This window comes from Mesorhizobium sp. WSM4816, assembly GCF_055811535.1.
Genome location: NZ_JBVVQR010000001.1, coordinates 1 through 114,153, shown reverse-complemented (window position 1 = coordinate 114,153; position 114,153 = coordinate 1). Strand labels below are relative to the sequence as shown.

The 114,153-nt window shown below is 59.6% G+C and carries 100 protein-coding genes and 4 pseudogenes (1 of these 104 only partly in view); 44 read left to right on the top strand and 60 right to left on the bottom strand.

Going from position 1 to position 114,153, the window contains the following annotated elements; all coding sequences use genetic code 11:
- Positions 1-1,350, bottom strand: the 5' portion of a protein-coding gene (locus AC0L3H_RS00520; protein WP_473584103.1) for a sugar ABC transporter ATP-binding protein. 165 nt of this gene lie to the left of the window's left edge; the window shows 1,350 of its 1,515 coding nt (coding positions 1-1,350); it begins with the start codon at positions 1,348-1,350; its stop codon lies off the left edge, out of view.
- Between the two features lie 89 nt (positions 1,351-1,439).
- A complete protein-coding gene (locus AC0L3H_RS00515; protein ID WP_473584102.1) occupies positions 1,440-2,429 on the bottom strand; it encodes a substrate-binding domain-containing protein in 990 nt (329 codons plus the stop codon).
- A gap of 211 nt (positions 2,430-2,640) precedes the next feature.
- Between AC0L3H_RS00515 and AC0L3H_RS00510 the strand changes: the two genes are divergently transcribed.
- Entirely contained in the window at positions 2,641-3,699 is a 1,059-nt protein-coding gene (locus AC0L3H_RS00510) for a LacI family DNA-binding transcriptional regulator (RefSeq protein ID WP_473584101.1), read from the top strand.
- 144 nt (positions 3,700-3,843) lie between these two features.
- Here the strand turns inward: AC0L3H_RS00510 and AC0L3H_RS00505 are convergent, their stop codons facing one another.
- Positions 3,844-4,596, bottom strand: coding sequence for a hypothetical protein (locus tag AC0L3H_RS00505; RefSeq protein ID WP_473584100.1), 753 nt, complete (start codon positions 4,594-4,596; stop codon positions 3,844-3,846).
- A 270-nt stretch (positions 4,597-4,866) separates the two neighbouring features.
- On the opposite strand from AC0L3H_RS00505, the gene AC0L3H_RS00500 reads away from it, so the two are divergent.
- The gene (locus tag AC0L3H_RS00500; RefSeq protein WP_473584099.1) at positions 4,867-6,342 is read left to right on the top strand and encodes an FAD-dependent oxidoreductase; all 1,476 of its coding nucleotides are present in this window, start codon (positions 4,867-4,869) and stop codon (positions 6,340-6,342) included.
- 26 nt (positions 6,343-6,368) lie between these two features.
- On the opposite strand, the gene AC0L3H_RS00495 is transcribed toward AC0L3H_RS00500, so the two are convergent.
- The 5 genes from AC0L3H_RS00495 to AC0L3H_RS00475 form a co-directional block, all read right to left on the bottom strand.
- A complete protein-coding gene (locus AC0L3H_RS00495) occupies positions 6,369-6,833 on the bottom strand; it encodes a YbhB/YbcL family Raf kinase inhibitor-like protein (protein ID WP_473584098.1) in 465 nt (154 codons plus the stop codon).
- A gap of 44 nt (positions 6,834-6,877) precedes the next feature.
- Complete coding sequence (locus AC0L3H_RS00490; RefSeq protein WP_473584097.1) at positions 6,878-7,315, bottom strand: DUF2267 domain-containing protein; 438 nt, start codon at positions 7,313-7,315, stop codon at positions 6,878-6,880.
- 174 nt (positions 7,316-7,489) lie between these two features.
- Entirely contained in the window at positions 7,490-8,842 is a 1,353-nt protein-coding gene (locus AC0L3H_RS00485; protein WP_473584313.1) for a Do family serine endopeptidase, read from the bottom strand.
- 117 nt (positions 8,843-8,959) lie between these two features.
- A complete protein-coding gene (locus AC0L3H_RS00480) occupies positions 8,960-9,166 on the bottom strand; it encodes a sugar phosphorylase (protein ID WP_473494745.1) in 207 nt (68 codons plus the stop codon).
- Between the two features lie 325 nt (positions 9,167-9,491).
- Positions 9,492-9,923 carry a hypothetical protein gene (locus tag AC0L3H_RS00475; RefSeq protein WP_023799551.1) on the bottom strand — a complete coding sequence of 144 codons (432 nt, stop codon included), beginning with the start codon at positions 9,921-9,923 and terminating at the stop codon, positions 9,492-9,494.
- Between the two features lie 170 nt (positions 9,924-10,093).
- Here AC0L3H_RS00475 and AC0L3H_RS00470 point away from each other — a divergent pair, with 170 nt between their 5' ends.
- The 4 genes from AC0L3H_RS00470 to AC0L3H_RS00455 all read left to right on the top strand — a co-directional run bounded on the left by AC0L3H_RS00470 (position 10,094) and on the right by AC0L3H_RS00455 (position 12,604).
- On the top strand, positions 10,094-10,276 hold the full coding sequence (locus AC0L3H_RS00470) for a hypothetical protein (RefSeq protein WP_091590065.1): 183 nt from the start codon (positions 10,094-10,096) through the stop codon (positions 10,274-10,276).
- An 8-nt stretch (positions 10,277-10,284) separates the two neighbouring features.
- Positions 10,285-10,506: a hypothetical protein gene (locus AC0L3H_RS00465; RefSeq protein WP_023799552.1), complete on the top strand. Its 222-nt coding sequence runs from the start codon at positions 10,285-10,287 to the stop codon at positions 10,504-10,506.
- A gap of 356 nt (positions 10,507-10,862) precedes the next feature.
- Complete coding sequence (locus AC0L3H_RS00460) at positions 10,863-11,027, top strand: DUF3309 family protein (protein ID WP_473584096.1); 165 nt, start codon at positions 10,863-10,865, stop codon at positions 11,025-11,027.
- Between the two features lie 170 nt (positions 11,028-11,197).
- On the top strand, positions 11,198-12,604 hold the full coding sequence (locus AC0L3H_RS00455) for a PAS domain S-box protein (RefSeq protein ID WP_473584095.1): 1,407 nt from the start codon (positions 11,198-11,200) through the stop codon (positions 12,602-12,604).
- A gap of 61 nt (positions 12,605-12,665) precedes the next feature.
- Here the strand turns inward: AC0L3H_RS00455 and AC0L3H_RS00450 are convergent, their stop codons facing one another.
- Positions 12,666-13,007 carry a hypothetical protein gene (locus tag AC0L3H_RS00450; RefSeq protein WP_473584094.1) on the bottom strand — a complete coding sequence of 114 codons (342 nt, stop codon included), beginning with the start codon at positions 13,005-13,007 and terminating at the stop codon, positions 12,666-12,668.
- A 251-nt stretch (positions 13,008-13,258) separates the two neighbouring features.
- On the opposite strand from AC0L3H_RS00450, the gene AC0L3H_RS00445 reads away from it, so the two are divergent.
- Together AC0L3H_RS00445 and AC0L3H_RS00440 are read left to right on the top strand one after the other, a co-directional pair.
- Positions 13,259-13,513 carry a hypothetical protein gene (locus AC0L3H_RS00445; RefSeq protein WP_473494742.1) on the top strand — a complete coding sequence of 85 codons (255 nt, stop codon included), beginning with the start codon at positions 13,259-13,261 and terminating at the stop codon, positions 13,511-13,513.
- A 150-nt stretch (positions 13,514-13,663) separates the two neighbouring features.
- Entirely contained in the window at positions 13,664-14,077 is a 414-nt protein-coding gene (locus AC0L3H_RS00440) for an HD domain-containing protein (protein ID WP_473494741.1), read from the top strand.
- Positions 14,078-14,136: 59 nt separating this feature from the next.
- Here the strand turns inward: AC0L3H_RS00440 and AC0L3H_RS00435 are convergent, their stop codons facing one another.
- The gene (locus AC0L3H_RS00435) at positions 14,137-14,547 is read right to left on the bottom strand and encodes a DUF427 domain-containing protein (RefSeq protein WP_473584093.1); all 411 of its coding nucleotides are present in this window, start codon (positions 14,545-14,547) and stop codon (positions 14,137-14,139) included.
- A 220-nt stretch (positions 14,548-14,767) separates the two neighbouring features.
- On the opposite strand from AC0L3H_RS00435, the gene AC0L3H_RS00430 reads away from it, so the two are divergent.
- Both AC0L3H_RS00430 and AC0L3H_RS00425 read left to right on the top strand, forming a co-directional pair.
- Positions 14,768-15,205, top strand: a complete 438-nt coding sequence (locus tag AC0L3H_RS00430) for a CBS domain-containing protein (protein ID WP_473584092.1) — start codon at positions 14,768-14,770, stop codon at positions 15,203-15,205.
- Positions 15,206-15,633: 428 nt separating this feature from the next.
- Positions 15,634-16,763: pseudogene (locus AC0L3H_RS00425) on the top strand (site-2 protease family protein).
- Positions 16,764-16,874: 111 nt separating this feature from the next.
- On the opposite strand, the gene AC0L3H_RS00420 reads toward AC0L3H_RS00425, so the two are convergent.
- Positions 16,875-17,531 carry a TerC family protein gene (locus tag AC0L3H_RS00420; protein ID WP_023799561.1) on the bottom strand — a complete coding sequence of 219 codons (657 nt, stop codon included), beginning with the start codon at positions 17,529-17,531 and terminating at the stop codon, positions 16,875-16,877.
- A gap of 396 nt (positions 17,532-17,927) precedes the next feature.
- On the opposite strand from AC0L3H_RS00420, the gene AC0L3H_RS00415 reads away from it, so the two are divergent.
- Positions 17,928-19,037 (top strand): calcium:cation antiporter, encoded by a 1,110-nt coding sequence (locus AC0L3H_RS00415; RefSeq protein ID WP_473584091.1) that lies wholly within the window; start codon positions 17,928-17,930, stop codon positions 19,035-19,037.
- Positions 19,038-19,105: 68 nt separating this feature from the next.
- Here AC0L3H_RS00415 and phnE read toward each other — a convergent pair whose 3' ends face one another.
- From phnE to AC0L3H_RS00400, 3 genes are all read right to left on the bottom strand, one after another.
- Positions 19,106-19,900 (bottom strand): phosphonate ABC transporter, permease protein PhnE, encoded by a 795-nt coding sequence (phnE, locus tag AC0L3H_RS00410; protein WP_473584090.1) that lies wholly within the window; start codon positions 19,898-19,900, stop codon positions 19,106-19,108.
- 12 nt (positions 19,901-19,912) lie between these two features.
- A complete protein-coding gene (locus AC0L3H_RS00405) occupies positions 19,913-20,641 on the bottom strand; it encodes a phosphonate ABC transporter ATP-binding protein (protein WP_473584089.1) in 729 nt (242 codons plus the stop codon).
- Positions 20,642-20,738: 97 nt separating this feature from the next.
- The gene (locus AC0L3H_RS00400; protein ID WP_473584088.1) at positions 20,739-21,596 is read right to left on the bottom strand and encodes a PhnD/SsuA/transferrin family substrate-binding protein; all 858 of its coding nucleotides are present in this window, start codon (positions 21,594-21,596) and stop codon (positions 20,739-20,741) included.
- 120 nt (positions 21,597-21,716) lie between these two features.
- On the opposite strand from AC0L3H_RS00400, the gene AC0L3H_RS00395 reads away from it, so the two are divergent.
- Together AC0L3H_RS00395 and phnF are read left to right on the top strand one after the other, a co-directional pair.
- Entirely contained in the window at positions 21,717-22,898 is a 1,182-nt protein-coding gene (locus AC0L3H_RS00395; RefSeq protein WP_473584087.1) for an alpha-D-ribose 1-methylphosphonate 5-triphosphate diphosphatase, read from the top strand.
- Positions 22,895-23,680, top strand: a complete 786-nt coding sequence (gene phnF / locus AC0L3H_RS00390) for a phosphonate metabolism transcriptional regulator PhnF (protein WP_473584086.1) — start codon at positions 22,895-22,897, stop codon at positions 23,678-23,680. The genes AC0L3H_RS00395 and phnF overlap by 4 nt, the downstream gene beginning before the upstream one ends.
- Before the next feature lie 46 nt (positions 23,681-23,726).
- On the opposite strand, the gene AC0L3H_RS00385 is transcribed toward phnF, so the two are convergent.
- The 4 genes from AC0L3H_RS00385 to AC0L3H_RS00370 all read right to left on the bottom strand — a co-directional run bounded on the left by AC0L3H_RS00385 (position 23,727) and on the right by AC0L3H_RS00370 (position 26,309).
- The gene (locus AC0L3H_RS00385; RefSeq protein WP_473584312.1) at positions 23,727-24,182 is read right to left on the bottom strand and encodes an NUDIX hydrolase; all 456 of its coding nucleotides are present in this window, start codon (positions 24,180-24,182) and stop codon (positions 23,727-23,729) included.
- 116 nt (positions 24,183-24,298) lie between these two features.
- A complete protein-coding gene (locus AC0L3H_RS00380) occupies positions 24,299-24,736 on the bottom strand; it encodes a PIN domain-containing protein (protein WP_473494731.1) in 438 nt (145 codons plus the stop codon).
- Positions 24,733-24,987 carry a FitA-like ribbon-helix-helix domain-containing protein gene (locus AC0L3H_RS00375; protein ID WP_091590043.1) on the bottom strand — a complete coding sequence of 85 codons (255 nt, stop codon included), beginning with the start codon at positions 24,985-24,987 and terminating at the stop codon, positions 24,733-24,735. The genes AC0L3H_RS00380 and AC0L3H_RS00375 overlap by 4 nt, the downstream gene beginning before the upstream one ends.
- Positions 24,988-25,151: 164 nt before the next feature.
- Positions 25,152-26,309 carry a glycosyltransferase family 4 protein gene (locus tag AC0L3H_RS00370; RefSeq protein ID WP_473584311.1) on the bottom strand — a complete coding sequence of 386 codons (1,158 nt, stop codon included), beginning with the start codon at positions 26,307-26,309 and terminating at the stop codon, positions 25,152-25,154.
- 271 nt (positions 26,310-26,580) lie between these two features.
- Here AC0L3H_RS00370 and AC0L3H_RS00365 point away from each other — a divergent pair, with 271 nt between their 5' ends.
- Positions 26,581-28,161 carry a DUF4214 domain-containing protein gene (locus tag AC0L3H_RS00365; RefSeq protein WP_473584085.1) on the top strand — a complete coding sequence of 527 codons (1,581 nt, stop codon included), beginning with the start codon at positions 26,581-26,583 and terminating at the stop codon, positions 28,159-28,161.
- Between the two features lie 172 nt (positions 28,162-28,333).
- Here the strand turns inward: AC0L3H_RS00365 and AC0L3H_RS00360 are convergent, their stop codons facing one another.
- Positions 28,334-29,239 carry a glycosyltransferase family 2 protein gene (locus AC0L3H_RS00360; protein WP_473584084.1) on the bottom strand — a complete coding sequence of 302 codons (906 nt, stop codon included), beginning with the start codon at positions 29,237-29,239 and terminating at the stop codon, positions 28,334-28,336.
- A gap of 455 nt (positions 29,240-29,694) precedes the next feature.
- Between AC0L3H_RS00360 and AC0L3H_RS00355 the strand changes: the two genes are divergently transcribed.
- The gene (locus AC0L3H_RS00355; RefSeq protein WP_473509559.1) at positions 29,695-30,906 is read left to right on the top strand and encodes a glycosyltransferase family 4 protein; all 1,212 of its coding nucleotides are present in this window, start codon (positions 29,695-29,697) and stop codon (positions 30,904-30,906) included.
- 544 nt (positions 30,907-31,450) lie between these two features.
- Here AC0L3H_RS00355 and AC0L3H_RS00350 read toward each other — a convergent pair.
- The 5 genes and pseudogenes from AC0L3H_RS00350 to AC0L3H_RS00330 form a co-directional block, all read right to left on the bottom strand.
- Complete coding sequence (locus AC0L3H_RS00350) at positions 31,451-33,535, bottom strand: oxidoreductase (RefSeq protein WP_473584083.1); 2,085 nt, start codon at positions 33,533-33,535, stop codon at positions 31,451-31,453.
- Positions 33,536-33,687: 152 nt separating this feature from the next.
- Positions 33,688-34,536 (bottom strand): FkbM family methyltransferase, encoded by an 849-nt coding sequence (locus tag AC0L3H_RS00345; RefSeq protein WP_473584082.1) that lies wholly within the window; start codon positions 34,534-34,536, stop codon positions 33,688-33,690.
- 57 nt (positions 34,537-34,593) lie between these two features.
- Positions 34,594-34,869: a hypothetical protein gene (locus tag AC0L3H_RS00340; protein WP_473584081.1), complete on the bottom strand. Its 276-nt coding sequence runs from the start codon at positions 34,867-34,869 to the stop codon at positions 34,594-34,596.
- 149 nt (positions 34,870-35,018) lie between these two features.
- Positions 35,019-35,282, bottom strand: a pseudogene (locus AC0L3H_RS00335) (VCBS repeat-containing protein); the annotation flags it as partial.
- Between the two features lie 460 nt (positions 35,283-35,742).
- Positions 35,743-36,567 (bottom strand): PIG-L deacetylase family protein, encoded by an 825-nt coding sequence (locus AC0L3H_RS00330; RefSeq protein WP_473584080.1) that lies wholly within the window; start codon positions 36,565-36,567, stop codon positions 35,743-35,745.
- A gap of 89 nt (positions 36,568-36,656) precedes the next feature.
- Between AC0L3H_RS00330 and rfbF the strand changes: the two genes are divergently transcribed.
- Together rfbF and AC0L3H_RS00320 are read left to right on the top strand one after the other, a co-directional pair.
- Complete coding sequence (rfbF, locus tag AC0L3H_RS00325) at positions 36,657-37,496, top strand: glucose-1-phosphate cytidylyltransferase (RefSeq protein ID WP_036262410.1); 840 nt, start codon at positions 36,657-36,659, stop codon at positions 37,494-37,496.
- The gene (locus AC0L3H_RS00320; RefSeq protein ID WP_473584079.1) at positions 37,432-38,475 is read left to right on the top strand and encodes an NAD-dependent epimerase/dehydratase family protein; all 1,044 of its coding nucleotides are present in this window, start codon (positions 37,432-37,434) and stop codon (positions 38,473-38,475) included. Before rfbF ends, AC0L3H_RS00320 begins: the two co-directional genes overlap by 65 nt.
- A 573-nt stretch (positions 38,476-39,048) precedes the next feature.
- Here the strand turns inward: AC0L3H_RS00320 and AC0L3H_RS00315 are convergent.
- Both AC0L3H_RS00315 and AC0L3H_RS00310 read right to left on the bottom strand, forming a co-directional pair.
- Positions 39,049-40,338, bottom strand: coding sequence for a glycosyltransferase family 4 protein (locus tag AC0L3H_RS00315; protein ID WP_473584078.1), 1,290 nt, complete (start codon positions 40,336-40,338; stop codon positions 39,049-39,051).
- Positions 40,339-40,361: 23 nt separating this feature from the next.
- Positions 40,362-41,324 carry an NAD-dependent epimerase/dehydratase family protein gene (locus AC0L3H_RS00310; protein WP_027153593.1) on the bottom strand — a complete coding sequence of 321 codons (963 nt, stop codon included), beginning with the start codon at positions 41,322-41,324 and terminating at the stop codon, positions 40,362-40,364.
- A 324-nt stretch (positions 41,325-41,648) separates the two neighbouring features.
- Between AC0L3H_RS00310 and AC0L3H_RS00305 the strand changes: the two genes are divergently transcribed.
- A complete protein-coding gene (locus tag AC0L3H_RS00305; RefSeq protein WP_473519804.1) occupies positions 41,649-42,989 on the top strand; it encodes a nucleotide sugar dehydrogenase in 1,341 nt (446 codons plus the stop codon).
- A gap of 207 nt (positions 42,990-43,196) precedes the next feature.
- Here the strand turns inward: AC0L3H_RS00305 and AC0L3H_RS00300 are convergent, their stop codons facing one another.
- Both AC0L3H_RS00300 and AC0L3H_RS00295 read right to left on the bottom strand, forming a co-directional pair.
- Positions 43,197-45,476: an FG-GAP repeat domain-containing protein gene (locus AC0L3H_RS00300; protein ID WP_473584077.1), complete on the bottom strand. Its 2,280-nt coding sequence runs from the start codon at positions 45,474-45,476 to the stop codon at positions 43,197-43,199.
- 1 nt (position 45,477) lies between these two features.
- Positions 45,478-45,684 (bottom strand): hypothetical protein, encoded by a 207-nt coding sequence (locus tag AC0L3H_RS00295; RefSeq protein WP_473584076.1) that lies wholly within the window; start codon positions 45,682-45,684, stop codon positions 45,478-45,480.
- Positions 45,685-46,277: 593 nt separating this feature from the next.
- Between AC0L3H_RS00295 and AC0L3H_RS00290 the strand changes: the two genes are divergently transcribed.
- The 4 genes from AC0L3H_RS00290 (at position 46,278) to AC0L3H_RS00275 (ending at position 51,263) form a co-directional block, all read left to right on the top strand.
- Positions 46,278-46,544 carry a hypothetical protein gene (locus AC0L3H_RS00290; RefSeq protein WP_473584075.1) on the top strand — a complete coding sequence of 89 codons (267 nt, stop codon included), beginning with the start codon at positions 46,278-46,280 and terminating at the stop codon, positions 46,542-46,544.
- 10 nt (positions 46,545-46,554) lie between these two features.
- Positions 46,555-47,808 carry a class I SAM-dependent methyltransferase gene (locus tag AC0L3H_RS00285; RefSeq protein WP_473584074.1) on the top strand — a complete coding sequence of 418 codons (1,254 nt, stop codon included), beginning with the start codon at positions 46,555-46,557 and terminating at the stop codon, positions 47,806-47,808.
- Entirely contained in the window at positions 47,805-49,028 is a 1,224-nt protein-coding gene (locus tag AC0L3H_RS00280; RefSeq protein WP_473584073.1) for a class I SAM-dependent methyltransferase, read from the top strand. The genes AC0L3H_RS00285 and AC0L3H_RS00280 overlap by 4 nt, the downstream gene beginning before the upstream one ends.
- 789 nt (positions 49,029-49,817) lie before the next feature.
- A complete protein-coding gene (locus AC0L3H_RS00275) occupies positions 49,818-51,263 on the top strand; it encodes a lipopolysaccharide biosynthesis protein (RefSeq protein WP_473584072.1) in 1,446 nt (481 codons plus the stop codon).
- A 26-nt stretch (positions 51,264-51,289) separates the two neighbouring features.
- Here the strand turns inward: AC0L3H_RS00275 and AC0L3H_RS00270 are convergent.
- The 5 genes and pseudogenes from AC0L3H_RS00270 to AC0L3H_RS00250 form a co-directional block, all read right to left on the bottom strand.
- A pseudogene (locus AC0L3H_RS00270) lies at positions 51,290-51,528 on the bottom strand (transposase); the annotation flags it as partial.
- 176 nt (positions 51,529-51,704) lie between these two features.
- The gene (locus AC0L3H_RS00265; protein ID WP_473584071.1) at positions 51,705-52,694 is read right to left on the bottom strand and encodes a hypothetical protein; all 990 of its coding nucleotides are present in this window, start codon (positions 52,692-52,694) and stop codon (positions 51,705-51,707) included.
- 28 nt (positions 52,695-52,722) lie between these two features.
- Positions 52,723-53,682, bottom strand: coding sequence for a glycosyltransferase family 2 protein (locus tag AC0L3H_RS00260; RefSeq protein ID WP_473584070.1), 960 nt, complete (start codon positions 53,680-53,682; stop codon positions 52,723-52,725).
- Positions 53,683-53,706: 24 nt separating this feature from the next.
- Positions 53,707-54,690, bottom strand: coding sequence for a class I SAM-dependent methyltransferase (locus AC0L3H_RS00255; RefSeq protein WP_473584069.1), 984 nt, complete (start codon positions 54,688-54,690; stop codon positions 53,707-53,709).
- A gap of 233 nt (positions 54,691-54,923) precedes the next feature.
- Complete coding sequence (locus AC0L3H_RS00250) at positions 54,924-56,207, bottom strand: glycosyltransferase (RefSeq protein ID WP_473584310.1); 1,284 nt, start codon at positions 56,205-56,207, stop codon at positions 54,924-54,926.
- Positions 56,208-56,673: 466 nt separating this feature from the next.
- On the opposite strand from AC0L3H_RS00250, the gene AC0L3H_RS00245 reads away from it, so the two are divergent.
- The 4 genes and pseudogenes from AC0L3H_RS00245 to AC0L3H_RS00230 all read left to right on the top strand — a co-directional run bounded on the left by AC0L3H_RS00245 (position 56,674) and on the right by AC0L3H_RS00230 (position 60,763).
- Positions 56,674-58,110: a polysaccharide biosynthesis/export family protein gene (locus tag AC0L3H_RS00245; RefSeq protein WP_473584068.1), complete on the top strand. Its 1,437-nt coding sequence runs from the start codon at positions 56,674-56,676 to the stop codon at positions 58,108-58,110.
- A 121-nt stretch (positions 58,111-58,231) separates the two neighbouring features.
- Positions 58,232-59,428: an acyltransferase family protein gene (locus AC0L3H_RS00240; RefSeq protein ID WP_473584067.1), complete on the top strand. Its 1,197-nt coding sequence runs from the start codon at positions 58,232-58,234 to the stop codon at positions 59,426-59,428.
- 214 nt (positions 59,429-59,642) lie between these two features.
- A pseudogene (locus AC0L3H_RS00235) lies at positions 59,643-59,960 on the top strand (ATP-binding protein); the annotation flags it as partial.
- Between the two features lie 212 nt (positions 59,961-60,172).
- Positions 60,173-60,763 carry a flavodoxin family protein gene (locus AC0L3H_RS00230; RefSeq protein ID WP_473584066.1) on the top strand — a complete coding sequence of 197 codons (591 nt, stop codon included), beginning with the start codon at positions 60,173-60,175 and terminating at the stop codon, positions 60,761-60,763.
- 205 nt (positions 60,764-60,968) lie between these two features.
- Here the strand turns inward: AC0L3H_RS00230 and AC0L3H_RS00225 are convergent, their stop codons facing one another.
- The 5 genes from AC0L3H_RS00225 to AC0L3H_RS00205 form a co-directional block, all read right to left on the bottom strand.
- Positions 60,969-62,381, bottom strand: coding sequence for a hypothetical protein (locus AC0L3H_RS00225; RefSeq protein WP_473584065.1), 1,413 nt, complete (start codon positions 62,379-62,381; stop codon positions 60,969-60,971).
- Positions 62,382-62,602: 221 nt separating this feature from the next.
- Positions 62,603-63,349, bottom strand: a complete 747-nt coding sequence (locus AC0L3H_RS00220; RefSeq protein WP_473584064.1) for an SDR family oxidoreductase — start codon at positions 63,347-63,349, stop codon at positions 62,603-62,605.
- Entirely contained in the window at positions 63,346-64,590 is a 1,245-nt protein-coding gene (locus AC0L3H_RS00215) for an FAD-binding oxidoreductase (protein WP_473516155.1), read from the bottom strand. Before AC0L3H_RS00215 ends, AC0L3H_RS00220 begins: the two co-directional genes overlap by 4 nt.
- 68 nt (positions 64,591-64,658) lie before the next feature.
- Positions 64,659-65,084, bottom strand: a complete 426-nt coding sequence (locus AC0L3H_RS00210; RefSeq protein WP_091590011.1) for a GtrA family protein — start codon at positions 65,082-65,084, stop codon at positions 64,659-64,661.
- A gap of 23 nt (positions 65,085-65,107) precedes the next feature.
- Positions 65,108-66,568 (bottom strand): UbiA family prenyltransferase, encoded by a 1,461-nt coding sequence (locus tag AC0L3H_RS00205; RefSeq protein ID WP_473516156.1) that lies wholly within the window; start codon positions 66,566-66,568, stop codon positions 65,108-65,110.
- A 396-nt stretch (positions 66,569-66,964) separates the two neighbouring features.
- On the opposite strand from AC0L3H_RS00205, the gene AC0L3H_RS00200 reads away from it, so the two are divergent.
- Positions 66,965-68,662 (top strand): glycosyltransferase family 39 protein, encoded by a 1,698-nt coding sequence (locus AC0L3H_RS00200; RefSeq protein ID WP_473584063.1) that lies wholly within the window; start codon positions 66,965-66,967, stop codon positions 68,660-68,662.
- 347 nt (positions 68,663-69,009) lie between these two features.
- Here the strand turns inward: AC0L3H_RS00200 and AC0L3H_RS00195 are convergent, their stop codons facing one another.
- Positions 69,010-70,659, bottom strand: a complete 1,650-nt coding sequence (locus tag AC0L3H_RS00195; protein ID WP_473584309.1) for an FG-GAP repeat domain-containing protein — start codon at positions 70,657-70,659, stop codon at positions 69,010-69,012.
- 365 nt (positions 70,660-71,024) lie between these two features.
- On the opposite strand from AC0L3H_RS00195, the gene AC0L3H_RS00190 reads away from it, so the two are divergent.
- Positions 71,025-71,243 carry a hypothetical protein gene (locus tag AC0L3H_RS00190; protein ID WP_091590003.1) on the top strand — a complete coding sequence of 73 codons (219 nt, stop codon included), beginning with the start codon at positions 71,025-71,027 and terminating at the stop codon, positions 71,241-71,243.
- A gap of 441 nt (positions 71,244-71,684) precedes the next feature.
- Positions 71,685-71,927: a hypothetical protein gene (locus AC0L3H_RS00185; RefSeq protein WP_473584062.1), complete on the top strand. Its 243-nt coding sequence runs from the start codon at positions 71,685-71,687 to the stop codon at positions 71,925-71,927.
- An 86-nt stretch (positions 71,928-72,013) separates the two neighbouring features.
- Here the strand turns inward: AC0L3H_RS00185 and AC0L3H_RS00180 are convergent, their stop codons facing one another.
- The 7 genes from AC0L3H_RS00180 to AC0L3H_RS00150 form a co-directional block, all read right to left on the bottom strand.
- Positions 72,014-72,880 carry a sugar transferase gene (locus AC0L3H_RS00180; protein WP_473584061.1) on the bottom strand — a complete coding sequence of 289 codons (867 nt, stop codon included), beginning with the start codon at positions 72,878-72,880 and terminating at the stop codon, positions 72,014-72,016.
- 433 nt (positions 72,881-73,313) lie between these two features.
- Positions 73,314-75,254 carry a GNVR domain-containing protein gene (locus AC0L3H_RS00175; protein ID WP_473584308.1) on the bottom strand — a complete coding sequence of 647 codons (1,941 nt, stop codon included), beginning with the start codon at positions 75,252-75,254 and terminating at the stop codon, positions 73,314-73,316.
- 59 nt (positions 75,255-75,313) lie between these two features.
- Positions 75,314-76,084, bottom strand: a complete 771-nt coding sequence (locus tag AC0L3H_RS00170) for a response regulator transcription factor (protein WP_473584060.1) — start codon at positions 76,082-76,084, stop codon at positions 75,314-75,316.
- A gap of 409 nt (positions 76,085-76,493) precedes the next feature.
- A complete protein-coding gene (locus AC0L3H_RS00165; RefSeq protein WP_051505893.1) occupies positions 76,494-77,213 on the bottom strand; it encodes a Crp/Fnr family transcriptional regulator in 720 nt (239 codons plus the stop codon).
- A gap of 1,435 nt (positions 77,214-78,648) precedes the next feature.
- On the bottom strand, positions 78,649-79,380 hold the full coding sequence (locus AC0L3H_RS00160; RefSeq protein ID WP_473584059.1) for a glycosyltransferase: 732 nt from the start codon (positions 79,378-79,380) through the stop codon (positions 78,649-78,651).
- A 78-nt stretch (positions 79,381-79,458) separates the two neighbouring features.
- Positions 79,459-80,274 (bottom strand): glycosyltransferase family 2 protein, encoded by an 816-nt coding sequence (locus AC0L3H_RS00155; RefSeq protein WP_473584058.1) that lies wholly within the window; start codon positions 80,272-80,274, stop codon positions 79,459-79,461.
- Between the two features lie 108 nt (positions 80,275-80,382).
- Complete coding sequence (locus tag AC0L3H_RS00150) at positions 80,383-81,552, bottom strand: glycosyltransferase family 4 protein (protein ID WP_473584057.1); 1,170 nt, start codon at positions 81,550-81,552, stop codon at positions 80,383-80,385.
- Positions 81,553-81,726: 174 nt separating this feature from the next.
- On the opposite strand from AC0L3H_RS00150, the gene AC0L3H_RS00145 reads away from it, so the two are divergent.
- Positions 81,727-82,644: a sulfotransferase family protein gene (locus AC0L3H_RS00145; RefSeq protein ID WP_473584056.1), complete on the top strand. Its 918-nt coding sequence runs from the start codon at positions 81,727-81,729 to the stop codon at positions 82,642-82,644.
- An 18-nt stretch (positions 82,645-82,662) separates the two neighbouring features.
- On the opposite strand, the gene AC0L3H_RS00140 is transcribed toward AC0L3H_RS00145, so the two are convergent.
- The 8 genes from AC0L3H_RS00140 to AC0L3H_RS00105 all read right to left on the bottom strand — a co-directional run bounded on the left by AC0L3H_RS00140 (position 82,663) and on the right by AC0L3H_RS00105 (position 92,429).
- Positions 82,663-83,349, bottom strand: a complete 687-nt coding sequence (locus AC0L3H_RS00140; RefSeq protein ID WP_287179669.1) for a sulfotransferase family protein — start codon at positions 83,347-83,349, stop codon at positions 82,663-82,665.
- A gap of 283 nt (positions 83,350-83,632) precedes the next feature.
- Positions 83,633-84,706, bottom strand: a complete 1,074-nt coding sequence (locus AC0L3H_RS00135; RefSeq protein ID WP_473584055.1) for a hypothetical protein — start codon at positions 84,704-84,706, stop codon at positions 83,633-83,635.
- Between the two features lie 153 nt (positions 84,707-84,859).
- Entirely contained in the window at positions 84,860-86,032 is a 1,173-nt protein-coding gene (locus tag AC0L3H_RS00130; RefSeq protein ID WP_419696403.1) for a glycosyltransferase family 9 protein, read from the bottom strand.
- Positions 86,022-87,206, bottom strand: coding sequence for a glycosyltransferase family 9 protein (locus AC0L3H_RS00125; RefSeq protein ID WP_473584054.1), 1,185 nt, complete (start codon positions 87,204-87,206; stop codon positions 86,022-86,024). The genes AC0L3H_RS00130 and AC0L3H_RS00125 overlap by 11 nt, the downstream gene beginning before the upstream one ends.
- 8 nt (positions 87,207-87,214) lie before the next feature.
- Positions 87,215-88,393, bottom strand: a complete 1,179-nt coding sequence (locus AC0L3H_RS00120; protein WP_473584053.1) for a glycosyltransferase family 9 protein — start codon at positions 88,391-88,393, stop codon at positions 87,215-87,217.
- 6 nt (positions 88,394-88,399) lie between these two features.
- Positions 88,400-90,205: an ABC transporter ATP-binding protein gene (locus tag AC0L3H_RS00115; protein WP_473584052.1), complete on the bottom strand. Its 1,806-nt coding sequence runs from the start codon at positions 90,203-90,205 to the stop codon at positions 88,400-88,402.
- Positions 90,206-90,513: 308 nt separating this feature from the next.
- The gene (locus AC0L3H_RS00110) at positions 90,514-91,494 is read right to left on the bottom strand and encodes a glycosyltransferase family 2 protein (RefSeq protein ID WP_473584051.1); all 981 of its coding nucleotides are present in this window, start codon (positions 91,492-91,494) and stop codon (positions 90,514-90,516) included.
- A gap of 161 nt (positions 91,495-91,655) precedes the next feature.
- A complete protein-coding gene (locus AC0L3H_RS00105; RefSeq protein ID WP_473584050.1) occupies positions 91,656-92,429 on the bottom strand; it encodes an FkbM family methyltransferase in 774 nt (257 codons plus the stop codon).
- Positions 92,430-92,734: 305 nt separating this feature from the next.
- Here AC0L3H_RS00105 and AC0L3H_RS00100 point away from each other — a divergent pair, with 305 nt between their 5' ends.
- Positions 92,735-93,667, top strand: a complete 933-nt coding sequence (locus AC0L3H_RS00100) for a GSCFA domain-containing protein (protein ID WP_473584049.1) — start codon at positions 92,735-92,737, stop codon at positions 93,665-93,667.
- 352 nt (positions 93,668-94,019) lie between these two features.
- A complete protein-coding gene (locus tag AC0L3H_RS00095) occupies positions 94,020-94,349 on the top strand; it encodes a hypothetical protein (RefSeq protein ID WP_473584048.1) in 330 nt (109 codons plus the stop codon).
- An 11-nt stretch (positions 94,350-94,360) separates the two neighbouring features.
- Here AC0L3H_RS00095 and AC0L3H_RS00090 read toward each other — a convergent pair whose 3' ends face one another.
- Positions 94,361-95,092, bottom strand: a complete 732-nt coding sequence (locus AC0L3H_RS00090) for a TylF/MycF/NovP-related O-methyltransferase (RefSeq protein WP_473584047.1) — start codon at positions 95,090-95,092, stop codon at positions 94,361-94,363.
- Between the two features lie 309 nt (positions 95,093-95,401).
- Positions 95,402-96,028, bottom strand: a complete 627-nt coding sequence (locus AC0L3H_RS00085) for a transglutaminase-like cysteine peptidase (protein ID WP_473584046.1) — start codon at positions 96,026-96,028, stop codon at positions 95,402-95,404.
- Positions 96,029-96,554: 526 nt separating this feature from the next.
- Here AC0L3H_RS00085 and AC0L3H_RS00080 point away from each other — a divergent pair.
- Positions 96,555-96,797 (top strand): hypothetical protein, encoded by a 243-nt coding sequence (locus tag AC0L3H_RS00080; protein ID WP_473584045.1) that lies wholly within the window; start codon positions 96,555-96,557, stop codon positions 96,795-96,797.
- 208 nt (positions 96,798-97,005) lie between these two features.
- Here the strand turns inward: AC0L3H_RS00080 and AC0L3H_RS00075 are convergent, their stop codons facing one another.
- Complete coding sequence (locus AC0L3H_RS00075) at positions 97,006-97,248, bottom strand: plasmid stabilization protein (protein WP_473584044.1); 243 nt, start codon at positions 97,246-97,248, stop codon at positions 97,006-97,008.
- A gap of 232 nt (positions 97,249-97,480) precedes the next feature.
- On the opposite strand from AC0L3H_RS00075, the gene AC0L3H_RS00070 reads away from it, so the two are divergent.
- From AC0L3H_RS00070 to hutC, 8 genes are all read left to right on the top strand, one after another.
- A complete protein-coding gene (locus tag AC0L3H_RS00070) occupies positions 97,481-98,254 on the top strand; it encodes an SDR family NAD(P)-dependent oxidoreductase (protein WP_473584043.1) in 774 nt (257 codons plus the stop codon).
- 102 nt (positions 98,255-98,356) lie between these two features.
- A complete protein-coding gene (locus AC0L3H_RS00065; protein ID WP_473584042.1) occupies positions 98,357-99,499 on the top strand; it encodes an ABC transporter ATP-binding protein in 1,143 nt (380 codons plus the stop codon).
- Positions 99,500-99,534: 35 nt separating this feature from the next.
- Positions 99,535-100,641, top strand: a complete 1,107-nt coding sequence (locus AC0L3H_RS00060; RefSeq protein ID WP_473584041.1) for an ABC transporter substrate-binding protein — start codon at positions 99,535-99,537, stop codon at positions 100,639-100,641.
- A gap of 128 nt (positions 100,642-100,769) precedes the next feature.
- Positions 100,770-101,714, top strand: coding sequence for an ABC transporter permease (locus AC0L3H_RS00055; protein WP_473584040.1), 945 nt, complete (start codon positions 100,770-100,772; stop codon positions 101,712-101,714).
- Positions 101,711-102,511, top strand: coding sequence for an ABC transporter permease (locus tag AC0L3H_RS00050; RefSeq protein ID WP_473584039.1), 801 nt, complete (start codon positions 101,711-101,713; stop codon positions 102,509-102,511). Before AC0L3H_RS00055 ends, AC0L3H_RS00050 begins: the two co-directional genes overlap by 4 nt.
- Before the next feature lie 34 nt (positions 102,512-102,545).
- Entirely contained in the window at positions 102,546-103,868 is a 1,323-nt protein-coding gene (hisD, locus tag AC0L3H_RS00045; protein WP_473584038.1) for a histidinol dehydrogenase, read from the top strand.
- 6 nt (positions 103,869-103,874) lie between these two features.
- A complete protein-coding gene (locus tag AC0L3H_RS00040) occupies positions 103,875-104,897 on the top strand; it encodes a zinc-dependent alcohol dehydrogenase (protein ID WP_473584037.1) in 1,023 nt (340 codons plus the stop codon).
- Positions 104,894-105,628, top strand: a complete 735-nt coding sequence (gene hutC / locus AC0L3H_RS00035) for a histidine utilization repressor (RefSeq protein WP_473584036.1) — start codon at positions 104,894-104,896, stop codon at positions 105,626-105,628. Before AC0L3H_RS00040 ends, hutC begins: the two co-directional genes overlap by 4 nt.
- Positions 105,629-105,801: 173 nt before the next feature.
- Here hutC and AC0L3H_RS00030 read toward each other — a convergent pair whose 3' ends face one another.
- From AC0L3H_RS00030 to AC0L3H_RS00020, 3 genes are all read right to left on the bottom strand, one after another.
- On the bottom strand, positions 105,802-107,151 hold the full coding sequence (locus AC0L3H_RS00030; protein WP_091589963.1) for an SLC13 family permease: 1,350 nt from the start codon (positions 107,149-107,151) through the stop codon (positions 105,802-105,804).
- Between the two features lie 225 nt (positions 107,152-107,376).
- A complete protein-coding gene (locus AC0L3H_RS00025; RefSeq protein WP_473584035.1) occupies positions 107,377-108,897 on the bottom strand; it encodes a malonate--CoA ligase in 1,521 nt (506 codons plus the stop codon).
- 22 nt (positions 108,898-108,919) lie between these two features.
- A complete protein-coding gene (locus tag AC0L3H_RS00020; protein ID WP_473584034.1) occupies positions 108,920-110,314 on the bottom strand; it encodes a malonyl-CoA decarboxylase in 1,395 nt (464 codons plus the stop codon).
- Positions 110,315-110,504: 190 nt separating this feature from the next.
- Between AC0L3H_RS00020 and AC0L3H_RS00015 the strand changes: the two genes are divergently transcribed.
- From AC0L3H_RS00015 to AC0L3H_RS00005, 3 genes are all read left to right on the top strand, one after another.
- Positions 110,505-111,155 carry a GntR family transcriptional regulator gene (locus tag AC0L3H_RS00015; RefSeq protein WP_027156426.1) on the top strand — a complete coding sequence of 217 codons (651 nt, stop codon included), beginning with the start codon at positions 110,505-110,507 and terminating at the stop codon, positions 111,153-111,155.
- A gap of 263 nt (positions 111,156-111,418) precedes the next feature.
- Positions 111,419-111,892, top strand: a complete 474-nt coding sequence (locus AC0L3H_RS00010) for a hypothetical protein (protein WP_473584033.1) — start codon at positions 111,419-111,421, stop codon at positions 111,890-111,892.
- A gap of 103 nt (positions 111,893-111,995) precedes the next feature.
- Entirely contained in the window at positions 111,996-114,077 is a 2,082-nt protein-coding gene (locus AC0L3H_RS00005) for a sigma-54-dependent Fis family transcriptional regulator (RefSeq protein WP_473584032.1), read from the top strand.
- The last annotated feature ends 76 nt before the right edge of the window (positions 114,078-114,153 follow it).

The following is a 114,153-nucleotide window of genomic DNA, read 5'->3' as shown; positions in this document are numbered from 1 at the left end:
GGAAACGATGTCGAAAATGCCGGCGCGCGCGCCGACATCGACGCCGACGGTCGGTGCGTCGAGGATAAGCAGCTTCGGGTCGGTCGCCAGCCATTTTGCAATGGCGACACGTTGCTGATTTCCCCCTGACAGGGTCGAGATCGCGTCGTCCGGCTTTCCGATCCTGACGCCGAGGTCTCTTATCCAGCGATTGACCAGAGATCGCTTGCGATCGCTCGAAATGAAACCGCCTGAAAGGATCTTGTCCAGCGAGGCGATGACCATGTTGTCGGCGATTGCCTGGGGCTGAATGAGACCGAGCGACAGCCGGTCTTCCGAAAGATAGGCGACGCCGGCGGCGATCGCGTCACGGTTGGAACCGAAGCGAACGGGTTTGCCATCCAGGGCGACAGAGCCCGATTTCGGCTTGCGCATGCCAAACAATGTCAGCGCCAATTCGGTGCGCCCTGCCCCGAGCAACCCGGTGATGCCGAGCGTCTCGCCGCGCCGGACTGTCAAGGACACGTCGTCGAATTCGCCGGGCCGCGACAGTCCCTTGACCTCAAGCATGATCGGGCTCCTGCTCAAATCCCGATGCAGGACGGAATAGTCGAAGGTCTTGCCCGTCATCAACTCGGTGATGCGCGACTGGGTCAGGCCTTTGGTTGGATAGACGCCAACCAGGGCGCCGTCGCGCAGCACGGTGACGCGGCTGGAGATTTCAAGAACCTCCGCCAGGCGATGACTGACGAACACAACGGCGACACCCGACGCCGACAGATTGCGCACAACGTCCAGCAGATAGTCGGTTTCGGATTGGGTGAGCGACGCCGTCGGCTCGTCCATGAAGACGAGCTTTGCCTCACCGACGAGGGCGCGGGCGATTGCTACGATCTGCCGCTGTGCGATGGGAAAGTGGTGGAGTGCCAGATCGACATCGAAGGTAACACCAAGACGTTGCAAGGCGTTGATCGCGACCCGACGCATCTCGGCATAGTTCACCAGCCGCGGCCAGCGGCCGATGACGGTCTGGAACGCGATATTCTCGGCGACAGTCATCTCGGGAAACAGGGCGAGATCCTGCCAGATGACCTGAATTCCGCTGGCCTGCGCCGTAACCGGCGACATATGGGAGTAGCTCTGGCCATCATAATCGATTTCGGCGCCCGCCTCGGGCTTGTACACGCCTGTAATGACCTTGATCAGCGTGCTCTTGCCGGAGCCGTTCTCGCCGGCAAGACAATGCACCTCGCCCGGCAACACCTCAAAGCTGACATTCTTCAGCGCCTTCACGCCGCCGAACGTCATGTTGACGTTGCGGAGCGACAGCAGCGGCCGTGGTGCGGCGCCATCGAGTGCCTGATCAGCCATCGAGTCGAAACCTGGATCCAATCGCGTTTGCAATCCTGCAGCCGGGCCGGTTCGAGGCCGGGCCCGACTGCCATTAGTCCTGGGAGGCTTTACAGGCCCATCGCCGCGAGATCGTCGACAGTATCCTTGTTGATGGGGACGAGTTGATCGACGATGATGTTACGGTTTTCGAAGTCCGGCTTGACTGTCCCAAGCCCTTCGATCGTATCGCCATCCTTGATCTCTTTGCCCTTCATGAGATGGTCGGCCAGCGTGACGAAAACCTCGCCCGCCTGCTTCGGATTCCACATGAAGCCGCCGGAGATCGCGTCGCTTTTGATGAGCTTCCGGCCCTGGCCTGGCGAGAATGGTCCGAGCACGAAAATTTCGCCCACCTTCCGGCGCTCTTCGATTGCGCGGCCAGCGCCGATCGGGCCTTGGCTGCCGAAGGCGAGGAAGCCCTTCAGGCCGGGATTTGCGGAAATCAGGTCAAGCGCAGTGCTGCGGCTCTTGTCTACATCCTCGGCGACGCCATAACGTTCGCCGACGAGTTTCATGTCGGGATTATTCTTCTTCAGATACTCGATTGCCGCATCGGCCCAGGCATTGTGCAGCGGCACCGTCAACGAGCCGACGAACACTGCATACTCACCCTTGCCGCCCATCTTCTCCGCCAGGAGCTTGGCGTGAGCCTCGCCGAAGCCGGTGGCGGACGCGAGTTCGAAATCCCAGTCGGCGCCCTTCTGGCCAGGCGATTCATGTGTGATGACGACGATGCCGGCGTCCTTGGCCTTCTGCAGGACCGGTTCAAGCACTTTCGCATCATTCGGCACGACGCCGATGACCTTGACGCCCTGCGCGATCAGATCCTCGATGGCGCGAACTTGCAGTGCTGGATCAGCGCTGGTCGGGCCGACCATGAATGCGTCGATCCCGAGCTTCTCGCCGCGCTCCTTGATACCCGCCTCCATTGCGTTGAACCACGGAATGCCGCCGATCTTGACGACGACGCCGACCTTGCCGGCCTGCTGTGCCATCGCTGCGAATGATCCGCCAATCATAAGGGTCACGGCAAGCGCCGCGATCAAGAGCTTTTTCATCTGTACTCCTCCCATAACGTTCCTAGTGGGAACACACTCGAGCCGTCGAACGACGGCGGCCGTTAGAAACCTCCCCGAAAGAGACGGGGCACTTCCCCATCGATCATCCACCGGTTTTCGCTTGCACAATCGATGGTGCAGAAACTATTGTGCATCGAGAAGCTCTCGTCAAGCGGGATATTGCTCTAAATAGACGCGCCGGAGGCGCCAGATGGATCAGCGGGTCAAGAAGAAGGCGACGATCTATGACCTGTCCGTGCTGTCGGGCAGTTCGCCGTCGACCGTGAGTGCCGTGCTGAACGGCACTTGGCGCAAGCGCCGCATCAAGGAAAGTACGGCGCAAACAATTCTCGGCCTCGCCGAACTCCACCAATACACCACCAATCTGCAAGCGCGAGGCTTGCGACGCTCGCGATCGGGCCTGGTCGGCCTGATGCTGCCCGTCCACGACAATCGCTACTTCTCCTCCATGGCGCAGACGTTTGAGGGGCATGTGCGCAGCCGCGGCCAATGCCCGGTCGTGGTTAGTGCCAGCCGCGACCCCGAAGAGGAACGGCGGACCGCGGAGACGCTGATCTCCTATTCAATCGACCAGCTCTTCATCGTCGGCGCCACCGATCCCGATGGCGTGCACGAGGTCTGCGAACTGGCGGGGCTGAGGCATATCAACATCGACCTGCCGGGAGCGAAGGCGCATTCGGTGATCAGCGACAATTATCAGGGCGCGCGGATGCTGACGGAAGCAATCATCCGCCACTTCGGCAAGGACGATCCTCTGCGACCGGACGAGCTGTTTCTGTTTGGCGGCCGCAACGACCACGCCAGCCGCGAACGCATCGCCGCTTTCCATGCGACCAAGAAGGCGCTGCTGGGCGCCGACCCTCACGATGGTGTGCAGTCCTCCGGGTATTCGCCTGATATAACTTTGCGTGCCTTCGAGGCGTTTTACCAATGCCGTGGCAAGCTGCCGCGCGCGCTGTTCATCAATTCGTCGATCAATATGGAAGGTCTGCTGCGTTTCATGGCCGGCCGGCCGGCGGAAATGTTCAGCGAACTCGTCGTCGGTTGCTACGACTATGACCCCTTCGGCTCCTTCCTGCCCTTCCCCGTAATCATGGTGCGGCAGAATGTTGAGGCGATGATCACGAAGGCGTTCGAGCTGATCGATGAACCGCCGACGGCACCGCAGACCTTCCTGATCGCGCCAGAGCTGATCCAGCCCAGGTCTGCATTGAAAGGGCCGTTGGATACGCTGAAGGATATAGCCTGAGGGTGACCCGGCGCTAGAGGGCGACACGGCCTTGAGATTTTCAGTGGTTCATCGTGCCGACCCTCACGGGAGTGTCGCCGTCCTCAGCGCGAGCCAACTGGGTGGGTGCGTAGGCGCCTGTAAAAAGGTCTACAGCAGCGAGCGTCAGAAGCGATAACGGATTCCAAGAGCGTTCGCATTGGAACCCTCTGTCATATCTCCAAACGTGCCATCGGCGCCGGATCTATGGTGGAGTTGGTAGACGAGTTCGACGTTGGGGGCTTGCCTCACTCTGAAAGAAAGCTCCGCACCGACGAAGCCGAGGAATGATGCGTCGCCATCGTGGACGATTTCGCGTTGGCGCTCGATCTCGGTAGGGCCGGTAACGGCACTGAATCCAGCAGTCAGTGCGGGCGCAATCGCCAAATCACCAATGACCAGGCCGTGGTGGCGCAGTCGCGCTCCGGCCCAAAGTTCGCCAGTCGTATCATCGTCCTCGCCAAATCTTATGGCCGCGCCGGCGACGCCACCAAGAACGAAGCCAGCGCCGATATCGACGAAATCGCGACCGTATGCGGCTCCGATTATATAATTGTCCGTGTAGTCGGCACCGAAAACATTGATCGCGTCGCCGAAGGCCCCGCGCGTAAAGACGCCACCAAAGACAAAGACATCGTTTTTGGTCGGCAAACCGTCTGCGAAAGGGTCCTGGGTCGCAAAATAGATAAAGGGAGAATTGTCATCGGCGAGTCCAGAACTGACTGAAATGCCCAAGATCACCGCAGCCAGGGCCACTTGCAGTCCACGCATAGACAAGCTCCGAATCAATCCCTTTCCATGGTTGGCAATTGCAGTGACAAAAAACAAGGTACGAACTGTTTTATCGCCAAAATACTGGATGCGGGTGGCTCGAACCATTCTTCAGGTTTTGCCGGGGGCGCGCAGGTGACGTTCGCCACAGGACGTTAACGGCGCAGTCTTCGGCCGCCGGCCTGACAGTATTGGCTTCAGCCTATACCAATTCACGTGCGTTGCAGCGTTCGACTGACGCGACCATCTGCTGGAGTTCCATCATTGATGGATAGGATTCCCTGTGGAAACCACGATTGAAGACCTTATATCTCGGAACGTTTTCGTGCCGGCGCGGGTTGTCATGGAGATGCATCGAAATGATGGAACGCGAGAAAAATGGCCATTCTTTCGGGAGAACCGGGAAGCTGTTGGGTGGCGGCAGCCACCGCTACGAACTATCCCCCGCTCGAGGGCTCGATCCATGCCGATGCCGTTGTCGTGGGCGCCGGGATTGTCGGGCTCACGACGGCGCTTCGCCTTTGCGAGGCCGGTCGGTCGGTGATCGTCGTCGAAGGCCTGCGGACAGGCGGCCAGGTGACCGGTCGTTCGACGGCCAAGATCACGACACAGCACGCGCTGATCTATCGCCATCTCATCGACACCTTTGGGCGGGACCTGGCACAGACCTATGCCGAAGCAAATTCCGCCGGCGCCGTGCAGATCCGGGAATGGGTTCGCGACTATGCCATCGCCTGCGATCTCGAGAACAAGGATGCCTATACCTACAGCTGCGATGCAAGCCGGCGCGCGGAGATCGTGGCCGAGGCAGAAGCCGCGCGCCAGATTGGGCTGGACGCCGATGTTCTGGAGCGCGCGCCGCTGCCTTTCGAAACGGCCGCCGCTCTCCGTTTTTCCGACCAGGCGCAGTTCAATCCGGCGATGTATCTGGTTGGCCTGGCTCAAGCGGTGACGGCCCGTGGCGGACGGATTCTCGAAAACAGCCGCGCGATCTCTATTGGCGAGGCAAGCCGCTGGCGCGTCGTTACCGACAGCGGCACCGTTCACGCCGAGCATGTGGTCGTCGCCACCAACATGACAGTGAAGAGCCCCGTCGGTATGGCGAACCGGACCCAGCCGCGCTGCCACACTGCCATGGCGTTTCGGATCGATGACCCTCTTGCCGTCGACGGCATGTTCATCGGCATCGACGATCCGACGCATTCCATCCGCACCGGCCGCGACGCCGAAGGCCCGCTGCTTGTCGCACTCGGCCCCAAGTTCGACACGGGCCAGGACGGCGATGTGGCGAAACGGTTTGTCGAGCTGGAACAATGGGCAAGAATGAGCCTTCCCGTTGGGGACGTTGCCTGGCGCTGGTGCAATGAGGACTATGATACGGCCGATAGGGTTCCATATGCCGGCGAACCCGATCCGGACAAAGCCTCCGGTTTTCATATCGCCACGGGATTCAACGCCTGGGGCATCACCAACGGAACGGCCGCAGGCATGATGATCGCGGATCTGATCTGCGCGCGGCCGAGTCCATGGCAAAGGCTCTACGACCCGGCGCGGTCTTATCCCGAGGACTTTCACCAGAATGGCCGCAGCCAATCGATTGTCTCAAGCCTCGACGACATCGCGCCCGGCATGGGCGGTGTGATCGTCAGGGGTGACGAAAAGATCGCGGCGTGGCGAGACGCTGAAGGGGTGCTCCACCCAGTTTCGGCGACATGCACCCACAAGGGCTGCACCGTGACCTGGAACAATGCGGACAACACCTGGGATTGTCCCTGCCATGGCTCGATTTTTGCGGCCGACGGCTCGGTCATCCACGGCCCGGCTCGAAAGCCGCTTGATCCGGCTGCGCTGTAAACGGCGGCCACCGGCACGGGCCGGTGTTACCGTGCGTAGGTTCCGACCAACTCGGTCTGCTCCAGCGCATGCTTCTGGGCTTCCTTCCAGACGAGCTGCACGCCCGCCTGTCCCGGCACACTGAGGCTCGGCACGTCGAGCGCGGCCAGCCGGAAATGATAATGATGGACGCCATGTCCCACCGGTGGCTGAGGGCCATCGTAATAGGCATTGCCGAAATCGTTGGTGCCTTGCCTGAGTGCCGACGGGCCTGGCTTGCCGTCTTGCGCCTCGGCAAGCTCGCCGGCATCAGGCGGGATATTGAACACCGCCCAGTGCCCGAAAACCCCGCTCGGCGCGTCGGGATCCTGCACGACGAGAACAAGGCTCTTGGTACCGTCCGGAATACCGGACCATTTTAGCGGTGGTGAGACGTTCTGGCCGTCGCGGGTATGCCTTTCAGGGATTTTCCCGCCCGCCGGGAACGCAGGACTGATAAGGGTGAGTGGCATTTCCATCTCCCCAAGAAACGAGACCAACTGTATCTGGCGCTATTTCACGCCGCTTGCTGAGCTGCCGCGACGCGCCTGATTTCTGCCGGCAAGGATTCCCAAACCTTGATCATCTGCCCCTCTCCCACGTGGTGATCGAGCACCTTGGATACGACCCTGAATGCATCCTTGGAATCCACCGGTCGGGTGAATTCCAACTCCGCCTTGATTTTGGCCAGGAACTCGTCGAGCGACCGCAACTTCTCGGGAATCGTGGAGGGCTGATATTGGTCGTAATAGGCGCCGCGCACGCGGATCGGCAGCTGCGAGCCGAGGTGGGCGGCAAGATCCGGCTGCATGCGGCCTCGCAAGGCGTGGAGCACCGCTCCAAGCACATGCCATGCGACCTGCCGATCCGGTCCGATCTCGGTCATGATCTCGTCGAGCCAGATGTTTGTTGTCTGCAGCGTCTTGTCGAATACGTCGAGTCCGGTGGCGCTCATCGGAAGCCGCCTTTCAACAGGTTGAATGACTCTTGGACGAAACGGCCTTGGTCGGCTGTTGTTCCCGTCCCTAAAGGCCGCCTCTCGCGAAAGCGTGTGATCTATTCGGCCAATTTTACGCTCGCCAAGCTTAACGCGTTTCCATCGAGAGTTGGCCCGTCAAGATTTGGCCCGTCAAGATTTGGCCGTGGCCACGGCAACGAAAAGAGATTGCCCTTGCCTGCTGATGCGGAACAACATCGGCTTGTTCAGCTGGCGGGATTTCGCCCACTCCTCTTGGATGTCCGACGGCTGTGTCACATCCCGGTTGTTGGCCGAGACGATCACATCGCCAGGCTGAACGCCGTTTTCGGCGGCGAGGCTGTTTGGAGCCACTTCCTGGACGAACACGCCCGTAGTATCCGGCTGGAGTGCGAGCTGCTGGCGCGCCTCATCCGGGATTGGGCTGAGCGACAATCCAAGACGCGTGTCGGCCGTTTCCGACTTTGGAACGGCGCTGGTCTGTTGCTCCTCATCGTTGCGCTGTCCGATGGTCAGAGCTATTTCCTGTTGGCTGCCTCCGCGGTTCCGTGTCAGCGTCGTTTTTGTTCCCGGCTTTTGGCTCGCAGCCGCGAGCGTCAGATCATGGACGCTCTGGATGTCCTTGCCGTTAAAGCGTGTGATCACGTCTCCCGCCTGTATGCCTGCCTGCTCTGCCGGACTGCCGGGTTCGACCGAGGCGACCAGCGCTCCCTTGCTGCCGGGTATTCCAAGCGCCTCGGCAATCGACGGGGTGATCTCCTGGAGACGCACCCCGATGAAACCGCGCTCGATCCGGCCAGTGCGGATCAACTGGTCGACGACGTTCCGGGCGGTGCGGGATGGTACCGCAAAGCCAATCCCTATGCTGCCACCTGTGGGAGATACGATGGCCGTATTGACCCCGATCACTTCGCCGCGAGCATTGAACAGCGGGCCGCCGGAATTGCCGCGATTGATTGAGGCGTCGGTCTGGAGAAAATCGTCGTAAGGACCGGCATTGATGTCGCGCGAACGGGCCGAAAGCACGCCGACGGTAACGGTCCCGCCGAGCCCGAACGGACTGCCGATAGCGATCGTCCATGCGCCGGGTTGTACTGCATCGGAGTCACCCCAGGCGGTCGTTGTCATATTGGACCGCGGGTCGATCTTCAGCACCGCGAGGTCGGTTGCCGGATCGCGGCCGACGAGTTGCGCAGGCAACGTCTCCTTGTCGGAGAATACGACATGAATTTCGCTTGCATCGGCAACGACATGGTTGTTGGTGACGATGTACCCCTCGGGGCTGATCACAAAGCCGGAACCAAGGGCCTCTCGCACCTGCGGTTGCGCCGGTCCGAGGCCGGGACTGCCGAAAGGACTAAGAAAGTCGCCCAGCGTCGCCTGGTCCTGGATGATCTGTTTGGTCGTTATTGCGACCACGGCTGGAATTTTCTCGCGCACGATTGTCGTGAAGTCGTTCGGGATTTCCTGGGCTGCGGCCGGAGCAAAGCCGCCGGCCGAGAGCATCAGAGTTCCGGCGATCAGGCCGGCGCAAAGTCTTTGGTTCAATTCCGGAAACATGGTCTGCGACTCTCCATCGTTCAGTGATCAAGCATTGCGACCGCTCCGGCATGAGCCAGCGGATCACCAGCGGATTACGACAACCCTGTCGTTCCCGTTGGCGAGTTCGACAGCTTCGGTGCCGTCCGGTTTCCGGCTTTCGATCCGGGCACCTTCTACTGTTTCTATGCCGGCAATGTTGGCCGCAAAGGCCTCGTCAATCTCGGCGGCACAGACGAGGGTATCCGGGGGCAGATCCTTCACTTGGTTCATCAACTCGCGAAGCTTCATGGCGAACCTCCTTGGCACAGGCCCGGAATCTTTCAGCCGCACATTCCAACCATGTGCCTCCAGAAAAGTTCCCAGACGCGATTGCGGGCATGTCACAGGGACGAGATTCCGCCAACGATGCATCGGTGGTGCATGGATCAGGGGCGCGGGCCGTGTTCACATGAATCGAGAGCTTCCTGCCTCCGACAAGGGGCGTTCGTCCGGCCGCCCTGAATGCAAGGCGTCGGCTCGATCAACACTGCGGCGCCGGCGATGCCACCAGCCTTTTGCCGGCCACCCGCTAACGAGAACGATCAAGACTTCTCGTCACCGTTCTGGGCTGGCCTCAATGCACAAACCTTGCCCTCAGCCAGGCCAGAAGTCTGTTCCCGGTAATCGTCCGGCGGACTCTGGCGGCAGCCCATCGCGCTTGCATCGTAGCACCCACGTGGCAGTGACAGACGATGTTGTGCAACTGCCAGTCACTTAGCTCGAAGAAGCGCTTTGCCTCACCGTAGGTATCATCTTTCAGACCCATGGCGCGCAGCACCGGATCCTCATAGGCAACGGTGATCGGCGACCCCGCGCCACGCGCTACGTCACGAGCTTCAGGACTGAGATATTCGGTGCCTGAAAGGGCTCCGAGGCAACGCCGTGGATTTTGTTCGAGAAGCTCTGCCCAACGCTCGATCCGCTGCGCCCGAGTCATGGTCGGGTATGTCGCCGAGGGCTCAACTTTCGCAACTGTCTGCAGTTGGTCGAGTGTTTGGTGTTTCATGGTCGGCTCCTTTCAACAGGTGGAAGTGCCCACGCCCTAACAGAAGATTATTGCGCTGCGACGCGCCGACAAGGCCGGAATTGGCAATGTCAGGAGTTTGCCCCTCGCCCGGTTCGGATCAGGAACCTTCCCGGGGGCCTGCTTGTTTTGGCTAGTGAAAGGAGACGGTCATGAGCACAAAACCACCACCCGTTCCGACAGAGAACCAGAGCCCAAAGGGTCCGGGCGACAAGAAGTCGGTTCCTGTCGACCAGACGCAGCACAGCCATTCCGCCCCAAATCCCGACAAACAGGGCCAGCAGGGCAACACGAAGGTCAATACGACCCATCAAGGCCATCAGCAGGACCGCTAGGTGATTTCATGTCCACGTCGAAGAAGACCCGCGCCAGTATTCGCCATGGCGGTCCTGGCGCATCGCACGAAAACGCCAAGGAGCCGCTGGTGATAGAAAAGCCACCAGCCGATTCCGATCTGCGCAGCCGCAGCAAGATCTCAGGCGGCGGAGGCGAACGCGACAGCCACCATACTCATGACCCGGAAAAGAAGGGCGGCGGCACTCGGCCGGCAAACAAAGGAAGGTGAATTGTATTCACGTCCCCGGCGAAGCGTGCGGCGTGGAGGTGCCAAGCATCATCCGGCCGTCGACTGTGAGCACCGCCAGTGGCTGTGGCCTTCTTTGGCCTACCGCCGCAACTTCGGACCGCATCACGCATTTTTGCTGTGATCGCCGTTCCTCCAGGCGGTCCGAGGCTGAGACAGCCCGCGGGCTCCCGGCCGGCGGGCTGTCTCGTCAGCCTACCGGCTTTTCCCGCTAGACGAGCGACAGCGATGCTACTTCCGGTGGAACAGGAAGCCCCCTCTGGGAGTTCATACCGTCATCAACAGGCGCATGGACGTGCCCTTGTACGGCGCGGCAGCGCACGAATGGGAGAACCACCATGAGCCTCGGAACCATACTTATCATCATTTTGATCCTTATCTTGCTTGGCGGGTTCAGCGGCTTGGGTGGTGGACCGTTCTACGGCACCGGCTATTATGGTGGCGGCGGCCTCGGTCTCGTGCTGCTGATCGTTGTTATCCTGGTCCTTCTCGGGCGCATTTAGTACACGATTAGGCGGACAATTTTGGCGATGATCCTGTGTCGGCCTGATGCCTTGCCCAGGAATGTCGCCGCGACTGCGGGCAAAGGGGGCCGCACGTGATTGTCCGGACGGAACCGAAACCGCTCGAGGGCATTATAGCCGCTCAGAAATCCACGAGAATGGCGCCATAAGTGAACTTCGTTGAACAAGCCGATGTCGGCCTCGGAGTTCCGGGCATTCCCATTGCCGATCTGATGCAGGCACTGCCGGTCGCCATCTACACCGTCGACGGGCAGGGATACATCACCTTCTTCAACGAAGCCGCAGCTGAGCTCTGGGGCCATCGTCCTGTTATCGGTCGGGACCTATGGTGCGGCTCGTGGAAGCTTCGTCATCTGGACGGTCGGGATATGGCGCATGGCGAGTGTCCGATGGCCGTGGCGCTGCGCGAAGGGCGGGATGTCTCCTGGGACCAGGCGATTGCGGAGCGGCCGGATGGCGAACTGGTCCCATTCAGGGCTCACCCACGGCTGCTTCGCGACGAAGCGGGCAATGTAGTCGGTGCCATCAACACGCTGCTCGACCTGCGCACGCAGACGCTGGGCGATGAAGCCCGCATGCGTCTTGCCGCCATTGTCGAGTCGTCGATGGACGCCATCGTCTCGAAGGACATGGATGGCATCATTACTAGCTGGAACGATGCTGCAGAACGCCTGTTCGGCTACACGCCTGCCGAGGCGATCGGCCGGCCGGTGACGATGCTCATTCCGCCTGACCGTCTCGACGAGGAAGTCTCGATCATCAGTCGCATCCGCGCCGGCGAACGCGTCCCCTCCTATGAGACGATGCGCCTGCGCAAGGACGGCACGCTCGTTTCGGTCTCGCTCACCGTCTCACCGACCCGCGACGGGATCGGGCGGGTCGTCGGCGCCTCCAAGATCGCGCGCGACATCAGTTCCCACAAGGAGAACGAACGGCGCATCCGACTGCTCATGCGCGAGGTCAACCATCGGGTGAAGAACCAGTATTCGGTCATCATCTCGATGATCCGCGAGACAAGCAAGCTGACGAGCACACCTGAGGCTTTCCTCGGGCAAGTTCGAGAGCGCATCATGGCGCTTTCGGAATCCCATGATCTCCTGGTCAATGCCGAATGGCGCGGCGCGACGGTCGGCGAGCTCATCCAGGCCCAGCTCAAGGCCTTCGCAGCGCAGTCCCGCGTGTCGATGGCCGGGCCACTGGTGGTACTGCAGCCGAACGCCGTCCAGTATCTCGGCATAGCCTTTCACGAACTCGCCACCAATTCGGCAAAACATGGAGCGCTGTCGTGCAACGGCGGACGTGTCGAGATCGATTGGCACGTGGTCCCTGCGGGCGACGGCGCTGAGACCTTTCGACTGGTCTGGCGTGAGTTGGACGGGCCAATCCTGGACGCTGTCAGGGGGCGCGGTTTCGGACTGGTCGTGCTCGAGCGAGTGGCGCCGCAGGCTCTCAGCGGCAGCGGGCGGCTGGAGTTCCACGCCCGAGGCATCACCTGGACGCTCGAGGCGCCGCTGCATTTCGTCCAGACATCACTGGCCGAAATCGCGGCCGATTGAAGGAATTTCGCCGCGCTCGTGAAGCTGAGCCCTTCCCCGCGACCGCTGTGTTCGGCCAGACCTATTGCGTTTGGTCCGGCGGGCGAAAATAAGGCGAAACAGCCCTGTCCTCCAGAACATCGACGTCGCCTCTTCCAGGCAGGGCATCGCAGCCAAGCGAGTGCCGATCGACGTTACCCGGTTCAAACACAATCAGGCCGTCGAATTCCATGGCCGCCCCGTAGAACTGGGCGGCTTGCAACACCAAGCATTCGACGTCTTCAAGCGCAACGTTTTCTGCGAGGTTTCGCAGCCGCACAACCTCGGCCACCGCAGTGACATTGACTATCCCCTTGCACCGGGCGGCGGTCCAAACTTGCAGGTTAACGTCGTGACACAAATGGGCCGAATAACCGTCTCTCATGGAAAACCCTTCCTTTCAGGAGCGGTTTGTCCCTCAAGATCAGCATGTGCCATAGCAGCTCGAATGACAAGCGTAATCCATCAAACAACACACAAAATCAACAAGTTAGCATACGGCTCAGGCTACACGATGGACGCTTGACGGTAACTGTGAGCCTTTCACGCCGATGGCCAATGAGCCGGTCTTGACGGCTGGCGAGGCTTTTCCTACTTCTTAGATAAATACTAACTTTGAGCGTCTGGAGGGCAGAAATGGCCGAGCTGGAAAGACCCGAACGACTGCAGATCATGCTAACGTCGGAGGAATTGGCTGCTTTGGAAAACTGGCGCTTCGAAAGGCGCATGCCAAGCCGGTCTGCGGCCGTGAGGGAGTTGCTGCGGCGCGGCCTCCACGCGGACGGATTTTTGACAGCGGCACAAGGTGCCAAGTCGCAGGATTTTGGAATTCTGCCCACTTCCGGCATTGTCGATGGAGCGTCCCGCGACCAGGGCGGCAGCAAGCTGTAAGGCTGCCCTCGCGGCGCTGGAGATGTTTCGGCGCCGGAGCCTTGCCCATTCTGTGGAACTTCAGGCAATCGTCGCGCGTTCGGTGAGGCATGTTGTGGACCAGAACAAGGCTGGTTGCATACATCACACAGGCCAGCAAGGATCGAGGCAGTGAGCTTCCTTTACCGCGCGGCAAAAATCGCCGAACAAGCTCATGCGGGGCACACGGACAAGACCGGACGGCCCTATATCGAGCATTGCCGCCGGGTCGTTGATGCCGTCGAAACGCTCGACCAGAAGGCCGTTGCCTACCTCCACGACGTTGTTGAGAAAAGCGACGATTGGGATCGCGAGCGCCTCGAGGCGGCAGGTTTCGGAACATCCATCGTATCGGCCGTCGATGCGATGACACGCAGGCCGGACGAGGACGACCTCGATTTCGTGCGCAGAGCAGCAGCCAACCCATTGGCGCTGCCGGTCAAGCGCGCCGATCTTACCGACAATTTATGGCAGGCACAGCAGATTGGCGCGTCGACATCGAAATATGAAGACGGACTGCGGATCCTCGACGAAGAATTCTCCTGATGACGAAAGGATTGTCGCCTGTGGCGTGATCGGCCGATGTGCGACCTTCATGCGAGGCTCTATTCGGGGAGGTGAGGCGTATGTCGCTTGTCCTCGGCAGGATCGGCATCGATCCGCGCCTTGCTGGGATCGAAGGCGCCATGGCGGGCGATGGCCAATGCCGGCGTGTCGGGCGTCTCGTAGGCCCACATGAAGTCGTCGGCCGCTCCGCCGACCGCGTGGACCCGCCAGTAACTGGCCGTGCCCTTCAGCGGGGAGTGGGTTGTGGTGTTGGTCTTCTCCAGAAGGTCGAAATAGATATCCTCGAACGGGATATAGAAGACCGGATCTTGCCCCTCCTCATGGAGCACTTTTGCCCGCTCTGTCGAGGCAATGATCGCGTCGGAGAACCTGACCGTCACGGTTCCATTGAACGGGGTAATCGTCAGCGCGCCGGGACGGCTGGTGGAATTTACTGCTAAGGGATGCATGCGACTTCTCCGTTGGCTGCCGATCTCCTGGAACGTCGTATCGCCTGTCAGGTTCCAACCGCGTGAGGCTCATTGGAGCCGCGACATCGGGGGGGCCGGCGACAGATGAAAAACCTCCCGCGGGGCATTCAGATTCAAGGGAACGTTACCGCCGAAGAGTTCGTTTCCTAGATTGACACCGGAACCGGCGGCGGGGCTTCGCAAGTCAAGGGAGACTGCCATGAAGGTCGGCAACTGCATGACGAGGAATGTACAGGTCGCTAACCCCGAACAGTCGATCCGCGAAGGGGCTGAGATGATGGGCAGGCTTGACGCCGGAGTCATGCCCGTGGGCGACCACGACCGGCTGGTCGGGATGATCACCGATCGAGATATCGCGATCCGCGGCGTAGCATTGGGCAAGGGACCTGACACGAAGGTGCGTGATGTCATGAGCCCGGAGGTCAAATATTGCTTCGATGACGAAGACGTCGAGCATGTGCTTGAAAACATGGGCGACTTGCAGGTACGTCGGCTCCCGGTTCTGAACCGCGACAAGAGGCTCGTCGGCATCATCTCGCTTGGCGATCTCGCGACGAATGGCGAAGCGGCAGAAGCGGGAGAAGCTTTAAGCGACATCTCGAAGCCGGGCGGCGAGCATTCGCAGACTGCTCACTGACTAACGCCGCGACATGTCGGCGCAAGGTCAACATCACTTGTTTCGCGGTGCGTCGGCTAACGCCGGCGCCGCGCCGGAGCCTTCTACATTTGCGATGTTTTTCGGCAAAGGTTCAGGAGCATCCATGACAACGATCCGAAGCACCGTGTCCTTCAGCGCCGAAAAAAGCGCGGCGGGGCGAAATCATCGTGCAGGCGCGGACGCATCAGATCACGCGCCGAGACGTTCACCCGGATGTCGTCTCGTGATAAGCTGTTCTTGCGACGGGACCGCGCGACACCGAGGCGGGCATCTCGCGGCCGGGCAGCCTTAGTCGCAGACGATGAGCTTGAGCACCTGATGTTCTCGAACGATTGCAGGCGTCCTGCCAAAGCCTGTTGCGAAGGTGGGGCCTCTTGCGAAGGTCGGGCCTCTCGGAGTGGACGGATTTGGGTTGGTCGCTGAACCTCGGGACGATCGCGGGCACCACCGTGCGCGTTCACTTTACCTTCCTGCTTCTGCTCGTCTGGATCTGGCTGACGCACTATCAGATCGGCGGCACGCCAGCGGCCTGGCAAGGCGTTGCCTTCATCATTGCGGTTTTTGCCTGCGTGGTCCTGCATGAGTTCGGCCACATCGCCGCCGCACGGTATTTCGGCATCAACACGCCGGACATTACGCTTTTCCCGATCGGCGGCGTCGCCAGACTAGAACGCATGCCCGAAGAGCCGGGGCAGGAGTTCGTGATCGCGGTCGCGGGGCCGCTGGTCAATGTCGCGATCGCCGCGCTGATCTTCGTCCTGCTCGGCGGGTCGGCGGGCGTCGAACAGATGGCCGGGATCGAGGATCCGCGTATGAGTTTTCTCGCCAGGCTTGCCGGGGTCAACGTCTTCCTGGTCATCTTCAATATGATCCCAGCCTTCCCGATGGATGGTGGCCGTATCCTGCGCGCCGCACTCGCCGCCCGCCTCTCGTGGTCACGCGCAACCCAGATCGCCGCCACGATCGGGCAAGGATTGGCCTTCGTCTTCGGTTTTGTTGGGCTGTTCTACAATCCGCTGCTGATCTTCATCGGCATCTTCGTCTATCTCGCCGCGGCAGCGGAAGCGCAGAACGCACAGATCCGGGAGGTAGCCACAAGCGTCCTTGTCGCGGATGTGATGATCACCGAGTTCGCCCGGCTGGAACGGTCGGCGACGCTCGACCAGGCAATCGAGATGCTGCTCGCGACCACGCAGCACGAATTCCCTGTCGTCGACTCCGCAGGCCATCTTGAAGGATTGGTGACACGCAACGACATGATCCGGACATTGAAGGAAAAGGGACCCGCCGCACCGGTCGCGAGCGCAATGCGGCACGATATCCCGAAAATACATTACCGCAAAAGTCTCGAGGAAAGCCTGCGGCTGATGCAGCAGGCAGATGTGCCTGCTGTAGCCGTCGTCGACAGTTCCGACCGGCTGGTCGGGCTCATGACACACGAACCATAGGCGAGATGCTCATGATCCGCTCGGCCGTGTCAGATGCCTTCCGATTTGGTCGTTTGCGTGGGACCAAGCCACGATTCACGCGGATCTGAGCACGAGGATTCTTTCCACTGCCGGATCGGGTGAGTGCGCTCTAAATCGTAGCGGAGCGATAAGCAGAAATCGGCCGGAACGAAGGTCGTCCCGGCCCTTTTTTCTGTGCCTCAAGCGCCCCCGACATGAGGCAGAAGTTCAAGCGCACCGCGATAGATCATGTCGCCAGCGACGTAGAGGATGACCACCAGGCCGACATAGGCAATCCAACGGTGCTTCTGTAGCAGATTGGCAATGAGGTTTGCAGCGATGCCCATCAGCGCTACGGAGAGGACAAGGCCGAAGATCAGCACGTTCGGATGTTCGCGCGCAGCACCGGCTACCGCCAGAACATTGTCGAGTGACATGGAGACGTCGGCGATGATGATCTGCCAGGTTGCCTGGGCCAGGGTCTTGCGCGGAGCCTTGCCAGCTACGACGCCATCGTAGTCGACGTCGCTTTCCGAAAGCGCTTCGATCGCCTGTGCTTCCTGCGCATGGTTTTGCCGGAGTTCGCGCCACATCTTCCAGCAGACCCACAACAGCAAAAGACCACCGGCGAACAGCAGCCCGACGATCTGCAGGAGTTGGGTTGTCGCGGCCGCAAAGCCGATGCGCAGAACGGCCGCTGCGATTATGCCAACGACGATTGCGTTTCTGCGCTGCTCTTTGGGTAGTCCGGCCGCGGCAAGGCCGATAACGATGGCATTGTCGCCGGCCAGCACCAGGTCGATCATGATGACCTGCATGAGAGCGGTCATTGCTTCGGGACTGAAAAAATCTGTCATACGGCACCCTTGCGTTCAGCGAGGGGTGACGCGGCTTGCGAGTATAACCGTAGAGCAACGCGGACACCGCGTATGACAAGAGAGATGCCGCTACAGCTGAAGAAAACTCAAAGCCAGGCCACCCGGATTGGAATTCCAGTCCGACATCGCAGTCCTGATGGACTGCCAGAGGGGCCCGGCCTGGTAGCACCTAGCTATTGCCCCAAGCGCAAAAACTCAAGGCTTAATTGTGATCCGCATATGCGGCATCGCTCGGCAAGCTGGTTGAGCCAGGTCGATCGGCCACGCGGCCATTGAACGGGCCGGCAGCCGCAAGTAAGGTTGATACAGTGGGCTTCGGTCAATTTCTCCAACACCCGATCTGCGACCGTCGATGGCGATGAAGGGAATTCCGTCTTGGCTGCTCATCGGCGACCGATCGGCCAATATCTGTTCCCAATCGGCTCCTTGGGCCTGGCCGCACTCATTCATTTCGGCGCCGCATCGATCGAGCATTCGCCGCTCTCGATCAAGATCCTTGCGTTGATCATCGTCGCTATCTTCATCTTCGCGACAGTGTTTGTGGTTTTGCATCATGCAGAAGCCGTCGCACTGCGGCTCGGTGAACCATATGGCACGCTGCTGTTGACATTTTCGGTGACGGCCATCGAAGCATCGGTCATCGTTTCGATGATGCTGCACGGCGAGAACAACCCGACGCTGGCACGCGAATCCGTGTTTTCGACGGTCATGATCGTTTGCGCTGGCGTCGTCGGGGTCTGCCTCACCCTGGGTGGGCTGAAGCATCGATATCAGGACATCAAACGACAGGGCACCAACGCCTCGCTTGCCGTCATTATGGCGCTGACAGTTCTTACGCTGATCCTTCCAAACTACACGCTTGCAACAAGCCCCGGTACGTTCTCCGCCTCGCAGCTCGCTTTCGTGAGCGTTCTTTCAATCCTCCTCTATGGTGCCTTCGTCTTTGCCCAGATGGTGCGCCATCGGGGCGATTTTATCGAAGACCTGACCTCCAGCGCGGAACATGACAAGCATGTATCTGAGGGCGAGAAAGTGACCACCAATGTGCTCCTCTTATTTGTCGGACTGGCAGGGATCGTTCTTCTGACCGAGCAGGTGGCCGGCAGCATCGAGAATGGGCTCGAGTTTCTTCAAGTTACCCAGGCGGACGCCATCGTGGGCTTCTTCGTCGCTGCGCTTGTGCTTATGCCGGAGGCGGTATCGGCGGTTCGGGCAGCGCTCAAAAACGAGCTTCAGCGAGGGCTGAATGTCGCCCTCGGCTCGGCCTGCGCCACAATCGGCCTGACAATCCCGGCGATCGGTGCGGCGAGCCTGCTCACCGGACGAAGCCTGACTCTTGGTCTGGGTCCGGGAGATACCGTGCTTCTCCTCCTCGCGCTTGCCATCAGCATCGTGAGCTTTGGGACGGGCCGAACAACGATGCTGACAGGGCTCGTTCATCTCGTCGTGTTTGTCGCCTATCTGTTCCTTATCTTCGTGCCGTAGGTGATCGCCCGCCGTCTTCGGCGATCGCCGCGTTCTGTCGATTTGCGGCGCACATGCCTAGCCTGCAATTACTGGACCTTCGAGCGTAGGCGATCCGTCACGAACTCCATCAACACCACGATGGCGAAGATCACGAGAATGATGGTCGAGGCATTCCTGTATTGGAAAAGATCGAACGCGACCTTCAGCTCCTGGCCGATGCCACCGGCTCCAACGAGGCCGAGAACAACTGATGAGCGCACTGCCTTTTCAAGCGCGAAGAGCGTGGTGTTTATCAGGGACGGCATGGCGTCAGGCAGTACTGCCCCGCACAGAACAGAGAATCGTCCGGCGCCGATTGCAAACAGCGCTTCCTGAGGTCTTTCGTCGGCATCCTCCATCGCCTCGGCGAAGAAGCGCCCGCAAAAGCCGATCGAATCGACGACGATGGTCATGGTGCCGGCAACCGCCCCGAGACCAACGGCTGACACGAAAAGTAGTGCCCAGACCAAATCTGGAACAGTCCTGAACAACGAGACCAGCATCCTGGAGATATGCCGGAACGGGCCGATCGGGGTTATGTCCTTGGCCGAGAGCCAGGCAAACGGCAAGCTGAGGACGACACCTATTGCTGTCCCCACGAGCGCTATCTGAAACGTTTCGACCATGCGCCACAAAACCCTCAGGAGGAACCCTGGCTCGACATTTGGGGGTATCATGCGGCCGACGAGATGGACCATTCGGGGCACCCCGCCTGCCAGTTGTTCCGGCGAAGGTGCGACCTGCCCGGCGGAAACGATCACGAGAGCGGCCAAAGCGACGGCAAAGCTGAAAGTGACGGGCGAGATCGATGGAATCCGGCTCGGCGAAAGGCGGTCATGCATCGAAGACGTCTTTCAGATCAGCGCGGTCACCTGCGCCGTCGGTCGGTCGAAGAAGACCTTGCCCGCCTTGAGCGCTATCAAGCGGTCGGAGTAGTCGAGAGCATGTTCCATGTCGTGCGTGGTGTAGACCAAAGTGATCGCCTGTTCCTGGGTCAGCTCGGAGAAGACGCGCATCACATCATGTCCAGCCGCCGGGTCGAGACTTGCCGCCGGTTCGTCTGCTATCAAAAGCTTCGGACGCCGGATCAACGCACGGGCAATCGCCACCCGCTGCGCCTGCCCTCCAGAAAGCGCGTCGGCGCGGGCGCCCGCCTTGCCGAGAAGCCGCACTTCGGCGAGGGCTTTCATTGCTTCCTCGCGCCAGTGTTGCTTTGCGATGGAATGGTGCCAGCCGCGCCAGCCGCCGGGCAGCCCGAGCTTGCCCTGCAAAACGTTTGTAAGAACCGATTGGCGGCTGACCAGTCCGTGGTGCTGGAAGACAAATCCGATCTGCCTGCGTATGCGCCGCAGCTGGGCGACGGACGGCGCCGAGCGGAAGCTCTCGCCGAGGGTGACGACCTCGCCACCGCTCGACGGTAGAAGACCAATGAGGCATTTGAGCAGGGTGGATTTTCCAGCACCGTTCGAGCCAATCAGGGCAACCCGTTCGCGCGATGCTATGGTGAGGCCGATACTGGAGAAAATGACCTTTCCGTTCGCATAGCTCTTCGCAAGATCGTGCGCCCGAATGATGGCTGTCATAGTGACCTCTTGGCCCAGACCGAACTGCGAAACAGACCGGCGGTTAGCCGCCGGCCTTGTCGCTGAAAGGAGCAAGTCGATGAAAAAGGAGCAAGCCTCAGTTTACGAAGTCGGTGAGGGTCTCAATTCCGATCGTGCGGTACATCGAGCGGACATAGTCGTAGTCCGAGTCCCTGACATCAGTCAGGAAGAAACCGCCCTTGAATTTCTGGTTGTCCTCGCCGGTCAAGATCGCTTTCATCAGCTCATTGCCATTCTTCGCAAAGGCATCGCGGATCTTGACGAACACGTCATCTGAAATGTCCTTGCGGGCGACAAGAATGTCGTTCGGCAGATCGCGGCCCCGTGCGATGACCGAGAAGGCAACGCCGGGGAATGCTTCCCGGACCGAGTTCAGATAGCCGAAATTCAAGCCGATAGCGGCGATGTCGCCGCGGATGAGAGCCTCAGCCGCGATGTTGCGCGATATGATTACTGGTTCGTAATCGGTGGCATATTTCAGGTTGAAATCGGCCAGCGCCTGCGCGGGGCCGAGGTGCTGGGACGTCGAGCCGACCGAGCCGAATGCGACCTTCTTGCCCTTCAAGTCTTCGACCGAGCGGATCGGTCCATTCGCCAGCACGGCGATCTGAGCGAAATAGTCGGGGCGCTGCCAGGCGACAACAATCTTCGGCTGGCTTAATTCCTTCATGACGACGTATTCTGCAGGACCGGTCAGGACAAGATCGACCTGCCCGGAATTCATCGCCTCGACGGCGCTGGTCCGCGAACTGACCGGAAACAGCTCGACATCCAGGCCGGTCGCCTCTTCAAGAGCGGTCTGGAAAGCACCGAATTCCTGCTGAAGAGCCTCCAGTCCCTCCATGTCGGTTACCGCGAATTCCACCGGCTCCGCAAACACTGGAAGAGCGGAGGCAAGCGTCAGGGCGAGTGCGGTTGCGATGCTGCGGATCATCGTTTTTTCCTTTGCTGTATAGACAGGAAACTGTTACCCGCTAATCCGTATACGCAGCAGATGACGTGCTCGTGACATTTCGCCGGCGCCACCGGCAGACTTTGCTTTTTGAGGGATACAGTGAACTGGCACATCCAGGGTGGTCGCATCCTTACCGAACGGGGACTTGAAACCGCGGACCTGAGCGTCACCGGCGGCGCCCTGTCAGAGCTGCGGGCGGCCCATGCCTCCACAATCGATGCCGATGGTCTGCTCGTGCTTCCGGGGATCGTCGATATTCACGGCGACGGCTTCGAGCGCCAGATCATGCCGCGGCCCGGTGTCCGCTTCGACACCGCGCTGGCGCTGAAAGATACGGACCGCCAGCTTGTCGCCAATGGCGTAACCACGGCCTTTCACGGCGTCACGGTGTCGTGGGAGCCTGGACTTCGCTCGCTCGACGCTGCCAAACAGCTGATCGGCGCGGTCTGCGATCTCCGCGATAGCCTTGGCTGCGATACGCGTCTGCATCTGCGCTGGGAGACCTTCGCGCTTGATCAGATGGCGCAGGTCGTACGATGGCTCTCGCTTTCGCCACGGCCGATCATCGCCGTCAACGATCATACCACGGGGTCGGTGCTGAACGGCACGATTGCCCGCAAGATCGGTCAGATGGCGGAGCGGTCTGGCTTGAGCCGCGAGCAATACATGACGTTGCTCGGCCAGATTTGGTCCCGCCGCGCCGAGGTTGAGATCGCGATCGGGAAGCTGGCCGCAACTGCGCGGGCCAATGGCAATGTGCTTCTTGCCCATGACGAAGCGTCTCCCGAGGAACGCATGTATTTTCGCGCCCTCGGCGCAAAGGCCTCGGAATTTCCGCTAACGCTCGAAACGGCCAAGGCCGCGCGGCAAATGGGCGAGGATGTGATCCTCGGCGCGCCCAACGTCGTGCGCGGCGGCAGCCATAATGGAGCGCTAAATGCCACCGAGGCCGTCAGAGCCGGACTTTGCACGGTGCTGACCAGCGATTACCACTACCCTTCGCCTCTGCATGCGGCCTTCAGACTGTCTTCGCCGGACGCCGGCGACTTCCCCTCGATCTGGAATCTGGTTTCGGCAAACCCGGCCCGGGTGGCCGACCTCGACGATCGCGGCTCGCTTGTTGCCGGCCGCCGGGCGGGTCTGATCCTGGTCGATGCTGGCGATCCAGAGCATCCGCGTGTGGTGGCCACCATGGTCCATGGACAAATTGTCTATAGCTCCGGGCTCTCCCGCACAGACCGACGGTCTGCACGGCGGTCGCGGGTGGATAAGGTTTCATGACCTTGGACACGAAAATTTCAACACCACACGAGCGCAATGGCAATCGCCTTCTGGCCTTTGACGGGCTGGTCTTTCGGCCACGCAGCGATACGCCGATCTGGCAGCAGATCTACGATCACATCTTCGATCTGATCGAGAGCGGCAGTCTTGCGCCGGGCAGCCAGCTTCCCGGAGAAACGCATCTGGCACAGAAACTCGCGGTCACCCGCATTACGCTTCGCCGGGCGCTGCAGCAGTTACAGCATGAGGGCCACCTCACCGCCCGCAAGGGCGTCGGTATCTTCGTGCGAAACCTGCCCTCGACATTCACTGTTCGCGACGGACAGCGCTTTCTCGACAATTTCGAAGCCCACGGCCAGGAAATCGGCACCAATACGCTGCTGATCGTCCGGGAACCGGCCGAAGCGGCCGTGGCGGAACGGTTGCGTCTCGCACCTGACACCACCATTATCCGGCTGTGCCGGATCAGAACGTCGGACAAGCAGCCGGTTTACGTCAATACCAAGTTCTTTCCGGCGCATGTCTTCCCCGACTTCGAGCAGAGATACGATGTGCGTCAGTCGGTGACCGATGTTTTCCGCGCGCATGGCATCGACAACTACCGGCGGGCCGAGACGCGCATCAGTGGCGGCTTTGCATCCCCCGATGAAGCGGAAATCCTGCGGCTGACGCCCGGAACGCCAGTATTCCGCATCAATGCTGTCAACGAGGACCGAAACGGCGTACCAATCGAATGGACCCGCGGCTGCTGGCCGCTGACATCCGTCGAATTCGTCTTCTGATTATGGCGCATGTCAACACGACCAGTTGAGGCCATTGGGTCGACCCTTAGACAGACACCACAAGCCGGTCGAGAAAAGGCCGCTGGGCGACAAGCAACTTTTCCCGGGCCATTTCGAGGCCGAACCACCCTGCGCGATCGATCTCAGGAAAAGTCTGCATGCGGCCGCTGCGCGGCGGCCATTCCATCTCGAACATGTTGCTGCGCAAGGTGCCGGCGTCGAAATCGTCTTCGACGCCGAAGGCCGTAACAAGCTTGCCGCCGGGCTGGCGCAGCGCTCCCAGCGGAAGCAGCGCTCCCGAGAGCTCCCAGCCGGTTTCCTCCACAAATTCGCGACGCGCCGCAGCTTCCGGCTGTTCGTCATCACCATACTCGCCCTTTGCAATCGACCATGCACCGAGATCGCGGCTTTGCCAGAACGGCCCGCCAGGATGGACAAGCAGCACCTGCAGTTCACCGGTTGATCTGCGGTAAGGCAGGACGCCTGCACTTCTTTTCGCCATCGCCTCATATGCCTCCGCCATCCAGCCTATCATCGCAGGCAGGCTGAACGGGACATGTTCCGTTTGTCGAAAGACTGCCCTGCCCTGCGTCGATGCGACCGGCTACTGACGCCAGGTCAAATCTCGCTCGTTGCTTGGCCAACCCAGGGATTGACGACATTCAGCCCCGCAGCCTCGAAAGGGCTGGTGTCGCGTGTCGCGATCATGAAGCCCCGTGCAGCGGCTGTGGCGGCGATATAGCCATCAGCCTTGCCGATTGCCTTGCCAGCCGCTTTGGCGTTCGCCGCCAGTTCGGCATAGGCTTGCGAAGCGTCAAGATCGAAGGGCAACACGCGCCCCCTGAACAGCGGCAACACGCCCCGCTCCATGCGCTCGTGCAAGGTTTCGCGGCGCTTGCCGGCAGGCAGCGCTGCGATACCGAAACGCAACTCGGCTACAGTGATGGCCGATAGATAGAGCGTTTCGATAGCCTGCGCGTCGATCCACGCCACGACACCCGGGTCGGGCGCGAGCTTCCACGGCTCGGAAATCACGTTTGTGTCGACGAGGATCATTCAAACTTCATCGGCTCGGCTGGGGTCTTGTCGCGGAGTTGCTGTATTGCGCGCACGTCTTCATCCGCAAGTCCGGCCTCGCGGCCGATGGCGGCCAGGAGCGAGCCGAGCTTGACACGGCCCTCGGGCCGCGCCGCCTTCTCCAGGATGTCGCGGATTTCGGCTTCTGCGCTACGCCCGTGCATGGCTGCGCGCACCCGTAAGGCGCGGTGCACTTCATCGGGCACGTTGCGGACTGTGATGGATGGCATTTGCTTGCAAGCCCTCAAGATGATTGACATGCTTGCATTCTACGCAAGTGCAACAATAGGCGCAACCCTGACCGGAAACATCTGGTCCCGATCCCATCTACTCATGCGAGTTGAACGGGAGTGGTGCGCCTGAATGGCAAATTTCCCTTGGGCTCGAGACGATCTCAAATGATACTGGCCGCCGCAAGTCGCTCATTCGGGTCGCATTCGACTTCCATGAGCGGTGGTAGTGACGGAACTCCATCCACGCTGGCCATCAGCTCCAGATAGCGCTGAGCCGACGCGGCCCACTGAAATCGCGCCGCCCTGGCGCGACCGCGTGCGATCAAGTTGGTTCTGAGGCCTTCTTCGTGGACCAGCCGCATGAAACAATCGAACCATGCATTCTCATCGCAAGGTGATGCGTACAAGACCGCATCGCCGCCGATTTCGGGCAGGCTGGCACGGTCCGACATGACCACCGGACATCCCAGTGCCATGGCTTCGAGGGGCGGCAGCCCGAAACCCTCGACCAAGGAGGGGAACGCGAGGCATAGGCAATCGCGCAGAAGCGCGCCGAGTTCCGCGTCCGACCTTCTTCCCAGCCAAATGACGTTTTGCGATTTCTGATCGCCGCTGCTGGCGAAAACGCGGGACGTTGAAGCGCCCACAACAACAATCTGCAGCCCCGCCGCGGCAAGACGCTCGTGCATGCCGATGATCAAGCCGACATTTTTGTGCGGGATAGAACTGCCAAGCACGACGATCGTACCAGGGCCGGCCACTGCCAGTGTTTGTTGCGAGTGGCAAGGAGCCCATCGCAACGCATGTTCATGCCCATTGCCTACAATTTCGACCTTTGCCGCCGGGCACACGCCATAGCGCGCCAGTTCACCCGCAGAGTATTTCGACACCGTCGTAATCTTATGCGCGGCCCGGCCCAAGGCAGGAACCAAGGTGCGGTAGAGAAGCCGAAATGGAAATGAATAGCTCTGCGGGCATGCCCGTGTATTGACGTCGTGAATGCACAGCACCTGCCGACGAACCGTCACAGGGCCCATATTGCAGAGGCTAAGCAGCCCGCCGCGAAGACAGGCCGGAAGCACAGCCTGTTCCCATAAATGTCCGCCAAAGCTGCCGACAGTCCGGACACGGATCGCTGCCAGGGGCATATTGTCGAGCGCCCCCGGCGGGACCAGCAACTCGACCGTCAGATCCCGTGTCAAGGCAGCCTGGCCAACGATCAAGGCGTCCAGCGCCGAAACGATCTCGCGTGCGTAGCGCTGAACTCCGGTGGTCGGCTGCGCGAGAAAGCGGCCGTTGATTGTCCAATGTCGTGTCATCACAAGGTTTTTGATCACCAGCGCCATGCCTCAGTTCCACGACTTTGGACGACCAGGACAGCGGGGTCATCCTGGCCTTTGGGACGCACCCGGTCGTTTGCTTCAGAGGCTTCCCGGTAGCTCTCATCCGAATGGCGAGGCCAATCATGGGCGTTTACGCCAAATGTGTGAGGTTCTGCGTGGCGCGGTTTTGATAGACTGCGTTGGGCAGTGCGGCAGATCTCGATCGTCGTGCTCGGATGGATGTCAGGCGAGTTCAGCGAGTGGAGTGATGCCGCATGATGTCTGGCGCAAAACATGCAAGTTCGCGCTGATGCAGCGGCCGACCAATCCATCGCAACCAGGTTCCGTTGGACGGGCCGTCGCCGCGACCAGACGTTTGTGGACAACCCTGGCATGCCTGCTGGGCATGACAGCTTCGTGCGCAGCGGATCTGCTCTGGGGGGTGAATGGCCATCCCTTTACCGCCTATCCCGGGATATCGATCGAACAGCAACTCGATTATGTCCGCGACCTCGGCATGAAGTCGTATCGCGTCAACATTTCCAGCCTCGACAGCGCCACCAAACTTGCCGAACTGGTCAAGGCGGGCAAGGAGCGCGGAGTCGAGATCCTGCCGGTAATCACGCCCGGCCTCGACCTGGACAATGGGACCGTCGATGACCTCTATGCGCAGGCCTACCATCTCGCTTCGACACTGGTATCCCGCTTCAAGGACGACATCCGCGTTTGGGAGCTTGGCAACGAGATGGAGAATTATGCCATCTTGATGCCCTGCGAGATGCGGGAAGGCGGAATACAATACAATTGCTCCTGGGGCCCTGCCGGCGGCACCGAGACATCCCATTACTTCAGCCCACGCTGGTCTAAGGTGAGCGCAGTGCTGCGCGGTCTGTCGGATGCAACCGTCGCGGTGGATCCGACCATAAGAAAAGCAATGGGAACGGCCGGCTGGGGTCACCGCGGAGCGTTCACCCGGATGCTGCAGGACGGCATCAGATGGGATATATCGGTCTGGCATCTTTACGGGGGCGACCCCGAGGAAGCATTCAAGTTCCTGGCCACTCTCGGTCGTCCAATCTGGCTGACCGAATTCAACTACCCTGGGGGCAGCCAGGGGGGAGAAAATCAGCAGGCGGACGGTCTGGTGCAGACGATGACTATGCTGCGCCGATATCAATCTCCATATGGATTGGAAGCAGCCCATATCTACGAACTGCTCGATGAGCCGTACTGGGCGCCAAGCTACGAGGCCTTTATGGGCCTCGTGCACCTGAAGAAGCGCGGCGACGGGCTATGGGCGCCGAGCGGGCAAAAGCCGGCATATGATGCCGTAAAGAAGTCCATTGCGAACGGCGATGCAGGCTCGAGTTCGCCGACGGTCGCGAGGGAGAGCCCGTCGCCTGCGGGCCAGATGTCGGTGCCTCCGGATCCCGTGACCGACCCATTTCAGCCCTGTTCGCTTGATGCGTTCGACAAGTCTGCCCTCCCGGCCAACCAGATTGCATATGCTTACTGCGTTATCTTGCATCGCATGCCGTCTCCAGCCGAGCAGTGGCGCGAGGTCGTCGCGATGAAGAAGGATCCATCCATATTTCCGATACTGACAAAGCTGTTGCTTTCGGTCGAATTCAGGACCGACAATCAGCCAGTTGGTCTTGGAAATGCGCAATACATCGCCATTCTCTATCGGACATTGCTGGGACGGGAGCCAGACGGCCATGGGCTTTCTGATTACGTGTCGAAACTGGACAGCGGCGAGGCGAGTGGAGAACGGATCGTGGCGGAATTGATCCATTCACATGAGTTCCGCTCCAGACACAAGGTTCTGTTTCCGAACGAGCCTCAATAGTTCAATGAACATCACTGGCCGCAAGATTGTCGTTGGGGTGTCCTGGACAGCGGTCGAAACATGATGCTGGCAGTTCGCCATAAGCACCATCTTTGCGCATTGTCCTGTGGCCCGAGCGGTGCCCCGGCCGCCTTTTCGCGACTACCGGAACGGGCAACGCCAATTGCGAGGATCATGAGTGCGGATCTCCGGAATGGCGGATTCTGCCCATATCAAGAACATATTCGGGTTCGATACGCCCCCTCAGGACATGAAGCATGGCAAGGATGTTGCCGCGCAGCCTTCCGCGGCGGTCGATGTAGGACTCTGGCCGCACGCTGCGCACAAGGTTGGCGGCGACATTGCGCGCCATGAGCGGCAGAGCGAATGTAGCGGGCATGGTTCCCTTCTTGATCAGATAAACCGGATTGACGATCTGCGAATATCCGAACCGCTCGCCGCTCACGCGCCCGGTCTTGATACCAAGATGGATGCCGCGGATCGTATTCACCGCGACGACGCGGCCGCATGACCTTAACTGGCTGCTGAAATCTATGTCCTCCTGCCAGCCGTAGAGTACCAGGCGCTCGTCGAAGCGCAGCTTGCCAATTCTGGCGGCCCGGATGGACATGTTGCAACCATAGGCGCCGAGATGATCGACGACCTCTGGCTGTGGCGGCGGCTCCTGCTCCGACTGGTGGAGAGCCAGCATGGCGTCGTGCCAATCCAACCCCGCGTTGACGGCGCCGTCCTTGACCACTCTGCCCATGACCACAGCCCAGTCGTCATGCTCTTCGAAAGCTCTCGTGACGCGCTCGAGATAGTCGTCGGCCGGCACGAAATCGTCGTCGAAGAAGGTGACGATATCGAAACGTCCGCTTGTGTGATCGAGCGCGCTGTTGCGTTGCACGCATGACCCTTTCTTCCCGAAGACAAGGGAAACCGGAAAGCAACTTGTCTCGGGAAGCTCGACATGCGTGGCATCGGGCGCGGAAACGACGACTTCGTCAGGTGGTTGAGTCTGGCGCTGCAGATGCGATAGCAATCGGCAAAGTTGGCTGCCGCGGCCAAGGGTTGCAATGATCACGACGAGCTTCATGCGCAATCCTGCTAGAGGCGACAAGGGCGATTTCGCTGCGACGGTAAGCCTTGGGATGGGGGCAGACAGCCTGTTAAAAAGGGGGGCTGCGGGGCTAATCCGGCGCTACCGCCTGCCTCGATAGGTGTAGCAACCTCATCTTCGGATCGCATGCCTCTCCTTTGGGCTTAGCGGCCGCGCAGGTTCACGGCCTTCCACGATTGGTGCCCGAAACTTCCCAGGGTGAACGCCTCACGCGGCCGGACAGGTGGCACGACCAATTTCATTTCAATGTCGCGGGCATGACTCTGCTCCGTCAGCAGCGCGAGGCAGTGCGGACCTCGGATTAACGCCAAGGGATAAGCTCATACTTCGAAGGTGCAGAGGTTCGCACTGTCTCCCGGATGCTAGGTTGAATGTGGATCGCGGACATGGTGCACTTTATGGGACAGCGAAATTACGGAAGATCTGCCGCCGTGGCCGCCAGGGCGGCCGGGACAATCGGCGCCGACCCGCTTCCATTCGAGAGGTATGGCAAGAGCTCGTTTCCGGCGGTTCCCGCTGAGGACGGGGGGGCCCGCGGTGGCCGCACCAGGCGCTGGACCATAAATGGCGATTTCGTCGCGCTGCCTCCAAACGGCGTTGCCCGCTATGCGCGCGAGGTCACGCTTGCGCTCGACGCTCTCCTGGACGAGGGCCATCCGTTGGCGCAGGGACTTGAACTTGATCTGGCAGTCCCGCGTCGGGAGCAATTGCCGCTGCAGGCGATTGGCATTCGGGTCGTCCCCGAATTCAACAAACCGCGCCTTCCGCAATTCTGGGTGCAGATGCAACTGCCACGCCACGTTGAGGGCGGGTTGCTCAGCTTCTGCAATCTGGCGCCGGTGGCGCTGACACGGCAAATCGCATGCATCCACGACCTGCATACCAGGCTGATGCCGGAGAGTTATGGGCGCGGCTTCCGATGGGCCCACCGCTTCATTCTTCCGCTGCTTGGCCGACGGGCCGCACATATAACCACCGTCTCGCAGCTTTCGCGGCAGCATCTCATCAAATACGGCATCGCACCGCAGGAGAAGATCACTGTCACATATAACGGCAGCGACCATGCGGAACGATGGGATGCCGATCGATCGAAGCTGCAAATCCGGCCCGACCGCCCCTATGTGCTATGCTTGGGGCGCGATCAAAAATACAAGAACGCCGAATTGCTGGTCCGGCTTGCTCCGCTGCTTGACGCGTTGGGCTTGGACCTGTGGATGGCGGGCGAAATCGACGAAGCGCAGATTTCCCGGTTTGCGCAGCCGAAGCCAGACAATCTCCGGCTCCTCGGACGGATCAGCGATGATGATTTCAAGAAAGCTCTGTCGGGTGCATTGTGCTTTCTTTTTCCGTCCAGGATCGAGGGTTTCGGGTTGCCTGCCGTCGAAGCCATGAGGATCGGATGCCCGGTCGTGGCCTCGACATCGCCTTGCCTCCCCGAGGTCTGCCAGGACGCAGCGCTCTATGCCGATCCGGATGATCTGGCACATTGGGCCAGAGCGGTACTCGACATCCAGCGATATCCGGATTTGCGCCAACGTTTGATCGAGGCAGGCCATAAAAAATCCCTCAGCTATTCCTGGCGCTCCATCGCTGAAATCTACCTCGAGCTGATGCTGCAGGTGGACGCAATGGCTCTGCGCTGATCAAGGTCCGCTGAGCCTATCGAACGACTCGAACCGGGGGCCGTCGATCGGGGGCGGCATGCCGGTCGCGTCAAAGGGCGGCCGCCTGGCGGTCTTGACGTTGGCTGCTTCGACACCCTGACATCTTGGTCGGACCCGTCCGCGCAACCTCGAAGGCGAACGAAAGCACCAGCTTTGGCCGGCTACGGCGGTGTTAACGTGAAAGTCTCCGCCAAGGTGGATCCATGTCAAACGAACATGCCGCGCCCGCGATGGGCCAAACCGTGCCCCTCGTCTGGCTTCGGGCGACACCGGCGTTCTCACATCAGCCTTCTGCAAACGTTTCTCAGTTGCATGGAGAATCGGATTAACGAAAAAAATGATCCGGCCGCACTTTCGAACGCAACGTCCGCCTTTTCGCCGATCCTGAGTCAAGCCAATGAAGTCGGACGCCGGGGAGCCGCGCGTCGCCGATCTCTGCATGGGAAAAAATAGCCCAGTCGACCCGGGACAAGGCAATCGTCACCCACCGTTCACGGCTTGGAAAACGAAAACCTTCTTTCGCTCAGCGCCGGGCCTTGAACGACGTGAACACCGAGCCCGTGTCATCTTCCCATTCCCAGTTGACGGCGAGCCCGACCCGCAAAATTTGAAGGGCAGCATCGTCGGGATAGATGTCGGTGAGGCTTCGCTGCATCACCAGTTCGTCGTCGATCAGGATCGCAAACCGATTTCCGTCGAATGCAACGCGCATGCAAAAGCGTTTTCCCCAAACGACCTTGTCCGCCACATTGGTCCAAACCGCGTCATAAAGTTCCTCAAAGCCGAGCCGCTTGATGAACACCGAAATCGAAGCACCTTGGTGGACATCGTCGAGCCAGGTCGTGACACAAACGTAGTTGTCGCTGTCTTGCCAGAAGACCAGTCCTGCCCGGCTGCGCTGATCTTGTCCTCGGCGCTCCCCAGGAGGCTCGATTGTGACCTCGAGATCGGCGAATCCCGGTAGATCCCATGGCAGCGAATAGAATGTTCGACCCGGGTTCGGTCTGTCCACGCTCGCGCGCACACGGGCGCTGCCCAGCCCGTCGACGTCGATGACCCCGGTGCCCAGTGTTCTCACCCATTGTCCGTCGCCCAGCTCCGACGTGCGGCGATCCAGTTCGCCGGCAATACCGGCAAAGCCGTCGGCGTAGGACAGGCTTGTTCCGAGTTGGTTCCAAGGCGCCTCCAGAGGCGCCATCAATGGGATGGGAACTTCGCAAGGATGAGCCTCGAAATTATGCCAGCGCGGCTCGCTGTCGAAGCTTTTCCATATACCTACTCCTGTAACGTTTTCAACTGAATCGGCATTGACAGACGATTCGAAGAGGCGAACCCCGTCAAGAAAGCAGCTCAGCTGACCGTTCCAGTCAAGAATCTGGACCGAATGGATAGAACTCTTGCGCAAAGCGTGTTCCGTACCGGTCGCGATCGTAATCTCTTTGCCCGATTGCTTGCGCACCAAGGTCCATCCGAGCGTCGACAGTTTCAGCACCCAGAAATTGTCGTTGTCCCGAAACCGACAGACGAGACCACACACATCCGAGATGGCGCCAATTGCCAGCAGTCCGTGGATCAATCCTGAAGGGCGACCAGGATCGACGACGGATAAGTTATCGCCAGCGTCCTGCGAAAAATGCCACCGCCCCCCGATTGCAGCGATTTGCCCCGGCCAGCCTTCGACGAGTGCATCGGCAGCGTGGGCGGTGCCAAACAGCGTCGAAAATTCAGGTATCCGCCCGACTTGAACCGCTTGGACGCGTGTGTCGACCCGAAACCCGATCTGGCCAAGTGCCGACTGATGAACACCCGCAAACAGCTTTTCGTCCTTGTTGAAAGGATCGATCGCGATCGGACGCATCATCGGAAAAGCGGCAAGACCGTGGGCTTTTTGGTCGGCGGCCGCATAATAGACAGCGCCCTGCTCTCGCAACGCCACGACATAATAGACATGAACGTTCTTTAGGCGCCGAAACGCACTCAGGCATTGCTTTCCTACACGAGCCCACAGCTCGCCGTTTTCGCCTTCGGCGGCATGAACGACAAAGCCGCAGCCCTCTTCCACGGGATTAATCGGCGCCTCACTGGGGAACCAACCGACAGCCAGGTTCTCGTCGATGTTCGGTCCCCGGTAGGTTCTCGAGGTGCTAAGCGTCCACCACCAAAAACGGCGAAGGGTGAGCCTCTTTCGCGGCGCATGTATCAGGGAAACCAGACGGCCGGGCCATGGATCAATGCCGGGTCCTCGCAGCCAACGGTAGACTCGCCTGGCGAGGTCATCAGGCAATGGCGATCCCTGCGATGTGTTGTGGCCGTTGGTGATCGAGACCAATAGCACCAGACCAGCCTCTCGCTGAAAGGGACCATAGGAGATCCCTTGCCGGCCCCAACCTGGCCTGACGAGCGGCTGGAAACGAAGTGCGCCGTGATCGATCGCGATCTGGCGTTCGATGTCGCGTCCTCGCCTGACGCCTCCCTTGACTGCCAAGGTGCCAATTACCGCACCGCGGGCGCGTTCATCCTGAAAATCGTCTGCGACAAGAACCTCCGGCCGGGCAACTCCGGACCCAGCCTCTTCAGCAGTTTCTACCCAGTCATGACGGTGCAACAACAAGACCCTCCTCACGTCGTCGTACGAGATTCTTCAAGGCATCGATGTCGTGTCGCAGTCCCGGACAGAAGTCGCGCACTGCCTCGCTTGTCCCGTTGATCAGGCTTGCATCCCTGCGTGGAATCCCTGCCATGACGCCGCAAATCCAGTTCTTAAGCGCCCACCGGCTGCGCCAAGACGTGTTCGACCCGCCATTCCCCATTGCCATAGGAGGCTGGCAGCGGCTTCAATGCGTAGCCGGAAGCAGTCAGGAGTTCCGCGATCTTTCGGGCCTTGCGGTCGAGCCCCTCGCGCGTTGCATCGTCGACCTCATAAATCACCTTCGGACGGTGACTCCGCAGCGTCTCCGTCATACCGCCTAGGACGTCGATTTCGGCGCCTTCCACGTCGATCTTGACCAGCGAGGGCGGCCTGAGGCCTCGCTGGGCGATGGCATCGTCGATAGCGACTATGCTGACCTCCAGCCGGCCACTGATGTCCGGCGGTGCTCCTGCCGAGGCAAGCGCGGCGCCGCCAATGTGATGGGCGAGCAGAAGCTGGCCACGGCCGGATGTGGCGCCGGCGGCTTCGGCGAACACCCGTATCGTGTCAAACCCACTGAGCCGCGCACTTTCTGCGACAGCGGCGGCGTTGCGAGGGACAGGTTCGAACGCATAGACTTGACCGCGCGGCCCGACGCGGCGCGCGGCGATGAGGCTGAAGAAACCGATATTCGCGCCGATGTCGAAAAAGGCGTCCCCAGGCGCCAGGTTTGCCGCGATCGCCTGTTGGATGGGCGGCTCGTAGGTGCCGCGAACAAAGTTGGGGTCGGCGCGCTTCGCCACGAGCTTGAGGCCGGCGCCCTCACCCTTGGCTATGACGCGCGCGTCGCCGAACACGCTGAGGAACCTTGCCGTCAATGTCACGCGCTCTTCCCTATTCTGCGACGCCTCGGGACGGGCCCAGCCCGTGCCGCTCGCCGCGAAGGTGACAGATTGCGCGCCTGGGATCGAGCCCGACAACGGTGGCCGGCTCCTACTCCCTCCGGCTGATCGGTACTCCGATTGTCGGGCCATATCTCATCTTGGGGGTACCTGCCCGGCCTCCCGGTCCGATGGAACGGTGGCATCGTTGCGCAAGACATGGATCGCGTGGGGAGCATCCCCACCCGATCGAAACGATCTCACGATCGCCGTCGCCGTCGAGGTCGCCGTTCGGGCGCCGAGATGGCTCTCGACGCCCTCGTCGACCAACTTTTCGATGAACCGCCCGCCGCCCAAATTGCGCCAGAGCGAAAGGCACAGGGCGCGGCGGTGCTCGCCCATGACGAGGTCCGGCCGGCCGTCGTCATTCATATCGGCCACCGAAAGACTGTTGAGCGAGCCGCGCGAGGTGATTTCCTGCTGCTCCCAGTTTTGCTTGATGTCGCCGGGATTGCGCCACCAATAGGCCTTTGCGTGGTCGGTCTGCCCGTTTCTTCACTCACGACGATGTCGGTTCGTCCGTCGCCGTCCAGATCGGCGACCGCCACGCGGTCCGGATAGACTATGTTGGGGACATTGGCGACGTCGCGGCGCCGCCAGTCGGCAGAGCTATCCCTCGGATTGCCCCACCATGCGATCTCCTTTGCGTTGCCGGTAGTGGCCGCAAGGTCAAGCAGGATGTCGCCGTCGATATAGGCGAATGCGATCCCCTCGTCAGAGGCCTCAGGGCATATGCGGGTTAGCGGCCCCCGCCGCCGTGTCGTGCGGATGGGAAAGTAGAACACTCCGACACCGCTTGCGACCGCAAGCTCGGCCGGCCGCCTTCGACGATCTGCGCCAGTGCATGGCCCTGAGCCCGAGCTCGTGGCTGCCGGCCTCGCCGATTGCACGTTCCTCAAAGCCGCGCGCTGACGCCTGCTGCGCCTGAAGCCACGCCAGGTTCAGCGTCTCGCCTGCGCCGCGCAGGCGATCACTTCCGCGCGTCCGTCGTCAACATCGATTGCCGCGATCGCATCCACTCCCTCGCCGAGCCGTATCTGTTCCCATTCACCTTGCCAGGGATCGGCCGGCCGGCGATACCAGAACGGACCCGAGGCTCTGTCTTGGATGGAACGGCGGCGCATCCAAAACGGGCCGCAAGTAAAGTCGCAGAGGGATCGAAGCCGCACCGCAGCTTTGGGTCGAACCCGAACAGGTCATGGCCACCCGCCGACTTCCTCCCGAGACGCTTCAGGCCGCCTACGTTCACGCATTAAGCTCGTATCGCGTGAACATCTCGTGCTCGCTCAGCAGCCGATTCAGCAAATCGCCCCCACCTACGTCCGCCAGGATAGGCCAGTCGTCGAGTCCCGCCGGCCGCTCCATCTGGGACCGGTGAGCTGCCAGCGCGTGACGTTTTACATCTATCACGTCGCCGATACAAGCGTGGGAGTTGAACATCTTAACGCCGCGCAAGCCGGCAAGGGTCCGGACCGTTTGCCGCAATGCGGTGCGATTGAATCCACGCACTCGATCGTGCAGACGAACCCACGGCCACTGATACCAGTACCAGACGGGATATTCGAACACGGTCACGCGCCGGCCATACAGTTGCAGCGCGCCTCGCGCGCCAAGATTGGTGGCAACATGGTCCGCCGGCGGCTCTTTTGCATGGGTGACGAACACGCTCTGTGGTTGCCAGGCGAAAAGCAACTCAGCGATCGCGTCTGCGATCTTGCCGACATGATGCTTAGCCATGCCGTCGGGCACTCGCAGAAATCTCACCCGATCAGCAGATCCGCCCAACCGGCAAACCGCCTCGATCGCTTCGCCCTCACGGATGATCCGTAGGGCCTGGCCCTCAACCCGATGTGCATGCGACGCCGAGCCGTCGGTGACGAAAATAAACTGGACATCGGCGCCCGAGCTAAGCTTCTTGCTGGCGACCCCTCCACATCCCAGCGTTTCATCATCGGGATGGGGTGCGATGATGACCGCCGATGCCTGCCAGTCTGCTACGTCGAATGGATGAGACTGGTTACACATCGCTCTATCGAGCATAGCGCCAATCGTATGCCTGACGTCATGCATCGATGGTTCCGATCATCCCTTCTTCGGTGTGGTTCAACCCGACCTGCGCATGGTAGCAAAACACTGTAGGCGATTGGGGTGAGAAAACAATGAAGGTAGGAATTCTTGCTGGCGGACTGGGAACGCGGCTGGCGGAAGAAACCGAGATCCGGCCGAAACCAATGGTCGAAATCGGAGCAAAGCCGATCCTTTGGCATATCATGATGCATTATTATGCCTATGGACACCGCGAATTCGCCGTCGCGCTGGGATACAAGGGCGAATACATCAAACGCTGGTTCAGCGACTATGTCGCATTCGATGGCAGCTTGACTGTCAATGCCGCATCGGGAAGCGTCAAGCGCCACTCGAACTCGCTGCCTGACTGGTCCGTCGATCTTGTGGAGACGGGACTGAATACGCTGACGGGCGGCCGCATAAAACGCCTGATCGACTGGATGGGCGACGAGACGTTCATGCTCACCTGGGGCGATGGCGTTTCGGACGTCAACCTTGATAGGCTGATCGCCTTCCACAAATCGCATGGCAAGCTTGCAACGATGACGGCGGTGCGTCCGCCAGCACGCTACGGGCACATCGAATTCGATGGCCATCGCGTCGTCGACTTCACGGAAAAGCCACAGGCCTCGGAGGGGTGGATCAATGGCGCCTTCTTCGTGCTCGAGCCGGGCATAAAGGACTATATCGACGGCGACGATGTCATGTTCGAACACGCGCCAATGCAGCGGCTCGCGACTGACGGCCAACTGATGGCATATCGCCACGAATCCTTCTGGCAATGCATGGACACCATCCGCGAAAAGCATCTCCTTCAAAAATTGTGGGACAGCGGGCAAGCGCCCTGGAAAACATGGGAATCGATCGATGAAAGTTCTGGTTACAGGCCACCTCGGCTACATCGGTTCCGTCCTGACTCCGATGCTGCTTGAACGCGGCCATGACGTCACCGGCCTAGACAGCGACATCTTCCGGTCATGCACTTTCGTAGGGACGTTGGCCGAAGTGCCGACGATCGAGAAAGACATCCGCGACATCGAAATCGACGACGTCGCCGGCTTCGACGCGATCATCCATCTCGCCGGACTGTCAAACGATCCGTTGGGGGACTACCGACCCCTGCTTACCGAGGAAATCAACTGCGGCGCTTCGGTAAGGCTTGCGCAGCTCGCCAAGGCCGCCGGCGTCCAGCGGTTCCTGTATGCCTCCTCTTGCAGCAATTACGGCGCGGCCGGCGACAGCTTTCTAACTGAAGATGCTCCCTTCAACCCGGTTACGCCTTACGGCGCCTCAAAGGCAAATGTGGAGCGAGCGGTCGCGCCGATGGCGGATCGATCGTTCAGCCCGACATTCCTGCGTGCTTCCACTGCCTACGGCCTGTCGCCTCGCATCCGCTTCGATCTGGTGGTCAACAACCTGACCGCCTGGGCCTACACGACCGGCCTGGTCTATCTCAAGAGCGACGGTTCGCCATGGCGTCCGATCGTCCATGTGGAAGACATTGCGCTGGCCTATACCGCGGTACTCGAGGCCGAGCGAGAGCTGGTCCACAACGAGGCATTCAATGTCGGCTTGACCACGGAAAACTATCAGATTCGGGAGATCGCGGAGTTGGTGCAAACGATCGTTCCCGACAGCCGGGTGAAGTTCGCGCCCGACGCCGGGCCAGACAAACGGTGCTATCGCGTCGACTGCACCTATATTGGTCGCCGCCTGCACGGGTTTAAGCCGCAATGGACAGCGCGGCGCGGTATCGAACAGCTCTATCACACATTTCGCGCGGCGGGCCTTGCACTTGGGGATTTCGAGGGCGAGCGGTTCAAGCGCATCGCCCATGTGCAGAAGCTGATCCAAGATGGCGAACTGGATACCGATCTGCGCCGCACGTCGCAGTTAGCAGTAGCGGTTTGAACAAACACAGCCGGGAGCCATGGCCATGATGATTGCTGGTGTGCAGGCTCTGTAACCGAGCAGGTTTGCCGCTCCTGCGGCGGAAGTCACATCGACACTTTCCTGAAGCTCGGCACGACGCCCCTAGCCGATAGGCTTTCCCTCAACGTCGAGTAGCTCAGCCATTCGGCTTTCGCCTCACAGATCCGGGCGTGCGGCTTTCCCGCACTCGGCTCTTCCCGACCCGCGCCGTGAGGGTCTCGAACTCCGACCAGCCCATACGCCGGCTTTTCTGGATGCGTCGCACAAAATCTGGTCGCCGCGTCGCGTTACGATCCCGAGGCCACGCCTCGCCACCAGCAATGTGTTGCTAATTGTAGAACAGGTTCACTCGGCCTCTCTGCGCCCTTTGGGCTGGGTGCCCCTGACGCCCGTTAGGGAAGAGAACGGCGGGCCTGACGGGCCCATTTCAATCCGACACGGGTTGGCCGTAAACCGATACCGGGTTGAGCGCTACACTGAGGGTCGCCGCATGCTCATCACATCGGCCTACATGCTGTGAGGCACTTGGCGAGCGCCGCCCACCGCTAAGGCTCAATGGCTCACAACCTTTGTGGAAACATGGACCGGCGTGCCTGGGCGCAGTTTCTGATAGACTGACTTGAGCCGTTCTGCGCGCGCCTCCCACGAATACAGCTCGACGGCACGCTTGCGCCCTTCGCTGCCCATTTCGCTTGCCCGGACCGTATCCTCCAGCATCGTGATCAATGCCTGGGCGAGCTCGCCAGGAGCATCGACTTCGACCAGCATCCCGGTGTTGCCAGCTAGAATGGATTCACACATCCCGCCCACGCGCGTTCCAACCACCGGTATCCCGCAGGCCATGCCCTCCACGACCGATATTCCGAAGCTCTCGCTGAGGGACGGATTCACCACAATGTCGGCCTCATGGTACGTCGCTACGAGGTCCTTGTGGGGCACGTTGCCCACGAAGTGAACTCGATCACGTAACCCGTGGCTCTCGATGAGTTCTTCTAAGTGTTCCCGATATTTGCAATTGCCCCAGTGATCGTAGAAGCGGTTCAATGCGGTAACCCGCGGATCCGACGAGAGGCTGGTCAGGAAGTCCACCGAAAGCGGCGATTGCGGCCCTGCGATCCGAAGGTCCACGTCCGCAAACCTGGCCGCAACCTCACTGAAGGCCTCGATCAGTGTGTGAAGCCCCTTCTCTGGCGATACCCGCCCAACGAACAAGATGGCACGTCGGGTTCTGGTGGATGCGGAGGCCCGCTGCTCGCTCGGCCGAAAGTAAGAAACGTCCACGCCATTACCGACGGTGGCAACGACGCCAGGATAGTCCGGGAATGCAGAACGAAAGGTGCTTGCGATGTGGTCGCTGACGGCGACCACCGCATCCACCACCTTGAGCTGACCGGCCACCTGATCGCGGTCACGCTGTGACAGCCACTCACACTGCATCTCAAGCACGAGCCGATGGGATGAGCTGGCTGCCTTCAGTTCCCGGCACCATGCCCAGTAATTCATCAAATGGACGATATCTGGTCGATCGACGGCGAGGTAGCGACGAACCTTGTTACGATATTGCGAGTGGTCATCGGCCTTCCGATCCAGCCGCAGCCAGCGCGCCAGGCGCGGAAACTGGCGGATGATCCGCTGCAACGCGCGGTCACGCCGCGCCGCAGCCCGCCGCACCGCGAACGGCAGGTCCGCGGGCACCGTGTCGTCTCGATAATGCTTGCCATAGAGCGTAATCTGCAGGCCCTCGCCGAGCCGCAGCGCCGTATTGTAGACGATCAGACCGATTGAGTTTTGAACAGGCGGAAAAAGTCTATCGTACGGCTGACCGACGTATACGAGCTTCATGTCACTCCCCACCGTCAGCTCGTTCAGGCGACTCTTCTAAGTGCAGGGCGGTCTTCCGGTCGGGAGAGGTGGTCGGCGAGGCGGCGAATGCCCTCTTCGAGCGGCACCAGGGGACGGTTCAATATAGCTTTCATCTTGTTCGTGTCAGGACAGCGGCGCGTCATGTCGCCCTCCGCAAGGGGCGGTCGGAATTCCAACTTCGATGACGAGCCCAACACTTCGATGACAAACTCGGCCAGCTGTCGAATGCTCATTTCCACGTCGCTGCCCACGTTAATCACTTCGTTCTCGTGCGCGCGCGTTCGATGAACCGCGATGCAAGCGTCAACCGTGTCGTCGACATAGCAGAAGGTGCGGGTCTGCGAACCGTCCCCGTAAATCGTCAGGGGCTCGCCGCGCTGGGCGGCACGCACAAATCGCGGCAGAACGAAATCCTCGCTCTGACGTGGTCCGTAGGTGTTGAAAAAGCGAAAAATGGTAAATGGCAGTCCAAACTCACGCTGAAAAGTGCGCAGATAGACCTCTCCAAGATTCTTCACCACTGCATACGGCAGACGAGAGTTAAGCGGCGTGGTGCTCTCGTTTTGAGGAATCTCGAAAGGCTCGCCATATACCTCCGATGACGAAGCGAAGTAGACACGCTCGGCGCCGGTGTTCTTGCATAGCCTCAGCACGTTCTCGATACCGGTGATGTCGCGCAGCACGAGCAACGGATTTGCCAAAGTCCGCTGCACACCGACCACGGCTGCGAAGTGGAAGACGTGGGTGAAATGGAAGCGGTAGAACAACGATGAGATGTCGTCGAAATCGTTCGCATCCGCCTTTACTACGGTCAGATTGCCCGCGTCTATTTGTACCTTGTCTCGACTTCCGGTCGACAGGTTGTCAGCGACGACCACCTGAGTCTGAGGTAGCTTGACCAACGCGCGAGTGAGGGCGCTGCCGATATTGCCCGCTCCACCAGTTACCAGGATCGATTGCGTCATATTCCCCACCTCAACCGAACAGTTTAATCGACTGACGCAGGGTGCGTCCCTTCGCCAACGCGACATCTTCGATCTCGCGAGCGAAGGTGGCTCCCAGATCCTTGAGGACGTCGCTTGAAAGTTAAATGTGGCAGCGCCAGGTTTATTTGACAACGTGGCTTGGGGTAAGCATTTCGGCTGTTCTCCCAATGGTGCAATCCGTGCTGTTTTCAGCTCTGGGGTTGGCTAAGCGCATACATTTTGCTGATTGCTGTGAACTGCTTCCCCGCGGTAATTGAGGCGATCCTTTATTGTCGACATTGAAGCGAAAGTTGCCAGCATCTCATGCAGACTGCTCCAGACCTTCAGGAACTGGTTAACCGCATCCGAACGCGGGACTACACCATTGGCATCATGGGCCTCGGCTACGTTGGTCTGCCGCTCGCCATGATCTCGCTGGACGCGGGGTTCAAAGTCATCGGTTTCGACATCGACGCGTCTCGGGTTGCACTTCTTAACCGCGGAGAAACAGGCATAGATCATTTGCCAGGTGCTGCCATCAAAGTGGCTGTCGACAGCAAGCGGTTTCGCGCCACCAGCGATTTCGCCGACCTAGGCGAACCCGACGCGATCTTGATAGCGGTGCCAACGCCGCTTACCAAAAACCGGGAGCCGAACCTCTCGTTCGTCGAAAACAGCGCACGTGCGATCGCGGAGCGGCTGCGCCCTGGTCAACTTGTCGTTCTGGAGTCGACGACCTGGCCAGGAACGACGCGAGAGATCGTGCAGCCGCTGCTCGAGGCGACGAATCTTTCTCTAGGAAAGGACTTTTTTCTCGCCTATTCGCCCGAACGGGTGGACCCAGGCAACGACGTACACACCACCGCCAAAGTTGCAAAGGTGATAGGCGCCGACGACCCATCGTCCCTACAAGTTGCCAAGGAGCTGTATGATCAGATCATTGTGCAAACCGTTCCCGTGGCCTCCACCGCAACGGCAGAGGCTGTGAAGCTGACCGAGAACATATTCCGCTCTGTGAACATTGCGTTGGTCAATGAGCTAAAGGTGATTTTTGACAGGATGGGCATCGACGTCTGGGAGGTGATCGAAGCCGCCAAGACCAAGCCGTTCGGATATATGGCGTTTTATCCAGGCCCCGGCCTCGGCGGGCACTGCATCCCGATCGACCCATTCTACCTGACCTGGAAGGCAAGAGAGTACGAAGTAACAACACGCTTCATTGAGCTTGCCGGTGAAATCAACACGAACATGCCGCATTATGTGGTGGACCGCCTCGTGGAGGCCTTGGACCGGCGAGCGAGCCGCGGCCTGAGTGGTTCGCGGATTTTGGTGATCGGGATGTCCTACAAGAAAAACGTGGGTGACACACGAGAAAGCCCATCGTTGAAGCTGATCGACATCATGGAGCGACGCGGGGCAGTCGTTGATTACCACGACCCCTACGTACCGGAGATACCCGGAACAAGAGAGTACGCCAACCTGGCAGGTCGCCCCTCTGTGGATATCTGCGCTAGCAGTTTGGCATCGTATGATGCCGTTGTCATCTCGACAGATCATGATGCGATCGATTGGCAGAACATCACCAAGCACGCAAAGCTGGTGCTCGATACACGAAATGCTTGTGCGCGTAGTCAGTCACGCACCGACAACGTCGTAAAGGCATGAGCGGCCCGACTTGCGCACTGGCTTGGTGAACCTGCTAAGCGACAACGTCGAATGGTTTAGCACGTCGAGCGGTTGAATTCATTCAGCGCATCGCACTTTCCCGGACTTGAGCGTCGTCGATGAGCGCTTGCGCAGCCGTGCAAACAGGTGGAGCCGGCCGAGTTCGCTACGGTTCATGCGGCGCCGGCAGGTGCTCACCCCTCCTCGTCAGCGGGCCTTTTGGCCGCCATCAGCACCCTTGCCGACCGCGTCATTCCGCCAGACATGGATCGCTTCGAATGCGTCCCATGCGATCGACACAATGTCGAGATCCCCGTCACCGTCGAGGTCGACCGTCCTTGCTCCCAGATGGCTTTCCATCCCTTCGCCGACCAGCTGCTCGATGAACCGTCCCCCACCCAGATTATGCCAGCTCGAGAGACGAAGTGCGCCGCGATGCTCGCCCATGATAAGATCCGGCCTGCCGTCGCCAGTCATATCGGACACTGAAAGGCTATTAAGGGAACCGCGCGAGGTGATTTCGTGTTGCTTCCAATCGGAGGAGCTGTCGCCGGGGTTGTGCCACCAATACGCCTTAGCGCTGTCGGCTTTGCCATTTTCCTCGGTCACGACGATGTCCGCACGTCCATCGCCATCAAGATCGGCGGCCGCGACGCGGTCGGGATAGACCATTTCAGGAACTTTTCCAACATGCCGAAGCTCCCAGTCTGGCGAGCCGTCACCCGGATTGCGCCACCATGCGGCCGTCTTTGCATCGCCGGTCGTGGCGACAAGGTCAAGTAGACCGTCCCTATCGATATCGGCGAATGCGATCCCTTCATCAGACGCTTCGGCGCAGATGCGGGTGCGCGGCCATGGCTCGACTGTTGGATCGTCAGGAATCTTAAAATAGAAAACCCCACCGCCACTCGAGACCGCCAGCTCCGGCTTCCCACCTTTTACGACCTGGGCTAGCACATGGCCCTGAGAGCCGAGCTCATGACTGGCGGCGGGAACCTCTCCGATCTCGTGCTCTTCAAAGCGGTGCGCTTCAATGTCCTCGGCATGGAGCCACACCAGGTGCAGCGCCCTGCCTCCGCCGCGCTGTGCTATGACCTCCCCGCGCCCGTCACCATCGAGATCCAGGGCTGCGACCGCGTCCACACCCTCGGCAAGCGGGGTCCGTTCCCATTCTGTGTTCCAGGCTTTGGACGGTTGACGGTACCAGAACGGACCCGAGATGATGTCAGTGAGATCATCACCATCCATGGCGGAAAAAGCGATCCCAAAGGAGCGGACGTGCCCGTTCGTGATGCGATGATAGGTCCAGCGGTCGAGGCGGACCGATGCAGGCGGATCCAGCCGATTGATCCACACTCTGACAGGCGGGTTGCCCACCCAGTTCGCCCCATAGATGTCAAAATCACCGTCCCTGTCGACATCGGCGACGACGCCGTTGTGGAGACCCACATCGTCGATCACTTGACGGGCCCAGCGCGTTCCTCGCCCGTCGACATTGTAATGGATCGCGAGCTTGCGCTCCTCGGTCGTATGCATCTGCCCGACAACGACATCGTTGTCCCCGTCTTCGTCCATGTCGGCGGCCTGCAGCGTATGGGCACCCGCGACAGAAGGCTGAATGACATGGCGGATCCAGCGGCCCGTCGGCCCGGCGAGGGGCTGGAACCAGGCAACGTCGTCAGTGTGCTCGGAACGTGAAGTCAGAATGTCGGCGCGGCCGTCCTGGTCAAGGTCGGTGACGAGCGCCTTGAATGCAGGATTGAACGGACCAAGCTCGTAGCTGCGCCATAGTGCTGCATCGCGTGCTGCCGCTGCGCCTGGATTCGACGCCCATACTCCGTGCAGGACGAGATCGACATCAGCATCGCCGTCAATATCGCCGATTGCCATTCCCTCTTCGCCAAGGTTGAAGAACAAGCCCACGCGGGCCCAGGAGCTCGGGCTTTCCTGGAAGAAAATCATCACTTCGCCAGGCGCTCGAACGACGATATCAACGAGGTCGTCCCCGTCGAAATCAGCGGCCTTGATGTCTTTGCCCCAGCTGCCGACTGCACCGATTTCCCGACGCTTCCAGCTGGGACCGTGGGTCGGGTTACCATTCGGCCGCGGGTTCTCGAACCAGACGAGATTGACAGCATCGGGCCCATCGGCCGTGACGATGTCGCGATCACCGTCCCCATCGATGTCGGCAAGCACTCCGTCGGTGGTGAACTCGACGCGGGGCCTCGCGATTACGGTGTGAACCAGATCGGGCCACCGCCACCAAGACATCGCATCCTCGGGGAAGCCGCCAAGAACGAAATCTAGTCGACTGTCGCCGTCTATATCGCCAACAAGCTTTACGTCTCCTGAATAGGGGGCAATCTCTTTGCGTTCAAAAACAAGACCCGACTGTAGAATTTCTTCGGGAGGTCTCTGTCCCTGAGCGGCCTCGCAACTTGCGAGGGTGTACCCGATCATCAGGACCACGATCAGGCGGCCGAACATGCTAAATGTTGATTTCGTAGCGTGTGAACATTTCGTCGTCGGCCAGCAACCGCCCGACGAAATCTCCCCCCGACAAGTCCGACAGCGTCTGCCATTCATCTTGGTTCTCCAGACGCTGCATCTGAGACGCATGCGCCGCCAGCGCTTCCCGCATTACGCCGATAACATCGCCAAGACAGGCGAGGCTATTGAGCGTGGACGACGCCATGGTACCAATCCAGACTGGATACTCGAATACCGTAACAGGGCGACCATAAGCACGAAGCGCCGCGCGAACTGCTGCATTGACGGCGACATGATCGGAAGTCGGATCCTTTTGCATAGTTCACGAAAACGCTCTGCGGCCGCCAAGAGTTGAGCATCGACACGACCGCATGTGTTATCTCATGAACGTGATGATTGGCCGCCCCGCCTGGAAGGCGTAAGAATGTAACACTTTCGGATGATGCGCCCAGACGATGAACTGCTTCTATGGCTCCTGCCTCGCGTGTCGTCCGCAAGGTTTCAGGATGCCTAAGGTCGCGATGAGGACGCGGCGCCATCGGTGACAAAAACCAAAACGGACCTAGGCACCCGAGCCGGATGCGGCGCAACAATGACAGCCGACGCTGACCAGTCGCCTACTTCAAACGGCCTAAGTCGCAGTCGCAATTGACTATCAAGCATGGTGCTGAAGGTCCGCCTAAAGGTCCACATTGGTGCGCTTCCATCATCCGTTCGCTCGCGTTGTTGAACGCCGATCGCCCGTGGTAACAGAACTCACGGACGTTCGAGACGTGTGTTTGTTGGTGGGAAGACTTTATGAAAGTGGGTATCCTCGCGGGCGGATTTGGGACACGGCTGGCCGAGGAAACAGAGAGCCTGCACGGGTTCAAGCCGCAACGGACGGCCCGACGCGACGTCGCGCAGCTCTACGAGGCATTCGGCACTGTTGGTCTCTTGCTTGAAGAGTTCGAGGGGGAGCGCTTCAAGCGCATCGCCCACGTGAAAAAGCTGATCCGCGATTGCGAACTGGACGAGCACCTGGTCGCGTTCCCGTTCTGGCCAAAGCAGACTGAGCCGGGCTAAGGGGGACGATATGGACATGATGTGCCTAGATGCGAAGTCGGTAACCGAGCGGGCCTGCCGATCTTGCGGTGGAACTGGCATTGAGACGTTTCTCGAGTTCGGTAAAACGCCACTGGCCGATCGCCTTCTCACCAGCAGCGACATCGGCGAACCGGAGCCCATTTTTCCGCTGCGCGTCGCGTTCTGCAAAGACTGCAGCCTCGTCCAGATCACCGAGACGGTGAATCCGACAATTCTTTTTGCCGATTCTTATCCATATTATTCTTCTTTCTCCCCTGCTCTCTTAAAGCATTCGCGTGCGAATGCGCTTGATTTGATCAACCGCCGCTGTCTTGGCCCGGAGAGCCTTGTCATCGAATTGGCGAGCAATGATGGTTATCTGCTGAAGAACTACGTCGAGGCGGGAATTCGGGTGCTCGGAATTGATCCGGCCGACGGACCTGCCGCCGCTGCCGAGAGGGTCGGCGTGCCCACGCGCTGTGCATTCTTCACCCGCGATCTCGCTGAAACGCTGCGCGCGCAAGGCATGCGCGCGGACATTATCCATGCCAATAACGTGCTCGCCCACGTGGCCGACACCAACGGATTTGTGGCAGGAATTGCCCGACTTCTCAAGGATGACGGTGTGGCGGTTATCGAGGCACCTTATGTCGAACCTTTGATCGAACATTGTGAGTTCGACACGATCTATCACGAGCATCTTTGCTATTTTTCAGTTACTGCACTGGATAAGCTCTTTCGCCGCCACGGGCTTTACCTCAATGAGGTCAAGCACCTTTCAATCCATGGCGGTTCGCTGCGCCTTTACGTGGAATCGCGCGAGAACGTGGGTGCGACAGTAAAGGAACAGCTTGCCCATGAAGCCTCGCGCGGGATCGATGCGATCGGGTATTTCCGCGATTTCTCCACCAAGGTCGACGCGCTGAAGCGCGACCTTTCCACGCTCTTACGCCGGTTAAAGTCGCAGGGTGCCACGATTGCCGCCTATGGAGCGGCAGCCAAGGGAGCAACGCTGATTAACACCGTCGGCATCGGACGCGACCTCGTGGACTTCGTCGTGGATCGCAACGTCTATAAACACAACAAATTTATGCCCGGCCAGCGCCTGCCGATCCGCTCGACTGAAGCGCTTCTCGAGGTGCAACCCGACTACGTGCTTCTCCTTGCTTGGAATTTCGTAGACGAAATTCTCGATCAACAGGCCGAGTATCGTGCACGCGGCGGAAAATTCATCCTCCCCGTCCCAACGCCGAGAATCATATGACAAAACAGGCGGACCGCGCACAGATGGCTTGCCTGAAAGCCGATGGACCGACGCAGTCGACGGGTTCCATTCGAACCGATTGCTTGGTCTGCGGTCAGCGAAATCTGCTCAATTCGGTGCTATTCGAAGCGTTGCCCCTGCTCTGCAACGCGCTTTGTGCGGACGCGGCATCGGCGCGCGCGGCACAGACCGGCAGATTTGCGACTACCTTCTGCCTCGGCTGCACGCACGTCTTCAACGCCTCATTCGAGGAAAATCGCATCGGTTATACGCAAAACTACGAGAATTCGCTTCATTACTCCCCCCGTTTCGTGGCGTTTGTTGATACGCTGGCCGAGCGCCTGAGCAGGACCTACGCGCTCTCCGGGAAGACGATCGTCGATATTGGATGCGGCAAGGGGGATTTCCTGAAGCGGCTAAGCTTGATCAGCGGTGCGCAGGGAATCGGTTTCGACAAGAGCTTCGAGGACAACCGGGGGGACGCGGTCCCTGGAGTACGATTTATCAACGACTGGTTCGGCGATTCCTACGCGGATCTGCGTCCTGACCTGGTGGTATGCCGCCAGGTTCTCGAACATATCGCCGAGCCGGTGAAATTCCTGCGCGCCCTTCGCGCCCATCCGGGCATCGCACCGGAGACGGTGTTCTTCTTTGAAGTCCCGAATGTCCTTTACACGCTCCGGGATATGGGAATCTGGGACCTCATTTATGAGCACGCCTCCTATTTCACGCCCGCTTCGCTGAACGCGGCGTTCGAGACGGCTGGCTTTCGAGTGCTGGATGCAGGGACGTCTTTCGGCGACCAGTATCTTTACATTGAGGCGCGGCCGGCTGCCCCCAAGTACGCTACTTCCGTTGACAGCCGCGAAATCGAGATGCTCGTCCGCGATTTCGAGCGCGCCTATCGCGACAAGATCGAGCGATTGGGTGGTTACATCGCGAGGCGCAATCCCCAGCAGATCGTCGTCTGGGGAGGGGGATCGAAGGGCATTACATTCGTCAACGTGGTGCCAGGCGCCGATCGGATCCGCGCGATCATCGATGTGAATCCGCACAAGCAAGGTCGTTTTGCGCCAGGAACCGGCACTCCGATCCTTGCTCCGGAGGCATTGCGCGGCCAGCCAGTCGAATCAATCATGGTCATGAACCCGCTCTACCGCGAGGAGATCACCAGTCTCGTAGCGGAACTCGGCTTCACACCCGAGATTGCGGTTGCATGAAAGTTCAATTCAACCGCGGCGGCACGAAAGCGCAGAACGGGATTGGTGGGGGATACACTCCAATGACCGTGCCGGTCGAGATCAACATGGCCATTTCACCAAGGGTCATCGGACATTCTCGCCTCGTTGTAGCCCGACAATCTGGCAGAGAGGCGCTCTCACTTTGATTGCCGCGGCGCACCTCGTTTGCCCTTGAATATCAGCCAGCGCTGAAAGAGGCGCTTCTTGATCGCCTGCGCGGATGGGCGTGTGGGACGCGGGATGGTCCATCGGTAATCGGACTGCACCAAACTGCCCCGGGTGCGTAAGACATACGTCGTTTGGGTACGTTTACGTTCCCACGCTCCGGCGTAAGGTTTGGCAAGATGCACTCGAACGAATTCGAATCCCGGCAACGCGGCCGCAGCGATATCATCAGGATATCAGCCAACACCGCCTAATTTGATTGCGCTACAAAGAGGATTTCCAGAGGAGCTGCCTATGACCAATAAGAACTGGATGCAGCCACCCTTCCTCGCCAACCACAGCATCCTCAGCCATGCGTGCTTGTGGATGGTGGAATAGAATGACGAGCAAACATGCGAAACGCCATCTGTGTCCCGCGACGACTCTGCGTTCGCGAGATTCCAGCTCAATAAACGATGGCCGGAGAGAGATCGACGGCTCTCCTTTTTATTCACGTAGACCAGGCCAGATCGCTAACGGCGCAGCCGTGAGACGAAGACGGAAAGCCTTGACTGCGCGATCGAAGGTCGCAGTTCCGTCCTCCAACGGGCAAAGAGACATGCGATGACATCGATCGGCGCGAAGATTGTCAGCGGCGCAGCTTGGACAGCAGTCGAAACATGGGGGCGGCAAGCAGCCATGTTTGCCATTTTTGTCGTATTGGCCAGGCACCTCGGACCTGAGGCATTCGGCCTCGCCGCCCTCTCCATGGTTGTACCCGTCATTCTTGCTGTTCCGGTCACGATCGGAATACCGGAGGCACTCATTCAGCACCCTAAAATTGAGTCCTTACACTTTGACTCGGCCTTCTGGCTTCTCGCCGCGAGCGGCGCAGTGATTAGCGGGCTCATCTGGATGTCTGCCGGTTTGATTGCTGCAGCGTTCGGACAGCCCATTCTCGAAGATCTCATCCGCTGGAGCAGCGTGGTCGTCGTAATTCAGGCCCTCTCGTCGGTACCTGCGGCTGTGTTGAAGCGCCAACTCGAGTTCCGCTTGTTCGCGTTGCGTACACTTGCCGGCACCGTCGTCGGCGGCACACTCGGCATCGTCTTGGTAATAGCCGGTTTCGGCGTATGGAGCATGATTTGGATGCACCTTGCAAAAGCGGCTGTGGAAACCGTTGTCCTTCTCGTTGGCAGTTCTTGGCGGCCCCGTCTGACCTTCTCCTATGAAAAGGTTCGTGACCTATTAGGATTTGGCGGCCCGCTTATCGTCCAGACTTTTTGGAGTTTTTTGAATGAGGAAATTCCAAAGGTCCTACTCGGCACGTTCCTCGGCCCCCACGCGGTCGGAGTCTATGCTCTCGCCCGTCGTCCGCTCGACCTTCTGGTGCAAGTATTCCTCAGTCCGCTGATGGCTGTCACTATGCCCACCGTGTCACGGATTCAAGATCAACCCGAAAAGATCGACCGTTTTTTCAACACGACCGTCCGCATCGCCGGGATAGCAGGGTTTCCTGCATTCATCGGATTTGCCGCGATCGCACCGATCGCGGTTCCCTTTATCTTCGGCCCGCAATGGGCCAGCGGGGTCGTCGCTGTCCAGATTCTCATGCTGCTGGGCCTGCAACGCACGATTGACAGCCTCTGCGCGTTTACGATCCTTGCAATGGGTCACTCCAGGTTGATCCTGAAGTTGAACATTGCCTACTCTGTTGTCGCAATGATGCTGTTGTCCGTCACTGCGCAGATCAGCCTTGAGATGACGATGGTGGCGCTCGTAGCCTGCGGCCTGGTCCTCCTACCAGTCTTCCTCTTCTACGCTCAGCGCATCGCGCGTATCGACGTGCGGAGACCCCTAGAGATCTTCCCACGACTGGCTCTCGCCGCCCTCCTGATGTTCGGCGCCGTCAGCGCGTGGCTAAGCAGCGCGCCTGAGCACGCCGCGCAGGAGACGCTTCTTATTAGCGCAATTGGCCTTGGAGCCGCTGTCTATTGTACGGCTCTCTTCGTGCTGGTGCGCTCTGACCTGTTCAATGCGCGAGACTTGTTCCTGAGGCTTCGCGGCTAGTTTGGTGTCGGGCGCGACCTCTAGAAGAACCCGGGGAAATAGGAGCCCATCCTGAGCTTGAGGATGCGCAGCTCGACGGTGCCGGCGCGTCTCCCAGTCGCGCTCGCGATAGCCGTTGCGCTGGGCCGTGAGCAACGGGTTCTTCTCGCCATGGCCGGCGCCGGTGGCGGCCCCAACCTCCAGCTCCATCAGCCGCTCGGCGGCAAAGCCAATCATCTCGCGCAAGAGATCGGAATTCCGGAGTCTTCTCCACGAGCGCGCGCAGGTTCTGTTGATGACCACCGCAAAGCCGCTCGCTCGCTACAGCGCTATCGAGGGCGCGCTCGCGAGCGGCTTCGCTACCGCCGAGCTACTGACCCGTGCGGTCAATCATCGTGATGAACCCGCTCTATCGAGACGAAGTTGCCCAGGCGGCACACGAGCTTGGTCTTGCCCCCGATATCATCGTTGCCTGATCCCGCGATCCACCCTTTGCGGCTGATGGCCTGACTTTATCACTCCATCGACGTCGATCCGTTGCAGGTTGAGCGGCCTCAGCCAGCAGTGTCGCGTATAGTCGGTCGAGCGGCGCATAAACTGCGGCCATCTAAGTGGCGTCTTGGACAGCGCCCGCCAAAGGGACAGGGAGTTAAGGCCGATCAGAAAGCGAGACCGGATGAGCTGCCCGCGCCGGTCCACCGCTGCATAGGTTACGAACCCGCGAAACGCAGCGCCGAACCTCTTCAGCACCGCATCCATCTGCACGTCATAAGGCTCGTTGGCGGCGAAACCTTGAAGCGACTTTGTTGTCCCGACCGGCCGCGTGTGTCTTACAACGACATCGTCAACGATGGCGTACCGCAACCAAGGCATGTCAGTCAGGCGGGTCCAAAGAAGGTCTATTCCCGTCTCGTAGCCGAGCCCGAACAAATTCAACGCCGATTGCAGGCACCTGGCGCTGAACACCGGGCACATCATCTCGACCGTGTTGGTATATCGCAACAAGTATCGCTTGCCGCTGACAAGCGTCGCTGCGTAGGAGAAATAGCTGTCCCAAGCCAGTGCTGGCTGAAACAGATCAAGTTTATAGCGGCGGCCGATAGCGAACAGACGATTCAAGTCCAGCTTCGTCGTCTCGATGTCATCGTCGATCAGTGCAATGAGATCATATCGCGTCACAATTTCAGGGTAGCATTGAAACAAGGCATGATAGCCGGCGATCTTGCGCCCCGGGAGAAATACGCTGAAATCGTTCTGTCCATGGGAGACGCCAGCCTCGTAGGCGGCGACGAGAAGATCGAAGTCGGCGTCGCCCGCCCCCTCAGTCCAGCCGGCATGCAAAGAGCTACGCCCCGCCCGGACGATCACCAGATTTCTCTTGCCCGAGCTCTCTAGCAATTTTCGGAAGGCTGACACTGCTGCGGCCGCGGGCGTGACTTGGCGAAGGTTCATACAAAGCCTCCCGGCGGACCACTCGTTTCTAGGCAGGCGATCGGTTTGAACCGGCATGAATGCGTTTCAGAGCCCCCAAGCCGGCGCCGCGGAGCTTGGCACGAAGCTGCGGAGAAACAGCGCCTACAAGTTCCAGGAACAATCTCGCGATAAGCAGCGGATCCAAGATCCACGCAACCAGATGAAGCAGTGTCATGCCCAACGGTGCTGTGCGCCTGTGCCGATAGGCAATTGCGACGAGGTGTTTTAGCCGCCTTGACAATTCAAAGGCATTCGCCGTGGAGCCATCAGGATTTTGCCAAGCCAATCGCTCGGAGCTTGGCAATCGCACCGAGCGCGTCGGATGGTCACGGCTGTATAGTATCGCGTTGGGCGCATGAACAAACGTTCCGAGAAGGGCCATCTCGGCCAGAAGCGCACAATCGGAGCCGTAGTAGGGCTCGTGCAGTGTCGTTCTAGCTAACGACGCCCGGCGCCAGAGGCCGAACATCGCAGCGTCCCAACCGTGCGCAGCAACCATCAACCGGAAGCGGGATGCGGGCGTCGATCCTCCCATATCCGGCAGCACCCTTTCGACATAGGAAGTCAGTTGCCCAGTTTCGTCGATCCCCAGCAGTCGCGGGTAGGCAATGACGTGGCGGGCATTCGCGTCAAGCGCACGCACGCAGTCTGTCAAGAAACCACTGCTCAAGCGGTCATCGTGCGCGCACCATTTGAAATATTCCCCTGTGCTCAGTTGGAAAGCTCGATTGAAATTGGCACCGGCTCCCAGGTTGCGAACGTTTCGGACATAGCGTATGCGCCTGTCCCGCTGCGCAAATTCCAAGCATATATCCGCTGTCCTGTCCGTCGAAGCATTATCGGTGATGACAAGTTCGAAATCGCCGAAATCCTGATCGAGGATCGATTGAATCGCATCGGACAGGAAATTCTCGCCGTTGTAGACGGGTAAACCAAGGGATACCTTTGGCGACTTGGAATGTTCCATTTCCAGGCTCCTTCTGGGTGGACGTCAGACCGCGACGACTTCCGGTCGCAGGTCCAGCGCATTCAAGGATTGCGCCACTTCGTTCACGTATATCGGGTTCATGACGATGACGAGATCAGGCGGAGTGTCCAAGAGGTCGCTTGGCGCGATGACCGGATGACCGGTCCCGGGCGTAAACTTGCCTTGCTTGTAGGGGTTGATGTCGACTGCTGCCCAGACTTCGTCTCCAAGCTGCAAGGTCGTTAGGAACGACACTGCCTTGGAGCCGCCGCCCCACAGGACGACCCGCCGGCCGGCGGCGTATGCGGCGCGGATACGCTCCTGCCAGAAATCCTGAACCGCACGCACGCGTGCGGGAAAGGTTTCCGCCAAACGGTGCATCACTTCCAGATCGTGCTCGAGCGGTAGTCTCGGCATCGTCCGGCCGGCTGAAGGCCGGGCGTACTGAACGATGTACTGGTTATCATAGACGAGCTCCAGATCAGTAACGTCGAAACCTTCCTGGCGAAACAGGCGTGCGTGCGCGCCAGGACTGAAATAGGAGCAATGCTCATAGTAAATGTCCCAGAACGCGCTCTCCACGAGCACACGTTTTGCATCAGGCGTCTCGAAGACCGCCCAATCCTGGGTCCTTTTGCCGATCATCTTGCGGATCAGCCGCACGAAACTCGACACCGAGCTGACGTGTTCGAGCGTGTGGCGACAGAGGACCGTATCCGCCTGGAGATGCTGGTAGTCCGGTCCGAAATAGTCGACGATGATCTTGACGTCGCCGTACTCATCATTGCGGCCTTTGTCGGCTCGATAGGCTGGATCAATACCGAGCCCGGTGGCGCCGCCCGATATGCAAAGCTCGCGGAGAAATTCACCCTTGCCGCAGCCGATCTCCAACACGTGCTTGCCGGCTATCGCACATTTTTGTGCAATCTCGCGTGCAAGTCCTTTCGCGAAACTGTTGAAGGTGCTGGAAAAATGCTGGGATTCCTCGAAATTGGTCGAGTAACCCATGATCGTCTCGTCAAAGGCCCTGTTGAATATGAATCCGCATGCGTCGCAGAATGCGAGGTCAAGGTCGCGGCGGGGAAAGGCGTGGGCGTCTCGGGCCGAGTTCAGCAGGACACAACTATGCACCGGGATGGATTCGACCCGGTAGATTGACCGGCTGACCGGCGCCGAGCAGCACGGGCACGCGGCTGGTCGAAGCGCTTTTCTGTTGCTTGCCATGTGAAGGTCAACTGAATTCATTGTAAAATTGGCTCGACAAGTGAACCGGTTATATCGCGCGTCGAGCTCTCGGCTCCGAAGAGTTCATTGTACTCGGTCGCGCGAGCGAGTTGGACAGACTGGGCCAGGCCAAGGGCGTCGAGTATCGCCAGGTCGAACCTTTCCTCGGAGAACCGGGTCGCGTTCACGCGACAGGCGTGCGGCGTAATGGACAGCGCATTTTTCTCGAATAGATCAATGGCCCCAGCTACGGAATCGATGGCCTGACGGTCGAAGAGCACACCTGTCGGATGGGCGCTCTCGCCAAGCGGCCGGACAATGTCGCGCGCGCCGCCGCGGCCGAAAGCGATCAATGGCGTGCCGCACGCCTGGGCCTCGGCAAGCGTTATCCCGAAGTCCTCGCATCCGGCGAACACCATCGCACGAGCATTGGCGATTTTTTCGATGTATTCATGCCGCGGCAGATAGCCGGTGAAGACTATGTTGGGGCCGGCAAGCGATCGCAAATGCCTGGATTGTACTTCGTCGCCGACAACAACCAGGCGACGCGACGGCGTTTTGCTGAACGCCTCGATTATCAGATCCGTACGTTTATACGGGGCGTGGAACGCGGCCGTGACGTAGTAGTCATCCTTGTTGACGACGAGTTTAAGATCCTCGGTGGCGACGGGCGGATGGACGACCCGCGCGTCGCGGCCGTAAATCCGTTCGATTCGAGAGCGGACATAATTCGAGTTTGCCAGCATCAGGTCAGGACCGTGCGCCGTTCTCGTGTCCCAAGTCCGCAGCCTGTGAAGCATGTAGCGAAAGACGAGACCCTTCGGCCCAAATCCCAAGCGGGCCTGCTGCAAATAGGAGAATTGCTCGTCCCACGCATATCGCACCGGACTGTGCACATAGCACAAATGTAGTTGGTCCGGGCGGGTCAGAACGCCTCGAGAGAATGCGGCCGAAGAGGAAATTACCGCGTCATAACCCGTGACATCAAATTGTTCGATCATAAACGGGCAGAGAAAGAATAGTGACCTGTAGTACTTTTCCACGAAGGGAAGTCGATTCATGCCGGAAACGTGGAAAATTACGCCTGGAAAATACTCTTCCTTGATCTCCTTCGGGAGAAAATCAAACAGGGTGAAAACCTCGGCTCTCGGAAAAATCTTGCAGATCCGGGCAAGGACCTGCTCCCCTCCCCGAAAGTTCGGGCACCAATCATGCACGACGGCGATGCGCGCGTTGCGGTCGATGCCGGCAAATGGCGTCTTGCTGATCGATCGCAAATGTTTGGTATCCCGGCCCACCATGGTGGTTGCTTTCGGCTGTCGCACATGGCGCATGCATTGCCCTCCCGGAATGTTGGCACCTTTTTCCGGAATTCTTTGTTGCCCGGATGCTCAGCGACTGTGTGTCGTCCGCCTCGTCCAAACAAGCTGCCTATCGGGTTAAGCGCCGCACCCTCCCGAGGCCCGATGTACTCCAACGAGGTACGCCTCCTACTTCGATGGGCCTAAGCACGCATCAACGCTAACCTTATGCGCAGGCTGTATCGGCGCGACCGGCGGATTAGGATCATGGCGCGCTCACTTCGCAAGCAGTGGTCGCGCGCCGTATCTGTACCCATTGCCCGCGAGGAGAGTTGATCGTCGATGATAGTGGTCGTGATCGTCGCAACGTTTGGTCGCAAGGAACAAGTGACTCGGCTTCTTTCACAGTCGCAAGGGGCTGGGTGGAGCCCGAGTAGAATCTGAAGATCTAGTGCAGAGGTAAGAGATGCTCCAGGAACTGCCTTTTTCCGTCGACAGCGGCGCTCGTTCAAATCATCGAGTTCGGCGCCTGGGCAACCTGTCGGCTCGGCGCGACGGTTGGCGCATTCTCCACGTCGTGGTGTATGCGGGGATGTCCCTGGCCTGCATGTTGGGTGCCTCGGCTGCAAACCCCACAGACTATGTGCTCGGCCCGCAGGACAAGCTCCGCGTCAAGGTCTACGAATGGCGTGCGTCACGCGACAAGATTTTTGGCTGGGATGCTCTCAATGACGAATACATAGTCGGTCCCAATGGCTCCGTTTCGCTACCGCTGGTCGGCGAAATCAAGGCTGCCGGACTCACCACCGGTGAGATCGCGAACTCGATCGGCGACAGCCTTATGAAAAGCGTCGGCCTCTCGCGAAAACCGAACACCGCTGTTGAAATCGTCCAGTTCCGACCGTTCTACGTCGTCGGCAAGGTGACGCAGTCGGGAGAATTCGCATACCGGCCCGGGCTGACCATCTTGCAGGCATTGAGCATCGCGGGCGGGTTGCGGACTCGAGAGGACAGGGATGCCAGGTTCGAGCGCGAAGTGATCCAGGGCCAAGGGGATGTGAGCCTGCTCAGACTGAGCGAGGCCAGTCTCCTCGCACGCAAGGCGCGGCTCGAGGCGGAACTCTCGCATGCCAGCGTCATTCAGTTTCCGGCCCAGTTGACGTCGCGTATTCAGGACGACGTCTTTGCCGTGCTCTTGAAGCAGGAACGCTTGATCTTCCAGGCGCGCAGCGAGGGATTGGACACTCAGGTCAAGGCGCTTCTTGGTCTCCGCGAGTTCCTCCAGAAGGAACTTGCCTCGCTGGAAGCGCAACTCGTTTTCCTCGACAAGCAAATCGGCTCAATTCAGAAAGAATTGACAGCGGTTTCGGCGCTTGTCGCCAAAGGTCTTGCGGCGGCGCCGCGCGAGTTTTCTCTGGAGCGGGCCCTTGCCCAGGCGCAGAGCGAGAGGTTGTCGGCGGAAACCAGTCTGCTGCGCGGGCGCCAGGAAATCAGTAAAACTGACATATCAATTCTCGAGCTCCAGGATGGGCGCAAAAATGAGATAACGGTCGACCTGCGTCAAACGCAAGCTGAGCTCGATGCTCTCGAAAGCAAGACAGAGACGACAAGGCGGCTATTGTACGAGTCCGCGGTATCTGCCCCGAGCCTTCTTGCCCGCCGAGCCGACGCGGAGCTGGCTGCGCCGATCTACACGATTTTCCGGCCGTCGGCGGACGGTGCGACAGTGCAAATCCAAGCTGACGAAACGAGTGCCGTCGAGCCTGGAGACACGATCAAGGTTGAAATACCACTGGCTGAGGATGAAACGGGCGCGCTGGACCTGACATCGACCGAGCGGCATGAGGCGCCGGGAATAGAACTCAAGGCAGAAACCGCCGGCGACACTGTAGGCATTCCGTAGCCTCCCGGCGGATTTTTGGCAGGATGAGGCAGACGACTTTGAGAGGCGACGAGGAGAAGCCACAAAAGCGCCTTCAGCCACCTGAGCAGGAGGGAGAAGCTCGGACCGAAGGAATATGAGCATGCCAACGCAGTCGATGATGTCTCCGTACATGCCGAAAAACAGCCAGCGAGTTGGCCCAGTTGACGCATTGAGAGGCTTAGCCATGACGGCGGTCGTGGCACAGCATTGCGGATTGTTACCATTTGGATGGACGGGTGTGTGGCTCTTTTTCGTGATCTCCGGATACGTTGTTACCCTTACGGTGATAAGCCGGGAAAGCGATCAACCGGCGCTAGAGAGGTTGGTAGGGTTTTTTCGCAGGCGCGCACTTAGGATCGTCCCTGTCTATTTCGCCTACATCTGCGCAGGTGTCGTGACCATCCTTGTGAGTGGGAGTAGCCTCGACCTGATCGCTCTTGGCTCGCTACTGGGGTTTATCAACAATCTGGCCATGACGCTTGGGCGAGGTGAGCTTGCTTCTTGGCCCGTCGGGCACCTGTGGACTATCTCAGTGGAGATGCAGTTCTACGTCATCTACGGCTTTGCGCTGTTCCTGATGTCCCGCCGCACCGTAGTCTTGCTGCTACTTTCTATGCTCATCTTGGCGCCTATGCTGCGCCTAGCCCTATCGATTGGCCTAACCAGAATCGGATGGGGTGCCGAAACCAGCGCGTACGCGGTCTACGCTGGATCATTTCTTCATACCGACGCCTTTGCGACGGGCTGTTTGCTAGCTTTTTTAAGTAAATATGGAATGCTCCAAAGAAAAGCTCCATTTGTTGCAATAGTTGGAATCTGCTTACTTTTCACCTATGTAATACTTTACACAAGCATTAACTACTATGTCGTGGAAGCGCGGGGCATCGACATCCTAAAAAACGTCCTCTCCGGAATCCTGTGGGGGCAGTATCGCGAAGTATTCCTTTACAGTGCGCTAGCCGCTGCCTCTGGCGGCCTTGTAAGCCTTGCCGCTGTGGAGCACCGTTCCGTCCACTGGCTTTTGAGACTGAAATCTCTCCAACATATTGGAGAGATTTCATATGGCGCATACATTTACCATGCGATTGCGGTCGTCGCGGCCAAGTTGGCCCTCTCTCGGATAATGGACTTTTCGGCGAACCCGAGGCCAATCCATACGTGGATCGCGTTGTTCTTGTTGGCATACCTTCTGACGATTGTCGCCGCAGAACTTTCATTCCGATTTTTCGAACGCCGCTTCCTGGGTATCCACAATCTGCGATCTCCCACCAGGCAAATTTCCGAGATGCCGACATGACAACGGTGCGTATTGCTCTTGCTTTCTTCTCGCTTTTGTTTGCCAACTCTGCCAGCGCGGCGCGGGAGCAACACCTTTGCAAAGAGCCGGCGCCCGTAAATGCGAACCGCCCCGAGTTGATCGGCGGCTGTTTCGTTTGAGTCACACGGCTATGGCTGGTTCATCCAACATGGCGTCGTAGCGTTCCTCGGCTTCGGCCGGCGGGATGTTGCCGATGGACTCGCTCGAGGCCGAAACCCGAGCCGGCCGGCAGGGACGCATGGCCGATTATCTCGGGCGCAAAGACTTCGTCGTGTTCGATGAACTTGGCTATCTGCCATTCGCCCAGTCCGGTGGCCAACTGCTATTCCACCTGGTCAGCCGCCTCTACGAGCAGACCTCGGTCATCGTCACCACCAACCTGACCTTCGGGGAATGGCCCTTGGTCTTCGGTGACGCCAAGATGACCACCGCGCTCCTCGACCGGCTCACTCACCACTGCGATATCGTCGAGACCGGCAACGAGAGCTGGCGGTTCAAGAACCGCGCCTGAACCCCAACCCGCTGAACCGCCCAGGTGCGCAACCCCGAGCAGCCTCGACGGATCGGATCAGCTCACCGACCTTAGGGGGTCAATATTGTGATCCGGAAAATTCAAAGGTAAAGAGCGAGTATCGTCGACTTTGAGGCCATCGGTGGGGATACTCAAAACTTCGCCCCGTGCCATTCGGTATCGAGCTGTCACGCCTTACTAGGGATCCTCACATGGACAAAGCGACGACCATCATTGGAATAGACTGCAGCCCACGCGCGTCCAGTAACTCAGCGCGGATGCTCGGCGAGGTTCTTCGCTCGCTCGAGAGAGATCGGCGGGTGAAGGTCGTGGAACAGGTGCGTCTGGCCGATGAGCGTATCGACTGTCTCGGGTGCGAGCAGTGTTATCAAACGTTCGGATACCACGGCGACGGGATCGATCGTGTTCTGTCACTCATGAAAGAGTCGGACGTGATTCTGATGGCTACTCCCACCTGCTTCGGAATGCCGCCGGCCCTGGGCGTTGTCTTGCTCGACAGATCGGATCCCCTGTGGCGCGACGGACAACAGCTCAACGGAAAACTCGGAGCGGTCATCGTCAACGGCGCCACCGATCCCGCGGACGATCCGAGTGTGCGCCTATGCGCGGACAACATGATCAAGTTTTTCGAACAGCACGAGATGCCCTGCGTCCAGCCGATCCATCTGGGGGGAACGCTCGCGTATCCCGAGCAACGGTTTCCGGACCCGCTCCCCGCCGGGACGATGGGCGTTCTCGAGCAATTGGCTGACGAGATCCGGCAGTGGGTCGGGAGCAGGTGATACCGGCACATCTCTTGCCTCCTCGCGTGGTGAGACACGACCGCCCAGGTGCGCAACCCCGAGCAGCCTCGACGGATCGGATCAGCTCACCGACCTTAGGGGGTCAATATTGCACGCCGATAAGGGGTCAATCTTCAACGCAGTTTGACAGGGATCTCCGTATCAGGAGCCTTCAGGCGATCCGCCTCGCCGGTCGCGGGCCGAACTAGGAGTCCTGCGTCGGGAGCCGCGTGACGGGCGTACTTGCGCCTAGAGCACGGACCCTGGTTGCGCAGATGACCGCAACAGCAATGAAAAAGCCGATACCCGGATCGGCGCTCCCACCGGCAAGAGAGCCGGCAACAATGGAAGCCAGAGCACAAGCTCGTACGCTTGACACCAATGCGTTGGTTTCTGGATCGATATACTGTTTGAGGCTTCCCATGCCCCGAAAAACCACCACCAAGAGCACTACCATCATCAGGCCGCCGACCAAGCCAAGCTGTGACGCAACTGCGATCGGCCAGCTAGATGCACGCGAACTGCCCAAGCCAACACCGAGACCGCTCGTCTCGAAGAACGCTTCCATACTTTTAGCATTCCAGTAGGCTCGCTCCTGGCCAGAGGAGGAATTTCCCTTATTTATAACCATAGAATCAAGTAGTTGGACGTATGGAGTGAAGAAACCCTCATCATAAAGGCCGATCGCCAAGGCCATGCAAACACCAAGCGAAACGACGGTGAGGATCAAGATTTCGCTCTTGTCGAAGCGGCCGGAAAGGAATGAGCGCAAGATAGAGATCGCAACAGGAATGCTCAGTATGGCTAGTCCCACATAGGCCACCGAAGACGTGGAAAGGGCCAAAAGGACAAGCACCAGAACTGCCAGCCCCCCCGCCAGCCGCGACTTAGTTTTGCGCCAGTAAACATAACAGAATGCTAAGCAGGCGAGTGATCCGCCGCCGAAGGCCGATGCCTCGGAGGCGGCACCCGCAATGCGCCAAAAACCACCCGTCTTAGCTTCTGAGAGCATCGCGTAGTTGGCTGTGCGGATCGGCCGAAGGACATCTCCTGCTCCTGCTAGCTTGCCGATTAGGTCGATCAATCCCATCCCGCAGTGGAGACCGCATGAGAGAAGGAATGCGCGCCGAATTTGGTCCATTCTATCCTTGTGCAGAAGCAGAACGCACAGGGCGATAGCAGTAAGGCCCCCCAAAACGAAATATCCGGTTTGTGAGATATTGCCCGACACGGGTGCAAGCGGAGCCTCCACGACTCCGCGTCGCATTGTCGATTGTACAAAGACAATAGTATCTCCCGCGAAGAAGCGCGGGAACAACCAGGCGCCGACCATGGCATAGAGCATCAGCCCGCAGAGGGCCCAGATCGGTCGGATTTCGCCGAATACCTCGCCGAGGTGCCGCCAAATTCGTCGCTTGAAGGCGACAGCAGTCACCAGAAGCGCAGCGAAGAACGTGAAGATGAGTGGCGACGATCCCCCAAGCGAACTTAGCGTAACAACGGCAGTTGCACCGAATGTCAGCGACACAATGAGCCCGATGATTAATGGAGCCCGGAAATAGCATCCTAGAAGCAATATTCCAGTACAAACTAAGAGACCGATGAACGAGACCTGCATGATGCTAGGTCCAACCCAGCGGCGTGAACCGATCGTTTTGACTTGCGTTTGGATAGTACGAACATTGCAGCGACGCGGGACATCGTTCAGGATAAGAAATCCAGATAGTCTGTACACAAAATTCGAGCGCTGGGGCGGCAATATCGTTGCAGGCTTCGAACCCTTTTGCCGAAGCTATCTCGCCAGCAGCGGCGCGCAATGGCTTCATCTGCACCATGCCCCTAGAACTTGACCCGCTTAAAAACGCCCTCAGGCATCGCGGCGATTGCTCCCATGACAAGACGCCAGCTTCTTCTCACGTAGATGATGTCGCGGTGCCGCGATTCCGCAGCCTCGTAGATGGCTTCGGCTACTTCATCAGGTTCTGCCGTTAAAAATGGTGACAGTTTCATCCCGTCTGTCATTCGGGTCCGGACGAAACCCGGCATGACCGTCACCACCCTCACGCCTGAGTGCCACAATCTACCTCGAAGCCCCGACAGGAAAGCAGTCAATCCGGCTTTGGCGGAGCCGTAGACATAGTTGGAGGCGCGGCCGCGGTTTCCGGCGACCGAACTGACACCAACGATGGTGCCGGTGCCCCGCTTCTCGAATCGGTCCGCCAGCATGCCAAGGAGAATTGCGGGTCCCTCAAAATTCGTACGGAGTGACAATGAGGCGTATGCCGTGTCGGCAACCGCTCTCGACTGGGTTGGAAGCATTCCCACCACGCAGACGACTGTATTGGGCAATGTGCCGAGTGAATTGATGAACGGCCCGAACGACTCCGTATCCAAGATGTCGAGGCGGCAAAGTTCGGCCTTGGCCTGCGAGGCGGTGAGAAGGTGGTTGACCTCCCGCAGGCCTTCTTCGTCGTTTCGGGCCGTAAGGATCACTTTCCAGCCATGCTCGGCATAGACGAGGGCCGTTGCCCTCCCTATGTCCGAAGTGCCGCCTATGATCAAGGCGGTTCCCGGTTGTGTCGTCATACTGCGATCCTTTTCGATAACATCGATGCGAGCCGCCCTTCGGCCCCAATCGCGCGGCGCTGCTGACGAAATACAGAAAGATTCGGATAGCCCGCCTCGAACGTTTCGGGCCGCTGGCGGGCGTCCTTGGCCAGATAGAGCCGCCCTCCCCCTTCGACGACCAAGCAGTCCAATCTATCCAGAAGTGAGAAGATGCTGTCGGATACGGGAAAATCGAGAGCCAGCGTGACTCCCGGCATAGGAAATGAAAGCTGGCCGCCACCCTTGCCCAACGTCTTGAGGACGGCAAGGAACGACGGGTCCCTCGTTGTGGCAATTTCTCCCATGATTTCAGGCAAGACGCGTGACGCTGTCTGATGGGGGAGAACGAATTGGTATTGCAGGAACCCGCGGCGGCCGTAGAGCCGGTTCCATTGGTCAAGGCCGTCCAGGGGGAAGAAATAGGATTGCCACGTCACCAGTTCATCCTTGGTGCGGGCGCGGGCGTAACGGAGCGCATTAAAGGCTCGGATGGAGTGCCTGTTGAGAAGAAATCCCGGGGCATCCAATGGCACAGCAATCCCGCGACCACGGGTATTCGGGTAGATCGGTGCACCCGGGTTTCTTTCCTGGAGAGCGTCAAGGCTGACATGTTCGCCGAGGTAAACCAGCGAGCGGCCAAGCGCGTTTCCCCTGGAAAGGCAATCGACCCAAGCTACGGCATAGCTGGCGCCTTCATTAGCTGTCAGTAGCTGCACGGCCGATAATATATTCTCGGCTCGTACAGTGTTCTGCCTCATCCATCCTGTTTCGACCTTGATCAACCGGATCGTAGCCTCGACAATCGTTCCAGTCAGGCCCATCCCCCCAATGGTAGCTTTGAAGAGGTCAGAATTATCATCCCGGGAGCATCGGACCGTCTGTCCCGAGGGAAACATCAGTTTCAGCGCTTCTACATGATCGCCGAAGCCCCCGACCCAATGATGGTTTTTGCCGTGAACGTCCGCAGCAATCATGCCGCCGATCGTGACAAAGCGCGTGCCCGGTACCACGGCAGGGAAAAACCCTCGAGGCAGGAACCTGTCGATTAGGTCAGCTAGTAACACACCAGCTTCGACTGTCAGTAAGCCCGAGGTTTCGTCGAAACCCTTCATTCGGTCGAAGCGCCGCATATCGAGCGTCACTCCTGCACCGATACCGGCGTCGCCATATGAGCGTCCGTTGCCTCGCGCCACGTAGGTCGGTATGTGCCGCTGCAGCATCGCCAGTTCGCGAGGAGATCCCGGGCTGACGACGTTGCTGCTGTGCCTCGGATACCGTCCCCACCCGCTTAGCTCCACTGTGGCCTCCCGGAACGGAAGGTATATCTGCTGTCGAGGGCGAACTTGGTTGCATAGCCGATGGCAAGTCCGAGAATCGCGCCCGAATATTTGGCAAGAGACGTCCCCCAAATGTGCCAGAATCCTATTTCGAAGGCCCAGGAGATAATCGTCGTTAGTACGCTGAACACCCCGTAGAGCGTTACCTTGCGGGCTTCCTGGTACCTGCCTTCAAACGGATCAAAGAAGATGTAATTTTTGTCGAGAACATATTTGACGACAAATCCCCCGACGGTGCCGACCGTGATTGAAACGAAGAGAGTGAAAAACGGTGCGGCGCGAACTGTTGCCTCCTGCAATAGGAGGTTGGCTGCCGTCGCGATGACTGCGAAAGCCGCATAACGGGTCGCGTATGTTGTGAATTGAAGGGAACGCATATCGTTACACCATTTCGCGTTGCCTAAACCGCCGCCACGACAGCTAGCCCGGCAATGAGGAATGACAGCAGGCTGTTGCGGTCGGTCATCGCAAACACAATCGGATCCTCGGTCATGCTGCGCCTGTGAGCAATCATCACCAGACGGCTGGTCCAGTAGATGAGCACGGGGCAGACGAACCAGAGCATTTGCGGCCGTTGGTAGAGCACGTTCACGTCCGGCGAGGATATGTACAGCGCGAACACGGTGACGGAATTGTAGCCCGCGGCCGCTGCAAACGCGGCGACCACGCCGAGATCCTCGAACTTGTAGTTCCGGTTCGAAGGCTCGGACAGTTGGAGATCTAGGCGTGTGGCAAGTTCGGCATATCTCTTGACCAGGGCCAGCGCCAAGAAAATGAAGATGGCGAAGGTCAGAAGCCACGGAGAGACGTGCACTCCGATCGCGATAGCCCCGGCAATGATGCGCACCGTGTAGAGCATCGCGAGCGTAACGACGTCGATGAGCATCTTGCGCTTGAGGTAGAACGAATAGGCCGTGGTAAGGACGAAGTACCCAAGGAGGACGGCAAAGAAGGCAGGAGACACACCAGTAGCGAGGATGAATGACGCGATTAAAAGCAGCGGCGCGGCGAGCAACGCGTGGATCAGCTGGATTCTGCCCTCCGCCAGCGGTCGATGCCGCTTGGTCGGGTGCGCCCTGTCGGCCTGAAGATCAACGAGGTCGTTGATAATGTAGACACTCGAAGCGCAAAGGCAAAAGCTGAGGAATGCGATTCCGAGCTCGATCAGGTTCTCGGCAGTGAACTGGTGGGAAGCCAGCAACGGAACCAGCAGCAGAAGGTTCTTCGTGTATTGGTGCACCCTCAAAAGGCGCGCCCATGTCCGCCAGCTTGGTTTCTGGTGGGGCAGGTATTCCTTTTCGACAGGCATTGCCGCAAGCCTTCTGGAAACCCGTCCAGATGTGCGGATTGCAATTGCCGTTCCGCATTTTGACCAGACAGCCAGGTCGTCGGCATCGTTGCCAATGTAGTCGAACCTTCCCTCGCCGAACACTGCGACCAGCTTGGCTGCTTTCGTCTTGCCCGAGCAGTTCGTGGTCGCATCCGACCCGATGTACCCATCAAAAACGCCCAAGTGATCTGCAACAGCTCTGACGATGCGTTCGGAAGCGGCGGATGCAAGGTAGACTTGCCGCCCGTCCTTCTGCGCCGCCTCAATCTCTTTGAGCACAGCTTCGTCGTATGGAAGCGCAGACGCGTCGAACTCTACCGAGGAAGCAGCGCACTGTTTTAACGCAGCCTTGCCAAGCCTCAGTGCTTTTAACATGTCGACCGCAGATTGAGGTCGGCGTGCAAACTCCGACAGGGCGGTTTCTATCAACAGGTCTGAACGAACCAGTGTCCCGTCCATATCAACAACGAGCGGGCGACGGCAAGCCGGCTGCGGCGCCGCAACTTCGACATGTATCGATTCTTGCGCCATTTGCGCTTCGCCCACTCTGCAGGTTGCAGAGCTGAGCAGATCACGCGCTCATGACGAAGCGTAGTGCGCAAAACGGAGTAAACGATACCACCATCGTGTGAGTTTTGCGCTCATTGATGAAGCGTAGCGCGCAAAACGAAGTAAACGATACCACCATCGTGTGAGTTTCGACGAATTATGATGCGTTGCAGCGGGGGCGGCTGGGCCGCACAAAGCTTTGGCACATATGGAAATTCGTCTCGAACTGGCCACAGCGATGTTCAAAAACTTGGTAGCGCACCGCGGGAGCTCCAGACGTGTAGACCGCGTTCAAAATTGCATCCATAACGGCAATAAATCTCTATGCTTGCCAATATTACAAATGCGTCCTGAATAACGATGGCGGGATCAGGGGCAATGGTGAGTGTTCTCAAAGTCGAGCCAGGTAGTTACATTCAGAACAATTCCATCGATGGTAACAGTGTCGCTTCAGAGCCCAAGGACGGAATTGACAGGAAGTTCACCCTATTTTGCGTCTTTGCCGCCATTGCAATGGGGGCAATGTTGCGTTGGCTCGTCAACTCAGACGAGGCGTTTTGGTATGACGAGGTGTGGACCGCGACGATTGCACTGCAGGACTGGCGCGGGGCACGTGAGATTCTGGGGATCGATGTAAACGCACCCCTCTACTACCTGACTGTCTGGGGGTGGGGGCAACTCTTCGGCGTGTCTAATGTTGCAATTCGTGCGCCTGGCATGATTGCCACCGCCGCTGCGCCATTAATGGCATGGATGCTGTTGCGCGGACGGATGCCACTGCATCAAAGGGCCTTGTTCACGATCATCATCGCGCTGTGGATTCCCAGTTTGTATTACGCCGAAGAGGCGAGAAGCTACGCCTTCACGGTGCTCGGTTCCGTGTTGCAAACCGTTTTCTTCTTTCGTGCGCTACGGGGCAAAGGCGAGACCGGGGACATCACCGGGTGGGCGCTGTCGGGGCTGTTTCTCGGACTGAACCATTACACGACCTTGGTCATGTCAGCAGTCCAGGGGGTGTCGCTTCTTCTTCTTTTTTGGCGAACGCGGCCCCTCGCGATTGCCTTTGCAGGTTTTGCCTACACGCCAGTTGCCGCGGTCTTCCTGAGCCACTACGAAGCCATTTTGCACATAACCAATTCCCAGAACTTCTGGCTCAAGCCGTTGTCGCTCTTCGATCTCGGACGTGCGTTGAAGTTCCTGGCAGGCGAAATCTATGTCGCCCTCCTCCTGGTCTGCGTTATTGGTGCGGCGCTTCTCATCGATGCCAAAAACGCGGCTGATGAAGGCACGCTGCGCCGCTATCGCGTGACCAACGTCGCGTTGTTGTGGATAGCGCGCCTGCGCAACTCCATCCGATCATCCCCGCTATTCCTGACCGCCTTGGTAAGCTTCCTTGGGTTATGCCTTTTTCTCGGCATTGCAGTACTTCGACCTACTTTCATGCCTCGCTTCCTGTTCCCCTTTGCACCTGGCCTTTTCCTCGGCTTGATATGGTTCATCGACGCAATGCCGAGCACTCGCTTATGCGCACGCTACGCGACAGTTGCCGTGTTCTTTGCAGGTGCCTTGATCTGGGGGGTCCAAAGCTCTACAGAAATTAACAAACACCTGACATGGGAGCACGAAAGCGCGATCTTGAAGGACGCTGGAGTCTCGGAAGTCCTTTTCATCCTCGATCAGGGCTTCCCAACTCCCTACCCCGAATTTTTGCATCCGAAAGTGTTCGGCTTTTATTTTTCCCGCGCCGGAGCCGACGTAAGGGTCCGGGAGTTCGTTCCCGATTATCAGGGATACTCTGATCCGAGGCCGCATCTCATCAGCTTTCTCAGTGAGAAGCCTGGACGTGGTCTCATCTGGAGCATTTTTCCGGGGCCCTCTCCCGACCCCATACCGTCTGACCTCGAAGGCAAGATCAGGCGAATTCGCGAGCGCGGATTCTCGGCAGTATATGATCATACCGTCATGGAGGATATTGAGGGCGTTGATTGCCACGCGACACAAACCGGACCCTGGTCAAAGTATACCTGCTACTCCGCTCACGATCCGACGGCACAGGGTGAACTACGCGATGATTAAGGTTTGACCTTCGGCGTGCCATACCAACGCAGCAGGCGGCTTGCGCGTGGCCGAACGGCGCCTGTTAATCCTTTGCAGTTTCGAAGCAAGCGGACATTCTCCTGAGTGCAGCTCCGAAGCATGGGGCAGGTCGACCGAAATATGACATTGCTTTTTTGCGTCAGCTTCGACCTGTCGAAGCCGACGCGCATGCCGCAGGCGGAGCCACGGGCCGCATTCTACGGTGAAGCGCGACCGCTCCTTGCTGTCGCCGGATCCCGGCATTTTCTTTTTGTTGCAATGTCTACCCGCAGTTCGCGGCAGGCTGTTCAAAAAGTGCCTCCAGCCGTTTTGTGGACGGCACTCTCTTAGCCCCGACGATCGCGAGAAATCGCAAGATTGCGCAGAATGCAAAGCGACGGAAATTCGCCATTGGAGAGGGCGACAATATCGAGATCGCCGTCGACATCGAGGTCAACGGCTCGCGCGGCCACAAAACTGCCGGAGCTAATATACTGCAGGCCTCGACGACCGTTGCCATGGTCGGCGAGGATATAAAGGCCGCCCAACCCAGTAGTACCCGCCGCGATCACATCCGGCGCATTGTCGCTGTTGAGGTCAGCAGCCGACAGAGGCGCAAGATCGGGTGACACTAGCCGCGGCCCATTCGATTCATCGTTTGCGGAGTTTTTGACCCTGGCGTTGACTGCTCGTGGCCAGCCCTCTGCAAGATCGCCTCCAGTGTTGCGCCATGCCAATGCGCCGCAAGCCACATCGGTCACACCATCTCCATCGACGTCGTCTGTTGAGAGGGTGCATGTTTGCTGCCCTGTGTCTATTGAAGCCGCGAGTTCCCATCGGTCCAGAGGCAACCGGTCGCGGGGCAAATCGAGCGCATTGACCCAGATGTGAACTGGCGGATTCGTCACCCAATTGGAGCCGTAAACATCAAGATCACCATCAGCGTCGAGATCAGCGAGAACGCCATTGTGGACTCCACCCTGACCGATGACCTGGACCCTCCACATCTCACCACGCCCGTCGATATTGTAGACAGCGGCGATCAATCGGTCGCTGGAGGTATGCATCTGACCCACCATGAGGTCTGGATCGCCATCTCCGTCCAGATCGCCGACGGCCAGGGTGTGCGCCTTCTCGACGAGAGGCAATATTTTGTTGCTTTTCCAATATCCTCGGGGATTTCCATCCTTGGCTTTGTACCACACGATGTCTGCAACGTCCTCCGAGGATGAATACAAGACGTCGGGTTGGCCGTCTTGATCGATATCCGCAACGACCGTTTTGAAGTTTTCAGGTGCCGGCCCTATCGAATAACTCTCCCATTCGTCCACTCGTGCTTGTGCATATCCTGGATTTTTTAGCCAGGCTCCACTTACGACGATGTCCTGTATGCCGTCAGCATCTATGTCCCCTATACCCAACCCTTCCTGACCAAAGTCGCGGCTCGTCAAAGGGCGGCCCATCCATGATCCGTCAGCATTCTGGAAAAAGATGATGACGCTATCTTGCGACCGCGTTGCAATATCTAGACGTCGGTCACCATCGAAATCGGCGAGTTTGACATCCTTGCCCCAACCTCCGATCTCGCCGATCTCCCGACGGAGCCATTGTGCGCCATCGGTAGGGTCTCCGCTTGGCAGTGGATTCTGGAACCCCACTAGATTGGCACCTTCCGGCCCATCGGGAACGACTATGTCAAGATCGCCGTCACTGTCGATGTCGCCCAACGCACCGTCGGTCGTAAACTGGTTTTTGGGCCGTCCGATCAGATATGGACGCCAATCCGGTGCACGATACCAAACCAACGCTTCCTTGACTTCGCCTCCGATCACGAGGTCGAAGAGGCCGTCGCCGTCAATGTCACCAACCATCTTTACGTCGCCGGATCGATCGTCGACGACTTGCATTCGAAATTCGAGGCCATCCCACAGCGCAGCCGACGACAGCGACACCGGCTCGCTGGCCGTGAACTTCGTGCACCCCACTATCATGGCCATTGCCAGCAAGCAGGTCCACCAAGCGGCACAGTGCCGTCTCCGCCGTTCCAATGTGCTCAACAGCATCTGAAAGACCTTAATGCTCACGACATCGGCTCGAATAGGAAAACCTCGACTGGGCCTTTTTGGCCACCGTTTCTCCGAGAATGATCCGGCCTCCAAGTCGCCCGAGCAAAGCACGTGAGGCTAGGCGGCCGTTAGAGGCCCAAAGGGAGTATGTGTACCACGTTTGAGGGCGCGGTCCTGGCAAAGCCGGAACCGTGGTTGAGGTGAAGGCGATCGGCTCCTTCGTGAGTTGGCTAATGAAGGGTTCCTCCTTTCGGTCAAGTACCGGAAATATTAAGATCCGCTAATGTTGTTCGGCGATGAGCAAGGACAACATCATTTCTTTGGACGGGGCCATCAGGGCCGAAATCCGCAGGAACCTGGCCGATGTCATGGGATTGCACGGCTTCGACTTCGAAGTCGACACCATACTCTCCAGTTGGGAAGGCACGATAGATGATCGTCAGGTGATGGAAGCCCTACGCATCATTAAACTCGCCGGCTTCATGTTCGACGAGGTTCCGTACAGAGCAGACTGAAGTGGCTGCGTTTGCCCGCCAAAAAAGCCAGATCGTTGGCCTGATGAGGGTTCGGCTGCGGATCAAGCGCGGACACTCGACGCGGATCGCGTCGACCTCCGCGGCCACCCCGCCCCCACTGGCATTGCCAACAGAAGAGCCGCCAAGCGAGGCTCGAGGCTATTGTCCCGATTGCCGTCGCACCAAAACGCCAGAGAGGCTATGAGCGCAGTGATCATCGACCAGCGCCTATAGACGACGAGGCCCAGGATTCCCGTGCAAATCAATGCCACGACGACGGAAACCTGCATTTCACATCCTGACCATCGGGGGTCCAGACCCTGACTGCGCCGCCGGAACCGCCGAGCTAGAAGGTTTGGGCTTCACAAAAACGAGCGACTCTGATTTCCTTGGGACAGGGTTCGTCTGCGCGGCGTCGATTGACCCTGGGAGGAGATCGCCGTGTTGCTTGCCATTGTCGGCGTTGCCGGTCTTGCCCTGGCAATAGGGTTTACGTTGCGCGCGCCGGCGCTGATCGTGGCGACCTTGGTGGTGATCGTCGGCAGCGTCGCTGTAGGCAGTTTTCTTCACCTGTCTGTTCCAAACACCATCCGCTCGACGTTTTATCTTGTTGTCGTCACCCAAATTGCCTATCTGGTCGGCCTTGCAATTGCCGTGCTGCGGCATCGCCCAAAGCGACAATAAAGTGGGCGACAATCCGTTGTGGGCGACAATCGCTTGAGGCCGTTTCTGCCGCGCCCCCTGACATAGCCCCCCTTACATAGCCAAGGTCAGGAGGTCTGATCGAACTTCATCATGGCCGGTATCGTCCGCATCAGGATCGAAAGATCGCGGCGTAGAGACCATGTCCGAACGTACTGCGTGTCCAGCAATACGCGATGCGAATACTCGGTCGTGTTTCTCCCGTTTATCTGCCAGAGGCCGGTCAGTCCTGGCCGCGTCTTCAAATATTCATGCGATGCTGCGCCATAGCGTTGCAATTCGTCGGCAACGACAGGACGCGGGCCGACGCAACTCATGTCGCCCCGCAAGATGTTGAACAACTGCGGCAGCTCATCCAGGCTCGATTTGCGAAGCATCCTTCCGAAAAACAGGATACGCGGATCGCAGCTCAGCTTCTGATTGGCCGCCCACTCCTGGGCGGCTTGTGGATTGCAACTCAGATGCTGTTCGAGCACCTCCTCGGCATTCCGCACCATGGTGCGGAACTTGTAGCAGTCGAAGGCCTTTCCATCGAAACCAATGCGCTGGTGAACGAACAGCACCGGACCGCCTGTGGTCGCCTTGATCAGAAGCGGGATCACAATCAGGATAGGACCGGCCAGGATGAGCGCTGTCGAGGCTACCATCAGATCCAGCAGCCTCTTGGCCCAACCGCCGAGCGGCTGTCGGCTTTCGCTCCGCGCATCGTCCTCAATGCTTGCCGTGCGCATATCCGGCTCAAACGGAACGGCGCCATGGTCATGGCTTGCGTTGATTTGAGGCGAAGAAAGGTCCGGCGTATTCGATCTCGCGGCCGCGTCGCTTTCGCGCCGAAGAAGCGAAGTCGCGGCAGGCCTGGCTCCGCTCAGTATAACCCAGCCTTCAATAGCCAGGTCTTCGCACTGCCGCAGGTTACTTTCGATCACGTTGGACATTTTCCGCTTGCGCTCGATTTCAACTTTTCGTTTGCATTTTGGCGACGATGGTTGATCTCCGGCAAGCAGGGAAAAGGTGGTAGATCGGGGGTGTTTGGCAGCGTGGCCTACCCCTTAGTTGCTAGGCCGGGTACGGACGAATGGCTGCTCCGTGCAATGCCTGGCAGGATTTCGGAATCGATTGTTCGGCTCGCGACGCCCTGAAGGGGCGCGGATTCACTTTGACAGGTGCCGGATTGACGGGGCGGTGTCGAGACTTGCCGCTGGGCTCTAAAGCGCGTCGCGTTTGAACGGATTCATGCGACGCGCTTTAAGTTCTTGTCTGATGCATGTCGTCGTCGCGCGAGACCGCTGCGCACCCTCGGTTCGAGCTGGAGGGCATGCTTTTGCGCGACATGCATTAGCTCGACGCCACCGCGAGGAGGACAGCATGTCAGCGCGGCGCCTGACCTGCGCGCTTCCGGTAACGCCGAGCCGAAACAGTACGAACACGTGTCATCAACACGCCAAGGACGGAAGAATTGGTGCTTTTGAGTGTCTGCGTCAGGTCTTCCAGTTGATCAAGCGACGTCACGCCCCACTGCGCCACCACAATCACGCCATCAAGAAGCGGGCAGAGAGCAAGGCCTTCGGCTCCTGAACTAAACGGTGGGAGTTCAACAATGACGATACTGTAACTACCAACTTCGTTCAGCAATTTCTCCATGTTATCGGGAACAAGCAAATTCGCCGAATTCGACGCATCGTTCTTCAAGTAATAAAACGATGTCTTTTCAATGAATCGGATTTGCTTGCCGATGTCTTTGGGGCTGCCGGAATCCCGATCGATCATGTTGAAATCGGCGGAAAAGAGACGTTCGTTGGCCAGTGCCGACTTATCGTCGGCGTTGATCACGAGGGTCGCTGTGCCCGCTCTCCCACACAGCGCCGCCAGATTGCTTACAATGGTGCTCTTTCCGTCGCCGGGGGACACGGATGTAATTCCGATGCGACGCCTTGAAGGGTTGGCCCCGGCCAGGCCCATGATCGCCTTGACGCTCCTGAGGCTGCCGCTGAATGAAGAGTCCGGGTTCCTGAGCACCTCGTCAAGCCGGCCAAAACCACCCCGCCTGAAGCTGACCGGCGGCAATTCTCCAATACAGGCCAGGTCCAGTTCGCGACGGATCTGACGCGGGGTCCTCACGTTCCGATCGAGCCCGCGTCGCGCCACAGCGAACCCGATGCCAGCTACCATCCCGGCAAGTGCGCCAAAGGCGAGGATCAGCGTCTTGCGCGGCCGACTTGCCGTCTTGGGGCTCGTCGCGGACGTGATGACGCGAGCATCGGCGATCAGATAAGGCTGTTGGTCGACCGAGTTTGTATACGCCGCGAGCAGGCTCTCATACATCTTTCGATAGGTGTCGGCGGTAACCTCCAACTGCTCCAGCGTAATCTGGTGTGTTGGCTGTCCTTCGCTGTGTGCGACGTCCTGTCCGGCGACGGACGTCTCGTCCTGACCGATGCTGTAGTCGTGTTTTGCGCGAAACTGCTGGGCGACCCGGGTCGCCCGGTTCATCTGATCACCGACCTCCCGCATCCGCCTTTCCAACCATGCGATGCCTTCGCTAGCCGTTGCCGTTGTCGTTTGCACTTGCTCGCGCACGAACGCTTCCGCCGTGGCGTTCGCGATGCGTGCCGCCAATGCCGGATCCTGAGACTGGAATGTGATGTCCATTGCATAGGAGACACCGACACGCTGGACATCCAGGCCATCGCTGAACATCTCCACCGCCTGACGCCGACGCTCGGATTCCAGCTGCGGGCTGTTCGCCTCCATTCGATCCGGCCAGGGAAGCACGCGATGGAAGAAATCCGTCAGCGCAGCATTGCCGGCATGGAGCCCGCCGGCATCGACGATGCTCGTCCAGGCTCTGCGAAACCTCTCGCCTATGGTCGGACCGTCCAGATCTGCGAAAGTTGGATTGTCCATGAGTCCAAGGTCATCGATCACCATCATCGCGATCTTCTGGGAGCGCAGAACTGCAAGTTGGCTCTCGACCTGAGCGGTATCGAGCGACAGGTTCACTTCGGCGGGTTGCTGCTGAAGGTTTTTGGGTATCTTCGGTTCGATCAGGATCTGGGTGCGCGCCGAATAAATCGGATCCGAGGTTGCAAAGTAGAACGTGGCGAAAACGATTCCGGCGACGACGAACGCCAGAATCGAGAAAAGATACTGCCGAGCAAACGAGACAACGTCAGCGAGGCTGATAAAGTCCTGCGGTGCGTCCGCCCCGAGCCATGGCTTGTGAGCAATTGCCGCCGACGGCCGGTCTAGCATGGCTTCAATCCATATCTGCAACAAAAAGAGCGGCGAACTGCAACGGTCGAGCAGCATCGCCACCGATGGGTCCCGGTTCGAGCATGCAGCCGCGCCACTGTTATGATGACAACCGTTTAGCTCGATCGGCCCAACAGGTGGGCGCCAGGAAACATCTCATTGAGCTTGTAGACGACCTCCGTCCTGTTCGTCGCCTTCAGCTTCTTCATGATGTTGCGGATATGGACCTTGACCGTGCTCTCGCGAAGGTTGAGCTCATGAGCGATTATCTTGTTCGCCTTCCCACGCCTGAGAGCCTGGACGACCTCTTCTTGCCGCTCCGTGAACACACTCGCCATGGGCCTTGTCATTTCGACTGACGTGTCAATTGCCTTGTGCTGGGCAAGCACGCTGCTTGCAGGGACAAATGTGCCACCGGCAAGGACAAGATTTACGGCTTCAACACAGATCTCGAACCGGATCGATGAAGGGATGTAGGCTTTTGCGCCATAATTCAACGCCTTCAGAATCTGCTCCAGATCGTCGGTATCGGCCAAAATCACCACCGGAATCGGGTGGGCCTCATTCACAAGATCGGCAATTTCGCTGCCGGTCCTTGCATCTGTCACCTTTCGGCTGCCCACGTTCAGCAGAATGGCCGATATCGACAGTGCATTCTCTTGATGCCGCCACTCTTCGATCGAACCGAACGACAGGATTTCCTTGCCGATGCCATAGGCGGTCAGACATTGCGCAAGACATTGCCGGTCAAGCACTCGCTCGTCCAGCAGAGCCAGGCAGGATTCGGTCAAGCCGTGTCTATGCAGATGTATTCCATTCCCGGCCTTGCGCGATACGAATTCCAGTGCACCGGGTGATTTGTTATCCAGTTGAATTGTCGGAACCATGAACTTACTCCCCAAACTCTACCCAACGTTTCGAGATCCAGTACGAGATATACTTCAGGCAAATACTATTTCCCGCGAACAGTGTTCTGTTCGCGTCGCCTTCACTATAACTGCGGGATTTCCCAAAGCCCCACCTTGGACAGCACTACCCCGTCACTAATGTTTATAGCCTAAAAGCTGTGCCTTCACTAATTTAGGTTAACAAAACGTAAAAAATTTTTGCCCCTTCACTTGGCCGTAGTAATTTGGTCTAGGAGGGGTTAGCCAGAGAACACACCGACCGCGATCTGGACCGCGCGTTGTTTGCCAGGCGCGGGTAGCCCGTCGGTAAAGACAGCCGTCGTCGCCGATAGCCAGTGCGGCTTCAAGGCGCGTCGCGCCGCGTTTGCATCGTGCGCCAAAACAAGTGTCAACCATCGATATACCTGTCGTCGAACTCGGCAAACTTCGTTACGCCCAGCCGATCCAGCACGCGGACATGACCTTGGCGGAACTCCAAAAAACCGCGTTCCCGTAATTCCCGCAGCATTCGATTGACATGGACCGGCGTCAGGCCGAGCGCGTCCGCGAGGTCGTACTGGGTGAGAGGGCATGCAAAGCCAGTGCGGCTGGCAGCGCCGACGCGCTCCAAGCGCGCTCTCAGTTCGAGCAGCAAGTGCGCTGTACGCGCCAGGGCGCTGCGTCGGCCTATATTGGTGAGGTGTTGGGCAACAAGCGCTCGCTGGCGCGCGAGCGTTTCAAGAAAAAGCGAGGCTATGTGTGGCGACTTTGCTGCTCCAAGAGCAAGCGTCTTGGCCGAGGCTTCCAGCACCGCAAGGTCGGTTTGAGCCACAAATGTCTGAAGAGCAGCGCCCGTGTAGGTCTGTGGCAGGACAATGTCGCCCTTCAGGGCAAAGTCCAAAATCTGTCGCTGTCCACCGGCAAGGTCATGAGAAATGCAACCCCAGCCAGACTCGATTATGAAGACGCGATCGCCGTCCTCCCCCTGATTGACGATAGCGGTCTCCGCCGCATATCGCTTCGGCACGAAGCCTAGCGCCTTGATATACGCCTTATCGTCGCTTTTGACTGCGACTGAGGTCGGACGGTTTTCATTCTCACTCAATGAAAGGCTTGTAGCATACGTCATTCGAACCCCGCCAATCCTCCCCTGATACCCTCCCTACGCAAAAACGTACTCCAGCTTTGATGTGTTGAGTACCCTGCACGGGCTACAACCATTGGGTGATATTGCACTGCACTCTCACAAAAAAGCAAGGATCACGCCTGATCGAGCGCAGTGGCACCCGAATTCATCATAAAGTTCGACCGCCCTTCTGCACCATCCATTCGAATGGCGAGGTCTCCGGCGGTCGGAAGTGCTTGGCGACACCGTGCAACTTTCGAACACGCCACCCTTCCGGATCGCTTATGGCTTTCGGCGTGACTGGCTCGCCTACCGACAGCAAGGCCAGGCATTGCTGCTGGCTTGCGATCGCGCTGACGTTGTCGGGGGCGAACCGGCGGTCGTTCAAAATCGGGCGGAACGTACCGCTACCCCATCCATGCAAGCTTCTGATTTCACTCGCAGATTGCACCTCGGGGTTCCGCCAGATCGAGCAACACCGGGTCACTCAGGTGCAACCGCCGCAGGCCAGATGCGTCACAAACCGGCAGGTCGCGCTGGGCCCGGTTCGAGATTTCCTCATTGCGGTGACGAGGTTTGAACGGACAAGAGCGTTCGTTCACAGGTTCGGCGACTCGATGAGTAACCTTCGCTGCAGTTCCAGGAACAGGTCGATTGACAGTCCCTCCTTCGAGCCAAATTGTCTCCGGGTTCAGCCGCGACACAGGCGCGAGGTATACTCCATTCGCGTTAGCTTCGCCCCCCGATTGCCTCGCAGCTGCGAAGAGACCACTCGCCACGTACCCTGAAGAGGGGGTATGTCTGACGCTGCGGGCGGCCGCTTCAACCGCACTGGATTGCTCGGCGCTTGATATGTTGAGCAGCGTTGCGTCCGATCGTTGCCATTGACGAAGAATGCTATGCGCCGTCTTCAAGGTGACCGCATGGCTGTTGCTCATCGCCGTCTTGGCCGCGACCTCGCAAGGGATAGCTGGTTGAGACGGTGGGTGGCGGTGAGGCTCCTACGGCTCCACCCGCTCTGCTCTACTCCTAATTGGTGTCGCCCTCCTAAATGATGCCGTGCTAATGTTCTAGCCGGCTTGGGAGGTTCCAATCGACCTCATCGCGAATGTTTTCGCCGGCACGTGGGCTGCCGGGGTGCTTGCCGCCATCTGGTATGTCTGGAGGCGGCCCTCGCTGCCCGTTGCCGAAAACAAGCAGGACCGCGATTTGCGGGAATGGCTGGACGGGCAGATGTAGAGGGCGCTTGTGCCGGGGCGAAGCAGCGCCCGACCCTGGTCGAAACGATACGGGCCGTCCCGGCGCCCGCGAAGAGCGCGCCCAACCCGGTGTTCGGCGAGGTCGTGCCGCAGCACGGCGCGAAGACCGGCCGTCAGCGCGGGAATCGCAAGCGGCGTTAGGCATCGCCACCGCCAGCCGCTGGGGCTTTTTGGCTGGGCTACCGGCTCGCCGAGCGCGAAAGAGCAGCGTCTGCTTGATCGGCACTGCTCAGGAATTCGTCGCGTTCGGCTATCCACAGATCCGCATAGTCGACATTCTGCCACTCGGCAAACCACGGACCGCCACTTGTATAGTGGACCGCCTTGGGTGTGCCATGCGCCGGCTTTTCGTTCCAACCTTCAAGCCAGTTCCACTCTACCGGCAGCGAGCCCAGATCCTCATCGTCGACCCACTGCATTCGGTGGAGGTAGGCGCCGCTTTCGCGGTTCACGACCTCCGGCGTAAGCGATTTAACCGCAGGATGCGCGCAATTGAACAGCATCAGCGAGGACCAGTTTTTTCGAGGGTAGGATGTCTGGACAACGCCATCCATCTTGGTGGTGGCCTTCGGCGTGTAGTCGTGCTGGACACAATAGACCGCCTTGTTCGACTTTGTGTATTCCAGCAGACCTGCGACGTCACCGAGCCACAGGAAGTCGCAATCGCAGAACAAAGCCCAGCCCGTATAGTCGGCGAGAAAAGGCGTGAGAAACCGCGTATAAGTGAACTCTGTTGACGCGAGCGGATCTTTCTCCCTCCAATACAGTTCACGGGCACGCAGCTCGTCCTGCTTGATTGGAATGACGGAGACGGGCACCGAAGCGTTTTTGAGCAAAGAGTGCCGCGCCACGTCGTAGGCGATCGGCTCACGGCTGTCCCATCCAACGAATACCCTAAACGCATCAGTCATATTCAGTACCTTGGCTCCAATTTCAAAACGGGCACACACTAACTGTCCGGCAACAACTCGGCAACAATGGCGCGGAAATTAGCCAGGGCGATTTCTGAAACCCGCGGATTTGCCGTTCACCCCGGCCCGGCTTTCCTCGGCGCACCTCGACTTGCCACCCAACGCGACAAGCGCCCATTTCTGATAGGTGTAGCCGGCCGAATAAGCGGCGACCATCGCACCGGTCGAACCGTCCAGAAACCCCAGCCTGAAGACATAGCTGTTCATATAAGCCCAGACCGAGCGCAAAACCGCCTTGCTGATCGAGCTTTTTTTCCCCTCGGCAAGCATCCGCGCGGCGGACGCTTGCGCGTATCTGCCGATCTTGTCATGCGCGTCCGCCAGGTCTGCGATGGAGTCATGCTCCATGGGATGGGACAATCGCGAGGCCTTGCCATTCACCACCACCTTCTCATGCACGGTGTCGTTGCTGAAGCGACCGGACTGGCGACGGAAAAGCCTAAGCACCAGATCGGGCGACCAGCCGCCATGGCGGACAATGCGCCCGCAAAAACGCGATCGTCTTGGTATTTCGAAGCCGTCACAGCCTTTCGGGTTGGCGATTGCGGCCCTGATTTCCGCGGCCAGCGGCGGCTCGACCCATTCGTCGGCATCGAGCGAAAGGACCCAATCGCCTGTCGCCGCGGCGAGGGCGCGGTTTTTTTGCGCGCCGAAGCCCGGCCAATCGAGTGTGATCAGCACCTTGGCCCCGAGCCCACTGGCGATGTCCCTGGTCTGATCAGTACTGTTATTGTCGAGGACGACGATTTCGTCGGCAAAAAGTACCGAGCGAAGGCAACGTGCAATGCACGCTTCCTCATTGCGGCTGATTATGACGACTGAGAGCGCCGACACGGTCAGACGGTTCCGGCATCAAAACTGCGACTGTTGTTCAAATGAAACTGTCCCCCCGGCCGGTTGGCACTCCGGTGATCCTAACGGATTCAAAAAATATGTCGAAAATTATTTCAGGTCGAGATTTTCGTACAGCGCTATCATTCTCCTGATCATGACGTTGAAATCGTAGTGTTCGGCTGCCGCCCTGACCCTAGCCGCAGTCTCGGGCCGTGACGACAGCAGCAAGGCGCGAGCAAGCCCGGCGGCGAGGTCGTTTGCGCTGGCTGCGTCGCAAACAAGCGTCGGCTCGAAGCGATCGACAAGCTCGCGCGCCCCACACCCGGTGCTGACGACGGCGGGCAAGCCGCTGGCCATGGCTTCGATCACCACTGTGCCGAATGGATCATAGATGGAAGGCAGCACGGCAATGTCGGCGGCGCCGTACCATGGCAGCGTATCTTTTTGCGGCCCCAGCATGCGGAGCCTTGCACCAAGACCAAGCCTGTCACCGGCCCGCTGGAAGGTATCGGCGCGCGAATCGTGGCCAATGACCCATAACTCCGGCTCACCATCGAGCATTGCGACAGACTTCATCAAGGCAAGCAGTCCTTTTCGCGCAAAACCCGAGCCAACGAAGAGAACGACCGGCCTGTCATCGTTGACGCCAAGCCGTGAGCGGACCACGGCCCGATGCTGTCGGCGCAACTTAGGGTTGAAGCGCTCCAGGTCGACGCCGTTGGGAATATGGTGCACGCGTTTGGCCGGATAGTCGTAGTGACGGACAATGTCCTCCGCCACCATTTTCGAAATGGCAATCACCGCTTTAAGCCGTGGGCTGCCATAGGTCGCGCGCTCGAGGCGCAGCGTCTGGCGGTGAAACGGGCTCAGCGCCATCGCTGCCGTGCCAAGCCGCGTCTCGAAACGCCGTCGCTCGGCAAGATAGGCGGCATGAACGCCTTCCCCGGCCCGGAAGACGTCGCAGCACGGAAGGCGATCATTGCTCTGCACCAGGGCCGGCGGCATTTCGGCGATCTTGCGGCAGGCGGCTCGAGCAAAGGACGTCGCCCGCAGGGAGCGGGGAAAGCGGCGGCCGGCGCAGTGGATGAACTCGATGCCTTCGTGTCGCGGCCAGTCGCCTGACAGCACGGCCACCGGCCGTTGACGCGCGGCGAACGCCGCCATGATGTTTTCCAGCATGATCTCGCCTCCGCCAAAGGGCGCGTAACGCTGGCGCACGAACAGGATAGGCTTTTTCGGGTCAGCTTGAACCCGTTGATCATGCCGTGACAAATCCATGCGACCTCGCTACGCCCTTTTGCACCCCGATCAAGCTTTCGAACTTGGCGGGACTTTGCTCGCAGTCTATTAAGCGTGGCAAGCCGGTCCTGGATAGGGGCGCTGGCGTATAGTTCCGCGTGGTTGCGGCTATGCCACGACGGTAGACTGCTTTCAAGGCGAGGGTTTTTGCCGATGACCACCAGCCGTGTCTCGCCCGCCGACAAGGCCATCTCGGGCAAACGCAAAGTCGGCGTGGTCCGCCGCCTGGAGCGCTCGTTGCGACCGGGGCTGCGAAATCTCCGCGGTCTGCTCAAGGAGCCGTTTCTAGCCTGGGCGCATCCGGAAGCTCTGGCTTTCTACCGCAGAGCGATGCAAACCGCTTATCTGCCGGACGACCTGATCGACGTCGTCCCGCAACTCAAGATCCTGTATCTCGCCACGCCGAAGGCGGCGAGCAGCCGCATTCGCAGCAACCTTGCAGCCATGATTGGCAATGACACCGTGTCGGAGTGGCGCAACGACCAGAACTGGAAGGTGCACAACCGAAAAGCGTCGAGCTTGCAGGCGCCTCGCCATGGCATTGTGCAGTTCCATCGCATGGCCACAAGTCCCGAAGCCTTGCGGTTCACCTTCGTTCGCAATCCCTATACAAGGCTGTTGTCGTGCTGGGCCGACCAATATCGCGACCGCCCCCTTGTGCCTGGCTATGGCAGGGTGGAGGTCTATCTGGCCCATCGCGAAAGGGCGGATCCGTCGCTGCCTGTCGGTGCTGACAAGAGCCTGTCGTTTGCTGATTTCGTCGCCTTTGCCTGCACGACCTCGACATGGCGCATCGACAAGCATTGGCAGAGGCAAAGCGACATTGTCGACCTTCCAGGCGTTGTGTTCGACCTCATCGGCAAAACCGAGACTTTTGCACGAGATTTCGAACGGGTACTCGATCATGTCGGTGCAAGCGAGGAAATGCGACGCGCGGCGATGCCACCTCTGCACACCTCCTCGCGCCGCAGGCTTGCCGACTATTTCACGCCAGAACTGGCCGATACGATCTACCGCGCCTATGAGCGCGACTTCGATCAGTTTGGCTATCCGCGCGCGCTTCCAGAGTAAACGATCGGGGCGGAACCCTCAAACATACCCGAACGCCTGCATCAGCGGTTTGCCGCGTCCCTCGGTAAGCTCCTTCAATTCCATTTGACCCAGTTCGGTCTTCCAGCGGCCGCGGCCATCATAGATCGGCTTGTTGACCTGCTGGTTGCGGAGCGCGGCATGTTGGGGTTGCGCATCGAGTGTGAACCATCGTTGCGGGTTCCGATGATAGTCGAGCAAACTCTGGTCGAACGACAATCCCAGGAAGGTGCAGATCTTTTCGATGGTCGCTTCCGGGTCATTGACAAGATCTTCGTAGCGGTAAATCAGGACGTCCGTGCTGCCGCGCTCGGCAAGCACCATTGTGTTGTCCGAAATCCAGCGATCCAGGCTCTCGGTCGCATCGCCAAGCCGCTTGGTCAGCGAAGCAACGGTATCGCGCCCATCGCGTACCGGCATCACGAACTTCGCGCCCGGCACCAGACGTCGTATCCGGTCGACACGCCTGATATGACGCGGTGTCTTTTCAAGCAGCACCGACTTGCCCGCCCCAATGGCCGCCTGCTTCAGCTTCGAGTAGCGATACAGCGCAAGTGGGGTCCATTTGAAAAACACGTTGGTTTCTTCGAATGGCAAAAAGACATCGGCATGCGAGGCAAGGATCGTCGCTATCAGCGTGGTGCCGCTATGCCCGCAGCCGCAGACAAAGCCTTTGCATCGGATCAATTCACACCTGCCCTGTCGTTGGCATGAGATATGCCATGCCGCTGAAAGGCTTCATCGAGCCATTTCCAGTAATCGAGCCGCGCAAGCATCGTTTGTATCCCGCCGCATATCTTCATAGCGCAGAAGCGCAATCTTTCGCACGTGACTTGCGCCTGAAATATCAGACACCGCAGTGTCGCGCTAGGAGCCGTTTGCAGCGAGATTTGTCGGGTCGATTTGCGCAATGTCCCTCAGGCTTTTCTGTTCGGCGACGCCCAGATCGTCAAGCACTACTCCGAGAGGATCAGCGATTGCAAATATCGATTAAGGCTTCGGCGATCCGTTGCGAAGCCGGCACCTTTGGATCAATCGACAGATTGGCATTGAGGAAATCCCGGCTTTGCTCAAAATAGGTCGGTCTTGACCTGACCGCAGCGCGGATATCCTCGACGAGGTCATGCTCCGACAATGTTGGTTTGAAGGCGCCCATGGGCCTGTCGAACTCGACCATGGGCGAAACCGGCGGAAACAGCACCACCGGAATGCCGCAGGCGATTGCTTCGTAAACAGTGGTGCTTGGGCGCGTTACGAGCGCCAGAGCGTCCGGGAGCAGCTGTGCGAAATCCAGCGGCGATTTGTTCGGCATATCGACTTTTGCGAACATCGTGGGGTGGACGCTAACGACATGGGCAAGGCCGAGTTTCGCACATGCGGCTGCCACGGCTTCAATCGCCTGGCGATCTGCGGGATCCTCGATATTCCCCTTGAAGTTCACCAGCACAAAAAGCCCTTCGTCGTGCCTGGCACCAGCGCTTGCGGCGGCACGCTCAATGACCGGGGAGCCGACAACATATGTCGGCTGTCGCCTTTGCTGCAGCGCCGCTGGTCCCATCGACAGGATGTAGTCAGCTCTCACAAATCGATGCGGCCGCAGCTCTCGCGCACCTCCGATGAGGCCGACCACACGGACCATGCCGAAGTTGATAGAGTCGATGAATCGCCTAAAAAATTGCGGCGCAAAGTCACTTCCAGTCACCAGCATGTCACCGGGCCTGATCATCCGCTCGAGGTCAGCAAAGCCGATATGCGATATTCCTCGGGCATTGAGTTCAGGTCGCGCTACGCCGCCGCGTTTCAATCCATCGAGATGCGCGAACACGCAGCGGATGCCGCGGTCACCCAGAATTTCTGCCGCGTCAGCCAGCAGCCGAACATTGTTGCGGTTGTGTGGGACGAAGTAGACCGTCCTCGTCGCTGCCCTGCCGCGAGCGTAGATACGCCCGCGCTTGAACAGATTTCCTGGATGCACAAGCCGGTACGCCGCGAGGAGCCGCTGCACAAAGCCATCGCTGACAGGAGAAGACGCCTTGTTTCCCAAACTACTACCCAAAGATATGCATCGCCTCTTGCCCGTGAAATTTAGAACGGCCGCCCGCCGGTTAGTTTACACTGGTCTCGCCGTCAAGAAGGCGCTTGACTGCCCGCTGGTTGTAACCTGCCTGGGACACTCGCGATGTCTTGGGTGGTGGATTCAAACAGTGCTGATGAGTGAGCCCATGTGGTTTTGTGCGTCTTCCATCACCGCAGCCCAGGGTCGTTCCCGCTTCGAGACCAGCACGGCGGAAGGATAGTAAGGCGTGCGGTCGCCCTCGACCGGCCAGGAACGTTTGAAGCCGTCCCCAAGGATGAAGACCGAAGGGATGCCGAGTGCGCCGGCCAGATGCGCCCCGGTGTTGCTGATGGTTACGACGGCGTCCATCGCCGCGACCTGCGCGGCGAAAAGATCCATGTCGACGAGTTGATCCACCAAGACGTCGTGCAAGATGCGCGCGGGATCACCATCGGTCAGGATTTTCAGGTCGGGCTCGATCCGGCCATATTGCAGCGAAACGAACTGCAGGTCCTGTCGACCGAGCAGGCCGCGCCATGCCGTGAGTGGCGGCAGGTCCTTGCCGGGATTGGAGCTGCCCCACGCGACGCCGACCAACGGCCGCCCGTTCCTGCGATAGCGGGCGCGAAGGTCAGCGACCCGCGCCGGGTCCGGCTTCAGGGGAACAAAATGCTCCCGGATCGTGGTCTCATCCGTCTCGAACACGGCGGTCAGATGCTGGACGCCGGCAAAGAGGTGAGCCTCGCCATAGGCTGCCTTGGTCCCCTGACCGACGGCCCGCACATCGGCGGCGGGAAATGTCCGCTGAAACAGCGGCACCAAGCGGTGCTCGACCAGGACGATCAGACGAGCGGCCCGGGCGAGCGCGCGGCCGACGGAACTCGCATGGTGGATCGCGGTGGCCAGACCCTGCTTTTCGGTTTCCATCAGATCGACGAGCAGGACCTGGCCCGAGATATCCTGGCCCAGCCATTCGCCGTCGGCGCGGCCCTCGACGATGTGGCGCCGGGCGATCTTGAGTTCGGCCGCCGGGCCGTAGGCGCCCATGCGCATCAGCGCCTTGCTGAGCTCGTCCAGCAGGTGGACCTCGCGCCTCGACTTCGCGATCGATCCCAGCGCCAGGGCTTTCGGCAGCGCCGCCGACCAGTCGCGCGCCTCGATGCTTCGCCGATAATCCGCCATCTGATCGGCAATGTCGCCATCGCGCCAGCGCAGGAAAAGCTGCCGCCGGTGACGACGGAACCAGACCTTGTAATTGTAGCCTGCGAGCGCGACAAAGCGGCGAACCCGGCGAAGCAGTTGACTAGCTTCCATCACCTACTCCACCGATGATTTGCGCAACCCGTCCACCTGCTTCCCGCATCGCGGACGCCCACGCCCGGCCGCCCTTTCGCACCAGTCGAACGCTTGGAAATGTGGCGACGGTCTCGCCGAAGGCAGGCCACGACAGCCGAAACCCATCGTCGAGCAGGACGACGGTCGGCACGCCGAGCGCTCCCGCCAGATTGGCACCGGTATTGCTGATCGTCACCACCGCGTCGAGGGCGGCGATTTGCGCGGCGAAGCGGTCCATATCCGACAATTGGTCCACGGACGCGTCATGGATGATGCGTCCCGGCGCCCATTGCTCGAATTCGGAGAGCGCCGGCCCGACATCGCCATATTGCATGCTGACGAAATGGCCCGGCAGACCGCCGAGCAGCGCCCGCCAGTCATCCAGAACCGGCAGGTCCTTGCTTTTGTTCAGACTTCCCCAGGCAAAGCCGATCAGGGGCCCCGGGCCATGATCGAGATAGGCGCCGCGCAGCTCGGCGACAAGCCGGCGGTCCGGCTCCAACGGAACGAAGGGCGCACGCGCTGTCGGCTCATCCGGCCAAAAGTGCCTCGCCAGTGTCTCGAAGCAGGCGAAGACATCGGCGTCGACCGCCGCCGCCGCTTCCGCCTCTGGTCTGACATCGAGCGCGGGATATGTTCTGCGATAAAGTGGCGCCAGTCGCGGCTCGATCAGGACGGTGCACCGGTCGGCGGCCGCAACCACCGGGCCAAGCAGCGACGCGAACTGGAGGAAGATTGCGAGATCGCCTTCGCGCCGCTCGACGGCAAGCCTGCGACCCGCAAGATCACTGCCATCCCATTCGGGCCGGCCGGGCACTTGCTTGCTCGACGCAATCAACTGCCAGGCACGATTGCCGCCGCGGAGGCGTCTCAGTCCACGCCCGGCTTTTTTGACAAGCCCGCGATCGCCAAGCTGCTCACCGAGCAGGCCGAGTGCCAGCGCATGTTCCCGGGCCGCCTGCCAGTCACGCCGTTCGACACTCTGCGCCATCAGGCTCGCATGCCGTTTGACGCTTTCGTCAGCATGGCGCGAGGGGCGCTTAAAAAACTTCTTTGCCCGATCGAGAACCTTCTGCAGCCGCTTGCCGTCAACACCTTGCGGGCGCAGGTCGGCGGCTTTTGCCTTTTCAAGGAAGGACCGTCTGCTCGGCACAGCGACCCTCAACTATCGCTAGACAGCGTCGAACGCGCCGTCAGAATCGACGAGAGCCGCCGGCCGACGTCGTCGAGTACCACCGGCCACGGACGTCCTTCCTTGCGCATGACGACGCCGTTCGGATACCAGGGCGTTCGATTGCCAGTCACCGGCCACGCTGTTTGAAACTTGTCATCGATCAGGAAAATGGTCGGCACGCCGAGTGCTCCCGACAGATGGGCCGCCGTATTGCTGATCGTCACCACGGCATCGAGCGCGGCGACCTGCGCGGCGAAACGGTCCATATCAAGCAACTGGTCGACACTGTCGTCATAGATAAGCCGTGCGTCATTGCCGTTGCGCAGGCGCCGCAGCGCCGGCTTGATCTGTCCGTATTGGAGGGAAACGAACGTCGCCTGTGTCCGGGCGATGAACCGTGCCCATTCGGGGAAATCAGGCACGTCCTTGCTATGGGATTTGCTGCCCCAGGAGAGGCCGACCAATGGTTGATCCGTCATCGAGCGATAGCGTTTGCGGAAAATCTCGACGAGTTCAGGATCTGCCCGCAGCGGCACGAAGTCGGCGGCTAGTCTTTCGGCATCGCGGCCGAAAATCCAGGCGAGATTTTCGAAGGTCGCAAATTTGTCACCAACGACATTCTGCTGCGCTGCGACCACGGTCGCGTTGGGGAACGTCCGCTGCACAAGCGATACGAGGCGCGGCTCGACCCGAATCGTCGCACTTTGCGCACATGCAGCGGCGGCGCCGGCCAGTCGCGCATGGCGGATAACCCGGCCAAGACTGCGAGGGTCATCCTCCACAAGATCGATCAGCAGCCTATCCGAACCGAGGTCTTCTCCAGTCCACTCATTGGCACCTTTCCCTTTTCGTTGCCGGCGAGCGGAAAGCCGAAGCTCGGCCGCCCGCGCGAAGTTGCCCAGCCGTTCGAACGCCTGGCCTGCCTTCTGCATCATCTCAGGGTCGCGGGCACGATCGGCCATGATGGCCATTTCATTGGTACTTGCTTCAAGCCCTGTCCAGTCCCTGCGCGCGATCAGCGCGTCGACCTTGGCCTGCTGCTCAAGAACGGAACGAGGCCCGGAGCCGGTAAACCGCGTCCGCACGGCCTTTGTGTATCTGCGCAACCGCAGGCCCAATCCACCAATCACATACCGGATGTAGGAACCGTGGTAAAAACTGGTCATCGGCCTTCAGCGCAATACGCTCTGCCGCAGCTTTTTGCCGCTTTCGACGAGCGGAGCGGACGTCTCCAGATGGAAGATCGAGCGATAGGTTTCGCTGCGCCCGGCAAGCTCTTCATGAGTCCCGGAGTCCGCGAGGATGCCAGCGTCGAATACGAGAATGCGATCGGCCGCCTTGATGGTTGAAAGCCTGTGCGCAATGCAGATCACAGTGCGCTGAAATGCATCGTCGAAGGCAGCCTCCATGACCGCCCGTTCGTTTTCGCCGTCGAGCGCGGATGTTGCTTCATCGTAGACAATCACCGGAGCGCTTTTGAGCAGGGCGCGCGCGATGGCAACGCGTTGTTTCTGCCCGCCCGACAGGTTGGCACCGCCCGGCCCGACAAGCGTGTCGAGCCCGTTTTCAAGGTTCGATGCAAAACTTGTGACCCGGGCGAGTTCCGCCGCGGAATCGATTTCTTGATCCGTGGCGTTCGGGCGTCCGTCGCGAATATTGTCACGGATAGAACCTTCGAACAGGAAGATATCCTGTGACACCAGTGCGATATTGTCGCGAACGTCGGCCAGGCTGATCTTGGCAATGTCCTTGTCGTCGATGAAGATCCTGCCCCTGTCCGGCTCCATCAGGCGCAAGATCAGATTGACGATGGTGGTCTTGCCAGCGCCGGAGCGGCCAACGATCGCCAGCTTCTCACGAGGTCGGACCTCGAAGGAAACACCGTGCAGCGCCGGGCTGTTGCCTCCATAGGAGAAGGCCACATCTTCAAAACGGATACCGCCCTCGACGCCGGTCAGTCGCTCGCCTGCGGTTGCGAGTTGTCGCTGTTCGGGCGTGTCGATCAAATCATACATCTGCTCGACGGCAACCATTAGCTTCTGGATATCGACATTGACCCGGGCCAGCCGTTTGGCGGGCTCATAGGCAAGCAGAAAGGCGGTAATGAAGGCCATGAATTCGCCTGGTGTCTTGCCGTTTCCGAGGGTCTGCCAACTGGCATAAATGAGGAAAAGGCCGATGATGAAGCCGCCGCCCGTCTCCATCAATGGACTCATCAACGCCGATGTCCGGTTGATCTGGACGCCGCGCCTTTCCATCTTGCGGACAGCCTTAGCGAAACTGGCGATCGCCTTGTCCTCGAGCTGGAACGATTTGATGGTGCGAATGCCGTCTATGGCTTCCGTGCCGATCGACTGAACCTGTGCCGCCAGCTCTGTTTCGCCCCTTGCCAACGACTTGATCTTTCGCGTGATCGTGCTCACCGAGAGGAAGATCACCGGCAAAGCCGCCGCCGATATAAGCGACATGGTCGGGTCCTGCACGACCATGACACTTGCCAGTCCGACCAGGGTCAAAACGTCAGAGGCTGTGTTGCTCGTCAGCGTGATGATGACGGACGCACCGGCGCGTGCATTGAACATTATCTTGGAAATGAATTTGGCCGGATGCTGATTGACGAAATGGCCAATGTCGAGGCGCATCAGCCGGGAAAACTGCCGGTGTTGGAGGTCCGACACGATGGCCCTGCGGACGTTTCCGGTCGTAATGGTTTGACCGTATGCCGCGATGCCCTTGACAGCGGAAAGTCCGATGATTGCCGCGCTGATACCCCAAACGGCGGCGGCGTTCCTGTCGATATAGATGCTGTTGATCATGTCACGCATGATCCAGGCAAATCCGGACGTCGCCGCCGCACCGGCAATCGTGCACAGCAAACCGGCGAGATACAGCTTTATGTGCGGCGGCAGGTTCTCGAGGATCAGGCGCTTGACCAGCGGGTACGCCAAGGCCGCTGAAATTCGTCTCTTTGCGCTCATTCGGTTTCCTGCTGCGATGTGCCGTTGGTGTCAGTTGGCCTTTGCCGATCCATGCGACTTTCGCGACACCGCTCGCACATCTGCTGTAAATCTATGTCGGATTGCTTGTCTGTGACTTTGTTCGGACCCGCAGTCAATGCCGAATCCGCATGCCAGCCCGCGTTGACGGGATCGGCGACTATGGGAGCATACACAACTCTCCGAAGGGTCCAAGAGGAATGATCGCCTGGGCTTTGGAATAGAGCCTCTAGCAAAATCGGGCTCCCAACCGCGAGAATTGGTGAGCAGCCAAGGACCGGGTTGTCGATCTAATCATTCCAAGAAATAGCTTGGGTCAGGCCCGCACCGATTATATCCTGAATACCCGAATACCTTTGCGAAATTTCGCTCATCACATTGAAGTCCGGCTTGCCGATAGTGGCGGAAAGGTATTCCTTGTATTTTGACGCACCGTTCCAATATTGGCCTTCATCGACCGCGACCTGAGCCTTCGTCGTGAAGTTAGAGAAAAACTTAAAATGAAGAAGAGCGCCATAACTCTCCACGTGGTTACGCCAATAGGGTAGCGGAGCGTGAATTGAATTTAAGATCGTCAATCTATCTCCGTATACGAACGGATATTTGGTTAGGGTGTGCGTACCAAACGCCCGGCTTCTCGGGCCACCTCGAATTTTGATATTTTGCGGGCTCGTCGTGTAATCGTATCCTGAAGCATCGAAATGATCGGCTATCTCCCAAGGAGCGCGTTTTGGGTCAAACGGAAAGTCCCTTAAGTCTCCTGCCGGATACATGTCGATCATCGGCGCCAGCAGGTGCTTCATGCCTCTTTTTTGGATCCAACCGGCGAGGTCATGCAGGTCGTGGCGATCCATGCCATCATAAACCAGGTATTCATCCGCATCCACGATCACGTACCACCGGTTGAACCCGTATCTGCGGATTATATCCTGTCGCCAGAAAGTTCCGCGCCCTGCTTCTCCATAGGTCTTTCGTGAGATGAATACGTCCACATCTGGCTGGCTCAACAGAAATTCCCGTGTCCCGTCCTCAGAACGGTCATCGACAATGGCAAATCTGGAAACGCCGATCGATCGATAGTGATCAAGGAATGGAATTATCTCAGGGTATTCGTTCCTGACGACTGACACAAGCAAGATTTCTTTTTGAGAAATTGGCGATAGATTTCCACGCGCTTCTAAATCGTCTTTCCTCAGCGCATTGCGAAATCTATACTGAATTGTGTCGGCAATCGATCTACGGAAAATATGAAACTGGCTTCTTTTCTTCATTTGAGCTCACAAATTTCAAGGGGCTGTCCGCACAAGGTCGCAGCGGCCATGTTCGGATCGCCATGTCTTTTCGAACGTCGCTCATCACTCGACTTGTTATAGGTGACGGCAAAGGTGGTTATGAAGGCGCGATCCAACTCGTCAACATCCAGTGGAGATGGCTAGTGCCAGTCCAAGTTGATTTTATTGGCCCAATCTCGTTTGATTGCTTCGCGGAGCGCGCGCGTACGTTCTGCAAGCTGTGGGATTTTTTTCTCGTGGGTTTCGGCAAAGATCATATCGATCTTGTTCATCAATCCGCAGGATAATATCGATTCGAGCATTGGCACTTCTGCGCCCTCTACATCAATCTTCAGTATCCGCACTGGAGATCCAAGCTCTCTAACGAAATCAACTATGCTTAACTGCTCAACCTCAGTGTAGTCGTCTTTCGAGATGTTAGATTTGTCGGCATACAATGAAGAGGATTGCGACCAAAAGTCTGGATCAGAACTGAATTTACGTGACCGGTAGAGCTTCGCAGTCCCGGATTGGTCGGCAAGCGCCTGCTGATACAGATGGACATTTTTGAATGCTCCAACGTTCTTGCGCAGCCGTTCGAAGGTGTAGGGGTCTGGCTCGAAGGCATGAACCGTCGAGCCCGTCTTAGCCAAGGCCGAGGTGATCTCACCCAGATTCGCGCCGGCATCTATGACAATATCGCCTGGCTTCAGCCGCCTGCAGGCCCGTCCGAACAGATACGAAGCATTCCATGAGGGACGCCCGAACCAACGGCTGTAAGCGTGATATTTTAGCAATTTAACGTTCATAGTCACACAAAAAGATCCTGTCGACAGATCCTGTCGACTCCACTGAACGTCGGCACCAAAATCCTCTATGCGCAAAATCCAGATGAGAGGGAGACGTTCTATGCCAATTTTGATGCTGCTCTGCAACAGGGTCGCCGCGATTCTTGGCGTGTCTTAGAGCAGTCGCTTTAATGATCGGGGCTTGGGGCCTATTTTCGGTTGGCTTTGAAGAGAGCGTTTGCGACGATAATGGGCTTCCGCATGACGGCAGTGATTGCGAGCTTTGGCGGCGTGCCGGCCGGATTGCGGCCAGCGGGGAAGCGGGCTAAATGTCGGGCATTGCTGTCAGCGGCCAACTATGACGATCATGGAGCGATGTGACATTGCTAGAGCGAGTTCGACGAAAGTATCTTCGGCTCCGCAAGCGACTCGGGTACATTCAACCTATCCATTTGGCGGCTGCGGACAAACTGAATAACAAGTATGGCGATTTTTCCAGTTCAGGCGTCATTACAATTCGTAAAAACGCAGTATTCACTCGAAACGATATATTCTTCACGATGGGAAGTTGCTTTGCGGAGGAAATTCGTCTTGCGTTAACAAGCAAGCATGTCGCCTGCGTTCCGTCTTACAGAAATATCAGTTTCGACCCAGCGCAAGCCATTGTAGATGAGCTGCCCGGGCGAGAGCATATGAACTTCTATAACACCTTCACTGTTCGCCTTCAGATTGAGCAAATGCTCGGCTTGTGGGATCAAGCCAATGACGACTGGTGGCAGATCAAAAAACCTGCGCCTTGGGGTCCGATCTGCTTTCAGGACCCCTACCGCCGTCTCATCCTCGCCAAATCTCCGGAAGTTCTCAAAGAGGTGATCGAGAGCATGAACAGGGAGATGCGGGTTGGCTTCGATTCGGCCACGGCATTCATATTTACCTTCGGAATGACTGAGGTCTTCATCAACAGGGCCAGTGGCAAGGTAGCAGCACAGAAACCGCTTTATCGTGGCGGAGGCGGAATGCAGGAAACAACGCTTCACGTCAGCAGCTTTCAGGAAAATTATGCCAACGTGATGGCTACCGTGGACATGGTCCGTCAACACAAACCCGATGCACCGATAATTCTCACAGTCTCACCGGTTGCATTGGCTCGGACGTTTCAAGACGCGGATGTCGTCACGGCGAACACTGAAGGCAAATCCGTTCTTCGGGCTGTGCTTGGTCAAGTCTGCCGGGAACGGGACAATGTCCATTACCTTCCATCATTCGAGCTTGTCACCTATGGAGGCCTCACTCGTAGCTACGAAGAGGACTTACGGCACGTAAAGAGATCGGTCGTCGACGACATCGTTAAACAGTTCTTCAACGCGTACTTTGCTCCGTCGTAGGCGTCATCGTACGGACACCCCGTGCCCTTGCCGCCGTGACATCGTCTCTTCGTGTGGATGGAGAGTAGCCGCAGCCACTAGACTAGCGCAGCGCGCTCTTGGCCGATATACAACGCCGACCTGGTCCAGCCACGAGAGGCTAATTCATGCTATTTTGAAACACCCGCAAGAAATTCGCAGGAACGTGGGAGGATCGACTCGACGGGCTGTTTTCGTGTGGGGTAGACTACGCCGGCAAGACGATCCTCGACGTCGGCTGCAACATGGGCATCGTCGCTTATGAAATCGCCAAGCATAGGCCGGCTTACATCCACGGCATCGACATCCTGAAATCCTGAAACCGGATATCGGCGTGGCTCGCTCGATCTTTCTGGGATCTGGCGTCGAAAGCCGATTTGATGCCATGAACTTGGGGAGCCGAAAGCTTCCATCCGTTCTCAGGGACAGCTATGATGTCGTTCTGCTCCTCGCTGTTTACCAGCATGTCCGCAGGGGATTGGGCCAGGATAAGGCTGATCGCATCTTTGCCGACATCGTCAACCGCGCACAGACCGTTGTGGCGCGGGTTCCAAAAGAAAAAGATACTCGTCTTCAGTCTTTAATCGAGGGCGCTGGGTTCAGCTTATCTCATCGCCACCAGAAGCCGCGCGGTTGCACCGTTCAGGCTTATCATCGCCACTAGAATGCCGCGCACTAGCTTGCCTTTACGACAATCGCCTGCCCCGTTGGAAGTTCGATGATGCCTTCCGGGCGGTTTTCGAAGAATTGATCAAAGGCCTTTCGGGCTCCAGGACAGAGCGCAGAGCCGTAGTCGTCACATATGATCATGCCATTCGCGCACACCCGATCGTAGAAGAAGGCGAGCGCGTCACGTGTCGGCTCGTAAAGATCGACGTCGATATGGACCAGGGCGAAACGCCGGTCAGATACGTTGGAAAGAGTTTCCGGTATCCATCCGACATGAAAAGTGGTGTTGCTGAAGTCGGAAATATTCTCTCTGGCTACCTTCTCGTCGGTGCTGAGATCGCCGGACTTCCATGGCGTTCGGCCGTTTGGCTTGCGGTCCTCTGCGGTCGGTTCCGAGAGGCCAGCGAACGAGTCAAAAAGGTGGTAGTGCCGTGGCCGAAGATCGCTCATCAGCATGAATATGGTCGAGCGGCCTTGCCTTACGCCGCATTCGGCCACATCGCCGTCGATACGCTCGATCGATCGCAAGCAGCTTTGCAGGACGAAAGCCCGGGGATCTGGAATCCCACGGATGTTTTTGACCCGCTGCAGCGCCTTTCGGAAAAACGGCTGGTCTTTCCAGACCATATGACTGGAATAAACATAGAAGCCGTATTTGTCGGCCTTCTTCTGAGAGACCTTATACCAGGCCACGCCTCTGCGTTTTTTCGAAATAACAGCAAGTGCCGCGTCTCTCAATTTCATCCTGTATCCTCCAGCATTCGACATGTCCATAACACGGGCAGAAGAGAAAGCTCTACCGGCATCAGGCGCGGAATGAAATCGAGTTCCGGCTGAGGGACATTGGCTTATCGAGCGCCGCAAGCAAGCGCTTCCCGGTGGTCGTAATAAGCCTATGCCTGGAATGGAACTCCCATGCAGTGCGACTCAAGATCACGGGTCATGTGCCTGGGCCGGTGCGGAAACAGACGCGGAGCCGGGCTTCCCTGGCCGTTCTCCGGCATGAGCGCCAGCGCCAGGCATTGTCGATCCGCTAATTCGGGAGGTTCAGTCGACTGCCCCGACCAGTACATCGGGGTGTTCGATTATCGCGACCCAGCGCCCGGTATGCGTAGACGACTGCCTTTTTATAAATCGATATCCAGTTACCGACCAAGGCTTCACATCGTCGTTGAGGTTGTCGAGCACATAGTCGCCTTTGTCGGTCTTGACGGTCAGCACCGCGTGCCCCTCGCCGTCCTGCTTCCTGACGACGGTGATCAGAAGGTTCGACAGCGATATGCCCTGCTGCCTGAGCAACTGGCGCTTGAGCAGGACATAATCCTCGCAGTCGCCGAGCGCGCCGTCAGGATAGGACCAGAATTCCATCATGCCGTGGACGTCCAAATCGCTCGCGGGCCTGATCGATCTGTTCACCAGCTTGTTGACGGAGGCGAGCTTGCCTTCCATGCCCGCGGACAGAAGGACTGGGGCGCTCTTGCCTGATCGTATTGCGCACTCCGCGGCCCGCCGTCTGCAGAATTCGATGTAGCCGACAGGGACGGAGGTTGGCTGCCCGGTGGCCATGGCGCCAGGCACGACGTCGGCCGAAGCCTTCTCCATCGGCGTCGCGGACATCATCAAGCCTATCAGTAGGCCGGCACAAAGCCATGCCCGCGGTACCACCAATCCCATTCGCCCCGCCCCAGAGGTAACAACCCGAAACAATCTTTAATACCGCGTTACCATCTTTTCATAAGCGCATCAACACAGCCGCCGCACAATTCAAAGCGACGGTCGCGAACCACCCGACGGTGGCGCCGCGCGGTCGCCCGATCAGCAAATTATGCGTTCACCCGATCAGGGGAATTGTCCCGCTTTTACGTCATCGGCGTTCTTCGGCAGCGCCGCTTACCTGGACCTGATGACCGGCGCCCGACAGGTATCTGGCCGCGCAAACGCCGACAGGCGGCCAAAAAAATTGTAGCCAAATTTGTCGAAGTCCAAGGGCTGCGGGACCTCGCATGGATTCTCATACATTCGGATACACTTCGATAGCACTCGGGCAAACCTCTGCGACAGGCCCAGCGTAGTTTCATCCGTGAGCAGGAAGCCTCGTCATGATGGCGAGGCAGAGAGCCGACGGGATTTCGCAAAGCAGGAGTCAATTCCGCGCGGGCCGCCGTCGGCGGGTCTGCTCATTATTGAAAGGAACAGTACGATGAACAAACTTGTAACCGCTATCGCCCTCCTCGCCCTGTCGACAGGAGGCTCGCTCGCTGCCAATCAAAACCCGGACCGCGACCCGACCCGCGGCTTCCCTGCTGGCATCGACAACAGCGGAATGACCTTGGATACCAGTCACACGGCTTCCTTGCCTCAACCGGTGGTCGCTCCGCAAGAAGAACAGCCACAGCCCGGCAAGGTCCTTAGGGGTCGTGCGCCATGGGCGGGCAGCCGTTGATACGCTGAACTTTTCCACCCATGCAAAATTGTCCAATCACCCCGCATTCCGCGGGGGTGGTTGGACCAGGGCGCCCAGGAAAATCGCGCCGTTAGGGTGAATTCACCTCAGGCGAGCGTGTCGAGGCGCCATGGCGAACAACCATGCGACAAGGCAGGCTCGGGCGATTTCTTCAGCGTCTCGGAAATGAATCTGGCAGCAGGGAAGATCAAAGCTCCGCATCAACCTGCCGAGGGCCCCGGGTCGCTGCTTCAAGGTCGATTTCGACGCCATAAGCGCTAGCGATACGCGAGCAGAACGTCGACGCCGGCCCACGACCGGCTTGCCGAACCTCATAGGATTCCAGCGCGCGCTCAACCACGTCGGCGATCGAGCGGTTCTCGCGCCGAGCCAGCCTGTGCGCAAGATCACGCGCCTTTGCGCTGCGCACGGAAAGCCTCGGTTCGACCATGTGGGACTCCCTTTGCCGTTGATAGAGCTTAATGGCTTTTGCCAGCGAGACGCCAGTTGATGGCGCTCTGTTGGGGCATCCGGGATGCCGTCGTTCAAGCGATCGCCGCAAACCGGCGCCGCGCCGTTTGGTGGCACCCCCGCAATAGCGCAAGATGTATAGACAACCGGCCGCAACTGGTGTTCGTTTCCAATCCGACCGCATGGTTTTTTCGGGAATGCAGGAAACCGCCATGGACGCCCCTCGCCTGTTCGACCTGACGGGAAAAAAGGCGCTGGTGACGGGCGCCAGCCGCGGCATCGGCCAGGCCATGGCGGAGGCGCTCTCGGCGGCCGGCGCCGATGTGGCGGTGACCGCCCGCGACGAAAATTCCCTTCGTGAAACGGCGGACCGAATTAGCGCACATGGGCGAAGGTCGCTTTGCCGGTCCCTCGACGTGCTCGACACCGATCGCATCCGCGTGGTGGTCGACGAGGTGGCGGATGCCTTTGGTGCGCTCGACATTCTGGTCAACAACGCCGGCTACGAAAAAGTCCAGCCCTCGCTCGACGTGGACGAGGCGGTATGGGACCGCATCGTATCGACCAATCTGAAGGGCGCCTTCTTCTGCGCGCAGGCTGCGGCGCGGCGGATGGCTGACGACAACAGCGGTGGCGCGATCATCAATCTTTGCTCGCTGACCTCCTATGTCGGCATTCCGACCGCGGTACCCTACGGCTCGTCCAAGTCCGGGCTTCTAGGCATGACCCGCGCACTCGCCGCGGAATGGGCTCCGCTCGGCATCCGCGTCAACGCCATCGCCCCGGGGTATTTCCATACGGCGATGACGGACGCCTTTTATCAGGATCCCGATTGGCAGACGGCGATGCTGGCCAAGATCCCGCAGCGGCGCTTCGGCACGATGCAGGATCTGGCCGGAGGAGTCGTGTTTTTGGCGAGCGGGGCATCCGCCTATGTCACCGGGCATTGCCTCCCGGTCGACGGCGGCTATCTCGCATCCATCTGAGCGACTGAGAGGATCGTGTAGACCGAGCTTGTATATGGTTGTATATACCACCTGACACGCTGGGCGTTCTTGCATGCGACCGGCGACAAAAGGGGAACCACAATGCAGGAGCGTTTTCGGGCAGCTTCGCACGAAGCGGAAGGCGACGGGGAAATCGCCGTCACAGTCCGCAACGTCGGGATGGACTTCGATGGGGTTCAAGCCGTCAAGAATGCGTCCTTCGATCTGCCGAAGGGCCGGTTTCTCACCATTCTCGGGCCGTCTGGGTCCGGCAAGACAACCCTCCTGCGCATGATCGCCGGGTTCCAGACCCCGAGCAGCGGCGAGATCTTCATCAACGGTGAAGCGGTGAGCGCGGTGCCACCGCACAAGCGGTCGATCGGCATGGTCTTTCAGAGGCTTGCCTTGTTTCCTCATATGACGGCGGCCGAGAATGTCGCCTTCCCGCTGAAGATGCGTCGGCGCGACGCACGCACCATTCCCGACCGCGTCGAGCGATATCTCGCGCTGGTCCGGCTCGGGGGCTACGGCGGCAGGCGCATTCACGAATTGTCCGGCGGGCAGCAGCAGCGCGTCGCGATTGCGCGCGCGCTGGTGTTTGAGCCCGACCTGCTGCTTCTCGACGAGCCGCTGGCTGCGCTCGACCGCAAGCTGCGCGAGGAAATGCAGCTCGAATTCCGCCGCATCCAGCGTGAGCTCGGCGTCACCACGATCAATGTCACCCACGACCAGCGCGAGGCGCTGGTGGTTTCCGACGATATCGTCGTCATGGATCAGGGCGAGATCCAGCAGAAGGCACGGCCGATCCACACCTACCGCCAGCCACGCAACGCCTTCGTCGCCAATTTCATCGGCGTCACCAATTTCATTGCCGGCACGGTACGGGCCGTATCGGAAATAGGCGATGTTTCCATCGTTCGGGGTGATCTGATGCTTGCCGGAAAGGTCGGCGATCCGGTCAATCCGCCTGCCGAGGGCGACAAGGCATCGGGAGCGATCCGCGCCGAACAGATCCGTCTCGCCGGCGATGCTGCGCAGCTGTCGAAGCTCGATTGCATGCTGGGCGGGACTGTGACCGACACCATCTTCGAAGGCGAGCGCATGGTCTACGAGGTCGCCTGCGCCGCAATTGGCGACGAGGTCATTCGCGTTTTCGACCATGATCCCGCCGCGCACACGCAGTTCGACATAGGCGAAAGCGTGTTCCTGGGGTGGAATGCCAGGGACATGCTTGTTTTTCGATAGAACCGGAGACCGGTCAAACCCAGAGGAGAATGCAGATGAAGCGCTTCAAGCCGAAGATATCCCATCTTTCCCGCAGAACCTTCCTTCAGGCCACCGCTGCGCTCGGCGGCGCCTCGGTGCTCGGCTTTTCCGGCGCCTATGCGCAGGAGCCGGAAAAGCCGACGGAGATCATCGTGCGCGCCTGGGGCGGCAGCTGGGTGGATAGCCTGAAGGCCGGGGTGTCCGACAGCTTCACCAAGATGACGGGGATTGCTGTCCGTCACGACCTGACCGAAGACAACGAGATTCAGCCCAAGGTCTGGGCGGCCGTGGCGCAGAAACGCGTCCCGCCGATCCATATCAACTGGGACACCACCACCAATGCCACGAAATCGGCACTGCGCGGCGTGACGGAAGACCTCTCCGACCTGCCGAACCTCGCCAATGTGACGGACCTTGCCAAGCCGGCCGGCCTGGAAGGTTTCCCGATCGTCAACACCTACGGTTATGTCTATGTGCTTGCCTATCGGCCTGCGGCATTCCCGGACGGACCGCCCAAGTCCTGGAAAGATCTGCTCGACCCGAAGTTCAAGGGTCGGCTTGCCTTCTACAATGACGGCATCGGCTTCCATTTCCCCGCCCAGGTCGCCGGTGGTGGCAAGCTGGAGGACATACCGGGCAACATGCAGCCGGCTTGGGATTTCATCACCAAGATGAAGGCACAGCAGCCGCTGCTCGGCGAGGATCCCGACTTCACCACCTGGTTCCAGAACGGCGAGATCGACGCCGCCTGCACCATCTCGACCAACGCCCGGGAGGCGCGCAAGAACGGCGTCAAAATCGAATGGGTGGTGCCGGAAGAGGGTGCAAAATTCGACACTGACGGTCTGTGGATCCCCAAGGGCCTGCCGGAAAACGAACTCTACTGGGCCAAGCAGTACATCAATCACGCCTTGACCAAGGAAGCCCAGCAGATTTGGCTGGACGGGCTTGGCTTGCCGGGCGTGGTGCCGGGCCTCACGCCGCCCAAGGATCTGGTGGGCGATCCGTCCTATCCGACCACTGAGGCGGATTTCCAGCGCCTTATCCGCATCTCGTCGAAGATCCAGGTCGAGAACGAGAGCGAGTGGTTTTCCAAGTTCAAGGCGATCATGCAGGGCTGACGCCGGTCGGCCGGTGCTGCGCTAACTCTTTGTTTTTACGCAATTCCGGACGGAAAACCGCTATACACTTTTCCTGGAATTGCTCTAGCGCGGCACCGGCTCCTTCACGACCTCGGATACGGATTTTCATGCGGGCAGCCAGGACAGCCTATCCCCTGACATGGCGCATCATGGATGCGCTGGAAGGCGTTGCCGCCGCTATCTGGCCGGCGCGGTTCAGGCGCGCTACGCCCTATCTGATGCTGCTTCCGGCGGTGCTGCTTGTCGGGCTGCTCGTGCTTGGTCTCATCCAGATCGCGGATGCCAGCCTGCGCACGCTAGACACCACCACCTTCCAGTTCTCCGACGACTATTCCATCGCCAATTTCCGCCGCGCGGTGACCGAGCCGCTGTTCCTGGTCGTCGCGCAGCGCAGCCTCGTTGCCGCCCTGATCGTCACCGCGGTGACGCTCGTATTCGCCTTTCCCTACGCCTATCTGATGGTGCGCACGCGTTCGCCAGGATTGCGCAAATTCCTGCTGATCGCGCTGTTCCTGCCGTTCTTCATCGGCCAGGTGGTGCGTGCCTATGGCTGGCTGATCATCCTCGGCAACCAGGGCATGGTGAACGAGGCGCTCGGCCTTGTCGGGGTCGCCCCGATTCGGCTCATCTATAACTACCCCGCCGTGCTGTTCGGCCTCGTCCAGTACATGCTGCCGTTTGCCGTACTGATGCTGGCGCCGGCGCTCACCGCCATTCCCGAAGAGCTGGAGGCAGCCGCTGGATCGCTCGGCGCGAACTGGGTTCGCACGTTCATCCACGTCGTGCTGCCACTCGCTCGTCCAGGCTTCGTCGGCGCCGGCGTGGTGGTGCTGACGCTTTCGCTCACCGATTTCGCAGTCCCCGCGATCCTTGGCGGCGGCTCGCAGGACTTCATCGCCAACGCCATCTACGACCAGTTCTTCCGCACCTCCGACCAGGGTCTCGGCGCGATGCTGGCGCTTATGCTGGTCGCGCTCGGGTCAATCCTTGTCGGCTTGGTGTTCGCGCTGTTTGGAGCCGGAACGCTCGCCATGGGGAGGTCGCGGACGTGATCGGCTCGCGCAGCAAATCGATTGTCCTGTGGACTCTGGTGACGATCGCCCTGGTGACCCTTTCGGCGCCGACGATCGTGGTGCTCGGCGCTTCGTTTACCGACGGCAACATCATCACGTTTCCGCCGGATGGACTGTCGCTGCGGTGGTACGCGCGTATTTCGCAGGCCTCCGACCTGCGCAATGCTTTCATGCGCACGCTCCAGGTCGCGACGGTCTGCACGATCGTTGCCATTCCAGTGGGCACGCTGGCCGGCATCGCGCTGGCGAAATATGCGGTGCGTTTTGAGAAGACGATCCAGATTTATCTGCTGCTGCCATTCACCATCCCGCTGATCGGATCGGGCATCGGCCTCATGCTGATCTTCGGCAACGCCGGCATTCTCGGCCAGCTCTGGCCAGTCGGCATCGCCTGCTGCGTCATCAACCTGCCCTTCATGATCTGGGCGGTGACGGCCAGCGCCACCGGGCTTGACCCGGACCTTGAACTGGCCGCCGCCAATTGCGGCGCGCCGCCGCTCCAGGTGTTCTTCTCCGTCACCTTGCCGGCGGTCATGCCGGGGGTGATCACCGGCTCGCTGCTGATGTTCATTCTTGCGCTCAACGAATTCCTGGTCAGCCTGCTGCTCGTGGATGCGCGTATCGTGACGCTGCCGGTGCTGATCTACAACTCCATCCGCTCGATCATCACGCCGGATCTCGCCGCGATCTCCGTGGTCTTCATCGCCTGCTCGGCTGTCGCCATTTTCCTGCTCGACAGGCTGGTCGGGCTCGACATCTTCCTGAAATCGAAATGAGGAAGCCGGCTCGTCGGGCCGCAAAGGAAATCCTATGCCAAACGTATCACTCCACGATTTGAGCCAACTCGACGCCGCCGCTCGTTCGGCATTGATGCGGCGCTCAGAGACCGATCTCTCTGGCTTCATGGAGAAGGCCGCGCCGATCATCGAGGCGGTCCGAACAGAAGGCGACGCCGCGCTCGTTCGCTTCGCCCGCGACTTTGACAAGGCAGATCTCGATGCCACGCGGCTGAAGGTCAGCCCCACCGAGTTCGACGCCGCCTTCGGCATGGTCAACGAGGACGTGATCGCCGCCATTCGCTTCGGCATCGACAACATCCGGCATTTCCACGAAGAGCAGAAACCGGAAGCGATGTGGCTCAAGGAAATGCGGCCCGGCGCCTTTGCCGGCGACCGCTTCACGCCGATCCGCTCGGTGGCGCTCTATGTCCCGCGCGGCAAAGGGGCGTTCCCTTCGGTGACGATGATGACCGCAGTGCCCGCAGTGGTGGCGGGCGTCCCGGAGCTTGCCATTGTCACGCCGCCGGCGCCCGATGGTTCGGTGGACGCAGCGACGCTGGTTGCGGCGCGCCTCGCCGGCGTCGAAACGGTCTACAAATGCGGCGGCGCGCAGGCGGTGGCCGCAGTCGCCTACGGCACAGAGACGGTCAAGGCCGCGCTCAAGATCGTCGGTCCGGGCAGCCCCTGGGTGGTTGCGGCCAAGCGGCTGCTTGCCGGCGTCATCGATCCTGGCCTTCCCGCCGGCCCGTCCGAAGCGATTATCCTCGCCGACGACAGCGTGCATGGCGGGCTGGCCGCGCTCGACCTCCTCATCGAGGCGGAGCACGGACCGGACTCGTCTGCCTATCTGGTGACCCACAGCCGCCGCGTGGCGGAGGAGGCACTGGCCGCGCTGCCGGAGCACTGGGCGCGCATGAGCGAGCAACGGGTCGCGTTCTCCACCGCGGTGCTGACCGGCGCCTGTGGCGGCATCGTGCTGACGGCCTCGATCGAGGAGAGCTACCGCTTCATCAACGACTACGCACCGGAGCATCTGGAGATCCTCTCCACCGACCCGTTCGCGCATCTTGGCCACATCACCGAAGCTGCCGAGATCCTGATGGGGCCGCACACGCCGGTCTCGATCGGCAATTTCGGGCTGGGCCCCAACGCCGTGCTGCCGACCAGTCGCTGGGCCCGTACTTGTGGACCGCTCTCGGTCACGGATTTCGTCAAGCGCTCTTCGATCGGCTACGTGACGGCCGCGGCCTATCCGGAATTCGCGCGCCATGCCCGCACACTTGCCCGCTATGAAGGCTTCTCCTCGCATGAACACGCCGTCTCCGACGTGCGCGACCGATATCTGGCGCGGTAGCGGACGATGAAGGCGGCCAGACTCCATGCGGCGGGTGATTTGCGGGTTGAGGACGTGTCATTTCCCGGCGAACCAGCGCCTGGCTGGGTGCGGCTCAAGGTGACGGCGGCCGGCATTTGCGGCTCCGACCTCCACAACTTCCGCACCGGCCAGTGGATCAGCCGCGCGCCGAGCGTCGCCGGGCATGAGTTCGCCGGCGAGGTGATCGCCGTCGGGGCCGGCGTGCCCCAGTTTGCGCTTGGAGACCGGGTCGTGGCCGATTCGCGCTTCTGGTGCGGCGAATGTCCTGCTTGCCGCGCCGGCCGGCATAATGTCTGTGCCACACTGGGCTTTGTAGGCGAGGTCTGCGACGGCGGCTTCGCGGAACAGACGCAGCTGCCGGCGCGGCTGCTTGTGCGCCACGACCCCATGCTCGATCCCGCGATCGCCGCCATGGCGGAGCCGCTGGCGGTCGCCCTGCACGCAGTGCGGCGGCTGTCGGCGCCGGCCGGGGCGCCGGTGCTTATTGCCGGTTGCGGCCCGATCGGCGGACTGGCGGCGCTGCTCCTGTCGCGGCAGGGCGACAGACAGATCCTCGTCGCCGACCGCAATGCGGCGCGTGTGGAGCTTGTGGCCAAGGTGAGCGGCGCGACCGTCGTCGACCTGGACGCCCTGCCCGATGATCCCAATCTGCGCCATGCCCCCGATCTACGCCATGCGGTCGACGCGACCGGCAGCGTGGCGGTGATGGCGCGGCTGCTCGATGTCTTGGCCGGTGGCGGCACACTGGCGCTGGTCGGCATTTCGCATGGCCGCCTCGACCTCGACCCCAACTTGCTGGTCGAGCGCGAGATCGCGCTTGTCGGCTGCCACGCCTTCGCCGACGAGCTTGCGCCGGCCGTCTCGATGCTTGGCGATCTCGCGCCCGCGCTTTCGCGCTTCGTCTCCGACGAGATCGCGATCGGCGAAATTCCCGCCGCCTACCAGCGCCTGATCGCCGGCGTGAGCGGCGGGTTGAAGACCATCGTCCGGATGGAGAGCGGACGATGATCAGGCTTACCGAAACCGCCGGGCCGCTCTACGAAAAGGTCAAGGACTACGTGCTCGGCAATATCGGCAGCGGCAACTGGCCGAAGGACCGCAGGCTGCCTTCCGAAAACGAGCTGGTCAGCACGCTCGGCGTCTCGAGGATGACGGTACACCGGGCGCTGAGGGAACTGACCTCGGAAGGCCACCTGCTGCGTATCCAGGGCGTAGGCACCTTTGTGGCGCCGCCGAAACCGCAATCGGCCCTCATCGAAATCAGGAACATCGCCGGCGAGATCGCCGCGCGCGGCGCACGCCACAGGGCCGAGGTCATCGTCCTCGAGAAGATCCGCAACCCGGCGCTGGACCTCGTCGTCGCCTTCGAGTTCACGCGCCGCAGACCGGTCGCCCATTCGATCATCGTGCATTTCGAAGACGATTTGCCCGTCCAGCTCGAGGAACGCTTTGTCAATCCGGCTCTCGCACCCGACTACCATCGGCAGGATTTCGTGGCGACCACCACCTACGACTACCTGCAGCGGGCGACGCCGCTGACGGAAGTGGAGCATGTGATCTCGGCCGTCGCCGCAGAAGAGACGGCGGCCCGCCATTTGATGATCCGACCCGGCGACCCCTGCCTGCTCCTGCATCGGCGGACCTGGTCGGGCGCGGCGGTCGCCACTGTCAACAAGCTCACCTATGTCGGCAGCCGCTATTCGCTGGGCAGCCGCTACGCGCCCTCACCCGCCGCATGAGCAGCGACAGCCCGCCAGGCAGGGCGGGCGGCGCTATCGGCCAAACGGCTGCCTTGATAGGCAATCAGCTCCGCCTGCGCCATTTTTCTTGTTGACGCCGATCAGATCATTTCGGGTCAAGCCTAGCCGCCGGTCAAATTGCACCGGAGCGGCCAGACTGATTGGCCGACCGTTCAAACCAAACCGGGGACCACGAAAACCAGCCAGGCGATGACAGGGCCGATGATGGCGATAAGCGCGCTGTAGATCAGCAACGTCTTCAGCACGCCCTCGCGCTCTGCTTCCCGGGCATTGGCGACGACCAGCGCACCGTTGGTCGAAAACGGGCTGGTGTCGACGATGGTGGTGGAGATCGCGATCGCCGCCACCACACCTATGGCACTGATCTGTCCCTGCAGGAGGAAGGGCACGGCCAGTGGAATGATGGCTCCCAGCAATGCCGTGGACGAGGCGAATGCCGATACAATGGCGCCGGTGAAGCAGAGGAGGAGTGCAACCAGCAACGGCATGCCCAGGCTTGAAATGCCTTGGGCGACGTAGTCGATCGTGCCGATCTTCTCCATGACGCCGACATAGGTGATGATGCCGGCGATCAGGAGCACCGTCGACCAGCTGACCTTGTCGATCGCTGCCTTTTGGGTCTTCGGCGAGAGGAGCGCGAGCGCGACCGCGACAGTGATGGCCACCAGGCCGACATTGAACTTGAAGACAAGTGCGCCGACCGCGAGCGCGGTTAGGCCGACTAATGTCGTCAGCCTTTCCGTAGTCAGGCCGGAAAGCGCCGACACATTTTTTGTCTGCTCCTCAAAGACGTGATGGCTGATCGGAGTAGCCGGCGTGCCGCCGTGGCCGACGATTGACTGCGTGACGCCTTCAGGGTGGAGGTCAGGCAGCGGTCCCGACGCGACCGAATACTTACGCAGCACCTTCGAGCCGCCGAAAACGAAGAATACGAGGACGGCGATGGCCAAGTTGAAGAAGAAGCTGGAGAGAAACAGTGATGTCGGCGCGAACGGCAACCCCGCCTTTTCGACGATCTGGTTGGTGATGCCGCCATAGACGCTGATCGGCGAAAAGCCGCCCGCCTGTGCACCATGAATAACCATCAATCCCATCATGACCGGATTGATGCGGTACTGGAACGCAAAACCCAGCGCCACCGGGGCCAGGATGGCGACCGCCGCAGGTCCCAGCGCACCGAAGCCGGTGATGACGGCCGCGACCAGGAACATGACCCAGGGAATCCACGCCACATGTCCGCGCACCAGTTTGACCGCGCCCTCGACCAGCCAATCGATAGTACCGTTGATCTGGGCGATGGCGAACAGGTAGGTAATGCCTACCAGTGTCAGGAAGAGGTCGCTCGGGAAGCCAGCAAATATTTCCGCCGGCTTCATAGCCATGACGAGCGAGCCGACCAGAAAGGCGCATGCGAAGGCGAGTGCGCCCATATTGATCGGCTGCATGGTGGCGATCACGAACATGCCGACCAGCAGCGCGATCGACAGAATCTGGATGTTCATAGCTTCCTCCCTCGGGAAACGCCTTCAGGCGCCCGTTCTCATTTCCATCGGTGGTAGATCAGCCTGCTTTGGTCTCGCTCCCAAGCACCAACGCAGGGTCGTCAGCGCCTCCTAGAGCCGGATGATTTCAGGTCAAGTCGACCTGAAATCTGAATCCGGTTCTAAATCAAAGAGATAGAGCATGATGTCGTCCGAAAACCGCTTCACACTTTTCGGCATCATGCTCTAGGAGGCTGGCATGTAAAGGTTGCTGAACCGGTCGCGCAGAAGGTTCTTCTGCACCTTTCCCATGGTGTTGCGCGGAAGGTCCTCGGCGAAGATCACCCGTTTCGGCTGCTTGTAGCGCGCGAGGCGGTCGCGCAGCGCGTTGAGCACCGCCTTTTCGTCCATTGTGGCACCGGGCTTGAGCACCACGATGGCCGTCACCCCCTCGCCGAAATCCGGATGTGCAATGCCGATGACCGCACTCTCGGCGACGCCGTCGAGTTGATCGATCTCACCCTCGACTTCCTTCGGGTAGATGTTGTAGCCGCCGGAGATCACCAGGTCCTTGTCGCGGCCGACGATGTGGAGATAGCCCGCCTCATCGATCTTGCCGAGGTCGCCGCTGATGAAATAGCCGTCCTTGGTGAACTCCGCCGCCGTCTTTTCAGGCATCCGCCAATAACCCCGGAAAACGTTCGGGCCCTTGATCTCGATCATGCCGGTCTTGCCTGGTCCGAGCGTCTCGCCGGTGGCCGGATCGGTGACCCTCACCGACACGCCCGGGAGTGGGAAACCTACTGTCCCGGCCCTTCGCTCGCCGTCATAGGGGTTTGAGGTGTTCATGTTTGTTTCGGTCATGCCGTAGCGTTCGAGAATGGCGTGACCGGTGCGTTGCTTGAATGCGGCGTGCGTTTCAGCGAGCAACGGCGCCGAGCCGGAGATGAACAGCCTGATATTGGCGACCGTCTCCCGGTTCAGGCCCTCATGCTGCAGCAACCGGACATAGAAGGTCGGCACGCCCATCATCAGCGTCGCCCGCGGCATCAGAGAAAGGATTTCCTCCGGATCGAACTTTGGCAGCAGGAACATCGAGGCGCCGGCGATGAGTGTGACATTGGTCGCCACGAAGAGCCCATGCGTGTGAAAAATCGGCAGCGCGTGGATCAGCCGGTCGGCTGACGTCACCTGCCAGCATTCGCGCAATGCTATTGCATTGGACAAAAGGTTGTCGTGCGTCAGCATTGCGCCCTTGGAACGGCCGGTGGTTCCAGATGTGTACAGGATCGCGGCGAGATCGTCAGGCGCGCGCGCCGCGTCGAGAAAATCGTCAGACTCGTCCCGGGCCAACTCCATCAGCGACCCGGCGCCGTCCGCATCGAGCGTTTCGACAATCGCGCCGTAGCCGTGCGCGATCGTCTCGACATCGGTTCGCGACTTCGAGGAGACGATGACCACCCGCGGTTCGGCGTCACCGATAAAATAGTCGAGTTCAGCCAGCGTATAGGCGGTATTCAGCGGCAGATAGATCGCCCCGCAGCGCACGCATGCGAGATAGAGCATCAGAGCCTGCGGGCTCTTGTCCACCTGGACCGCGACGCGGTCGCCCGGGCGAACGCCGAGCACATCAATTGCGCTGGCGATCTGTCCGGAGAGCCGCAGCGCATCTGCATAGGTCCAACGCTGACCATCAATGGTCTCGATGAAAATCGACTCGCCTGACTTGGCGGATGCTCGCATGGCGTCGAACAGATGATTGCTCATTGAACTCCTCCCAATCTGCTTATTAGGTTTTCTGCATTTCGGTGCGGCGTCGACGAACCGGGGCCGCGATATCGGTGTCGGTCGAAGCGGTTGCCGCCAGTTTTCTCACCTCCGGCGAAGCAGCGATCTCGCCATGCTGCGCCAAGGCTTCGTGGTTCGCCTCGATGTCGTCCAACTTGTAAAAGTAGTTGACCATCAAGCCGTGGGACTGCCGCATCGCCTTGGCGGAGCGATCGGCGAGGAAGTTCAGCCGTTCAAGGCGAGCGCCGTTGCCCAAATGAAAACGCGCCACAGGATCGACCGGCCGTCTGCCGGTGGCCCGTTCCCTAATGAAATAGCGTGCTGCGAGCGGGAGAAGCACCGCTTCAACGAGCCGTGCCTTCTGCGGATTGTCCGCCCAGTTCGGATCGTCCAGCAGCTCGAGCGTCTTGAGGGCCTGATCATCGAGGCTCGCATCGGCCGCCTTGCGCAGTCTTGCCAGCCAGCCAGCGAAACCCGGAACCGGCGACAGCGTCACGAAGGTCTTCAAGCCAGGCAGGTCGCGGCGCAAATCCTCCACCACCTGCTTGATCAGAAAATTCCCGAAAGAGATGCCACGCAGTCCGTCCTGGCAGTTGGAGATAGAATAGAAGACAGCGGTGGTGGCGTCCTGGTCCGTGATCGGCGAACGGTTTACATCGAGCACATCAGCGATGGCAGAGGGAATCGCCCTGGTCAGCGCAACCTCGACGAAGATCAGCGGATCGTCTGCGAGACGCGGGTGGAAGAACGCAAAGCATCTGCGGTCGGCTGGAGCCAGCCTCCGCCGCAGTTCCTCCCAGCCGGCGATTTCATGCACCGCCTCGTATCTGATGATCTTCTCCAGGATGTCGGCCGGCGTCGACCAGTCGATCGGACGCAGGGTCAGAAAACCGCGGTTGAACCATGAGCCGAACAGGTGGGCGAAGTCAGCATCGACAGCGCGAAACGGTTCCGTCGCATCCTTCATGGCTAACAGGCGCTCTCGCATCTCCACCAGCCTTGCCGTGCCTTTGGGGGCCAGGTTCAGTCTGCGCACCAGTTCCTGGCGACGCGGCTCGGCGGCCTGGTGCAGTTCGATGACGGCGTCCGAGCTCCTGTCGCTGCGGTAGCGCTCGATGGCTTTGTCAAGCTTGGCGATGTCTGGGCCGAACTGTTCGTGAAGCATACGCACGAAGTCTTGCTGACCGGCCGCGTCCAGTTGGGCCCAGCGCTGAAGGACCTCGGCGGCCAATGCCATGCCCGAGGCCTCGCCCCGGCTCGACAACAGCATGTCGCAGAGTGTTTCGATATTCGTCTCGGCTTGGACCGGTTCGCTGCGCGCCCCTGCCGCAACCAGCCTGCGGCCGCGATCGGTAATGCTTTGCACCATATCGCTAAAGAACGAGATGCCTGCCATGTCGGAGTCCCTCCTGGCAAAAATATCGAAATCGGCGCCGCCGCGCGTCCTCGACGCGTGCCGGTGCTCGGATGCGTCCCACCCATTTGTGTGCGACTTGCCTTTTGTGGTATTGTTATTAGACGTCCTTGTACGCAAAGTCAACATTCTTGCATACAAGACTTGTGATGCTGCATTGGAAGGCCCAAAAATGTCGGAGAATGTCGTTCAGCGCCTACGGGACGAGATTGAAAACGGCATAATCTCGAACGACTTCGCCCCCGGTGCACGACTGGACGAGGTGCAATTGGCAACACGCTTCGGCGTCTCGAGAACGCCGGTGCGCGAGGCGCTGATGCAGTTGAACGCAATCGGGCTGGTGGAGATCCGGCCGCGCCGGGGTGCCGTGGTGATCGATCCGGGACCGCACCGCATTTTCGAAATGTTCGAGGTGATGGCGGAACTTGAAGGCTTGGCCGGTTCGTTGGCCGCGCGACGGTTCACCGATGCCGATCGCACAACGATCCTGGCCGCGCATGCAGATTGCGAGCGTTCGTCTTCGGCCGGCGACAGCGACGCCTATTATTACGATAACGAACGCTTTCACAAAGCTATCTACACTGCCAGCCACAGCGGTTTTCTGGCCGAGCAGTGCGTCGCGCTGCATCGCCGTCTGCAGCCCTACAGGCGTCTCCAACTGCGCGTGCGCAACCGCGTTGCCACGTCGTTCGCTGAGCATGGCGCAATCGTGGAAGCAATCCTCGCAGGCGACGCGGAGCAGGCGCGCACGCTCCTGCGCCAGCATGTCAGCATCCAGGGCGAGCGTTTCAGCGATCTTGTAGCGACGATGGCGAGCAGATAGTCCGTCGCAAGTCGAGCCTCTCGCCTTTCACCGCCGCCTCAATGAAGCCTAGCCGCATGCCGAGGCCAGCATGGCAGCGGGCGTGCATCTGAGCAAGCGGGCGTTCCGATTATCGGAAATCCCGTGTAGCAGCCGCCTGCTACCAGCAAAGCAAATTTTGGCGCTATCTTGATATGAATGGCGAACTTCGCCGAGGCGGTGTAGGGTTCACCGCAAAATTGAGCCGGTAGAAACGGCGACGCGGAGCGAATCTGGGAGGATTCATGGTCGAGATTATCTCCAAGCGTGATGGCCCGCGGCGCGAGGACGCACAAGTCAAAAGACTGATCGAGCAGAACCGCTCGACCATCGTCCGCCTTGCCGACCAGATCAGCGGTGGCGGCTATTCAGCTTCGCGAAAGCCACGCCAGCAACCCAAGGCGGAAGGCCTGATCATCCATGTCGGTGGCGGCGCGGCAGCGGTGGCCGAGGCCAAGCCGTCCATCCAAGTCACCATGAACGGCCGCGTCATTTCGAAGGATCGGAATACAGGCCGTCAACTTCATCACCTCGGCGATATCCGCGACCGCGGCGGCGACCAGGTCTTCGTGCTGGCAACAAAGCAGAATGGCTTCTTCTCGCCGGTTGACGAAATCGTTGCCGAGGCGCTTGCCGACATGGACGGATCCCGCCTCGCTGCCACCTATACCGAAGAACAGCTTGCCTTCGACATCGGCGCGAAACTCGGCATCAACTGATCAGGCTAACGCCTGGGCGTGCTTCTTCACGTCCAGCTCGCGGCAGCCTACGAACGCGACAGCATGCAGAAATGGCATACCTCAAAGGTTCTGTGATGACTGAATGAAACGCGAGATAGCCCCCAATCAGATGAAGATCGATGCCCTTCCGGCGCGTAGGTCGCTGGCCACCGGCCAAATGGCTCTGAGCAACATCGACTATGACGAGCGTGCCACCATGCGCGCCTGGGAAAGTTTCCTGGCTGACGAGCCCAAATGCGCCGGCGATCCAGTCCACTTAAGCCACGTCCGCTCCCTCATTCACGATTCCTGGTATCGCAGTGCCACCGGCGGCATCAACGCTCAAGGCATTGAAGCGCCGTTGAGCAGTGATCGCGACGCAATCGAATATCTTACCCGGGCCAATGCAGAACTGCTTTCGGCGGCGCGGCGGTCGTTCGCCTCGCTTGGCCAGTTACTGGACGGGACCGGCGCGATGCTGGTTCTGGCCGACAGCGACGGCGTGCTGATCGACGCCATCGGCGACAAGAAGACGCTGCATGACGGCATGGATATCCACCTCGCCATCGGCGGCAAATGGAACGAGGATGCCGTCGGGACGAACGGCATCGGTACGGCGCTGTGGACCGGCGAGCCGACTTTCGTGCATGCGGCCGAGCATTTCTGCGCCGGCATCAAATCTTGGACCTGCGCCGGCGCGCCGATTCGCGACCCGCTGGACGGCAAGATCATCGGTGTGGTCGACCTGTCAGGCTATTCGCCGATCTTCAGGCCGCACAACACCGCGCTCGTCGCCGCGACAGCCCGGCAGATCGAAAAGGCATTGGCCGAACAGCAGCAGGAACAGCGCACGCGCCTGCTCGAAGCTTTCATTTCATCGGCTCCCGGCTACCGCCGAAAGGACGGGCTGGTAATCGTCGACCACCGCGGTCGTGCCATCTTCTGCAACAATGTGCCTGATGGCGAGGCCACTGAGATGATGGACGGCCCGATGGAGCCAGGCCGTGGCCGCTGGCTGATGAACCTTCCGTCCTCCGGCTCCGAAGCCGACCTTGCCAGGGCGCTGCCGGCCCATCTGCGATCCTGCCATATCACCCCGCTCAAGCTCGATGGCGACCTCCGCGGCGCGGCGCTGGTGTTCCCGTCCGTGCCGGCAGTCTCCAGCGCGGCGGTGGTCCACCGGGAAGTGAACAAGCATCTTCAGGATGCTGTCGCCATGATCGTCGGCGAAAGCGAAGCGCTGCATGCCGCCATCGACGTCGCCTGCCGCGTCGCCCGGTCGAGCAGCGTAACATCGCTGTTGGTCGAAGGTGAAACAGGGGTCGGGAAAGAGCTGTTTGCGCGGCTTGTCCATGCCGGCAGCCGGCGCACGGCGAACGATCCGTTCATCGCCATGAATTGCGGGGCGATCACCAGGGACCTGTTCGGCAGCGAGTTGTTCGGCCATGTCGCCGGCGCCTTTACGGGCGCCTCGCGTGAAGGCAAACCGGGGGTTTTCGAGCTCGCCCATGGCGGCGTCCTCAGTCTCGACGAGATCGGCGAATTGCCGCTCGAGATCCAGCCGTTTCTGCTGCGTGTCCTGGAAGAGCGCGTGGTCAACCGCATTGGCGACAGCCGGGGCCGCCCGGTGGATGTGCGCCTGGTCGCCTCGACCAATCGCGATCTCAAGCACGAGATTGCCGCAGGCCGATTCCGCCGCGATCTCTACTATCGAATTGGCGCGGTTTCGATCACTGTTCCACCGCTGCGCGAGCGCGGCGAGGATGTGCTACTGCTGGTCGAACATTTCAACAGGCACATCGCCACCGCAGCGGGCGAGGACGCGCTGGAATTCTCGCGCGAAGCACTCGATGCGCTGCTCGCCTACGGTTGGCCGGGCAATGTACGCGAACTGAAGAACCTCATCGGGCGGCTGCATGTCCTGGCGCGCGGCCGCGACATCGGACTTTACGACCTTCCCGAGGAGATCACCGCGTCCGGCTCCGGATCGGAAGCCGGGTCGGACAGCAGTGCATCCGCGCATGAATTGGGCGGCACGCTCGTCGATGCCGAACGCCAGGCAATGAAGAACGCCTTGGCGGCGGAAGGCGGCAACCTCAGCCGAGTCGCGCTACGGCTCGGCATCTCCCGGCCAACGCTCTACCGCAAGCTCGACCAATATGGCATCCGCCGCGGTTTCCTCTAGAGCGCGTCCTGTTTAATCTGGGTCGTATCCAGCTGCCTTGAAGTAGTTGGCGCATTCGGCTGGGGTGAAGCGTTCG

What these genes read in the sequence shown, in the direction of transcription:
- AC0L3H_RS00515 (WP_473584102.1), bottom strand. Translation starts at nt 2,429, where the DNA reads ATGAAAAAGCTCTTGATCGCGGCGCTTGCCGTGACCCTTATGATTGGC.
- AC0L3H_RS00510 (WP_473584101.1), top strand. Translation starts at nt 2,641, where the DNA reads ATGGATCAGCGGGTCAAGAAGAAGGCGACGATCTATGACCTGTCCGTG.
- AC0L3H_RS00505 (WP_473584100.1), bottom strand. Translation starts at nt 4,596, where the DNA reads ATGGTTCGAGCCACCCGCATCCAGTATTTTGGCGATAAAACAGTTCGT.
- AC0L3H_RS00500 (WP_473584099.1), top strand. Translation starts at nt 4,867, where the DNA reads ATGGCCATTCTTTCGGGAGAACCGGGAAGCTGTTGGGTGGCGGCAGCC.
- AC0L3H_RS00495 (WP_473584098.1), bottom strand. Translation starts at nt 6,833, where the DNA reads ATGCCACTCACCCTTATCAGTCCTGCGTTCCCGGCGGGCGGGAAAATC.
- AC0L3H_RS00490 (WP_473584097.1), bottom strand. Translation starts at nt 7,315, where the DNA reads ATGAGCGCCACCGGACTCGACGTATTCGACAAGACGCTGCAGACAACA.
- AC0L3H_RS00485 (WP_473584313.1), bottom strand. Translation starts at nt 8,842, where the DNA reads ATGCTCTCGGCCGGCGGCTTTGCTCCGGCCGCAGCCCAGGAAATCCCG.
- AC0L3H_RS00480 (WP_473494745.1), bottom strand. Translation starts at nt 9,166, where the DNA reads ATGAAGCTTCGCGAGTTGATGAACCAAGTGAAGGATCTGCCCCCGGAT.
- AC0L3H_RS00475 (WP_023799551.1), bottom strand. Translation starts at nt 9,923, where the DNA reads ATGAAACACCAAACACTCGACCAACTGCAGACAGTTGCGAAAGTTGAG.
- AC0L3H_RS00470 (WP_091590065.1), top strand. Translation starts at nt 10,094, where the DNA reads ATGAGCACAAAACCACCACCCGTTCCGACAGAGAACCAGAGCCCAAAG.
- AC0L3H_RS00465 (WP_023799552.1), top strand. Translation starts at nt 10,285, where the DNA reads ATGTCCACGTCGAAGAAGACCCGCGCCAGTATTCGCCATGGCGGTCCT.
- AC0L3H_RS00460 (WP_473584096.1), top strand. Translation starts at nt 10,863, where the DNA reads ATGAGCCTCGGAACCATACTTATCATCATTTTGATCCTTATCTTGCTT.
- AC0L3H_RS00450 (WP_473584094.1), bottom strand. Translation starts at nt 13,007, where the DNA reads ATGAGAGACGGTTATTCGGCCCATTTGTGTCACGACGTTAACCTGCAA.
- AC0L3H_RS00445 (WP_473494742.1), top strand. Translation starts at nt 13,259, where the DNA reads ATGGCCGAGCTGGAAAGACCCGAACGACTGCAGATCATGCTAACGTCG.
- AC0L3H_RS00435 (WP_473584093.1), bottom strand. Translation starts at nt 14,547, where the DNA reads ATGCATCCCTTAGCAGTAAATTCCACCAGCCGTCCCGGCGCGCTGACG.
- AC0L3H_RS00430 (WP_473584092.1), top strand. Translation starts at nt 14,768, where the DNA reads ATGAAGGTCGGCAACTGCATGACGAGGAATGTACAGGTCGCTAACCCC.
- AC0L3H_RS00420 (WP_023799561.1), bottom strand. Translation starts at nt 17,531, where the DNA reads ATGACAGATTTTTTCAGTCCCGAAGCAATGACCGCTCTCATGCAGGTC.
- phnE (WP_473584090.1), bottom strand. Translation starts at nt 19,900, where the DNA reads ATGCATGACCGCCTTTCGCCGAGCCGGATTCCATCGATCTCGCCCGTC.
- AC0L3H_RS00405 (WP_473584089.1), bottom strand. Translation starts at nt 20,641, where the DNA reads ATGACAGCCATCATTCGGGCGCACGATCTTGCGAAGAGCTATGCGAAC.
- AC0L3H_RS00400 (WP_473584088.1), bottom strand. Translation starts at nt 21,596, where the DNA reads ATGATCCGCAGCATCGCAACCGCACTCGCCCTGACGCTTGCCTCCGCT.
- phnF (WP_473584086.1), top strand. Translation starts at nt 22,895, where the DNA reads ATGACCTTGGACACGAAAATTTCAACACCACACGAGCGCAATGGCAAT.
- AC0L3H_RS00385 (WP_473584312.1), bottom strand. Translation starts at nt 24,182, where the DNA reads ATGGCGAAAAGAAGTGCAGGCGTCCTGCCTTACCGCAGATCAACCGGT.
- AC0L3H_RS00380 (WP_473494731.1), bottom strand. Translation starts at nt 24,736, where the DNA reads ATGATCCTCGTCGACACAAACGTGATTTCCGAGCCGTGGAAGCTCGCG.
- AC0L3H_RS00375 (WP_091590043.1), bottom strand. Translation starts at nt 24,987, where the DNA reads ATGCCATCCATCACAGTCCGCAACGTGCCCGATGAAGTGCACCGCGCC.
- AC0L3H_RS00370 (WP_473584311.1), bottom strand. Translation starts at nt 26,309, where the DNA reads ATGACACGACATTGGACAATCAACGGCCGCTTTCTCGCGCAGCCGACC.
- AC0L3H_RS00365 (WP_473584085.1), top strand. Translation starts at nt 26,581, where the DNA reads ATGCCGCATGATGTCTGGCGCAAAACATGCAAGTTCGCGCTGATGCAG.
- AC0L3H_RS00360 (WP_473584084.1), bottom strand. Translation starts at nt 29,239, where the DNA reads ATGAAGCTCGTCGTGATCATTGCAACCCTTGGCCGCGGCAGCCAACTT.
- AC0L3H_RS00340 (WP_473584081.1), bottom strand. Translation starts at nt 34,869, where the DNA reads ATGAATGACGACGGCCGGCCGGACCTCGTCATGGGCGAGCACCGCCGC.
- AC0L3H_RS00330 (WP_473584080.1), bottom strand. Translation starts at nt 36,567, where the DNA reads ATGCATGACGTCAGGCATACGATTGGCGCTATGCTCGATAGAGCGATG.
- rfbF (WP_036262410.1), top strand. Translation starts at nt 36,657, where the DNA reads ATGAAGGTAGGAATTCTTGCTGGCGGACTGGGAACGCGGCTGGCGGAA.
- AC0L3H_RS00320 (WP_473584079.1), top strand. Translation starts at nt 37,432, where the DNA reads ATGAAAGTTCTGGTTACAGGCCACCTCGGCTACATCGGTTCCGTCCTG.
- AC0L3H_RS00315 (WP_473584078.1), bottom strand. Translation starts at nt 40,338, where the DNA reads ATGAAGCTCGTATACGTCGGTCAGCCGTACGATAGACTTTTTCCGCCT.
- AC0L3H_RS00310 (WP_027153593.1), bottom strand. Translation starts at nt 41,324, where the DNA reads ATGACGCAATCGATCCTGGTAACTGGTGGAGCGGGCAATATCGGCAGC.
- AC0L3H_RS00305 (WP_473519804.1), top strand. Translation starts at nt 41,649, where the DNA reads ATGCAGACTGCTCCAGACCTTCAGGAACTGGTTAACCGCATCCGAACG.
- AC0L3H_RS00300 (WP_473584077.1), bottom strand. Translation starts at nt 45,476, where the DNA reads ATGTTCGGCCGCCTGATCGTGGTCCTGATGATCGGGTACACCCTCGCA.
- AC0L3H_RS00295 (WP_473584076.1), bottom strand. Translation starts at nt 45,684, where the DNA reads ATGGCGTCGTCCACGCTCAATAGCCTCGCCTGTCTTGGCGATGTTATC.
- AC0L3H_RS00290 (WP_473584075.1), top strand. Translation starts at nt 46,278, where the DNA reads ATGAAAGTGGGTATCCTCGCGGGCGGATTTGGGACACGGCTGGCCGAG.
- AC0L3H_RS00285 (WP_473584074.1), top strand. Translation starts at nt 46,555, where the DNA reads ATGGACATGATGTGCCTAGATGCGAAGTCGGTAACCGAGCGGGCCTGC.
- AC0L3H_RS00280 (WP_473584073.1), top strand. Translation starts at nt 47,805, where the DNA reads ATGACAAAACAGGCGGACCGCGCACAGATGGCTTGCCTGAAAGCCGAT.
- AC0L3H_RS00275 (WP_473584072.1), top strand. Translation starts at nt 49,818, where the DNA reads ATGACATCGATCGGCGCGAAGATTGTCAGCGGCGCAGCTTGGACAGCA.
- AC0L3H_RS00265 (WP_473584071.1), bottom strand. Translation starts at nt 52,694, where the DNA reads ATGAACCTTCGCCAAGTCACGCCCGCGGCCGCAGCAGTGTCAGCCTTC.
- AC0L3H_RS00260 (WP_473584070.1), bottom strand. Translation starts at nt 53,682, where the DNA reads ATGGAACATTCCAAGTCGCCAAAGGTATCCCTTGGTTTACCCGTCTAC.
- AC0L3H_RS00255 (WP_473584069.1), bottom strand. Translation starts at nt 54,690, where the DNA reads ATGGGTTACTCGACCAATTTCGAGGAATCCCAGCATTTTTCCAGCACC.
- AC0L3H_RS00250 (WP_473584310.1), bottom strand. Translation starts at nt 56,207, where the DNA reads ATGGTGGGCCGGGATACCAAACATTTGCGATCGATCAGCAAGACGCCA.
- AC0L3H_RS00245 (WP_473584068.1), top strand. Translation starts at nt 56,674, where the DNA reads ATGCTCCAGGAACTGCCTTTTTCCGTCGACAGCGGCGCTCGTTCAAAT.
- AC0L3H_RS00240 (WP_473584067.1), top strand. Translation starts at nt 58,232, where the DNA reads ATGCCAACGCAGTCGATGATGTCTCCGTACATGCCGAAAAACAGCCAG.
- AC0L3H_RS00230 (WP_473584066.1), top strand. Translation starts at nt 60,173, where the DNA reads ATGGACAAAGCGACGACCATCATTGGAATAGACTGCAGCCCACGCGCG.
- AC0L3H_RS00225 (WP_473584065.1), bottom strand. Translation starts at nt 62,381, where the DNA reads ATGCAGGTCTCGTTCATCGGTCTCTTAGTTTGTACTGGAATATTGCTT.
- AC0L3H_RS00220 (WP_473584064.1), bottom strand. Translation starts at nt 63,349, where the DNA reads ATGACGACACAACCGGGAACCGCCTTGATCATAGGCGGCACTTCGGAC.
- AC0L3H_RS00215 (WP_473516155.1), bottom strand. Translation starts at nt 64,590, where the DNA reads ATGCTGCAGCGGCACATACCGACCTACGTGGCGCGAGGCAACGGACGC.
- AC0L3H_RS00210 (WP_091590011.1), bottom strand. Translation starts at nt 65,084, where the DNA reads ATGCGTTCCCTTCAATTCACAACATACGCGACCCGTTATGCGGCTTTC.
- AC0L3H_RS00205 (WP_473516156.1), bottom strand. Translation starts at nt 66,568, where the DNA reads ATGGCGCAAGAATCGATACATGTCGAAGTTGCGGCGCCGCAGCCGGCT.
- AC0L3H_RS00200 (WP_473584063.1), top strand. Translation starts at nt 66,965, where the DNA reads ATGGTGAGTGTTCTCAAAGTCGAGCCAGGTAGTTACATTCAGAACAAT.
- AC0L3H_RS00195 (WP_473584309.1), bottom strand. Translation starts at nt 70,659, where the DNA reads ATGGCCATGATAGTGGGGTGCACGAAGTTCACGGCCAGCGAGCCGGTG.
- AC0L3H_RS00190 (WP_091590003.1), top strand. Translation starts at nt 71,025, where the DNA reads ATGAGCAAGGACAACATCATTTCTTTGGACGGGGCCATCAGGGCCGAA.
- AC0L3H_RS00180 (WP_473584061.1), bottom strand. Translation starts at nt 72,880, where the DNA reads ATGTCCAACGTGATCGAAAGTAACCTGCGGCAGTGCGAAGACCTGGCT.
- AC0L3H_RS00175 (WP_473584308.1), bottom strand. Translation starts at nt 75,254, where the DNA reads ATGCTGCTCGACCGTTGCAGTTCGCCGCTCTTTTTGTTGCAGATATGG.
- AC0L3H_RS00170 (WP_473584060.1), bottom strand. Translation starts at nt 76,084, where the DNA reads ATGGTTCCGACAATTCAACTGGATAACAAATCACCCGGTGCACTGGAA.
- AC0L3H_RS00165 (WP_051505893.1), bottom strand. Translation starts at nt 77,213, where the DNA reads ATGACGTATGCTACAAGCCTTTCATTGAGTGAGAATGAAAACCGTCCG.
- AC0L3H_RS00160 (WP_473584059.1), bottom strand. Translation starts at nt 79,380, where the DNA reads ATGACTGATGCGTTTAGGGTATTCGTTGGATGGGACAGCCGTGAGCCG.
- AC0L3H_RS00150 (WP_473584057.1), bottom strand. Translation starts at nt 81,552, where the DNA reads ATGGATTTGTCACGGCATGATCAACGGGTTCAAGCTGACCCGAAAAAG.
- AC0L3H_RS00145 (WP_473584056.1), top strand. Translation starts at nt 81,727, where the DNA reads ATGACCACCAGCCGTGTCTCGCCCGCCGACAAGGCCATCTCGGGCAAA.
- AC0L3H_RS00130 (WP_419696403.1), bottom strand. Translation starts at nt 86,032, where the DNA reads ATGGAAGCTAGTCAACTGCTTCGCCGGGTTCGCCGCTTTGTCGCGCTC.
- AC0L3H_RS00120 (WP_473584053.1), bottom strand. Translation starts at nt 88,393, where the DNA reads ATGACCAGTTTTTACCACGGTTCCTACATCCGGTATGTGATTGGTGGA.
- AC0L3H_RS00115 (WP_473584052.1), bottom strand. Translation starts at nt 90,205, where the DNA reads ATGAGCGCAAAGAGACGAATTTCAGCGGCCTTGGCGTACCCGCTGGTC.
- AC0L3H_RS00110 (WP_473584051.1), bottom strand. Translation starts at nt 91,494, where the DNA reads ATGAAGAAAAGAAGCCAGTTTCATATTTTCCGTAGATCGATTGCCGAC.
- AC0L3H_RS00085 (WP_473584046.1), bottom strand. Translation starts at nt 96,028, where the DNA reads ATGGGATTGGTGGTACCGCGGGCATGGCTTTGTGCCGGCCTACTGATA.
- AC0L3H_RS00080 (WP_473584045.1), top strand. Translation starts at nt 96,555, where the DNA reads ATGAACAAACTTGTAACCGCTATCGCCCTCCTCGCCCTGTCGACAGGA.
- AC0L3H_RS00075 (WP_473584044.1), bottom strand. Translation starts at nt 97,248, where the DNA reads ATGGTCGAACCGAGGCTTTCCGTGCGCAGCGCAAAGGCGCGTGATCTT.
- AC0L3H_RS00070 (WP_473584043.1), top strand. Translation starts at nt 97,481, where the DNA reads ATGGACGCCCCTCGCCTGTTCGACCTGACGGGAAAAAAGGCGCTGGTG.
- AC0L3H_RS00065 (WP_473584042.1), top strand. Translation starts at nt 98,357, where the DNA reads ATGCAGGAGCGTTTTCGGGCAGCTTCGCACGAAGCGGAAGGCGACGGG.
- AC0L3H_RS00060 (WP_473584041.1), top strand. Translation starts at nt 99,535, where the DNA reads ATGAAGCGCTTCAAGCCGAAGATATCCCATCTTTCCCGCAGAACCTTC.
- AC0L3H_RS00055 (WP_473584040.1), top strand. Translation starts at nt 100,770, where the DNA reads ATGCGGGCAGCCAGGACAGCCTATCCCCTGACATGGCGCATCATGGAT.
- hisD (WP_473584038.1), top strand. Translation starts at nt 102,546, where the DNA reads ATGCCAAACGTATCACTCCACGATTTGAGCCAACTCGACGCCGCCGCT.
- AC0L3H_RS00040 (WP_473584037.1), top strand. Translation starts at nt 103,875, where the DNA reads ATGAAGGCGGCCAGACTCCATGCGGCGGGTGATTTGCGGGTTGAGGAC.
- hutC (WP_473584036.1), top strand. Translation starts at nt 104,894, where the DNA reads ATGATCAGGCTTACCGAAACCGCCGGGCCGCTCTACGAAAAGGTCAAG.
- AC0L3H_RS00030 (WP_091589963.1), bottom strand. Translation starts at nt 107,151, where the DNA reads ATGAACATCCAGATTCTGTCGATCGCGCTGCTGGTCGGCATGTTCGTG.
- AC0L3H_RS00025 (WP_473584035.1), bottom strand. Translation starts at nt 108,897, where the DNA reads ATGAGCAATCATCTGTTCGACGCCATGCGAGCATCCGCCAAGTCAGGC.
- AC0L3H_RS00020 (WP_473584034.1), bottom strand. Translation starts at nt 110,314, where the DNA reads ATGGCAGGCATCTCGTTCTTTAGCGATATGGTGCAAAGCATTACCGAT.
- AC0L3H_RS00015 (WP_027156426.1), top strand. Translation starts at nt 110,505, where the DNA reads ATGTCGGAGAATGTCGTTCAGCGCCTACGGGACGAGATTGAAAACGGC.
- AC0L3H_RS00010 (WP_473584033.1), top strand. Translation starts at nt 111,419, where the DNA reads ATGGTCGAGATTATCTCCAAGCGTGATGGCCCGCGGCGCGAGGACGCA.
- AC0L3H_RS00005 (WP_473584032.1), top strand. Translation starts at nt 111,996, where the DNA reads ATGAAACGCGAGATAGCCCCCAATCAGATGAAGATCGATGCCCTTCCG.